The organism is Nostoc sp. 'Peltigera membranacea cyanobiont' 210A (assembly GCF_002246015.1).
Classification (GTDB): domain Bacteria; phylum Cyanobacteriota; class Cyanobacteriia; order Cyanobacteriales; family Nostocaceae; genus Nostoc.
The window spans coordinates 115,344-197,664 of sequence record NZ_NOLJ01000002.1 but is presented as its reverse complement, the minus strand read 5'-3'; the positions used below and the strand labels follow the sequence as shown (position 1 = coordinate 197,664).

Sequence of the window (82,321 nt, the reverse complement as noted above, 5' to 3'; positions counted from 1 at the left end):
GGGAAGTGTGGGAGGTGTGGGGAGGGTGGGGAGAAAGAGGAGAAATTGAATAACTGCACATCAATGAACGCTGCATTGCCTCCCACACCCCCCACACCTCCCACACCCTGCCAGCAAGGAGGTTTCAGCTTTTCTTAGTGCCATTCGGGGCGGGGGTAAAGATTAACTCTAAGCCGAGGAACTCGGAACTCAGCACTCTTCATATCCTTACCCTACAGTTGGTAAAGTGTTAAGTAATGGATAGAGGAAAATTGTTGAATTAAAAACTCCGAAGAACAAAAGATAGATAACCAACGACTATTGATTAGTGATTGTTGACTATTGACTAAATGAGAATGAAATTGAGTGTTAAGCACACTGTTGATCGGTGGTTCAACAAAATAGCAAAAAATCCAGCCCTGAGTGTAACTGTGTCGATTTTGTGGTTGATGGTGGTTGGCTGGGTGGCTTTTGGGTGGAATTTGGGCAACATTGGCTTAATTGATGAAACAGAGCCGCTCTTTGCGGAAGCTTCCCGCCAGATGTTCGTTACAGGTGATTGGATTACCCCATTTTTCAATGGTGATACTCGTTTCGATAAACCTGCTTTAATTTACTGGTGTCAGGCGATCGCATATCATCTGATTGGCGTGAATGAATGGGCAGTACGCCTTCCTTCTGCGATCGCAGCATTCGGCTTAGTTTGTTTAGCTTTTTACACCATCCAGTGGTATCTGGGTAAACAAGACGAATTAGAGCAAGTTTCACGTCCTACTCGTCGCTACTTAACATCTTTTATAGCAGCCGCGCTGATGGCACTCAATCCCGAAACCATTATTTGGGCGAGAACGGGTGTCTCTGATATGCTGCTCACCGGATGCATGGCATCGGCTTTGTTATGTTTCTTTCTAGGGTATGCAGGGAAGGAAGGGACTGGGGACTGGGGACTGGGGACTGGGGAGAAATTTTCCCAATCCCCAATCCCTAATCCCCAATCCCTATTCCCCAATAAATGGTATTTAGCTTTTTATGTGCTGATTGCTGGCGCAATTTTGACCAAAGGGCCAGTGGGAATTGTTTTGCCGGGGCTAATTGTTGCCGCCTTTTTGCTTTACGTGGGTAAAGTGCGAGAGGTGTTGCGGGAAATGCACCTTCTTGTAGGTACACTGATAATTCTCGCTTTGTCAGTGCCTTGGTATGCTTTAGTAATTTGGCGCAATGGCTGGAATTACATTAACTCCTTTTTTGGTTATCACAACCTGGAACGTTTTACAGAAGTAGTTAATGGTCACTCAGCACCTTGGTATTTTTACTTTTTAGTCGTGCTGTTGGGTTTTGCACCATACTCAGTGTATTTACCAGCTTCTATAATCAGACTAAAATTTTGGCAGCGATCGCATTGGCGATCTGTTGAACGTTTTCAGCAATTTGGTTTATTTGCCTGGTTCTGGTTTGCTAGCATCTTTGCCTTTTTTAGCATTGCCGTTACTAAACTTCCTAGCTACGTATTGCCTTTAATGCCAGCAGCAGCAATCCTGGTAGCCCTGTTGTGGAGCGACCTTTTTTCAGATACAAAGACACGGCAAACAATTGCTGTTTCCCCCTCTCCCACTCCGCCCATCTCCGCCTCTTTGCTGCGAATAAGTGGTTGGGTGAATGTAGTATTTTTATCAGTTCTGGCAACAGCACTGCTCAATATCACCCACATATTAGGTACCGATCCAGCGATCAGTAACTTCCACGAACTAATTGAACAATCTGGTTTACCAGTAATCGCGGGTATAATTTGGCTAGTTTCTGCTGTTTTGGTCGCGGGTTTATTATTGAGTCGCCGCTGGAACTACATTATCGGTATTAATTTAATCGGTTTTGTGGCGTTTGTAATTTTTGTTTTAACGCCTGCTTCGTTCTTTATCGATCGAGAACGTCAATTACCCTTAAGGGAATTGTCTGCGGTGATTTTAGAAGCAAAACAACCAAACGAAGAATTGATCATGCTTGGCTTCAAAAAGCCTAGTGTGGTATTTTACAGCCACATCCACGTAAATTATTTAAAATTTCCCCAAGAGGCTGTAGAGCATATTAAAAACAAGGCTGCTAAAGGACTAAAACCTTCTTCAGTGCTGCTGTTGGCCGAACAGAAAAAGTTTTTGAAAATGGACTTACAGCCAGATGATTACAAGAATTTATCAACCAAGGGTGCTTATAACTTGGTTCGAGTTCCTTTTAAGAAAATGAAAAATCAAAAAATCGACATATCATAAATTGTCATTTGTCATTTGTCATTTGTCATTTGAGAATAACTATAGCGTTTCCTAATCACACGAGGTACATCATAGTCCCCTCCTCGCTTGCGGGGAGGGGGTTGGGGGTGGGGTTCTTGTACCTCACTAAACTGATAACCGCTATAATGACCAATGACTAATGACCCCATTAACATTTACTATTGTAACCATTGACAGCTAAAGCTTGATTGATCTGGTTTAATAGGTCTTCCATTGATATCGATCGCGGTAATATTTGGGTAGCGATCGCACTAACAACAGTTTCTACCGATTCCAAACCATTCTTCTTCTGCTTGTTAATTTGCTTATAAGCTACTCCATCCTGGAAACTGGTTTCTAGGCGATTTAATCGCTGATTTAGTACCAAAATTGGTGGCAACTTTAAAGGCGAATCTCCCAATGTTTTCAGTGCTTTGAGCACATCTTTGTGGATAGAGGTTTCTCCTAAACAAATTAGCAGTAAGTCAACGCTTTCGTGGCGAATTTGTTGCAACACTTCTGCCCAACAAGGACTCATCGCCGCTTTGAAGCCTGCTGTTTGAAGGTATTGAATTAAAGCTTGGAACCACTCAGATCCCCGTTCAGCAGTTTCACTACTAATTGAGCAATTTTTTTCTGTGCGATACCCCTTAGCTGGCTTACGTCTTACCTGGGGAAAATCCCGGAGCATTGTTAAATCCACTACTAAGATGTTGGGAGGGCAGCAAATACCAGAAGCAATTTGCAGTACTGATAGTAAAGCATCTGTTTTATCGGTGCGACTGCTGTTGTCTTTGGCAAATGGTGTTAAGTAAGGAAATACAGATAGCCCCGGTATTTTAGAAGCGATTAAGGTAGTTGCAACATCGCAAGTAACCAGTGGTATAGCTGCTAAACGTGGATGTCCAATTAGTTGTTGCAAATAAATTTGGGCGGTGGTACTTTCGACATCTAGCAAAATCACATCAAACTGCCATACCCGCGCCAAAAGTTCTGCCTGATCTAGGTCATCTACTTCAATCACCCGATGTTCTCGAAGTGAGGGGTGGGGATTGACCGATTCTAACTGGGGATTCACTAACCGGAGGATTCGCAGTGGGGTTTTAGTTGGGATAATTGCACTATTATTTAACCCTATCTGCGGAATTGCTTGTGCAGCACATAATTTTTCTAGAACTGGTGCTAAGACCTGATGCTCTACTGGCAAACTTAAGAAACCATCGGCTCGGTTAGCAAATGCTTGCTCCTTTTCGGCTCCCGTAGCTGTGACAATTACAGATATATGACGGGTTGCGGTGTCAGATTTTAGTAAAGTCAGCACATCCCAGCCTGATAGCAGGGGTAACAACGGATTCAAAAATATGGCTATTGGTTGCAAGCGCCGCGCTTTTTCGACTGCTTCTGTGCCCGATCGCGCAATCACTACCCGATATCCTAAACTTTTGAGTTGTTCGGTCAAGTCTTCAATATATCGGGCTACTGCCTCGACTACCAAGACCAATCGTTGCGAACTCGCGGGATGATGCTGTGTGGGCGTACTAACTTGCTGACGAGCGGCGGAGTTTTCCCGTGTCGGTTGGTATCGTGTCTCCTCCTCTTCTCTGATTCCCATATCTGATTCCGAAAAGCCTGTTTTCGGGGGACTGGGCGGTAGAAGTAGGGTAAACTGGCTACCTTTACCTTCACGCGATAAGAAGCTGACATCTCCTCCGTGGAGGCGAGCCAAGGCGCGAGTTAATACTAGCCCTAAACCAGTGCCTTCAAATTGACGGGTGAGGGGATTTTCTAATTGTTGGAATTTTTGAAAGATTAAATGTTGCTGGTGTTCGGGAATGCCAATGCCTGTATCCCACACTGTGAAGGCAATCCATCCTTCCCAACGACTTACCCGCAGCCCAATTTCGCCAGATATTTCGGTGAATTTAAAGGCGTTGGAAAGTAAGTGTACTAGCATCTGGCGTAAGCGCAATTCGTCTGCCACCATCTGATCTAAACCTAGTTCAATGGAAAGACAGAATTGAGGAGCAGATGAACGCGCATTTGCTGGTGGCGGCGCAGATGTCGCTTTGGTGGTTTGAGTGTGGATAGCTTTAGCTTCCGATAGGGCGCGATCGCACACAGCCTGAATTTTCACCGGAGTCAGCGTCAAATCCATTTGTCCCGTCTCCATTCGGGTCAAATCCAAAATGTCATTCACCACACTCATCAGGTGGCGTCCGCTTTGATGAATCAGTCCCGCATAACGGGCTTGACGCTCGTTAAGTTCTCCCAACTGCTGATCCACTAGCAAGCGCGATAATCCCAAAACGGCAGTTAGGGGAGTTTTGAGTTCATGGCTAATACAAGCTAAAAATTCGTCTTTTAACCGATTTAGTTGAATTAAATCGGCATTCTTCGCTGCTAGTTCTTTACAAAGCTGCTGCTGTTCAGTGACATCAGTAGCTAAAACCAACCACAAATCAGTGCTGAGTGCAATTTCCTCTTCAGCACTCATCACTTTAAACTCAGGACTATCTAAGGGAATTTTGGCAAACTGCCAGATTCGCTCTTGACCATTTTGTACTTCAACCACGCAGGTACAAGTACCCACCTGACTATCTAAATAGCATCGGCTGTATGCAGCATCACCTGATGCTTCTTGCTGAATCAGTTCTTCTTTACCACCTTTGGCATGAACGTTGATTGCTGGTTGGGTGACATATTCTGCTATTTCGGAGCGGTTAGGGACAAGTATTGCCTCCACTTGTTGCCTAACTCCTTCTGGATCTTTTAAGGTTCCTAATTGCTGCCACCAAGCGGGATTTCGGGCTACCACCTCGCCAGTACCTGTTTGCAACATCAAAGGCCAAGGCAGTCTTTCTAGCAAGTGTACTAATGGCTGATGTCCTAAGGACTTGGGTTCATTTGGCCTACCATCATACTCATGACGATGCTTGCTAGACCTTTGTAAGCCAGCCATACGTTCTTGAGCCAGCGATCGCAACAGGCGTGAACTATCCAGCAGCCCCAAATATCGACCATCAGAGTCAATCAGCGCCCAATCTAAGTTTTGGGGTTTTTCGACTTGTGAATCGCACCAGCGCAAGCTTAATCGCTCTACACGCTCAGAAGCTGATATTGTCTGTATTGGCTCAATTAGACCTTGACCCCAGGTAGAGAGCGATTGTTGTAAATTTAGATTTTTATCGTCACTTTGTGCTAATAATTTTGGGATTAAACGGGCAGAATATAGCAACCCGATGGGGCATTGCTGTTGATTTACTACTACCAAGCGATCGCACTGCTCTTGCTCAAAAATCTCCAACACCACTGCCAGAGAACTTGTTTGGGGGCAGCTAGGTACGGTTGCCTGAAAGTCATAAAGCGGGTAATCTAGCATTAACATAGGGATTTGGGGGTCATTCTTCCTGTGGAACCCTCCGGCATTTCCATCTGCCAGTTGATGGTCTTTTTGCCTGAAGTCATATCCTTTAAGAAGACTCATATAAGCAACTCTGGTTATTTCAACGCCATTAAAACAACGGGATTTCCCCTAACGGACACGGGAATTGCAAACGAGTGCATTTTTCCAAGAGGCGACGTTTCTCATTTCTAGCAACTAGCCTCTCCAGTGTCTTACTGGTATTTAAACTCCTCATCGATAGCGACGGCTAAAACAATTATGGCTCCAAAGATTCGCTTTAGAACCTTGAGGAATTATAATGATTTGGAATGCGACAATCCTTTAAGTTCGTTTAAGTATCTTATCAAGGAGCAAAATAAAAAAATCTATCTATTTATGTACATAGATATGTAAATCATGAGTTAAGTACTGTGTCTTGCTATGTCGACGGATACCTCATCATCAAAGACCTACTAAGTTCTACCAGTTAGTTGCTGCACTAAATTGTTAAGTGCGTAGCACTATCTGCTCGCATAGAGCGTTATTTTGGGGTTAAATCACCAGTTGACTGCACACGCAACGCGGTATTTCCTTCCCTACAAGCGTTAGCCAAACTTATCAGCCCGCGTTTATTGGTCAGGGCGATCGAGGAGATATATTCAAGAATAGATGTTATTACCGATATTAATTCTGCAATCTAATGTTAACAAATGCTTAAATAATCCAGTTGACTTAGCTAACCTAAAAGGTTTGAGTAGGTGGGTGGGGCAATTGATGGACGCAATTATTGCCCAATTTTGCTACTTACCTGTTGCTGCAACAACCTCTGGAACAATCAACTATTTACCAAATTGTCTGCCACGAAATCCAAGTAAGGCATACACTAGCAAGTACGTTTATGTATTTGCCAGTCAGATGCAAAAAAGCCAGCAGCATTTTCAGGAGATGACTCCGGCTGAAAGAGAAAGATTATTAAGACAGCTTAAAATAGATTATAGCCTGATTCTTATAGATTATTTTACTACAGACAAAACACTTAAAGATAAAATTGATAAATTTATCAATGCTATATTTTATGCTAATATTCCTGTGCCCCAAATAATCGAAATTCACATGGAGGTAATTGAAGAATTTTCTCACCAGCTAAAATTAGAAGGTAGGAGCAATGAAACGTTACTTGATTACCGCCTAACGTTGATCGATATCTTGGCTCACTTGTGCGAAGTTTATAGGAGTTCGATTTCTAAATAAATTAAGTTATCGCTCTCTATTCAAATTGGAACAAGCTACTGCTATTAGTTACTCCCAAGGCGCGAACGCATCTTGTTATTTTTATGCTCATGACTAGTTATTAAATATATGATTAAAGCCAGAAAAACCTACGTTCTCAAGCTTTACGTAGCCGGAAACACCCCGAATTCAGTCCGGGCATTAAAAACACTCAAAGATATTTTAGAGCAGGAGTTTAAAGGTGTTTATGCTTTAAAAGTGATCGATGTATTGAAAAGTCCACAACTAGCAGAAGAAGATAAAATCTTGGCAACGCCAACATTATCTAAAATTTTGCCTCCACCCGTTCGCAAAATTATTGGGGATCTTTCAGATAGAGAAAGAGTATTGATAGGATTGGATTTGCTCTATGAAGAACTGAGTGAAGAAGATTTTGAGGAGTAAATTTTTAATCATAAAATATTGAGTCTAAAGTTTAGTAATAAAAAAACAGGTTTTAATACCCTTTTGTTATCAAGCAATGAGTGAAAACGAGCAAGTACAACCAAAACAACCACCGATAATTAGGGGTGTAGAAAAAATTCGGACGATGATCGAGGGGTTTGACGATATTAGTCATGGTGGTTTACCAATTGGTAGAACCACCTTGATTAGTGGTACATCCGGCACAGGTAAAACCTTATTTTCTCTTCAGTTTCTCTATAACGGTATCACCTACTTTGATGAACCAGGAGTATTTGTAACCTTTGAGGAATCACCGAGTGATATTATTAAAAATGCCAATATTTTTGGTTGGAACTTGCCCCGCTTAATCGAAGAAGGCAAGTTATTTATTCTTGATGCATCTCCCGATCCAGAAGGTCAAGATATAGTTGGAAATTTTGACCTTTCTGCACTCATTGAACGCTTGCAATATGCCATCCGCAAATACAAAGCTAAACGAGTTTCAATCGACTCAATAACAGCAGTATTTCAGCAGTATGAAGCAATGGGAGTAGTGCGACGCGAAATTTTCCGCCTGGTAGCACGTCTCAAACTACTAAGTGTCACCACTCTAATTACCACTGAACGTAGTGAAGAATATGGGCCTGTTGCCTCTTTTGGAGTGGAAGAATTTGTTTCCGATAATGTAGTAATTGTTCGCAACGCTTTAGAAGGAGAACGCCGCCGTCGCACAATTGAAATTCTCAAATTGCGCGGCACAACTCACATGAAAGGCGAGTATCCCTTCACGATTACTAATGAAGGAGTTAACATCTTCCCACTCGGAGCAATGCGCTTGACTCAACGTTCTTCTAATGTCAGGGTATCTTCTGGTGTCAAAACTTTAGATGAAATGTGCGGAGGTGGTTTCTTTAAAGATTCAATTATTTTGGCGACAGGAGCTACAGGTACTGGTAAAACACTGTTAGTAAGTAAATTTATTCAAGATGGCTGCCTCAATGGAGAACAGGCGATATTATTTGCTTATGAAGAGTCACGCGCCCAACTATCTCGTAATGCTTCCTCTTGGGGAATTGATTTTGAAAAATTAGAAGATCAAGGTTTACTCAAAATCATCTGTACCTATCCTGAATCAACTGGTTTAGAAGACCACTTACAAATTATTAAATCAGAAATTGCTATTTTCAAACCCGCTCGGATTGCTATTGATTCTCTATCAGCACTAGCTAGAGGAGTTACGAATAATGCATTTCGGCAGTTTGTAATTGGTGTGACAGGTTATGCTAAACAAGAAGAAATTACTGGTTTCTTTACTAACACAACCGATCAATTTCTAGGAGCGCATTCGATTACTGACTCTCATATTTCTACGATTACCGATACAATTCTGATGTTACAGTACGTAGAAATTCGCGGAGAAATGTCGCGGGCAATTAACGTATTCAAAATGCGCGGGTCTTGGCATGATAAGGGCATTCGTGAGTATAATATTACTGCTGACGGGCCCGATATCAAAGATTCTTTCCGAAACTACGAACGGATTATCAGCGGTGCTCCTACTCGCGTTAGTATCGATGAAAAGGCGGAACTTTCTCGCATTGTTAGACGTTTTGAAGACAAACAGAGTTCCGAACCCTAAATTTAGTATCGTAGTATATTCTTTCCTAAGTTTAGTATCGTGCTATATTCTGTGGTGAAGAAAGGTTTTCTGCCGCTAGATTGATTTTCGTGTGAGGGATGCGGTGAAAGGACAGCAATTATTTTATAGCTTCTTACCTGGTGTAACGGCAGCGGTTTTAACAACTCAGCCTGCTTGGGCTGGTACTGCGAAACTAACTGGGATACAACTGGCATCTTCTCCTAGTGTTTTGACTTCTACTTATGGTCAAGGCTTAGTTGTGGATACCATAAATACGCAACTGTCTAACAGTGCAAATGTTAGTGTTCCAACCCTAGTACCTGCTTTGGGTTTTACTAAACTTAGTGTGAAACCTTTAAGTAATAACAGTATTCCAGTATTTACGACTGAAAATACTGTTGTACAAATAAAACAACTACTTAAGAAAGATAAAGGTAGATTTTTCAGTTTGACAGCTACCTCTAATCCTTCCCAAGCTCAAAAGAACCAAAAACAGAGTAATTCAAGCGCTTATGGGCAGAAATTAAAGAAGATAGTAGTTCCCAACTACACTTCAAAACCCCTTTCTGTCCAAAAAGAAATTTTGTCCCTGTCTTCTGCACAGCAGCCAGTGGTTCAAAAGATAAATACTGTTACTCCGTTGCAAACATTTTTACAAACTTCAGCCACAGGTGCAGGAGCAGCAAAACTGTTGTCAGCGCAGAGGTGTCCACAGGAGTTGAGCAAAAGCAAAACTGACTCCTTGGCTGTGCTACTAACCTCAAGCACCTGCTTACGACAAAACGCTATTGGTGGTCGCTTGGCTCAGAGCAATACCACGATTCCGGCAGATTCGACGCCAATCACTGCGCCAGGAACTGTAACTCCTACACCAGAGAGTTCGACGCCAACTCTAATTGCGCCAGGAACTGTAACTCCTGTACCAGGGGGTTCGGTGCAACCTGCCGCTGTGCCAACAACGGTAACTCCAGTACCGTCAGGGGCAGTGCAAATTCCAGAGAACCTGATTCCTAACTCAAATCCGCTGCAATTTCCCACCAAAGCGGAGGAAGTGAGACTTCAGGAAAATCAACCAATTACTTTGGCACAGGCTCTGGAGTTAGCACGGCGTAACAATCACGATCTACAGGTGTCCTTATTGGAGCTAAAACGCAATCAAGCGGCTCTAAGAGAGGCGCAAGCTGCTTTATTGCCTACCTTGGGAGTTAGCACGGATCTTACTCGTAGTCAGTCTGCTAGCAGTCAGCTTCAGGACGAATTAAACGGGCGAAATGGCTTACTGTCTAACCAAGACCAACCCAGTACATCTTTTTCTGGTCAAGCACAACTTTCATATAACCTTTATAGTTCCGGGAGAGTGCAAGCTAGCATCAAAGCGGCTGAAGAACAAGTACGTTTCAACGAGTTGGCTGTAGAAACTCAGTCTGAGACAATCCGTTTGAATGTTGCCACAGACTACTACAATTTGCAACAAGCGGATGAACAAGTACGGATTGCCCAATCGGCTGTGCAGAACTCTGAGGCTAGTTTACGTGATGCAGAAGCTTTAGAGCGAGCTGGGGTTGGTACGCGGTTCGATGTGTTGCGATCGCAGGTGAATTTAGCAAATGCCCAACAAAATTTAACTAATGCTAGATCCCAGCAGACAATTTCCCGTCGTCAATTAGCAACTCGGATCAGTTTGCCGCAAGCAATAAATATCAGTGCCGCTGACCCTGTACAATTAGCTGGTCTTTGGAACCCAACCCTAGAACAAAGTATTGTGTTGGCTTATCAAAATCGTCCAGAACTGCAACAGCAGTTAGCACAACGTAATATTAGCGAGCAACAGCGCAAACAAGCTCTTGCAGAACTGGGGCCTCAAGTTAGTTTGGTTGCTAGCTACGACCTGCTCGACCAGTTCGATGATAATGTCAGCGTTACTGATGGTTATTCATTCGGAGTTAGGGCAACCCTAAATTTGTATGATGGGGGAGCCGCTAGAGCAAGGGCAGATCAGTCCAAAACTAATATTGCGATCGCAGAAACTCAATTTGCTGAACAACGCAACCAAATTCGCTTTCAGGTAGAACAAGCCTATTCTACCCAGCAATCTAGTTTGGAGAATGTTCAAACCGCTAATACCGCTTTAGAACAAGCCAGGGAAGCTCTACGTTTAGCGCGTTTGCGATTCCAAGCTGGTGTAGGTACTCAAACTGATGTGATTAACTCTGAAAATGACCTCACCCAAGCTGAAGGTAATCGAGTCACAGCAATTTTGGATTACAACCGCGCTTTAGCTCAGTTACAACGGTCTGTTACTCTCAGAGCATTCCGCTAATTAGCTGAAACTCAACTGAATCAATACTTTTGACTGCTGCTGTGTTTATCAGGGCATTACACAATCTAGTAGCGTTTCTAATAAAAGCTAGCTAAAAGCCTCATTTATTCAGTGTATTTACTGGAAAGATGAGGCTTTTTAGTCCAAAAGATAGTATTGTAAATTGTGATACCAATTTGAAAAAAGACAAATAGACCATTTGTAGAGACGCGATTCATCGCGTCTTTACCCAAGGATGTGTTGCAATCATTAATTGAACTGGTATGATTTTTTAGAAATTCTTTAGCGATCGCTAAAGGATTACGCGAACAAAATCTGATTAACAACTACGAACCCAAATTTCACCGTAGCCGTCTTTTCCAAGGTCTGCTACATCTTCAGGAAAGCGCTTTAGAAACTCATCTGGAGACAACCATTCTTGAAATACAAATGAATGCATTTCAGCAGGTATAACATTAATCAATATCTTTCCAAGATTGGATAGGTAATTTATGCAAGCTCTAGTGGTATGAATTTCGCGTTCTGTTATGTGATATTCAAATGACAGCAAAGAAATCGGTTGTGTCAGCCCTTTTAAAACTTCAAGCTCCCACCCTTCAACATCAATTTTACAGTAGTCTGGTTTTCCAAATTCATCAATTGCTCGGTCAAGAGTTGTGATAGAAACTTGGATACTGCTTTGTACAGTGCCTAGCCAATCCTCATAAAAACTTGCGATTCCACTTCGTTCGCGAGTGTATAATGTTGCTTCTCCGGGTTTTGCACCAACCGCCTTCTGAACAGGATGAAATTTACTGCCATAATGACTACATCGAGCTTTCAATTCTCTCATGCATTCGGGCTGCGGTTCAAATGCCACAACTCTTGCACCTGCTATTAGAAATGCCTCTGATTTTGCACCTATGTTTGCACCAACATCGAAGCAGAGATTATTATAATCTAAGAGTTTTGAGTAGAAAGAAACTTCTTGTTCAAAATAACTTAACTGATCTTTTAACTGCTTTTGATTTAAAAAACGATAGAAATTCCTAATTGGTCTATATAGACCAGTTGATATGGAAAAGTCCTTCACAATAGATTTTATTGCAGGAAATTGCATATTTTATTTACCTCAATCAGCAATTTTCACCTCAAAATTATAAAATTTATGCTATGTTTTACCAATAATAAATATGACAATAATTTCTTTCAAAAAAATCGGAAACATTTTGTAGTTTGACAAAAAACACAAAATAAGTTTTTCAACCGATGTTTTATAGGCAAACGCATCTAAAATTCCTCTTGATTCCAACCGACGTTAAGAACCAACGAAAAAATGAGGGTTTATCGTTTAGTTTAGTTTCCGCGACTCAAAGCAATGTCTAGGATAGAGGCTATTCGGAGACGTTTAAACCTTTAGCAATAAACGAGAGTTAATAAGATTGCTTTTGAGTCTATCGAGAATAGACTACTATTATAGACTTAGAATTTTACTCCCTTTCTTCCGGTAACAAAAGTTTTTACGCTCCTCTGAAAAGAGGGTTAGGGAGAAGTCATAGAGAAGGAGTTGTTTTTGGGAGGTCTGTATTGGACTTAACAGAGAAGCGCTATAGTCCAATTTGGACTAACATAACTGAGTGTTCGTAGTTTACCGCCGTAGGTATCGCTTGCCTTGTCAAAGACTCATGACTAAAGTAACATCTCAAGAAATTGCACAGTTTCGCTCTCAATTGGCAGACGATCCTAGCGATATGGAAGCGCTGGATTTAATTGAAGACTGTGATGGAGATTTGGAGTGCGATTCGTTGATTAGTGAATCACGGTAATCAGTCCGTAAATAACTAATCCAGCCCACAGCAGATTACTGTCACTAAAGGCTGAACTCTCGGTCAGATGTAGGTGAAAGCCCTACCATTCAGACTCAGAATTGACTCCTTATCTGCCCACACCGAACAAGCTCGGTTCTTGTAGAGTGAAGCTGGGAACAGGGCGCAATCAGACGACCGTTGCGGGTTGACACTGGCGCTAATAGGGAGTTCCCACGATGAAACAGAGCCTATAAAAGCGACTTACTGCAAGGCAGGGCGCAACACAAAATCCCTGACCTCACTGGAGATTCATTCCCGCCAAAATATTCTGAAGTAACAGGCAAGAGTCCAGGGAATCCAGTAGTTGAATTGGCTACATCTAAAAGGAACTATCAATCTCTCCGAGGGAACGAATAAAAACGAGTTGCGGGTCTTGGGGCAGTCGAACCCCAGGTAGGCTAGACGAGAAGCGGAATCCTCGCAAGTCGGGTAGGACAGACCGTAATTGGTCTGAGGTGTTCAGAATACACAAACTCTAGAAGAGAAAATGATTAGACACAGTTGTAAAACCAGTGAATCTTGGAAAGCTTTACCGTGGAAGAAGTTCCGCCGTAACCTTTTCCGCCTTCAAAAGCGCGTGTACAAAGCCGTTCAAGTTGGAGACAAACGGAAAGCTAGGTCACTCCAAAAGCTTATTCTAAAATCCACCTCGGCTCGATTTCTTGCAATTAGACTTGTATCTCAGCTAAATGCTGGTAAAAAGACGGCTGGTATTGATGGTAAGAAATCCCTCTCATTTGAAGAACGCTTCAATCTTGAAGAACTACTGAAAATGAATAGTGGAAACTGGAAGCATCAAGGACTACGGGAAATCCCCATCCCTAAAAAGGACGGGACTACCAGAATGCTTAAAATACCAACCATCGCGGATAGAGCTTGGCAATGCCTCGCAAAATATGCACTAGAAGCAGCACACGAAGCAACGTTCCACGCCAGGAGCTACGGGTTTAGAACTGGGCGCTCTGCCCATGATGCTCAAAAATACATCTACAATAACCTACGTTCCTCCTGCAAAGGAATAGAAAAACGAGTTATTGAACTCGATATCGAAAAATGCTTCGACAGGATTAACCACTCAGCAATAATGGACGAACTCATTGCCCCCAAAGGCTTAAAACTCGGTATCTTCCGATGCCTTAAGGCAGGAGTAAACCCAGAATTCCCCGAACAAGGAACACCTCAAGGGGGAGTGGTCAGTCCGTTACTAGCTAACATCGCGCTCAACGGGATTGAGAGTATTCACAGATACCACGCCGAATACAAAAACAGTAGAAGTATCACACCGAAAACCTCGTCCGAGAAAATTGTCGAACCATCAGTCCGATACGCGGATGACATGGTTATTATACTTCGACCCGAAGACGATGCGATAGAGATACTTGAAAGAATCAGCGAGTTCCTCCGCAAACGCGGAATGAATGTAAGCCAAAAGAAAACCAAAGTTACCGCCGCGACAGATGGGTTTGATTTCCTCGGCTGGCACTTTAAAGTCCAGAAAAACGGAAAGTTCAGAAGTATTCCCTCAGTGGACAACTTTAAAGCTTTTCGTAAGAAAGTAAAACACATCATCAACAACTCGAATTATGGTGCTACCACAAAGGCTGAGAAATTAGCCCCAGTAGTAAGAGGTTGGAGAAATTACCATAAGTTCTGCAAGATGGACGGGTCTAGAAACTCGTTATACCACATCCAAAAAAGAGCTTACACGGTATTCAACAAGGAAACCAAGCAAAACCGCTACTCTAGTAAGAAACTACTAGACAAAGCACTCCCAGCAGTTCCCTACTCCGAAAATAAACACGTCATGGTTCAAGGAATAAAATCCCCCTATGACGGAAATATAGCCTACTGGAGCGAACGCAGAAGCAAGCTCTACGATGGCGAAACCTCTAAAGCTCTTAAGAAGCAAAACCATAAATGTGCCTCCTGCGGTTTGAAATTCATTGATGAAGAAAAGGTACACCTGCACCACATCGACGGAAATCATGCCAACTGGAAGAAAAGTAATCTTGAAGCAATTCACGAGAGTTGCCACGATTACAAACACATGAGCAAAAGCGCAAGCTAAGAACATCGGGAGCCGTGTACACGGAAACGGGTACGCACGGATCTAACTGAGAGGTGCGGGGAATAATATCCCCCATCGACTCAACCAGATGCAGCGATGACGCTAGCTATCCGAGCAGGACAACAACCAGAAAGAGCAAATTCCGAGTGGTTAGATGCCTTGGCTAGAAAATGGCGTGTGGTCATTTGCGAACAAGAATATCGAGAAGATTTGCTTAATACTTCTCTTCAGAAGATGATGGAACGTTTAAAAACAACGCCAACATTTCCTAAGATTTTGGCAACGCCAGTTTTGCTATATGTCCTCAAGCAAGGCGTAAACAATTTTTGTGAGCCACTAGATTTGCTAAAATGATCGTCCCGCATTTTAATCGTGAGATTAAAATCGCGCCTACCCAAACATAGAGGCAAAGCGGCTTCAAAACCCTTAATCTAACCTTAGTCCGCGCAGGCGGACTACCCACTGCGTTTGTGTATGTAGTCCTTTCAGTGCTTTGGTGCAAGATGTGAGCCTCCTAACTTCTGATGTAAGTCTTAGAGTAATTCAGGTGTGTGACTTCTAGTCATGCGAGGTTCAATCGACCAGGACTGATACGCTGTTAATTAAGGCAAAACTTCTATTAGACAAATTGTAAAATCAATGAATTACCTTGTTGCCGTATTACCAGACCGCATTCAAGCCGAAGCTGCTTACTTAGCTTTAGAAAGAGAAGGCATTAACAGCACTATTTTGGGGAGGGGGTATAAAACGGCTGACGAGTTTGGCTTAATTGACCCCAAAGATCCAGCTAAAAAGCAAGCAAAACAGATGGCAACCTGGCTGATACCATTTGGCTTTTTTGCAGGTTTTACATTCAGCCTGATTACTGGTTTAGATACTTTTGCCTGGGCGGGTGAAGTTGGCAATCACATTGTTGGCGGACTGCTGGGTGCTGCTAGTGGTGCGATGGGTGGTGTTGTTGTCGGTGGCGGAGTCGGTTTACTTATCGGTGGTGGTGATGCTTTACCTTATCGCAACCGCTTAGATGCAGGTAAATATTTAGTTGCCGTTGAAGGTTCTGAAACTCTGACTCGCCAAGCAACCAAAATATTACGTCAGTTCGATCCAGAAAATATCCAAGGTTATGCCGACACAAATACTGTGTATTGAATAAATCATAGTTTACAGATTTATTTTTAGCCCACTCCTCCTTATTGCTACGAATTACGGTGTGGGTGAAGGATTTGGATGTTTTCCTGCGTAGTAGACAACGACTTTCAATTGTTCTTCATCAGGAACGTAAAACACTCTGTCCCCTTTTGTTACCTCATATTCCCATGCCCCCTTGTAGGGTTTGCCCTTTAAAGGAAAAACACGCCCAGGCTGTCTGGTGGTTGGTGCAGTACATAAATCCTCGTAACAACGACGTGTGTTTTCTGGATGGCGCTGCATTAAAGCTTCCCAGCCCCGATTCACCCGACGATTTTTAGCTACCACCAACCAAGTGCTTTCTATCTCAGATAATGCTGGAGCCGTCAGTTTAACGAATGGCGGCTCCACATTCTCAACTATTGGATGTTCTTCTTGGTTATCTGACATACTCTCATTCAGACAGCATTCTAAGTAGATGGCGGCTTTAATAGTACTTCATCAGTCTCGACACTAAAAGCATCTGCCAGTTCAGGACTAGCGATCGCTAAGGCGCTTTCATGCCATTCATGGATGATCGCGTCAATTATCTCCCATGCTGTAGTTGAGGAATCTATCAACCGAAAAGCCTCACTTAGCTCCTTGATAAAGTCTTGCAGATCATCTTCTTTAAACACACTCAGCCATCCATAAGAATGTTCAAAACCGATTTCCTTTCCCAGTAACAAAGAGAAGGCGACAGTTAATGCCTCAAAAACAGCTTGACTCTGTGTTGCTGCCTTTATGAGAAAAGTCACTTTCTCCCGGCGCAACAATGCAAAAGACTGATCGTTGCGAGTAATTGTCACTGGACGTTCTAAAGCTTTGTCCAGCACTCGCCCAGGCTGACGATTTAACTCAGTGGCTGTAATTAACTCATCTGAGTAGATATTGCCGAAAGTCCCAATAGACATAGGTTATGCGTTTTTAGTCAACGCCGATTTAAGAAAATTATTAGTCCCTACGTATAATTGTACGTACTATTCATCTGGGGTCAATAGGGATTAAAACTCTGGATGCTGGAACTATCAAAAGAAAANGTGCGATTCGTTGCATAGTGAATCTCGGTATCCAGTCCGTACATAACTAAGCCAGCCCGACAGCAGATTACTGTCACCAAAGGCTGAACTCTCGGTCAGATGTAGGTGAAAGCCCTACCATTCAGACTCAGAATTGACTCCTTATCTGCCCACACCGAACAAGCTCGGTTCTTGTAGAGTGAAGCTGGGAACAGGGCGCAACCAGACGACCGTTGCGGGTTGACACTGGCGCTAACAGGGAGTTCCTATGATGAAACAGAGCCTAGAAAAGCGACTTATTTGAAGGCAGGGCGCAACGCAAAATCCCTGACCTCACTGGAGTCCATTCCCGCCGAACATTTCTTTTCAGTATCGGTAAGAGTCCAGGGAATCCAGCAGTCGAAGTGGCTACATCTAACGGAACAATCAATCTCTCCGAGGGAACGAATAAAAACGATTTGTGAGTCATGGGGCAGTCGAACCCCAAGTAGGCTAAACGAGAAGCGGAACTCTCACAAGTCGGGTAGGACAGACCGTAACTGGTCTGAGGTGTTCAGAAAATACAAACTAGAGAAGAGAAAATGATTAGACACAGTAAACATACTAGTGAATCTTGGAGAGCTTTACCGTGGAAGAAATTCCGCCGAAATCTTTTCCGCCTTCAAAAGCGCGTATTTAAAGCTGTTCAAGTTGGAGACAAGCGGAAAGCTCGGTCACTCCAAAAGCTTATTTTAAAATCCACCTCGGCTCGATTTCTTGCAATAAGACAAGTATCTCAGCTAAACGCTGGCAAAAAAACGGCGGGTATTGATGGTAAGAAATCCCTCTCATTTAAAGAACGCTTCAACCTTGAAGAACTAATGAAAATGAATAGTGGAAATTGGAAACATCAAGGCTTACGGGAAATCCCCATCCCTAAAAAGGACGGAACTACCAGAATGCTTAAGATACCAACCATCGCGGATAGAGCTTGGCAGTGCCTCGCAAAATATGCACTCGAACCAGCACACGAAGCCACTTTCCACGCCAGGAGCTATGGGTTCAGAACTGGGCGCTCTGCCCATGATGCACAAAAGTACATCTTCAACAACCTCAACTCCTTTTGCAATGGAATAGAAAAACGAGTTATTGAACTCGATATTGAAAAATGCTTCGACAGGATTAATCACTCAGCAATAATGGACGAACTCATTGCTCCAAAAGGCTTAAAACTCGGAATATACCGATGCCTCAAGGCTGGAGTCAATCCAGAATTCCCCGAACAAGGAACCCCACAAGGGGGAGTGGTCAGTCCTTTACTAGCTAATATTGCGCTCAACGGGATTGAGAATATACACAGATATCATAGGAACCAAGGATTCAGAATCACTGATAAAACCTCAGCCAGTGATATTTCTGAACCATCAATCCGATACGCGGATGACATGGTTATTATACTCCGACCCGAAGATGATGCGACAGAAATACTTGAAAGAATCAGCGAGTTCCTCCGCAAGCGCGGAATGAATGTAAGCCAAAAGAAAACCAAAGTTACCGCCGCGACAGATGGGTTTGATTTCCTCGGCTGGCATTTTAAAGTCCAGAAAAACGGAAAGTTCAGATGTAATCCCTCAGTGGATAACTTCAGAGCTTTTCGTAAGAAAGTAAAACACATCGTCAACAACTCGAATTATGGTGCTACCACAAAGGCGGAGAAATTAGCCCCGGTAGTTAGAGGTTGGAGAAACTACCATAAGTTCTGCAAGATGGACGGGTCTAGAAACTCGTTATACCACATCCAAAAAAGAACTTACACGGTATTCAACAAGGAAACCAAACAAAACCGCGACTCCAGTAAGAAATTACTAGACAAAGCATTCCCAGCAGTTCCTTACTCCGAAAATAAACACGTCATGGTTCAAGGAATAAAATCCCCCTATGACGGAAATATAGCCTACTGGAGTGAACGTAAAAGTAAGCTCTATGACAGCGAAACCTCTAAAGCTCTTAAGAAGCAAAACCATAGATGTGCTTCCTGCGGTTTAAAGTTCATCGATGAGGAACGGGTTCACCTGCATCACATCGACGGAAAACACGCCAACTGGAAGAAAAATAATCTCAAAGCAATTCATGAGAGTTGCCACGATTACGAACACATGAGCAAAAGCGCAAGCTGAGAACATCGGAAGCTGGGTGCGGTGAAAGTCGCACGCCCAGATTTAACTGAGAGGTGCGGGGAATAATATCCCCCATCGACTCAACCCATTAGAACCGCAAGATAGACCGCAGACGGTACGAGAATGGTTAGAATTACTAAATCCAAAATCTCATTCGAGACAACAAATACAGGAAATCCAAAATCTAAAATCCTCAAAGATGGACTATACCCGACTGCGGGATTTGCTCGCAGCAGGGGAGTGGAAAGAAGCTAATGAGGAAACAAACCGAGTTATCCTGGCAGTAGCAGGGAGAGAAAAGGAAGCCTGGCTTGATAATGAAAGCATTGATAGTTTTCCTTGTGAAGGCCTCCGCATTATTGACCAACTTTGGGTAAAGTATAGCAATGGATATTTTGGCTTTTCAGTGCAAAAGCTTATTTATCAAAGTCTGGGGGGAACCAGACTTTACGACGGCAAAATTTGGCAGGCGTTTTGCGATCGCGTTGGTTGGAGAAATACGAAAGGATGGATTTTGATAAAAGATGTAGTTTTTAGTAGGAAAGCACCATTAGCCCACCTTCCTATTTTTACCCAGACAGAGATGGGACCATTTTTCTACACAACTCCAGGGCGTACGGGGGGGGGATTCGTTACGGAAAAAGAGGAAAAAGAAAGGAACGGTAGAGAGGTTTTGGGAGTTCGGGAGTGTATACTTTTTTTCTCTCGCGTCAATAATTGTAGAATGTAACATAATAAGGCTTACAGATTTTTCAAAAGATTTGTCAACACTCACTTTCTACGAAGCCTTGCGGGTTCAGGCGTTCCGATACATGGCACTGCGCTTCCTCCTCATCCTCCCCTTGCTTTTGTAGTACCCTACCGACAAACTGCGGGTTATAACAGTTAGCAAAAATAAATTTTTCCGCTACTTTTTCTATTTCTCCATTATTGGCTTCCCACTCATTGATAGTCTGGTGTGTTACGGCACGATAAAATTATGGTTTCATTTAAAAATATTAAATTAGCCCTAACGCACCATCTTTGATTTAAGAAGCTTCAGGCAAAGGAATATGTATCTTCTCATCTTCTTCTATAGCCTCCCATGCACTGGGAATAGCAACATTTAACCACCACAACCAAAATTCTAAACGCCTTGCTGAATCTGATTTTCCAGAAATAGTCTCCCACACTGCACCATTTGCATACGCACAAGCAGCAAAGAAAGCAGCATCATTACCTTCTGTATCCCGATTATCTGTCAGATTAAAATCAATACATAAAATCCTCAATAGACAATGCCCCCAAAAATCACCCTCACAATTACCGAAGGCAAATTACCAGGAAGGCAATATACTTTCGACTCTCGCACAACCTGTATTATCGGTAGGTCAGAAGATTGCAATCCCCAACTACCAGATGATGAAGACCATCGTACCATTTCCCGCTATCACTGTTTATTAGATATCAATCCTCCAGCTATTCGTATACGCGACTTTGGTAGTAAAAATGGTACATACGTTAATGATAAAAAAATCGGGCAACGCGAAGCACATCAAACACCAGAAGAAGGTGCAAAAGTTAAATTTTCTGAATATGATTTACAAGACAACGATGAAATTAAACTGAGTCATACAGTATTTGTAGTTAGTATTGAAACTGACTTGAGTTCACAAGGTACTTTTAACTTATCGCCTGCAAATCCTAATATAAATTATCAAAATCAATACCCAATAGCACAAGCAGTACAAGCACCAAATTCACCAAATTTATTAGAATATATCAAACGCTTATTAGGTTTAGCCGCAGGTGGCGATAAAAAATTACTTGCAATCCGCGATTTTAATATTATTAAATTACTAGGGAAAGGCGGCTTTGGAGAAGTTTATTTAGCACAGCACAATCAAACAGGTAATTTTGTAGCTTTAAAAGTAATGTTACCTGCGGTTGCAACTTATGATTGGGCGATACAAATGTTTATGCGGGAGACGGAAAACACTAAAGTATTACGACATCCAAATATTGTGAAATTACTCGATTATGGCTACTCTGAAAATATTTTCTTTTTCACAATAGAATATTGCGAAGCTGGTACTGTTGCTGATTTAATGGAAAAACAAGGAGGAAGATTATCGATAGATATTGCAGTACCAATTATTCTTCAAGTTTTAAAGGGTTTAAAATACGCTCACAATGCTGAAATACCTAATGTTAAGCTACGTAAAGGTGGATTTGCCAAAGGTGTGGGTTTAGTTCACCGCGACTTAAAACCAAGTAATATTTTCTTGGGTTACGTTCAGGGTAAAATCACAGCAAAAATAGGCGATTATGGTTTAGCAAAAGCATTTGACTTAGCAGGTTTAAGCGGTCAAACATTAACAGGAAATAAAGCAGGTACTCCGGTTTTAATGTGTCGTCAGCAACTGCTTGATTATAAATATGCCAAGCCAGAAGTAGATGTATGGGCTGCGGCTGCGTGTTTTTATTATATGCTTACTGGAACTTTTCCGCGTAATTTCACTACTGGCGACCCATTTTTAGCAGTGTTGCAAAATGACCCCGTACCCATTCGCCAGCGTGATGCAAATATACCCAAACAACTTGCAGAGGTGATTGATTTAGCTTTGATAGAAAAGCCGGAATTTATTTTCAGAGTGCAGCAGAGTTTAAACAGGCTTTGTTGAACCTATTTTAATCGTATCCCTCTATGCATTAATCACATCTTTCTTAATAAAAGAGATAAAAGCCACAAAGGAGACACAGCATAAAGTTTGAAAATTAAGGGCGATCAGGTAATGGAATTAATAGCGTCATTCCACCACTATCGGAAATAACTTGATTGTGAGGCAAGCTTTCATTTACAAATATTTCCTAAATAGCAAAATACGAATTAAAAAGTATATAGGGTATATACTTCACCTACTTTTTTATATCGCTATTTTTCTGAAAGCTAGTTTCAATTTTGGAAACCATCCTGACAAAAGCTGTAAAAAAAGTTAGGTTAGCGGTTAATCACAAGCCGCACCCTAGCAGCGATGGTAAAAGAATTAACAATTTGCACCCGTGGACTCACTAAGCAATTTGACCGGCACGTTGCTGTCAATGATGTTGATTTAGAAATCCAGACCGGGGAAGTATATGGACTGATTGGGCCGAATGGCGCGGGTAAAACAACTCTCATCCGTATGTTGGCGACTGCTGAGGAAGCAACTACGGGTGAGATTTATATTAATGGCGATCGCCTCATCCGTGACAACAGTAACCTCAAACTTAAGCGTCATCTTGGCTATTTACCCGATGACTACCCACTATATGAAGATTTGACAGTCTGGGATTACTTAGATTACTTTGCGCGTTTATATCGTTTGCGAGAACCGCGCCGCACTAAACGCTTACATGAAGTTTTAGAACTTATTCAACTTGGTAATAAACGCAATAGTCAGATTTCTACTCTGTCGAGGGGAATGAAACAGCGTTTAAGTTTAGCGCGAACGATTATCCACGAACCAATTTTACTATTACTCGATGAGCCTGTTTCTGGGCTTGATCCTATTGCGAGGATGCACTTTCGCGAAATTATTAAGGCTTTGCAAGAAGCTGGAATGACTGTCATCATTTCCTCCCACGTTCTCAGTGATTTAGCGGAAATTTGTACTTCTGTAGGAATTATGGAACTTGGCTTCTTGGTAGAAAGTACTTCCCTACAGCAACTTTATCAACGTCTAGCCCATCAGCAAATTGAGTTATCAACTCTAGGGAACTTAGACACACTTTTGAACGAACTTAAACATCATCCTTTAGTAGAAGAATGGGAGGTTATATCAGGAAAAAACAGTGTGCGGGTGAATTTTTCCGGCAAAGATGAAGATAGTGCCGAGTTATTGCGATCGCTTATCAAAGCGGGCATTCCTCTAACTGATTTTCACTGCACGCAAGAAGACTTAGAAAGTATTTTCTTAAAATTAGGTCACAAACAAGCATCTTGATTCATCAATAAATATCACTCACTATTTTTGGAGAAATTTTTCATACTATGCTCAATTTAATAGACAAAATCGGCGATTGGAATCCGCAATTATTCCGCGAACTTAAAGGACAATTTAAATTTGTTAATGTAGCGATCGCATCTGTGACATCTTTACTATTGCAACTGGTAGTTACTTTATATCATTTAAGTAATTCTCCTGATAATAAATACTCCCTAACTGGTACATACTGTCGTTTACGTCAAATATATGAACCGCAGCAAACACAGCTTTTCAAAGAATCAAATCAATCTAAAATTGATGAATTAAATGATTTCTTCTCAAAAAACTTTTGTCCTCAAAATCAAATTGATTGGCAGTTGTGGTGGCGAGAACATTGGGAATATATATTCCTAACATTTAGTGTAATTTTTCTATTTACACTACTAGTTGCAGGAACTTATTTGCTAATCAATGATTTCGCTAAAGAAGAAACTCGCGGCACACTAAACTTTATCCGTCTTAGTCCCCAATCAGAAACAAGTATATTGACTGGCAAGTTGCTAGGAGTTCCGAGTTTAATTTATCTCATGATTTTAGTAGCAGTTCCTTTACATTTATGGGCTGGGCTTTCTGCCAAAATTGCTTTTAGTTACATTTTGGGTTACTACGCAATTCTTGCTGGTAGTTGTATTTTCTTCTACAGTGCTGCACTACTACTTAGCTTATTTAGTCGTTCATTTAGTGGTTCTCAGCCTTTGTTAGGTTTATTAGTTAGTGGTGTAATTTTTATGTTTTTGTTCATAACGATGTTACTTGCATCGTCTTATAACAATAGTTTAAATAATTCAACTGCTTGGTTTAGACTTTTTAATCCTTGGGATACAACTAATTATCTATTTCCTAGATTATTTAATCTAGAAAATGGCTCTAATATTAAACAATTGCAGTTTTTCTATTTACCATTAGGGAGAAATATTATTAGTGTTGTTGGCTTTCATTTGTTAAACTTGGGATTATGCAGTTACGGAATTTTGCAAATTCTTAAACGTTGCTTCCGTAACCCTCAAGCCTCAATAATTAGCAAAAAGCAAAGTTATTTATTAGTAACCTTTTGCCAGCTGATGATCTGGGGTTTTACTCTACAAATTGGTGAAAATAGTTATACATTAGATCAACAAGTTGGGGGAAATTACATTTTGCTAGCATTGTACAACTTGGTGTTGATTTTAAGTTTAATTGCAGTTCTTTCTCCTCACCGTCAAGATGTACAAGATTGGGCAAGATATCGACATCAAGGAGTTTCTAGCCAGAAGAGTATTTGGCAGGATTTAATTTGGGCTGAAAAAAGCCCTGCACTCGTGGCGATCGCAATTAATCTTACAATTGTTAATATCCCTTGGTTAATCTGGATTTCATTTACATCTATTTTTGATACCAACAATGGCCAAACTTGGCTAGGTAACGATGTTGACAGGTTTAAAGTACTTTTAGCTATAGCTTTGTCTATCAGCGTAATCATGATTTACGCTACCATCGCCCAATTGATACTTTTGCTGAAAACTCCCAAACGTTCTTTCTGGGCAATTCGGATTATAGGTGCAGCAGTGTTCCTACCACCGATAATTTTAGAATTTATCGGCATCACATCACAGGTGTCTACTGTGATGTCTACTGTATGGCTGTTTTCAACTTTTCCTTGGGCTGGTATCCAAGGCTCTGGAACGACAACAGTTTTTATGGCATTCCTCGCTGAGTTAACTTTTCTAGGATGGTTAAACTTGCAGTTGACAAGGCAAGTGAGATTAGCAGGCGAATCTGCTACGAAAGCATTATTAGCATAACATTAGCTAGGTAGTTATCAATAAACTTAGAACCTCAATTTCTCAAATAAATTGGGGTTTTTATTTTTTATGAATGGTTTAAGACTGCTATATTATCTATTATTTGTTATTTTTTTATTGACACAAGTATCACAGCAATCTGAAAATCATGTTAAATATCTCTACTCAAGACCTACGCTACACAGCCATCCATTTTTTAGAACAAAGTCCCCCACAACGCCTACAAATTCTTAAGCAACTGGGCATCGCTCGTTATGAGTTTTTAACTAAAATTCAACTAAATGAAGCTAATATCATCTGTATAATACGATTTTTAAAATATCCCAGTCAGCTAAAGTTTCCTAATCTTATGGGAGCAGATTTATCTGGTTTAATTTTAGATGGTGTCAACTTCATACGAGGAAATTTGTCAGAAGCAAATCTCCAAGGTAGTAGTTTAGTAAATGCAGACCTTTTATTTGTAAATTTTACGAAAGCCAACTTGATAAATGCAGATTTACGAGGTGCAACTTTGAACGAGACTATTTGGTTAGAAGCTCTAGTAGATAAGTGTCAGCTTGGCGTAGGTATTGGTTTAAATCATCTACAACGTCAAGATTTAGAACTACGCAAAGCTATATTTAATTCTTGATAAGTTAGTAATGAAAACACAAAAAATTATAAGATGATTGAATTGATATTGACCTGGATAAGTTAATGAGTATTAAGTTGCCCCAAAAATTGATGTTGCTGGGTTCAGGAGAACTGGGCAAAGAATTTGCGATCGCTGCTCAACGTCTTGGTAATTATGTGATTGCTGTTGACCGCTACGCCAATGCTCCGGCGATGCAGGTTGCTGATGCTTATGAAGTTATTTCTATGCTCAGTGCTGATGATTTAGAAGCTGTAGTGGCAAAACATCAGCCAGATATTATTATACCAGAAATTGAAGCAATTAGAACAGAAAAGCTGCTCGAATTTGAACAGCGAGGGATTACAGTTATACCGACTGCGGCTGCTACGAACTATACAATGAACCGCGATAGAATTCGGGAACTGGCACATCAAGAATTGGGCATCAGAACAGCTAAATATGGTTATGCAACAACTCTAGAAGAATTGATTGCAGTTTCGGATAAAATTGGCTTTCCCAATGTTGTTAAACCTGTGATGTCATCATCAGGGAAAGGTCAATCTGTAGTGCAGGATAAGAGTGAAGTTGAGAAAGCTTGGAATTATGCGATCGCTAATTCTAGAGGAGACAGTCAAAAGGTCATCGTCGAAGAATTTATTAACTTTGAAATTGAGATAACTTTACTGACCATTAAACAGTGGAATGCACCGACAATTTTCTGCTCTCCCATTGGTCATCGCCAAGAACGAGGAGATTATCAAGAATCGTGGCAACCCGCAGAAATTTCTGAAGATAAAATATCAAAATCCCAAGAGATAGCTATAAAAGTCACTGATGCTTTAGGAGGAGCCGGAATTTTCGGCGTTGAGTTTTTCATTACCAAAGATGAAGTGATTTTTTCCGAACTTTCTCCCAGACCTCACGATACGGGAATGGTGACATTAATCTCACAAAATCTCAATGAATTTGAACTACATCTACGAGCTATTTTAGATTTGCCAATTCCTCATATAGAACAGCTAGGAGCCTCAGCCAGTGCGGTAATTTTAGCATCAGAAAAATCTGATTCTATTGCTTTTAATGGTGTAGCCGATGCTTTGTCAGAAAAGGATGTAGATATTAAATTATTTGGTAAACCTAATGCTCATCCATATCGGCGAATGGGCGTAGCTTTGGCGAAGGGTATTAATGTTCAAGAGGCTAGGGAAAAGGCTACTAAAGCCGCAAGTAAAATCACAATTATCTAATTACCGTATGGGCGCACAGTTAGCTGTGCATTGGGCGAATGGANATGAGACTGTTGGCGAATTAAAAGAGGGTGAAACCAAACATCCCATAAAAATGGCAAAGGGATTATGATGAAGCAGAGGTAAAAAGAGCAGCAAAACGAGAGACACGGGTCTTGCCAATAGGAACATTAGACCACCAAGCCCACATCCGGGAGAGATTAATGGCGGCAGCAGTGGCGATATGTTGAAGATGGGTTTTGGCAAGACCAATGTAACGAGTGCGGCGCAATTGATATGCACGAGTTCCAAGAGATAGGGAGCTTTCAACACCAGCACGTTTAGAATAAAGTTGTTTAAACTGTTGGGTGTTTTGTCTAGCTCTAGCGGAGGTAAGAGCCTCATAAAGAGGTTGAGGCTTGAGGGTAAGAACACGGGACAACTTCGGTGAGTGAGTACATTGAGAGCGGACGGGACAAGCAGCACAATCACTCTTGTGAAAACGTACTTGAATCACAGGATTGTTATAGTTATCCGTGCGGAAATGCCAAGATTGGCTGGTGCAACCTTGTGGGCAAATAGCACGGCGATTGTGCCAATCGATAGTAAAACTTGAAGCGTCAAAACCAAGTTGGGCTTGGGCTTGCCAACTGGAATCAGGAGGTACTCTGCCAACGATGTCAATTCCTAACTCAGTCTGACTCGTTAACAAGTGTTGGGCATCAACATAACCAGTATCAACGATGTGTTCATTTGGCAAGAGGTTTTTATCAGCCAAAGCTTGATGAATAATCTGAGTCATCTCCACATCGCCAGTGGTTGCAGGCGTGGTTTCAACATTGGTAATTAGATGCGGTGCATCGTCATCACAAGTTTCTGTCAGATGCAGGGTATAACCCGTCCAATTCATTTCTCTTTTTGTGCGGTTACGCGCTTCAATATCATACGGAGACTGGATGAGCTGTTTGTTAGGTGGTAAGTTGTCGGCTTCTCGCCAATAGACTTGCCCCTGTTGTAGTTCATATTGCTGTATCCACACACAGCGTAAAGTTTCTACCGCTTTGAGATGCCGTAACCATTCTGGGTTTGATGGGTCATACAAGGCTGCCAATAAATGATGACCATCACAGCCAATGGTCAATGCCAAGCTTTGTTGTTCTGTTTTTGACTTTGGTAAGCGGTATTGTTCAAATCTGGTTGCATAACGCGAATACCAATCTTCATTGACTATTCTTAATAACCATTCATCAGCAACCGTTGCTAACTGATTTAAGGCATGGCGTAAGGTTTCTCCAACACACTCTAGGCGGTTTAGTTGCCGGATTCCTGCTAGTACATGAGTTGAGTCGGTTCTGGCTTTTCCCCTAGCTTTGAGCCAACCTTTGTTTTGAAAATGTACCAGCATCAGATTTAACAATTCCCTTTCTCGCCCGCAAGCAATTAATCGACTGCGAAATTCACTTAATACTGAGTAATCAAAACCGCTATCAGTAATTTCTAGTCCCAATGCGTATTTCCAATCAATCCTGCTCCTGACTGCATCTGCTGCTTGTCTGTCTGTTAACCCTTCGCCAAATTGCATCACACTTACCAATGCCAATTGTCCTGGCGATATGCCGCTTTGTCCACAGTCTGCCCGAAACAGTGTTAGAAAGTCATTATCAAGGTACAACACCCCCAATTCATCCCGCATTTTCATATACACGTTTCCTTTGGGAAAGCATTTTCGTGCTACTTGCGCTGTCGTTTCTGGAATCGATGACCAGTCTCGCGGATGAAGAGTCATATTTGATTATTTATGCCACTTTTGTCACACAATCATTTTGATCACTGTTTACTGCCTTGTTTTATGAGGGGTAAGACCCCTCACTTGTTCGCCAACAGTCTCATGGAATTCGCGGCTATACAGGCAAAGTCCGCGGAGGCGGACTAACACAAAATTAAGGTTTTTTAACCCACGGAGGCGGTCACTGAGCTTGTCGTACCCCTCCGGGGAAGCAAGCTACGCGCAGCGTCTCGTAGAGAAGTGTGGGTTTTGTTTGTGTAGACGCGGTTTCTAACCGCCAATTACGCTGCTATCTCGTAACACTGTTAGGCGAATTAACCGCAGCAACTGGATTTGGCTGATTCAGATAATCGTAAACTAATCGGGAAACTTGACGGATAAAGTCTCTCCCTCTTGTGTCCTTATAAGGACGAGTGACAAAGATAGCCGCCAGGTAATGCTTACCATTAGGCATAGTTACAAACCCCGCGTCGCCAATGAGAAAACCTATATCTCCGGTTTTGTTGGCGATAACTGCACCTTTCCCCAAACCGGCGGGAAGCAGTGTGTGAATTGTGGTGTGACGCAGAATATCTAAGGCTTGCTCCCGACTTTGTGGCGAAACTAACTTGTTATTCACAACTAAAGCCAGCACCCGCGCCATATCTTGAGAACTTGTGGTGTTGGTTCCTCTCAAGTCAGCTAAAAGATGGCGAATTACTGTGTCTTTCAGTCCCCAACTACGGAAGCGCTGATTTAGTTTCGCCGCTCCACCTAAGCGATCGATAATCATGTTGGTGGCGGTATTATCACTAATGGTAATCATCTTAGTGATGGTTTCCAAAGCTGTGTACTTCTTCCCAACTCGCTCATATTGCATACTTCCAGAACCATTAGTAACTAAGTCACGCCGCATGGTTAGGTTTTCCTGAAGGGTGACTTTACCAGCATCTAAATTCTGGAAAAAGGCGATGAGTATTGGTAGTTTGATTGTACTAGCAGCAGGGAAAACGCGATCGCCTCCAATATCCAAATAATCCCCAGTATCCAAATCCAGAAAAAACATTCCTGTTTTCAGAAAGCTGTAGCGACTCATCAAGGCTTTAATTTGAGGTTCCAGCGATTTCATCGGTGAATGCATTGGAACCACACCAGCAAAGAGAGTGCTATTATCATTAACTCTTGGAGAAATACTCGGAGTTATCTCTAAATATTGCGGCTGGTTTGCAGTCAATCGTATTGGCTTGGGTAACTGCACAGACCAATGATTGGGGGATTCCTCTTGCAGTTGCACCTGTGCTAAATCAAAGGTGTAACCAGGCGCTAAAGTAACTACCATACGGGTAGTCTCTGCATTAAACTGCTCGATGCGAATGTCTTTAATTACTAACCCCACTCTTTGACTAGTCTGTGGATATCCTAGTGTAACTCCAGACAAATCAATTACCAGACGAGTCGGGTTGTTAAGTAATTGTACTTTCGGTTGAACATTCTCATCTGTGGTGAAGTCCAGATGATTGCGATTGCTATCAAAATGCCAATTTGCGATGGCTACGCCCGCCGCAGGCATCGCACCATTAGCTTTAACAGTGGAGCCAAACAGGAGCAAGCTTAAGAAACTGGGTAGAAGCCAGCTAAATTTTACAATGTTTTCTTTGTGTGTGAGTAGCATCAGCGATCGCTTTGTGTGTGAGGAAGACATTTGAACGAACAAAAGCCGCCCACCATTAAAGCACAATTATGAAAAGTTTTGTAAATTCCAGTGAAAAGGCACGGTAAAGAACCAACCGAATCGATTTTGAGCGTGGCGTAATCTATTGCATCCACGCACGAATGCGTTTGCGTATCGCGGCTGATGACTGTTTCTCCGGCGTGAGCCACGATGCCACAATTGTGTCACTGAAGGCTTTTATTGCGAAATCTACAGTAGATATTCGATAGGAATACCACATAAACATGAGTGTTATCCTGACATAACATTGACATCAGAATGACATATCTAAAAAGTATATAATCAACTATAGTTTTAACAAATCACTATATCTCAATACAATATTGAAACAAGAAATTTGATGCTATGATTCTGTTTCAATATCTCTGCTTGATTCAACAGCAATAGCAATCTGCCAGAATCTGTCTATAGGTACTTTCATATATTTTTCTACCTAAAAGTATACATATATAGGTAAAACTTGAGTTATTGATTTAGAGAAATCAGTAGTACAAGAAAACTGTTCATGGTCTCCCAAGATAAACCAAATCCAAAAGATTCACCGCAAGTATCAGCTCCAGCACCTTGCCAAACCATTTTGCCCACAGCCCCATTGCCGGAAGCGATTAGTCAAAATATCGAGACTATTATTGCCCTGCACAGACGTTATGAGAAAGACATACCTCAACATCAACGGTTTGTAGAAACAGTAACAGCCTTTTTTGATCGTCCGGCATTCCTGTATAGTATCCTGTTAGGAATTATTCTGTGGGTAACACCCAATGTTTTACCACGACGTTTCGGCATATCAAGATTCGATCCACCGCCATTTTATTGGCTACAGTTTTCACTGACCGCAGGTTCCCTGTTAGTCACAACAGGGGTGTTGATCAAACAAGAGCGTCAGGAAAAATTAGCAGAGCAACGGGCGCAACTTAGCCTTCAGCTTAACCTGCTCTCTGAGCAGAAAATCGCAAAACTTATCGCTTTAATTGAAGAATTACGCCAAGATATTCCCAATGTCAAGAATCGCTCTGATCCGCAGGCCCAAATAATGAAGGAAGCTGTTGATCCGCAAGCGATTCTAGATGCGTTAGAAGAGACTTTAGCATCAGAGTTAGCTAATTTTCAGAGCCAAAAAATACCAGATCAGGAGTAAAAAAGCTTACTATTGTGTTAAAAAAAGCACTAAAATTAGTAACTTTTTGATTGTATTTGCTACCCATCTCAATACGGTTTGGATAAGCTGGGGAGGTGGCTTGGAGGCACTTAAAGTGAAGAGATTAAATTTAAATACTCTTGCTTCCCCAGCACTTTCCTCTATCTCCGCTCAAAGAACTCGCTTTAACAGATAACTTTCTTAACTGAACCCTATTGAGAGTTACTCAGATTGTTGGAGTAGCTACCAGTTTCACTAGTAACGCTATCCGCTTACTAAGTTTTTAGCGTAGGCTGTATCTGTAATTAAAATCCTAAATCTACGGCAATACGGTGGGCGCAAGCAAACCCAGAAAAAGCGACTGCATTCAAACCTTGACCCGGAAAGGTACTATCCCCTACACAATAAAGTCCTGAAATAGCTGTGCGATTAAAAGGCATATTCAATAACCCCCACAACTTACGCCGGGGAATTGGCCCATAAGTGCCATCTTCGCGACCCAAAAAACGGCGATGGGTGCGCGGTGTCCCCACTTCTAAATAATCCAATCCGGCATCTAAACCGGGAAAAAGCTTCTCTAGGCGGTCAATAATTCGCCAAGCTGCCTCTTCTTTCTTCGCTTCGTACTCACTCACAGAAAGTTCTTGCCAATCATCAATCCAGTGAGGCGTGAAGGCATGAATGATGTGATATCCATTTGGTGCTAAATCTGGGTCAAGCAATGTGGGAATCGAAACAAACACTGTGCCTTCTGCCACTGTCATCTTTTCCCAGTCTTCCAGCAAAATATGGTGACACTCTGTCCCCGCAGGTAAAACTGACTCCTTTACTCCGATGTGCAAACTCAAGAAGCTTGGAGATTTTTGATAGTTTTGTTGCCACTTTTTCTCATTATCTGGCATTGCTTCTACTGGTAGTAATTGTGTAAATGTGTCCCAGCGTGTAGCATTAGAAACTATGCGTTTACCCCGATATACTTTACCATTAGCCAGTTGTACACCTACCGCTTTTCCCTGTTCTGTAAGAATTTTCGTGACTCTAGCTTGGTACTGAATCTGACCTCCAGCCTTCTCTAAACCTTCCACTAGTTTTTGGGCAATTTGTCCGACTCCGCCTTTGGGATAGTTAACTCCGCCATAATGCCTGTCAGAAAAGACCATTCCAGCATTAATCATTGGTGTCATGTCTGATGGAACCACCGACCAGCAATAACATTCCATATCGATAAATTTCAATAATTGCGGGTCTTTGATGTAACGCCGCGCCACATCCCCGGCATTTTGGGGCAGATACTTGGCTAAACCGAGACACGCCAAAGGATGCTGGAAAAATACGCGTAGTAAATACCGAGGTTCTTCCAGTGACAGCAAATCCATGCTGTTGAGGCATTTGAAGACTTTTTGACATTCGTCATAAAAGCGACGAATCCCTTGTTCTTCATGGCGAAAATGAGCAATAAGATTTTGCAAAAATTTTTCATAAACCCGATCAACCTTCAGGTCTAAACCTTGCGGTAGATGATAGTGAATCTGCACCGGATCTGCGATCGCTTCTTGGCTGACATTTACACTTGATAATGCACGGGTGAGTAAGTTAGTAGTACCGTTTTGTCCCAGTCCAAAAATCATTGACGCACCAACATCAAATCGATAGCCTTGGCGTTCAAAATAACCAGCGCTACCACCTGGAATCAAATAACGTTCCAGTACCAGTACTTTCGCTCCCTTCGCCGCTAACTGGGTCGCTGTTACTAACCCGCCAATCCCAGATCCAATTACGATTGCGTCATTTGTCATTTGTCATTTGTCCTTTGTACTGAGCGTATCGCTAAAGCGAAAGCTCCACTAACGCGTAGCGTCTGTCTGCGACACGCTGCGCGAACGTAGAGAAGTAAGTATTTGTCCTTTGTCTAGAGTCAATCAATATTTAATTTAACTAATGACCAATGACCAATGACAAATGACTAATGACTAATGACTAATGACCAATCAAAAAAAAAGAGGGACGAGCCTGCTACTGCTGGCTAATCCCGTCTGCCGATCCTTAAAAGAGAGGAGAACACTTTATAAGAATATAGCCTTGATTGAGAATTAATGTCAACTACTAATGAAAAATTTTATCAATAAAATTGAGATTGTCAATTTTAAGCTGTCAGCCGGATGCAGGAAAGAGTATTATGGTGTTTCAGTTCTTATACAATAAAAAGGCGCCTATTTCTGGCTATGACGCTACAATTGCGCGTTTATGTTCCACCCCATCCCCTGATCAAGCACTGGCTAGCAGTTGCCCGTGATGCAGGCACGCCTTCAGTATTGTTCCGCAGTGCCATGACTGAGTTGGGAAGATGGCTGACTTATGAAGCTGCACGAGACTGGTTGCCGACTCAAGAAACAGCAGTACAGAGTCCCTTAGATACCTGTCCAGCAACGGTGATCGATCCGCAAGTACCTATGGCAGTAGTGCCGATTCTGCGGGCTGGGCTAGGATTACTAGAGGGAGCGCAGACTTTACTGCCTTTAGCATCGATTTACCACTTTGGCTTGGCGCGAGACGAAGAGACACTGCAACCTCATTGTTATCTGAACAAGTTACCAGAAAAATTTGACCCCGAAACACGAGTGTTAGTTACCGATCCAATGTTGGCAACCGGAGGCTCAATTATGGCAGCAATGGCAGAATTGACACAACGGGGTGCTGACCCAGCTCTGACGCGGATTGTTTGTGTAGTAGCAGCTCCACCAGCTTTACAAAAATTGAGTGAAGCTTATCCAGGTTTAATAATTTACACCGCTACTATTGACGAAAAATTGGACAGCAGGGGGTATATTGTACCGGGATTGGGAGATGCAGGCGATCGCATCTTTGGGACTTAAGCTAGTATGCAGCTAGGGCAGGAAAATAGCATAAGTACTGTAAAAGTTGCAAGGTTTGTTGAAGGCGGTAAAGATATGAGTCAGCGAGATGGTTTTGGCAGTGGTTTTGTAGCAGGGGCGTTTGTTGGTGGCGTATTTGGCGGTGTTATCGGAGCGCTGATTGCTTCTCGACGCGATCCAGAATTGCTAATAGAAGAGGAGACAGAACTGACAGATAGCCAAGTCGAAGCTAAGAAAATAGCAGCAAAGCGGCGTCAGATGAAAGCCTCAGAAAGCGAAAGCATCGGCATAGAAACGGCCAGGCGATCGCTAGAAGATAAAATTGCCCAGCTAAATGCCACAATTGATGAAGTGCGAAAGCAACTGGGAAATGTTAATGGCGGTTCACCCCAAGCAACCAATGACCGCTCCCTCACTAAAGACTCCTGAAGTTTGTTCAGGCGTGGTGAAAGTGTCAAGTGTGGTAAACGTGAAATCCGCAAACACCATGACATGGACTAAATTAAAATTAAAATAAGACCGCGTTTGACACCTAGTAGGAAACAAAGCTATCCATGAGTTTACTGATTACGACACTAGTTACCTTTGTCACCTTTTATAGCTATTTGCTAATTATCCGGGTTTTGTTAACTTGGTTCCCGACAATCAACTGGTATAACCAGCCATTTGCCGCTTTAGCCCAGATAACCGATCCTTATCTGAATCTATTCCGCTCAATTATTCCCCCATTGGGTGGTATGGATTTTTCGCCGATCTTAGCTTTCTTAGCACTCAACTTAGCTGGAGAGTTTCTGAGAACCCTAACTCGTCTGCCATTCGTACAGGGATTTTGATTACTACCCTAATAAAAACTTTTGTAGAGACGCCAAGTGTAAAAGCGTCTCTACAATTTTTATTGCGTCTAAATTATATAGTTGTATATTCTAATACCCCACAGCAAGCGAAGAAGGGAGATAAAGCACAGCTTTGGCAGAGTGAGATTTTATTTTACCAAACATCATATTACTTACGCACTTGACCGCTAAACCCGGCAGCCTTGAACTGTTTTAGCTTCAACGGAGTAGGCTGATTCGCAGGTACAGAAATTCTCAATTCAAAATCGCTAATACCTGGTGGTAACTCGGTAATAGAGCCTAAGCGAGTGCGGTTTTGCATCACCGAGTCATTATTGGCATCATAAATGCGTCCAAAAATATCTGCGTCGTAGACTGTTTTATTAGTGCCATTTTCTGCCTTGCCAATGACAAGAAAACAATTGGCAGCCGCGCTACCACTACTGATAACAGCCCCTTGTGCTAGTTCTGGTGGACAATCTTTATAGGAGACATCAAATAGTTTAATCTGTGTCAGGGCTACAGCTGGGGGAATAATCACCCACGATAGAAAGGTGATGAGGCAGGAAATAAAAACGACCGTGAGTGAACGCAACCGCATAAAAGACCCCGTGATTTAATTGAATCATTATTAACTGATAAACTCAGCTTACAACATACACCTACTCTCTATTCTCTACTTCCCTGATTAATTCGCCACTGCAAATACCTGCTCCACTATCAATTCCCAATCAGGTACTATATCTGATGCAATGGTCGCCGTACCCTTCAAGACCGTATCTTCATATTGTCCCTCGACCCACTTGCAAACGGTGATTTGTTTTAACTCAGGATCGACAATCCAGTATTCAGTAATGCCTCTGGCTGCGTATTCCGTGCGCTTGTAACGGTAATCGCGGCTGCGATTCTCAGTTCCGGGGCTGACGACTTCAACCACCAGCGCAGGCGGGGGCATATCGCGGGTAATTAGATTGCGAGGACTGCCAATCAAAGCCGCTTTCGACTCTTCCGTATGCAACACCAGATCGGGTAGGCGACAGGTGGCTCGCCGCCCACTAACTTCAACTTCAATGTCCTTGTAAGCCAGCAAGGTAATAGGAAAACGCTTTGCCAACTCGAATAATAGAAATTTGGCAATATCACAATTTTCCTGACTCTCAGTTGGCATTTCTACTAGCTCTCCATCCACTAATTCATAACGGGTATCAGTGCGATCGTCATAAGCCAGAAATTCCTCAAAAGTCAGGAGTTTTGTGGGATGCTGAGTTTGAGTCATGGCAATTTTCCTAACTAGGTGATAAATAGGTCAACACTAGAAAATACCAAACCAATACCAAGAACTCAGGAGACAGAATCAAGTTTTTCTCCTGACTTCCTTGAATATTAGACATCTTAAATTTAATTATGTCTATATTTAACTACAGGGTGATTGGAGACTTGAATTTAACATTTGTAATAATTAAGAGAATAACCCCTCAATTGCTATGAACTTATGACTCCAGATGAGATTGAAGTAGCTATGTTCGCAGCCTTTAATGATTGTGATGCAGCAAGCTGTCCTCTCACTGACACGCAGAAACAGATATTACTGCAAGTGGTTGAGCAAATTCAGGGAAATTCTACCTCTGGGAAGTCAAATATTGCTAATCCTTTAGACGAACTTACCCCAGAGGAGTTAGAAGCATTTTTACAATTTGTTAAGGATGAAGAACAACGCAACCGTACTTGGAAAGTGCAATTACTCAACGACTGGTTGCTAGAAAATGACTCTGGAACGGTACAATTTATTCGCCAACGCTATGGTTTGCAGTGGTTGAATCGGGTTGAGTCATATCATTTTGATAAGTATTCTTATTTTGAGGATGCACTGAAGTTAAGAGTAGGCGATCGCATTGAAGTTTCCAATGCACTATGGGAATGGGTGCAAGAAGATGGGCCTTGTAAGCGGGAATGGTTTCCCTGTATGGTGATTAAGGTCGAGGAAATTAGCGATGTCTACGACGGGCGTAGATGCAGCAATGATTCCTCTACTAATTGCGTCGTCCGCTTCTTCAATGGCGCTGAGTATGAAATTCAAGGAATGTATGAATGGAATCGCTACAACTGGCGCTGGCCTCAAAAGGAGTAAGGAGTGCTGAGTTTTTAATACTTGTGAATGCTGGGAATCAAATCATTGCCTCCGTCTTTGGTGTTGCTCGTGAAAAACTGGAAAACCGATGGCGCGAACGCGGTGGTTTCCAAAGATACAGCCATCATGTCCAAGAAGTTGCGAAAAAGTTCGATCGCATCATGGGTAACAATTGCGATGGCTACGCCGACCAAAGGTACGCGGTATCCTATTGATTTAATTGTGGAATATTCTGTCAACTAAAATCCAGAAAGTGTATCCTTGTATTGGTAAAAACAAACGTCTATGCAAGTTACATTTGACTTACCTGATGAAGTTGTCAATCAGCTTCAACCCTTTGCAGACAAACTACCTCAAATCCTAGAGTTGGGGTTACGAGAATTGAATGCGATCGCCCTCATTCTATTTGCAATAGCAGAGATGGCATTGTTTATGGCGATCGCTCGGCTAGAAAAGAACCGGGCGATCGCACTACAAGTAGTATTGAGCAACACACTGCTAAGGCACAATCAACACTGGGCAAGGGGAAAGGTTAATCACGCGAGTGGTAACGCTATCATCCGCTCCCTCTTCAGTCAAACCTAGCCCCCGACAGCCCATGATAATTAAATCTGCCCCAATTTCATCAGCAACATCGCAGATCGTAAAAGCTGGTTTGCCTCGCCTTTCTAGGGTTTCAGATTGAATTCCTTGCCCAGAAAATAAAGATTGGGCATTTTCCAGCAGTTTCGCAACTACCTCTGGCGACACCATCGGATCGTCGGCACTAGGCGCGTCTGGAGGTGGTTCTTCTACCACAGACAGCAGTATCAAGCGACTGCTGTACTTTTTGACTACGTTGGTAACAACATCAGCAGCTTCCCGCGTTTCTCGGCTTTGATCGATAGGAAATAATACCGTCTTAAATATATCTGTCACTTGGGTACCCCTGACTCCGGTAAAATCTTGATGGTTCTACTTTCAAAACAATAACAAAAAGGCAATCAGGAGAGTTTGGTGTGTCCAAAAAAAGTTTAGCAAGTTTATCTTCGGCTGATATCTCTGGGAAACGTGCCTTAGTGCGGGTTGACTTTAATGTGCCTGTGGACGATCAAGGCAACATTACTGACGATACTCGCATTCGCGCCGCTCTACCAACCATCCAAGATTTGACGCAGAAGGGAGCTAAGGTTATTCTCGCCAGCCATTTTGGCCGTCCCAAGGGTGTGGATGACAAATTACGCCTAACTCCCGTTGCCAAGCGTCTGTCTGAGTTACTGGGGCAAGAAGTCATTAAAACTGATGATTCTATTGGTGATGAAGTTGCAGCTAAAGTTGGCGCCCTGCAAAATGGCCAAGTGCTGTTACTCGAAAATGTCCGTTTTTATAAAGAAGAAGAGAAAAACGACCCAGAATTTGCCAAAAAATTGGCAGCTAATGCTGATTTTTATGTAAATGATGCTTTTGGTACTGCACACCGCGCCCATGCTTCTACTGAAGGTGTGACTAAATTCCTCAGTCCTTCTGTGGCTGGATATTTGGTTGAGAAGGAATTGCAATATCTGCAAAATGCTATTGAAAATCCCCAACGTCCTTTAGCAGCAATTATTGGCGGTTCCAAAGTTTCTAGCAAAATTGGCGTAATTGAAACACTGCTGGAGAAGTGCGACAAGCTAATCATCGGTGGTGGGATGATTTTCACCTTCTACAAAGCCCGTGGTTTGAATGTTGGTAAGTCTTTGGTGGAAGAAGACAAGCTGGAACTAGCGAAGTCTTTGGAAGCTAAGGCTAAAGAACGGGGCGTTGCTTTATTGCTGCCCACAGATGTGGTATTAGCAGATAACTTTTCCCCTGATGCCAATTCTCAAACCGTTAGCATTGAAAATATCCCCGATGGTTGGATGGGTTTGGATATTGGGCCAGACTCGGTGAAATTTTTCCAAGAAGCCCTTGCAGATACCAAAACGGTAATTTGGAACGGGCCAATGGGTGTGTTTGAATTTGATAAGTTTGCAGCAGGTACGGAAGCGATCGCTCATACCCTGGCCGAAATCGGTAAAACTGGCACAACTACCATTATCGGCGGTGGCGACTCAGTAGCGGCTGTGGAAAAGGTTGGTTTAGCCGATCAAATGAGCCACATTTCCACTGGCGGCGGCGCTAGCTTGGAGTTACTTGAAGGCAAGGTATTGCCTGGAATTGCAGCTTTAGATGATGCGTAAGTAGGGACTGGGGACTGGGGACTGGGGACTGAAGAAGGGAATAGGGTACAGGTTATAGGGTACAGATTATTCCCTATCACCTATCACCTGTCACCTTTCCCCAATACCTAAGATCCAATCCCCGACATAAGAAAAATATATGCAACTTAAATGGCTGGAATGGGCGCAAAATTTACAAGCGATCGCTCAAAATGGGTTGACTTATTCTGAGGGTGTTTACGATATAGAACGTTACAAACAATTACGAGCGATCGCCACGGAAATCATGGCGAGTTATTCAAATGTAGAACACACTTATGTCCTCGATTTATTTAGCCGTGAAGTCGGATATGCAACTCCTAAAGTTGATGTGCGAGGAGCAATTTTTCGTGACGATACTATATTGTTAGTCAAGGAACGAGTAGACGGCTGCTGGACTTTACCTGGTGGATGGGCTGATATTGGCGAGTCGCCCAGTGAGGCAGTTGTGAAAGAAATATATGAAGAATCTGGATATCAAGCACGCGCTATCAAACTCCTAGCAGTCTATGACAGAAACAAACAGGGACATCCACCATTACCGTTTTATGTCTACAAGCTGTTTTTTCACTGTGAACTTATTGGTGGTTCTCCATCATCAAGTATTGAAACTGAAGAAGTAGGTTTTTTCCCTGAAGGTGCGTTACCAGAACTTTCTCTCGGACGTGTGACACCAGCACAAATAAATCGACTTTTTCAACATTATCGCCAACCAAATTTACCGACAGACTTTGATTAGTACTGTTTTATGACTCTCACGAGATCAAAATTAGAAACCTTTGTTGTAATAAGTTTTTATAAATCTATGCGTAGGTTGGGTTTAGGAACAAAACCCAACACCAATAATCCTTGCTTTTGTTGGGTTTTACTGTTGTTCAAGAAAGTCGCTACAAATATTTTATTTTTTCAGAGTAAAAAAACGTTATTAGCCCCTTCAATATTTAATATATTTGGCCAACTTTTTTAGGTAAGATACTACTACACAAATTTCCTATCTACACTAATTAACTATATAGTTTGCTTCCAAAATAAATGCATAGCAATGACTCAAATTACTCAACAACAAACAATCCAGCATCACTCAAGACTCGGAATTGAAGTCCTACACGGTTGCAATCTCAACGACCTCACAAATCTAGAGTCGCATGAATTAAAAGAATCACTGTGGAAACATGGCGTTGTGGTCGTCAGAAAGCAACAGATGACTGCACAACAATTAAAAGAATTTGCCAAGCAGACTTTTGGTGATTTTATGTTTGGCGGTCCTCCGAAAACATTAGATCCTGATATTAGTCCAGACTTACAAAGCCAAAATGTCTATATATTGGGCAATCCTAAAGGGCCGGTTGCCGATGCAGTCGGGAAATATGCATGGCAATGGCATCATGATAAAGATGGTCTCCCCCGTGCAGAGGGACTGGATATGAACGCACTATATGTTGTGATGCTTTATGGGATACAAGTGCCGGAAGGTGTAGATGGGCAACCTCACACTACCGAGTTCCTTGATATGGTAGAAGCGTACAATAACCTAGATCCTCAACATCAGCAGCAGTTAGAGCAGATGTCGATGTATCACTCGCCACCAATGTTTTCTAAAAAACCCAATGTAGATACTGATATACCGAAGAAACTGCATCCCATTGTGTCCACTCACAAAGTTACTGGTAAAAAGGGATTATATTTAGGTTCGGACACTGCGATCGCAGTTGGTATGGAAGATCGACCAGAGGAAGCAAAACGTTTCTGGGAAGATTTGTTTGCGACTGTTCTAGACTGTACGCCAGTCTATTCCCATGTTTGGCAGCCAGGAGATATTATTTTTTGGGACAACTCACAGGTGATGCACAGAGGTAGACCCTACGATCCAACGAAGCACCAGCGAATTGCGTTGCGTTTAGGTGTAGTGCAGACAGATTGAAAGATACTACTACAATAGCTTCTTGGCATTATGGGGTAAGGGGTAAAGGTATGGAATTTTCCCAAACCCAGTAATATCAAGTCCGGGTAATTAGTTATGATTCCCACAGTCATTGCACCCCACCCCCAGCCCCTCCCCGCCTGCGGGGAACTCGGGGCCCCCTCTGGGGATTAGGGGCAGGGAGACGAAGCGTAGCTTTGGCGAGGTGGGGTTCTTGGGGTTTAGTAAGTAATCAAGGGGACATGGTATAACCTTTCGCCAACATTTTTAATTTTTAATTTTTAATTCCGCCTTGCGGTACTAGGGCGTTGTCTCAGGAGTTGGTATTGGTGTAGGTTCCGGTTCAGGTGTGGAGGTTTCTGTAGGCGTGGGTGTTGGTATTGGCGTAGGTGTCGGGGTTGGCGTGGGAGTTGGTATCGGCGTGGATGTTTCCGTGGGCGTGGGTGTTGGTGATGGGGGAACTGTGGGATTTTCGGCTGTAATAGTGAGTTGATAATCTACTGGTTTCGTTGCTGTGGAAACTACAACAAACTCATAAAATCCATTTTCTGATAATTTAGTTGACAAACTACGTTTGGTAGAATCTTCTAAAAATCGAATTTTGCCAGAGGGTGAATAGACTGATAACAAGACTTGAGAATTTGCTTCTAGCTTCAAGTCTAGAGATTGGTCTTTGGCAAGTCCAGCAATGAATACTTTACCACCACCAGGTTGGAGAGTACTGCTAACTGTTTTGCCAGTAGCCCCAGGATCGAAGACAAGTTTCTGGAAAGCGCTACCGTCAAGGATTGCACTGAGTCGATCGCTAACAAATCCGTACCAAACTTGTCCAATGGGCTGACCTTGGAAACTTTTACCCCGCTGTTCAGGAAATACACGTAAGAATGCAGTATCTCCCAAGTCATACAAAGAACGACTACCAACGTTGATTTTGTTGACTTCTACTTTCCAGCGATCGCGTTCAGCAGTTGTGTAAGTTCCCAACTTTTGGCGTGCATTATTACTCAGTGGTGCAAGCTTTTCTAGTAATTCTGAAGCTGTTTGATCCCACTCTGCGCGCAAACTCTCATCTTCAGTCCCATTGCTGAGAGTACGTCCCCGTAAACTGGGATTTCTGTCCCAAAAAACTTGATTCACCAAGTTCACGTAAAAGTTAGAGTCAATACCCAACTGTTGACGGCGATCGCTTAATCTTTCTTTGCGTTCTCGTTCTGCTGGCGAATATTGCGCTAAAGGATCGGTTGGTTGTTCGCTAGTTGGAATAGGGCTGGCTGTAGGATTAGGATCGACTTGCCCGACATCTCGTCTGCCATTCAATCCCCACCAAATTAATCCCACACTACCAGCGACTAGCGCCGCCACCAGGAAGGTTTTTGTTGGTGTCCACCAGGAGGAAGAGGGGGAAGATGAGGGATATGAGGGATATGGAGGGGTTGGGGAAGGTGGGGGAGGTGGGGAGACGGCGACGGTGGCGGATGTGGGTTGTGATGGAGTGGGATATTGAGTTGGCGGATAGTTCGCTGGAGGTGAGTTGAGGGCTTGGAGTACTTGACGGGCTGATTGATAGCGATCGCTTGGTCTAGCAGATAGCATTTTATCTAATACCTGTGCCAAATCTTGACTCAGATTAACTTCCCGTCGCCATTGCCAACTGAGAGTATAGGTATCAATTAATTCTTGGGGTTGTTTGCCCGTCAGTAAAACCAATATTGTTGCCGCCAAAGCATACAAGTCGCTGTGGGGAGATACTAACCCAGTTTGCATTTGTTCTGGGGGCGCAAATCCTATTTTGCCTAATAAGGTTGGTGCTGGCGGAGGTGCAGCCATACCGGGTTGGTAATATTCGGAAGCCACAGTTGCTACTACTTGTTTGACACCGCCAAAATCAATTAAAACTGGCAGTTTGTCAACAGTCCGAAGCATTAAATTATCTGGAGAGATATCTCTATGAATTACTCCTAGTGAGTGAATGTATTCCAACACTGGCAAAATTTGCTGGAACAATTGGCGTATTTCTACTTCTGTAAAGCGCAAACCCTGGTGTATCCGGGTATTTAATAAAGAATTGTAAGTTTCCCCTTCTACATAATCTTGCACCAAAAACAGATATTCTTTGCCCCCTAAATTTAGCCGCAGCAGTTCTCGGAAGCGGGGAATTTGGGGATGTTGCAGTTTATAAAGAACACTTGCTTCTCTCTCAAAGAGTTCTTCAGCTTTTTGGACAACGTAAGCGGTTTGAACTTGGGGGGAAAATTCTTTTAAAACACAAAGTTCGCGGAAACGGTTGACATCTTCAGCTAAATAAGTGCGTCCGAAACCACCTTGGCCAATTTGACGCACAATCACATAGCGATCGCCTAAAGTCAGTCCCGGTTGGATACCATAACTCATGGGCGTATCCAACAAATTTTCGCCACACTGGAGACAAAAGCGACTACCTGGGGAATTTTCATGTCCTTTAGAACAATATATTTTTGTCATTTGTCATTTGTCATTTGTCATTTGTCATTTGTCATTTGTCATTTGTCATTTATTACTCTTCCCCAGTCCCCAGTCCCCAATCCCCAGTCCCCAGTCGCCTTATTTGCCAGATTGTACTTTACTGACTTGATCGGCTGCGATCGCATACCAAATTTGACCAAAAGTCTGTTGATTGAGTTTCCTACGCTGCTGATCGGGAAACAACCGATCGAATCTTTCATTTGTGTCTTTGGTCAACTGATCGATTGTATAGTTCCCAAACTGCCCCGATCGCGCTTGTTGTCTCCATGTATCGTAATCTTTTTGACTATAGTTCCCTAATTTCCGACGAGCTGCTGTACTGAGGTCAGCTTGTTCTAGTTTATCCAATAAATTATCGGCGATATCAGACCATTCATCTCGTAAACCAGCATCTTCAGGCTTAGATGTCAGGCTACGTCCCTTTAATTCTGGCTTTTTTGTATAAAATAAATCATCTACTGTGCGAATAAAAAATCCTTCAGTAATTTCTAACTCTTGACGACGACTGATAATTTTCTGGAAGTCGCTATTTTTTCCTTTGTCGCCGGCTGGTTTACCAGTTGGAAACTGTGGGATTTGCGGTAATGAAGGTAATGAAATTGATGGGATGGTGATTGAAGTGACGGCCCGAATGGCTGCATTTCCCGCCGCTATAGTTAATCCAACTAAAGCCGTTCCCCCTAAACTCATCACAAAAGGGCGAATCCAAACAGGGAAAGTTCTCGGTTTAGCAATTGCTTGCGTTTGCCTCTGGAATCTACTCATAACAGCACTGGCGCGTTGTCTTCCCGGAGCAACGACCATCGTCTTGATCTTGGTGGTAATATAATTGCCTGGAGATTTAGTTGCAGTTGGTGATGGTAAATCTCTGAGGATTTGCTCGGCTCGTTCGTAGCGATCGCTCGGTCTATAAGCCAGCATCTTTTTTAATACCGCTTCTAATTTGGGACTAACTTGGATTTCCTTGCCCCATCCCCAAATTCCCTGATAGCTATCGTATAATTTCTGCGGTTCTTTACCTGTGAGTAACACTAATGTTGTTACCGCCAAAGAGTATAAATCACTACTAAAAAATGCCTTACCCTGCCGTAGCTGTTCTTCTGGAGCGTAGCCCTTTTTACCCAGCAAAGTGTTATTTCCAACCAACTTGGTGCGCCAAAAACCTTGAGAAGCTGGCAATTGCTTGACACCACCAAAATCAATCAGCACTGGCAAATTATCAGAACGCCGCCAAATTAGATTATCGGGAGAAATATCACGGTGAATTACATCTCGTGAGTGGATGTATGATAAGACAGGTAAAATCTGTTGCAGGAGCGTGATTACTTCCTCTTCACTAAAGGTTTTTCCTTGACTTTCACGCTGTTCTAATAACTGGTAGTAATTATCACCATCCACATAATCTTGCACTAAAAAGAAAAAATCTTTAGTGCCTATCTTCACTTGTAGCGAGGCGTGAAAACGCGGAATCTGTGGATGCTGGAGTTTTTTTAGAACATTCGCTTCTCTGTCAAATAACTCTTTAGCTTTTTGTAAATCTTGATGTTCTTGTACTTGGGGTGCAAATTCCTTCAGCACACAGGTTTGATGGGATTTATTTATATCTTCCGCCAAATAGGTGCGTCCAAAGCCACCTTGTCCTAGATGACGGATAATTTGATAGCGATTATCCACAACCTGTCCCACAGCAAGAGGTAATGGTTCACCACAATGGGTGCAAAAGCGGTTACTACCATTATTTGTGTGTTGTTTACTGCAATAGAGCTGCATGGTGCTGAAGGATAAATTAAGGTTTTATTGAATGACTACAACGCGCATACCCTCATTTTCGGATATTCTACGAATTATGAATTACGTTAGCGCAGCGTTAGCGACGCAGGAGCGTCATTACGAATTACGAATTATTTTAAACGGGTTGGTTCTACTTCAGGATAAATAAGCAAGCGTCATGAACGGCAAATCAAGACAGCAGCAAGTAATTAAAGCATTTGAAGATTTTTTATCTACCCCTCTAGAAACCATATTGCAAAGGCATCTCAACACTCAAACTTCGGCAGCTTTGAGTTTATTTCACGATGTGGCGGCTAATGTACCAGCCTACAAGGCGTTTTTAGCAGAAAGGGAAATTAATCCCGCGACTATTCAAACCTTAGAGGAGTTTCAAAAACTACCAGCGATCGCTAAACAAAATTATATACTGCGTTATCCCTTAGCTGACTTGTGCCGTAACGGACAACTCCAAGAGTGCGACATGATAGCTGCTTCATCAGGTTCTAGTGGTAAACCGACATTTTGGCCTCGTTTTTTCACAGATGAACTCCAAATCGCCACACGCTTTGAACAGATTTTTCACGATAGTTTCTATACAGATAGCAGACGTACCCTAGCAGTGATTTGTTTCACTTTAGGCACTTGGGTAGGTGGAATGTTTACTACTAATTGCTGTCGTTATCTTGCTAGCAAAGGTTATCTCATCACTGTAATTACTCCTGGTAACAACAAAGAAGAAATATTGCGAGTTGTCCAGGAATTAGGTTCAGCATTTGAGCAAGTGGTGTTATTGGGATACCCGCCATTTTTAAAAGATGTCATTGATACTGGTATCGCTCGTGGTGTGGAGTGGCAGCAATATCAGATTAAATTAGTGATGGCGGGAGAAGTATTTAGTGAAGAATGGCGGAGTTTAGTTGGCGAAAGAGTTGGTTCACGAAATCCTTGTTATGATTTTGCATCACTTTACGGTACTGCGGATGCGGGAGTTTTGGGTAATGAAACACCGTTAAGTATCTGTATCCGTCGCTTTTTGGCAGAAAATCCCGATGCAGCTAAAACTTTATTTGGGGAATCGCGTTTACCCACACTAGTACAATACGATCCTTTCACTCGCTTTTTTGAAGTTCAAGATGGCGGATTGTTGTTTTCGGGAGATAACGGTATTCCCTTAGTGCGTTATGACATCTTGGATACTGGCGGGATAATTAGTTATGATGCGATGTCGCAATTTTTAGCGGAATGGGGATTTAACCCGCTTGAAAATCTCCGTTCTGATACTCAAGAATCACCAAGAGGTATTCATCAGCTACCTTTTGTTTATGTCTTCGGTCGTTCTAATTTTACAGTTTCTTACTTTGGTGCAAATATCTATCCCGAAAATGTAACGGTGGGATTAGAACAACCAGGAATTCAAGAATGGGTGACGGGTAAATTCGTGTTGCAGGTGAAGGAAGATGGTGATAAAAACCGATTTTTATCTGTAGTTGTGGAATTAGCAGTAGGGGTAGAGGGTAGTGAAGATCAAAGACTTGCGATCGCATCTTCTATTCTTTCACAACTGCTACGTCTAAATAGCGAGTTTGCTAATTATGTTCCGGTAGAATATCAAACACCACAAGTTACATTAGCACCAATGGGTGATTTTGAATATTTCCCGATTGGTGTGAAACATCGTTATACGCGTCAATAGATGAATCAAATACAAGACGCGATGAATCGCGTCTCTACAAGGGGGGATGGGGTGGTTGTTCACAATCGCGTTCCCAATTGATTGGGTTATTGATAATATATTGTCTAATTTGATCGAGGGCAAATTGATCGCGAATTATGTTGTCATGAAACCTTTCTTGCCATCCAAAACCTTCATATATTTGATTAATTTCAAATGTACATCGTCCTTTGTACCACCTAATAATTTTAGAAAGGGAATTGTTAGACAACATCGGATTAAATAACCCAGTAACCCCACCCCGTTGATCGTCCCCCCTTGTAGAGACGCGATTCATCGCGTCTTCTTCGCGTGTTCGTGGATTCATCGCGTCTTCTCGTATTTGATTAATAACCAAAATCCCATGAATATGATTAGGCATGACGTAAAACGAATCTATCTGGCAATTAGAAAAATGATTAGGAATCTCGTACCACAATTTCTGAGCAATTTCTCCAATTAGCGATCGCTGCATTTCACCCTGCACAACCTCACCAAAAAAGCATTTTTTACCGTCGGTGCAAATAGTAATGAAATATCCAGCATTACTGGCATAACTCCATGCCGGCAAACGGGTTGAATCAATTCGATATTTACCTTTGTATTTAGGTTTGTTATTTTCTGGTTGAGGATCGGAATGATTCATGATTACATCTTTGATTGATACAAAAATTTATGCAATTATTGCTTTGCATTGATGTAATTGCCAACCCAAAAAACTCGGAATTATTTGCGCTATGTAAATGATGGGAAGGAAGAAGACGCGATGAATCAGGAAGAAGACGCGATGAATCGCGTCTCTACAAGGGGCGATCGCGTCTGCCACAGTTTCCCCTAAGATAACCAAAGCACTTGAAAGATTTGATGCATAATAAAAACTAAACCTTGAAATTATGAAGTAGGCAATGAATACTACCGATAATTCTCCGATGGATGATGGGTCATCAGCAGATTTGATTTCTGTCGCAGAGTTACAGCAACGGCTTAATGACTTACTCCAGCAATTATCTTCAGAGCGATTACAGGTGCTGACTGATTTTGCTGCTTATTTGGCAAATGCTGAAAGCGAAGCTGCAACCCAAGAACTTTTGGCAATTCCTGGATTGTTAGAGCGAGTTAAGCAAAATCAAGTAACGCCTAAAGCCCAATACACCGCATGGAGAACTCTTCGCTCTAATGTATGAAGTTATTCTTCATCCCGATGTCCAGGAAGTTTATGTCAATGCTGACAAAGCTTTTGCTAAGAAAATTGCCCGATGTTTGCAGCAGCTAGAACAAACTCCTCGATCGCACCCCAACATTAAAGCCCTGAAGGATCGCTCATCGCAGTGAGGTATATAAACCGTAAAGGCGATCGCTTAATCAATTCATCATGGCGATCGCAAAAACGATGCCTGCGGCGGGCTACGCCTACGCATTGCCATTCTGTTTACAATGTCTGTTTTACTAGGTGCGATCGCATTCCCTGGATTGGGGAAATATCAGACGCGATAGATTTACGAGACGCTTACGAGATGCGATGAATCTCGCTTTTATAAGGAATTGCTGCTTCCATATTTTGCTTGTGTTTTGGCTGGAGGAAGTATTTTTTTTTCCTACTCTCCATCTTTCACTTTCTCTTGTTGATGCCAAGCTTGATAAAAAGCGGGGTAGGGCATACTTTGGGCGCACTTCCAGATAATTTCGTAGCAAATATCAAATCGCTTAAAGTCATTTTCGTAAGTTTCAGGTGATAAGTAATCCTTCAATACGGTGACAACACTCGGCATCTGTTCCCCTAACATAATTTTCTCTAAGCTATTTTCCCTTTCCCATCGGCTATCATTATCCAGTTGCCGTTTGCTGATTAACTCCACCAAAGCAGCGATCGCTTTTTGGTTGCCAGGGTCAATTTTCCCTAAGTTTTCTACCGCTCGCCTTCGGGTAGAATCATCCACTTGTGGATTGCCGATTAACTCCACCAAAGCATCAATCGCTTTTTCGTTGCCAGAGCCAATTTTCCCTAAGCTTTCTGCCGCTTGACTTCGGGTAGAATCATCCACTTGTGGATTGCCGATTAACTCCACCAAAGCATCAATCGCTTTTTCGTTGCCAGAGCCAATTTTCCCTAAGCTTTCTGCCGCTTGCCTTCGGGTAGAATCATCCACTTGTGGATTGCCGATTAACTCCACCAAAGCATCAATTGCTTCTTCGTTGCCAGGGTCAATTTGCCCTAAGCTTTCTGCCGCTTGCCTTCGGATTTCATCATCCACTTGTGGATTGCCGATTAACTCCACCAAAGCATCAATCGCTTTTTCGTTGCCAGGGTCAATTTGCCCTAAGATAAATGCTGCTTGCATTCGGGTCGAATCATCCACTTGTGGATTGCCGATTAACTCCACCAAAGCATCAATCGCTTCTTCGTTGCCAGGGTCAATTTGCCCTAAGGCAAATGCCATTAGCCTTCGGGTAATATCATCCATTTGTATGTGGCCTAACTCAAAAATAGCATCAATCCCTTTGCCAGGGTCAATTTCATATAAGCCAAATGTCGCTAGGCTTCGGGTAAAATCATCCACTTGTGGATTGTCGATTAACTCCACCAAAGCATCAATCCCTTTGCCAGGGTCAATTTCCCCTAAGCTTAATGCCGCTAGCATTCGGGTTAATGCCGCTAGCCATCGGGCAGAATCATCCACTTGTGGATTGCCGCTTAACTCCACTAAAGCATCAATCGCTTTTTGATTGCCTGGGTCAATTTTCCCTAAGGTAGATGCCGCTTGCCTTCGGGTAAAATTATCCACTTGTGGATTGCCGATTAACTCCACCAAAGCATCAATTGCCTTTATGGGATTTGTCTGAGGCAATGCTGTCTCTGCTCCCTCTGCGATTGGTGTGAGAAATTCTACCCGCTTGTTTTGTTCAACTTTAAACTCGCCAAAGCTCCATTTAACGATTTCCGCCACAATAGCATCTGCGTTGCAAGAATTTTTCCACTCATCAACTCCCGCAGCAGCCAGAAAATAAGCGCGAAACTCGTAAAATCCCCTTCTGACTTTATCAATAGCTCTGTATTCTCCGCACCCATCATCAAATTCCACCAACGCCTGAATAAACTCTTCCTTCTTCTCTCTCCCCACATCCTCACGTCCCAACCACAGCAAAATCACCTCCTTCCACTGCGGGGCAAAAATGCGATAAACCCCTTGCGTGGGGTTGTCGGGAACATGATTTAGAAACTCGTGCCAATTCTCAACCGCCAACGCTGCAAAATATTCCTCAAATGTGGGATGGTAAAAAGCGTAAACTTTCTCTTTCGGTGATTCCGCAGCCACTCCAACTTCATTTAGCCATCCCAACTTTAACGCTAACGAAAATAAAGAATTTTGCTGTTTTGCATCACCTAATTCCTCACGCACAAACTTATGTCGTAGCCGAAACCGTGACGTTTCTTGATCGATTGCCCGTTTTGCCAAACGTCCCAACGCTGCATTTAATTCCTCTTGCTGCTTTTCGGTGGTAGGGAAGCGGTTTTCTTTCCACTTGTAAACCTCTTCCACAAACTGCTGATAAAGTCCGGCTTTAGTTTCCGGTAAACCTTTATCGGAACCTTGCCAAGTGCTACACAACAGCGCTAACCGCAAAGGATTTTTAACTAAATCTTGGATGCGCTGACGTTCAGCTTTATCTAATTCCTGCCATAATTTTTCCCCTTTGTCTGCATCCTTGTTGTCAAACCAACGTCCAATAAATTTTTGCACTTGTCGCGGATATTCAAAGTTGAGTAACCGATACGTCTTGAAATCGAACTTATCTAAAGCGCCCGCGTTTGCTTCCCAAACATTCACCCGACAAGTCAGCACAACCCGCGCATTTTTCACCCATCCCGTCAACTGCTGGGAAATCTCAGTTAATGGTTGGAGTGAAGACATTTCATCTGCTGCATCCAATAACAACCACACACGATTATTATTGAATAAATCTGCAAAAGCATTTTCCTGTTCTTCTGTTACACGCACCACTTCTAAAGCATTCTTCAGCCAATCTTGCAACAGATAATTTTCTACACTCTTTCCTTGCAAGTCTGCCAAAGAAATCCAAATTGGTAAACCCAGATTGTTGTTTAATATCCAAAAAGCTATAGTTTGCAACTGAGTAGTTTTTCCCGCACCCGGTTCTCCAATTAAAGCGATGCGGTGTCCTTGAGTTTTACCAACACCATCACGGATAACTTGCTCTAAAAAAGCCTCATGTTCAAATCGCTGCTTCTCTTCATAACTAGGTTCATAAAGCCGCGAACCTTGTTCTGCGGAAATATCCTCGCTGCACTTCTTCGGTTTGTTACGCTCCACCAATGCTAAAGGGACATGAATTGCCTCTAGCTCAAATTTCATCTCATCATCAGCAAACAGCAACTCATTTGTGGTGAGACGCTTGTGCTTTTCCAGCATAGCGCCGCAGATTTCTTGCCAATAAGACTCATCTGATTTCTGGGAATTTGCTTGTAAAGCTTTAGATTTTTCTGGTCTACTAGCTTCCCATGCCTTTTCAAATTGATCCAGGTTCTTTTTCTTATCCTTTGACCACAGTCTTAGCGTGAAGTGCCAACTCTCAATACCCTGAGTTTGGATGCGGTTGTCCTCTAGAATCTTCAAAAAGTCTTTCAGCAGATTCAGCGCTTCTTGAATTTGTGTTTTGCTTAAGTTGCTTGGATATTTATCTTTTTCTGTCAGGTATCCCAAAGCTACCTGGGTTGTCTCGATTATCAGTTTCGGGTTGGCACTATTTTCTGCTTCCCACTTGAACTTAATATCAAACTTACTGTCTTCAAATTCCCAATTGGCAAAATCAAGCAAAGCCTCTAAAAGGCGCTTCACCCGTTTTTTTACTATAAAACCGTAAGTATATTTCGGCATGACAGGCGAAAACAAATTCCAAAAAGTTTGGGGCTACCCCTAATTGAATCTACCACCCCAAACCCATGTATTCCTTATTTTAACGAGATTCTATCCGCCTTGATTGCGTTCACCACCCCAAAGAGATGCTGTATTCAACAACTCATTCAGGTGGTAGGAAATGAAAAACAAGCCTCAAAAAGCAAGTCAAAGAGCGATGTCTACGAAGGTCACTGAGCGCAGCCGAAGTGCGGGCTACGCCTACGCTTTCTTACTAATTTTGCAAACAATGCTAATTGGCGTAAATGCAGAAAACCGCCTTCAGCAAGGAGACTCACCAATCGAGGTTTTAATGTGGATGATTAACCAGTGTATCCCAGTCCTGAAACAAGCCAGCAGTCTCCAAGAAAAACACAAAAAAAGCCTGTTACCCACACATCGCCGTTCTGAAGATCGATAATATCACAAGCCCCTCTTTGCTTGCAGAGAGGGGCTGTGGCTATATTGGTTGATTTATATAGGAATCCGGTTTAATTGCGTGAAAAAATCTAATAACAATTTAATTAATGATTGCAACACATCCTTGGTTTAAGACGCGATGAATCGTGGGATGAAGACGCGATGAATCGCGTCTCTACAAGGTTACGTTCTTTTTTCAAATTGGTATAAATATGGCGTTTCTCGACTGCGTGCAATCCGGTTGGGATCGGGTTTTTTGATAAAAATTATAATAGATGACAAAAACGCTTTGTAGAGACGGCGATTTATCGCGTCTCTCTTGTTCGTCCACAACACAAGCCCATTCGTTCAGAACACAAGCCCATTCGTTCAGAACACAAGCCCATTCGTCCAGAACACAAGCCCATTCGTCCAGAACACAAGCCCATTCGTCCAGAACACGAGCTTATTCGTTCAGAACACAAGCCCATTCGTTCAGAACACAAGCCCATTCGTTCAGAACACAAGCCCATTCGTCCAGAACACGAGCCTATTGTCGTGTAATTACTGAAGGAGCAATCCAATCTTATTACAAAAAATACCTTTTTTTGCAAGCTTTACTGAACCACTATACTGTCCCATTGAGACACTCTAGAAAGATAAAGTTTAGTAAAAAGTCTGCATTGATGCCACGCCAAAAAAGAAACTCTACCGTGCTAGAAAAAACCGAACAGAGAGTAATCGGATTTAAATCGATTAATTCCAGCCTCGACTTTGGTGATTCCATCAGCTTAAACCATTTAACCGAGTTAACCGGGCAACTCCGCAACCAGATTGACGAGTATAATATGATGCTAACTGCCATTGACACAGCAAAGGAACAAATAGAAACCCTTGAAAAGACTATCCGCGAAACCTCAGAGCGCTTAGTTAGTGGTGTGGCGTTGAAGTATGGCAAAGACAGCCGGGAATACGAGATGACAGGCGGAGTACGCAAAAGCGATCGCATTCGTAAAGCCACCATTACTCGGTTAAAATCCACCGCAGACTCAAAAGCGGCTTCTACACAGACGGCGTAATGAGCAACAAATAGGCATCATTCACCGTGAATGATGCCCATGTTATCGCAATTTTATTCTTCAATCAACTCAAAATCCACCCGTTCATAAATATCACGCAAGGTAATTTGAAAATCGATAGAATCTAAGACTAAAACTGCATCTTCACCTTCATATTCCTTAAAAATCCATTGCCCTTCTGCTTGTTTAGTAAATTGTTCCACAGCAAAACTATACTGGTCAATCATAATATATTCTTGAAAACCAGGGATTGAACGATAATATTTAAACTTATCTGTTTTGTCATAATTTTTAGTTGAGTTTGATAAGACTTCAACAATTAACAAAGGATTAGTAATAATTGTTGTACCTGTTCCCTCGTAAATAGGCTTACCTTTGATGACCATAACATCAGGATAAGTATTAATGCGATAACGAGGTATTGATAATTTCACATCCCCTATGTAAATCTCATAATCTTGTCCTTGCACAGTCAGAGGAAACTTGCGACAAAAATTAAGTGCAATTTTGTTGTGGTTAGTTGTTCCCCCAGTCATGGGTATAATTTCTCCATCTCTGTATTCATTTTTATATTCAGCCTTCTCTTCTAATTCCAAATATTCTTCTGGGGTGTAGTAACGCTTTTCTGTTTGTAAAACCATATTAATTAACTCACCAAATGGGGGAATGGTTCTGTTATCAATAGCGTAACGTACCCGAAAGATAGCGAAAATAAATATTTTTGTTATACAAATACAGTTGCAGACAATGTAACAATAGCGATCGCAAGCAAATACTTTTAGCCATACCCACTAGTGAACGCCCCTACCAATATCTCTGCACAAACTCAAAATCGCAAAGCCGATCACATTCGCATCTGCTTAGAAGAAGATGTTCAGTGCGATCAAATCACCAATGGATTGGAACGTTATCGTTTCACCCATTCTTGCTTACCCGAACTCAACCACAACGAAATTGATATCAGTACAACTTTCCTGGGAAAAAACCTTGACGCACCCTTGTTAATTTCTTCCATGACTGGCGGAACAGAACAAGCCGCAATCATTAACCAACGTTTGGCCCAAGTCGCACAACACTACAAAATTGCAATGGGTGTCGGTTCCCAGCGAGTAGCGGTAGAAAAACCCCAAGTGGCTGATACTTTTGCTGTCCGCAAGTATGCGCCCGATGTTCTACTATTTGCCAACTTGGGGGCTGTGCAACTTAATTACAAGTACGGCTTAGATGAATGTTTGCGCGTAGTTGATATTTTAGAAGCTGATGCCTTGATTTTACACATTAACCCTTTACAAGAGTGCATTCAACCCAAAGGTGATACTAATTTTCGGGGTTTGCTTGACAAGATTTCTATATTATGCTCAAAATTACCAGTGCCAGTGATTGCAAAGGAAGTTGGTAACGGCATTTCAGCAGCGATCGCCAACAAACTCATCGCCGCCGGTGTAGCAGCTATTGATGTCGCGGGTGCAGGCGGTACTTCTTGGGCAAAAGTAGAAAGCGAACGGGCGGAAAGTCCCTTACAACGTCGCTTAGGGAGGACGTTTGCCGATTGGGGTTTACCGACGGCAGAGTGCATTACAACTATTAGAGCGATTGCTCCAGATGTGCCCTTAATTGCTTCAGGAGGTTTGCGTCATGGATTGGATGTTGCAACTGCGATCGCCTTGGGAGCAGATATAGCTGGTTTAGCAATGCCTTTCTTGCAAGCAGCAGCAACATCAGAGACAGCAGTTGCAGAACTGGCTGAGGTATTAATCGCTGAAATCACCACAGTCTTATTTTGTACTGGCAATGCCACCTTGTATCAGTTAAAGCACTCTGGCAGTTTACAGCGCATAGAATAGGTAAATAGGTCATTTGTCATTTGTCACTTGTACTGAGCGAAGCCGAAGTATTTGTCATTTGTAAATGCCCAATGCTCCTCAAAAGTGCTTAGTAATGAGTGCTGAGTGCTGAGTGGGAAATCTCACTTTTTTACTCAGAACGAGCTAAACGCCCCGCTACCGCTAACGAAACTGGCTCAATGCCGCACTACCGCTAACGAAACTGTTTTACCCAATAACTAATAACTAAATAACTAATGCGTAATTTTATCAAACAAACTTTTGCTAGTTTAGTTGGCACTTTACTAGGACTAATTATTTTCGGTGGTTTGGGAACCACTGGACTGTTCTTGCTGATATTGGCTGCTAGCTCGTCTAAAGATACTGGGCCAAATGTGAAAGATAAGTCAGTGTTGGTTTTTGACTTGTCAATGAAAATTACTGATGGCGAACCTAGTTCAGGCCAACTGTTTCAAAACACAATATCAGGTGTGGATGAAGATAGAATGGCACTCCGCAAAGTTGTGGAAACTTTGGAAAAGGCACGGCGCGATCCGCGCATTGTCGGGATCTATGTGGATGCAACGAACACAAGCCAAACTGGTAACGTTGGCTATGCCTCTCTGAAAGAAATTCGGAAAGCGCTAGAGGAGTTTCGCGCTGCGGGGAAAAAGATTGTCGCCTATGGCAGTGATTGGAGTGAAAAGGAATATTACGTTAGTTCAGTGGCAGATTCCATTGTCCTTAATCCTCTAGGAATGATGGAAGTCAACGGTTTGAGTTCACAACCAATGTTCTTAGCCGGAGCATTACAGAAATATGGCATTGGCGTTCAAGTCGTGCGAGTAGGGAAATTTAAGGGAGCCGTTGAACCATTTATTCTCAACAAGTTGAGTCCAGAAAACCGCGAACAAACTCAGAAATTGTTGGATGATGTTTGGGGAGAGTGGCGCACTGCTGTCGGCGCAAGTCGGAAAATTGAACCCAATAAATTGCAAGCGATCGCAGATAATCAGTCCCTACTAGAAGCCACACAAGCCAAAACTAGCGGTTTAGTCGATCAAGTACAATACCCCGATGAAGTTGTCGCTGACTTGAAAAAGTTGACAAATAGCGATAAAGAAGACAAAACATTCCGACAAATTAGCCTAAATAGCTACGCACAAGTTTCTGGCAAATCTTTTGGTGTAGAACGTAACTCCAAAAATCAAATTGCCGTTGTTTATGCTGAGGGCGAGATTGTCGATGGTAAAGGAGAAGATGGGCAAGTAGGAGGCGATCGCTTTGCGAAAATCTTCAACAAGCTGCGACAAGATAAAGATGTGAAGGCTGTTGTATTACGAATTAATAGTCCTGGTGGTAGTGCTACCGCAGCCGAAGTCATGCAGCGAGAAGTGAAACTAACTCGTGAGGTAAAACCAGTTGTAGTATCAATGGGTGATGTCGCCGCCTCTGGTGGTTATTGGATTGCTAGCGACTCTAATCGCATTTTTGCAGAACCAAATACCATTACAGGTTCCATAGGGGTATTTGGGATCTTATTCAATGGAGAAAAGCTGGCTAATAATAATGGTATTACTTGGGATTCGGTGAAAACCGCACGCTATGCTGATAGTCAAACAGTTTCGCGTCCGAAATCGCCTCAAGAGTTAGAAATTTATCAGCGCAGTGTTAACCGGATTTATAATATGTTTCTGAATAAAGTTTCTCAAGGTCGGAAACTCCCAGAACAAAAAGTAGCAGAAATTGCTCAAGGAAGGGTTTGGTCGGGTGTGGCGGCCAAAGAAATTGGTTTGGTCGATGAAATTGGCGGTTTGAATACTGCGATCGCTTATGCTGTCAAGGAGGCCAAACTACGAGAAGACTGGGAAGTGCAAGAATATCCTCGCACTAGCAGCTTCGGAGAACGCTTTTTTGGGCGTGCAACAGAAGAAGCGCGAACTGCTTTCGGGATTGAGTCAGCGCAACTAAAACAATCCAATCCCCTCACCGCTGAATTTCAGAAATTACAACAGGAAGTAGAGATTTTGCAAAAGATGAACGATCCGCAAGGGGTATATGCCCGCTTGCCTTTCAACTTGAAGATTGAGTAGATGCTTTTTTTGAGCATCAGTGGTCAAAACTCAATACAGTTCAGATAAACCCAAAACGCAGATTGTAGAGACGCGATAAATCGCGTCTTATTTATCGCGGCGAGGCACATGAGTTTAGCTCATCAGCCATAAACCAGCTGACATTTGCTGCCCAGATGTGTAAAGTAGTTGAGAGTCAACTACAATTTCTAACCTTTGACAGAATTTTAGATTTGGAATTTTACTGAAGCAGCCCGCTTAAATAGTGGCTCAAATATGGAAAAATCTAAAATTTTTGATTTAAATCCAAGTGTATTTACATACTTATCGAATTTAAAGTCTAAAATACAAAATTGAGTAAAACATCCATCTATGGCTAGAAAAACACAACGTCTTTTGCTGCTAATTGTTTCTTGTAGTATCACTGGTGTAATTTTAGGAGGTACTGCTGGTTGGGCAGAAAGTAGTCTCTGCCTAGAAGACAGTAAGGTTACAAGTGAGTGCCTAACTCAAGATCCATTCCAAAAAACTATCCAAGGAATGAGTACTGGATTGTTAGCTGGGGGTGGGGCCGCTTTTGGTGCAGTCTGGCAGTTACGCAATGAAGATTGAGGATCAATTACCACTAACCCGAAACTCCGGGTTAGATTAGGTTTCTGTACTAATTAGCCAGTACCTCCACTTTTACTTTCACCCAGCATTAAAGTCATGTGGGTCAATTATGCTGATTTATGTGGCTTTAGAAGAATACCGATCTATTAATGCACGAGCAAATTTCTGGTGTTGTTCAACTAGATGCTGAGGGTAGATGAACTGAGCATTGCCCATGAAGCGGTACACCCAGCGACAAAACTCCTCCAGCGATCGCTTAGGCAATTTAACAATGTAATCTACGTAAATAGGTTTGCTATGTGTCTTATTAATAAGTCTGGGTTAATCGTCTGGATTGGTGAACGAAATAATCAGCTTTTTCGCCACCTACGCTATCAAATTGACAAAAAATAGCTTTTACCCAAACAGGCGATCATCCCTGCGTCAAACAATCCTGATTAATAGCACCCCACTGATCCCAATAAGTCCTTATAATAAATGTTACAATGCATTCAACCATCTACTTACCAATATAAATTATGTCTTATTCAGAATCAGAGAAAGATAATTTTTTAGAAGCTGTTGCTTCATTAAAGAAGTATCGTAGAGCAGAATTAATTGATGAAAATGGTAATAACTTGTTAAGTAGTTTATATACTGATTTGTTAGCAAATGAACAAATCTTAAAAACCTGCTTGAAAGGAAATACGACATTTATTATTGGTAGGAAGGGGACTGGAAAATCTACAATTTTTTTAAAAATACAACAGGAACTTAGAAAAAAAGATAATAATTTATCATGCTATGTAGATGCTAAAACTATTTTTGAATCTTCAAAATCTGAGTACGTTAATGGACTAGAAGAATTAAAAAACATTATATCTAATGATGTGCTACAAAACTATCTTATAGAGCGAAATTTTATTCAAACTATTCTATCAGAGCTTAGGAAAGAAATTGATAAGAGATCGTATACTTTAATTGATAAAATAAAAGAACTGTTTGGGACAGATAGATCGTCCATTGTCCGCGAGAAACTTCAAAAGTTACAAAATAGTATAGAAAATAATGAGCTTCTAAAATCTATAGAGTTACCTTTGCTGCAACAAATTTCTACTCATAGGAAAAATGCCAATGAAAAAACAAATGAAAGTGCTTTTGGAAAAAATAGTCAGTTAGGAGGAAAACTAGATTTAAAAGAACAAAGTATTAACGCAAGCTATTCTGAAAATAGTAATTCAAAAAACTTACAAAAGAATGCCACTGAGGTTGATAAGCAATTTTCTGATATATTTTTAAAAGTTTTTCAAGTTAAAGATATTATAACCCAAATTAAAGATATATTATCTCTTCTAAATGTTAAAAGTTTAATAATTATTGTTGATGATTTTTCTGAAATTGATGACCAAGCAATGCGAGTATTAATTGATGTTATATTAGCTCCATTAAATAATTGGTCAGACGAGTTTATTAAATTCAAAATAGCTGCATATCCTAATAGAGTATATTATGGAAAAATTGACAAAAGTAAAGTAGATATAGTCGATCTTGATTTTTACAATCTTTATTCAGAATTAGACAGAAATAATATGGAGGAAAGAGCTATAGATTTTACTAGAAGGCTAGTTGAGAAACGCATTAAATATTTTACTGAAAAGCCTGCTGAGTACTTTTTTGACACGAAAAAAGAACCTTTAGAATCATATTATGAACTAATTTTTCAGATATCAATGAATGTCCCAAGAATAATCGGTTATATTCTTTTCTATTGCTGTGAAAGAAATATAGTATTTGATAAACCGATTAATAGAGAATCTCTTGAGGCGGCATCTCAAAAGTATTTTGAAAGAAACATTGAACATTTCTTCGATAATACTACTTACTCCATGATGTCTTTTGACGAAAAAATATCTATTTTACAGTTAAAAGAATTGTTACAGCAATTTGTAGACAGTCTAAGTAATACTAGAAAAAAAATCATTATAGGTGAAATTACAGGAAATCAATATGAAGATGTTAAAACTAATCCCTACACAAGTCATTTTTATTTTAAACCTACATATGAGCATTTTTTAAAAACTTTGGAACTGAACTTTTTTATAAGTAAATATAGTGAAAGGAGTGATAGAAATAGCGAAAAACAATCCATTTACTGCTTAAATTATGGACTCTGTAAAAAAGAAAATTTAAGATGGGGAAAGCCCAAAGGTTCTAATTACAGAACATATTTCATCTCTAAATCATTTGATTTTAATAGTTTAATAGATGATTTTTTAAAGAACTCCAAGCGAATCATCTGTATTAATCCTAAATGCAAGAAAAGTTTTCCATTTGAAGAACTACATTATCTTGAATATAATAAAATGTTGTGTCCAGAGTGCCATAACCCTGTGAACATAATTTCTAACTCTGAGACAATACAATTAGAACTTGAAAAGATTGACAAGAGTAAGCTGTTACCACATATAGAATTGAGTATTTTGTATGAAATTAATAAAACAGAAAAGGATTTAAAGCCTGGAGAAATTGCTGAAGAACTTGATTGCTCTTATCAATTAATTGGAAAAAGAGCAAAGAAACTAAATGAAGAAAAGAAATTAATTTTGAGGATGAGAGTTGAAGGCGGCAAGGTAGTTTATAAACTTACAGACAAGGCAAAGAATGATTACTTTAATACATAAGTTATCACCGTTCGCGTAATAGTATTTGACTATTTGTTACAGAACATTGGATATGGAACGCTAATTAGAGACAATCTCAAAGCTAGAAGGGGTTCAGCCGGCATACGCACTAGTATTATAATTACTTTCACTCTTTTTACGCCTACGATTCGCCCGTACTGACGCACTACACAATCCATGTAGTGAATTCCTTTATAGGATGAGCGTTCTGGTGTAACTAATCCTTTTCCTGCTGGGTGTCCAAGATCATTGTTCATTTCAGCTTCAGACCTTTCAGCATCTACGTGTGAAGTGAGTTTTAAGCACCTCATGCCAATAAGAAAAAGACTGGAACTATGATAAAGCCTGCTGTTGAGTTTATTGCTCCTTTTATACATTTACAGCCAATGATTTCCATGCTTTCTGACAAGCCAATTGTCTAACTGTGCTAACACTTCGCTGCAATAGACTGAATCGATATCTGGGTTGGGATGCAAAGAAGCAAGCCTATGGGCGCATTTGCATTCTTGGTAGCTTATAGAGAATAATCACAAATAAAGCAGCTTTGGCATCTTCGTGCGAGAGAATAAATATAAAATATGGCGATCGCAATCGATTTTGGTACTAGCAACACAGTCATTGCTCGTTGGAACCCCGTAACCCAGCAGCCAGAAACCCTGACTCTACCAGGTTTATCAATTAAACAAAGTCTCAATCCGCCACTGATTCCCAGCTTGGTTTATGTTGAAGACGCAGCCCAAAATAAAGTCTTAGTCGGGCAACAAGTACGCGATCGCGGTTTTGACCTCAAGGGCGAAACGCGATTTTTCCGCAGCTTCAAACGCGGTATTGGTGCAGATATTCAAGGTTTCTTACCCGAACTAGATGGGCAAATTGTTACCTTTGAACAAGTCGGGCAATGGTTCCTCACTCAAGTAATTGAACAACTAGCACCTCTGGAAGGTGGCTTAGATTCTCTCGTGTTAACCGTACCCGTAGACAGTTTTGAAGCTTATCGTCACTGGTTGGGTAAAGTTTGTCAAGCCCTTCCCGTCGAACAAGTGCGAATGCTGGATGAACCTACAGCCGCCGCCTTGGGTTATGGCTTGGCAGATCGAGAAATTCTCTTGGTGATTGACTTTGGTGGCGGTACTTTGGATTTGTCTCTTGTCCAGTTGGATCGAGGTGTCCAAGCAACCACCAAACCGCTAGGATTTATCCTGAAGTGGGGTAATAAGTCCTTGGCTGAAGATTCAAAACAAAAAGTCAAAACTGCCCGTGTCTTGGCGAAAGCTGGGCAAAATCTGGGCGGTACTGATATTGATAACTGGTTAGTAGATTACTTTGCCAAAACTCAAGAGTTGGCGGTAAGTCCCTTGACAACACGATTGGCAGAACGGGTAAAAATTCAGCTATCAACTCAAAACCAAGCTAGTGAAGTTTATTTTGATGATGAGACATTTGAAAGCTATGAACTGGAACTAAACCGTGATACTTTTGATAATATTCTCAAAGAACACGCATTTTTTGAGTTACTCGATGAATCAATGACGACACTGTTGCAGCAAGCAAAACGGCAAGGGATAGAACTTCCAGATATTAATGCAGTTTTGTTAGTTGGTGGGACAGTGCAATTGCCAGCAGTGCAGACATGGATCAAACAGTATTTTGAACCAGAAAAAATCCGTTGCGAACGTCCCTTTGAAGCGATCGCTCAAGGTGCATTACAGTTAGCACAAGGGATACAAATCAAAGACTTTCTTTACCATAGTTATGGTATCCGCTACTGGGATCGCCGCAATCAGCGCCACAAATGGCATTCTTTAATTAAAGCTGGACAGGCATATCCAATGAGTCAGCCAGTGGAATTAGTCTTAGGCGCTTCTGTAGAAAATCAGCCCAGCATTGAACTAATTATGGGAGAATTGGGAGCAGATACAGGTAGTACTGAAGTTTATTTTGATGGCGATCGCTTAATTACTCGCCGTATGGACAATAGTGAAACCAGCGTCAAACCCCTCAACGATCGAGAAGGTGCGAAGACAATTGCCCAACTGACACCAACCGGATATCCTGGAAGCGATCGTATCAAAATCCTCTTTCAAGTTGATGAACAACGCTTTTTGCGAATCACCGTTGAAGACTTGTTAACTAATGACACACTTTTGGAGAATCAACTTGTGGCACAGTTGAGTTAGATATAATGCACATCATTAGTCGGAAAAAGCTGCGCGAATTTTGCCAAAATTATGCTGATTCCTGTGATGCACTTAAAAACTGGTACAAGGCTGCCAATAAAGCTACATGGAATAATCTTGCCCAAGTGCAAGCAGTTTATCCTCAAACAGAAGCTGTTGGAAATTCGACTGTTTTTAATATCAAAGGCAACAAATACCGTCTGATATCATGTCCGCTTGATTGCTTATTAAAACCGAAGAACCCCACCCCGCCAAAGCTACGCTTTGTCTCCCCTCCCCGCAAGCGGGGAGGGGTTGGGGGTGGGGTGTAATGACTGTGGTTAACATAACTAATTATGCGGACATGATATGATATTGATTTGGTTTATAGTGACCAAATAATTTATCTTAAATACATTTTGACCCACGCAGAATACGATAAGGATAAATGGAAAAATGACCCTTACTTCCACCAAAAGTACACCGCAATTCGGGAAACCCATAGGCAATCTTCTTATTCTCTGTGACTTCATTGATAACAGCACAGAGCTTGCCTTGTAAGCGGCTGTGTCTCCCTTTTGGCATTGGCTTTTGAATAATCTCTCCGTTAATATATTCACTCGCAGGCTTTGTTTCTGGGAGCTTCAGAAACTCTTCCAATGTGAGAGGTTGAGTAATTATGACGCTCATAGCTCCTGAATCCCTTAAAGATTGTTTTTAGTCTAGCAAGATGTATAGACAGGTGCTTAACTCCATGAACGCACCCGTCTATACATCAAAGGAAGAATTGCAACTCTTAATTACGAATTAGCAATTATTTTCGCACAACTACTAATGTTCCCGTTGAAGCCCAGTTGTAAAGATTACGAGCTTGCTTAACAGGTAAATTTACGCAACCGTGACTGACTGGAGTCCCAAAACGATTATGCCAATAAGCCCCGTGAATGGCATACCCTCTGTAGAAATACATTGTGTAAGGAACGTCAGGAATGTTGTAGCCTCTGCCTCGCATTCTGTTAATACGATACTTAGAATTAATCCGAAATCTACCTATGGGTGTAGGAGTCGCTCGCTTACCTCCAGAAATGCGATATGAATGAACAAGTTTATTACCTTCCCATGCACGTAAACGTTGCTCTGACAAATCAATTTCAATCCAGCGAGGTTGGCTAATATTATTAGATACAGTAATGCTGTTTTCATCGACTGATGTGGCTGTTGCTGTAGTCGAGTTGGGTGTACCTGTTAACGGCGATGACCAAGAGAATAAAGTCACCACCATCAGCGCCACGCCTGTACAAAAAGTTCCTGAAGAACGAATTCCACCACTGCGAATCCAGGATTGCATTATGCCTCACCTTCTAAACTACGCAAAAATCATCAAGTGAAGTAATTTTCTGGAAAACTACAAATTTCCAGAAAATTACTTGCTTTCTGTGCAGGATTTACGCAGTTCATCTTTTATTTGTCACTTGTCATTTATTCTTGGTTAAATGATGACTAATGACCAATGACTAATTACAAAGGACAACCTTTACAAAAATCTGTCATTTAAATGCTTAAATACAAACTTTCCCCAAATTTATGTTTGCATTTGTAATTTCATGGAGGAATTGTCAGGATTCCCGCTTATTTTTTGGACAAATCGTTAAATGCCCTTTTCTAAATTTTATTTCAAATTCAGTAATTCCGACTCCGAAGATTCCCAGCATAAAATATTGCTGGGAATCACTTAATTGTCTTGATTTGTTGTTATTTATAATTTTACCTAAATTACCTTTTGGCTACTTCACCTACTATTTATGAATGACTATTGGTGTCCCTACCGATGCCCACTCGAATAGCCATTTTGCATGTTTAGGTGCGATATTCACACAGCCGTGGCTCACTGGAGTGCCAAATCTCTTATGCCAGTAAGCTCCGTGAATAGCGTAATTACCTTGGTAAAACATCGCATAAGGAACGTTGGGAACATTGTAGTTTTCTCCCTGCATCCGCGTAGTTTTAAACTTGGATTGAACCTTAAAAGTACCAACAAGAGTAGGAGTGGCTTTTTTGCCAGAGGAAATAGCACTTCCATAAACAACTTTGTCACCTTGCCAAGCTATTAATCTTTGCTTGGAAAGATCAATTTGAATCCAGCGCTGATTTGATTGTTGTAATGTCTGGATTTTTTGTGCAATTACTTGAGTTTTGGAATTCGCCCAAACTTCACTGGTTCCAGTAGTAGTAAAAACACTTAGGGACAGTACCGTACCAGTGAGGATTATTTGTAAGCGACGCACCCAGTCAGGAGAAATTTGTCTTTTCATTTTAGATACACTCACACTCAAATCATGGGGTCTTGAGAAACTTATCAGGTTTCACCTTTATTTCCATATCTATTACTTTAATAGACGTGAATGTTTGATGATTTGATTCTAAGTTAACCTAACTGTTGCATTAGGTTTTTTGCCTGAGTTGCGATCGCTGACCAATTTCCCTCTATGACAAGCTTTTGGGGAAATAATTCCCCGCTCAAACCGACAGCGATCGCTCCAGCTTGCAAAAATTCTTTGGCATTTTCGAGAGTCACGCCGCCAGTAGGAATTAAGGGAATCTTACCCAGCGGCCCTTGCAAACTTTTGATATAGTTAGTCCCTCCCACTGCCTGCACGGGAAACACTTTTACACAACTAGCGCCCTGATTCCAAGCGGTAACAATTTCTGTAGGAGTCATAGCTCCTGGTATAATAGGCACATTTTTTTCTTGTGCTGCTTGAATCATTGCCGAATCAACGTGGGGTGTGAAAAGGAATTGCGCCCCAGATGCGATCGCTTCTTCTAGCTGCTGCACATTGAATAGCGTACCAGTGCCAATGATACAGGCTGGTAATTCCGAACGTAGTTGACTGATTAATTCCCCAGCGCGATCGCTATTCCAGGTAATCTCAATTAGCTGCATTCCCCCAGATGCTACAGCCATTGCCATTTGCTGTCCCACTTCGATTTGGGGGGCGCGGATGACTGCGATCGCTCGATGTTTTTGCAACTGTGATAACCAAATTTGATTAGGCATTTTAACTGGGAATTGGGGACTGGGAGTAGGGACTCGGACTAGAGAATAGTTTTCAATCTAGTAAATACCTAATTTTTAATACTAATGCCCAATCCCCGATTCATAATCCCCTTAAAACTTGCTTCTTGCATCAAGCTATGAGATATTAAATACAAATAACACTAAATCTATCGTATTGCCGTAGTTTAAGATTAAATACCTTGGCATTTGGGTTTAAAGGAGTAATTAAAATGACAATTGCACGACAAAACACAGCAGCATCCTTAGCAATCACCATTCACGATTCCGAAAGCGTCGATATAGCTAGCTTATGGAAGCTTGTGCGACTAGGTGCAAATGGATTTTGGTGGCGCACCAAGTCATATACAACGATTCTGGGCGTCATGCTGCTGACTTTAGTAAGTCTGATTTTCCTAAGTATGCATTGGTCTTACCGCAGACTGTTCCCCTTGATCGGCCATCGAGTCATTGGCAGCGATCGTGCAGCAATTAAAAATTAAAAACTAGACATGAACTTGTAAAGGGATAAGCGATCGTCTCAATTATCTGATTTTGCTTCCTTTACATTACCTTAGAGACAGTCTCTAAAAACTCAGCTTAATTCTTCTAGTAGAGGAGAGAGCTAATTAAAAATGCATATACTGCAATTACCAAGCAATAGTTTGTATAAGCCCCTAGTTAAAGACCTACTAGGAGCTTTTTTTTAATTGACTATCTAGCTCAAATGGGTCATATAGCAGTTGTCAGACAGCTTAGGATATTGGCAAATCGCAAGAGAGCAACTTTCATAGCTATCCATAGCGGACTTGTCCTAAGCTGGATGTTAGCCGCAATATATTATCAAAAAGCTTATAGCGGTTCCCGATCTGGTGAGGTACGTTTTCAACGCTACTAACCTTGCTCACAAAGATTTGGGTGTACCTCAGTTGCTTAGGAAACGCTATAGTAGCAATTAAACTATTCCTAATGGATATTCATAATTAATTCTGATGGTAGATTAAGTTAGAAATGAAGATAGTTAATATGTACTTGTAAGTCAAAAATGTTTACCAACTTAACGACAATGAATATTCTTGCTTGGATTGTTTTAGGTCTAATTGCTGGTGCGATCGCAAAAGCTATCTACCCTGGTCATCAAGGTGGCGGAATTCTAGGAACAATTGTGTTAGGAATCATCGGTGCTTTTGTTGGCGGTAGTTTAGGTGTATTTTTCAGTACGGGAACTTTATCTCTAGCAGCTCCTAGTCTCAGCATTCCAGGTATTGCAGTAGCAGTTCTTGGTGCGATTGTCGCAGTTTTCCTGTGGAATTTATTAACCAACCGCAGTGCTGTATAAAAAATTGCGGTAAATCAATGACAAAGATTTAGCAAATTCATTTAACTATTTTTAACTGTGAATTAAATTAAAAAAATAGCGCCACCATAATGACAGGTAGGCGTTATTTTTTTGATTGTTTATGCAATGAAACTATCAAAATTAGCCTTAGTAGGGCGTGTTAGGGCTTGGAGGGTGTTTAAAATAAGAAAATCTACCGAATTTAGCACAGGTATTGCTAAAAATTATATAAGAAGATTAGCGATCGCTAAGTGTAGATTTTTCCATTGTCCTTGATAAATGCTTATTTTCCCCAAGCCCTACAAAAAACTGAACAATACTACAACGACCTGAAATATTGCTGTTTTTAATGGGAAAACTAACTTTAGTAAAGTGCAGTCTACTATCCCACTAAAGCAGGTAAATATGAGCGCGGTTAAAATTCAAGCTACTGATTATCCTATCTCTAAAATATTTAGCAACGATTTTGTATTCACTATTCCTCTATATCAGCGTCCCTATGCATGGACAACCGAACAAGCTGGAGAACTGCTTGAAGATTTAATTACTGCTTTGGGAGACAGTGACGACAAAATTGATGAGATAAACCCATATTTCTTAGGAAATATTGTACTCATAAAAGGAGATAAACGAGATGCCCAGGTTGTGGATGGTCAACAGCGTTTGACTACACTTACTATACTGCTAGCTGCTTTACGGACATCCGTTTCTAAAGAACACATACACATATTAACAAAATAATAGTCAAGCCCAGAACTACGATTTTGAACTGAAAAAGCAGAAGTATTTCACTACGAAAACAGGTGTTTCAAATTTTGCGCTAACTACACAAGTGCTGATGGAAAAAGAATGGACACCTGAAGTTATCAATAAACGCCAGGAACAACTAATTGATAAACTGAAACAAGTTTGGCGTTTACAGTAGTAAATTGCACGTGCGTAGACCCATAGAGCAAAACCGAAGACATTCTGCTTCCGAGCTTGTTGTTAGACATCGCATCCAAAATTATACAGAAATTTGGAAAGCGATATCTTCTCTGCCATACGTTACGCATAGCTTGCTTCCTCGTAGGGGTACGATGGGCTACGCCTACGTAGACTAACTCTAATATTAATTAGTATTTTTGTACAAAATAATTTAGTAGTAAATTTGTTTTTGATTTGAATAAGTATAAATACACTAAAATCTACAGCTTTCATAAAATTCTCAACAAGTTGCACTGGTCGCTACACACAAACCAACAATGTTCAGTTAAGCTGTAAGCGCTATGATTGAGCTTTATTGAACGTTTTATGCATTGGTTGTTATCTGGGCCGTTGAGTACAGAAGCATTGACGGTTAACATTGCAGGGTTGCCTGCATCGTTACAAGGTAAAAAGCTGGTGCAGTTGTCAGATTTTCACTACGATGGTTTGCGGCTGTCGGCAGAGATGTTAGAAAAAGCGATCGCAGTGACTAACGAAGCTAAACCAGATTTAATTTTATTAACTGGTGACTACGTAACTGACGATCCGACACCAATTCACCAACTGGTACTTCGACTCAAACATTTGCAAAGTCGCAGTGGTATCTATGCTATCCTTGGCAATCACGATATATATAAACAGGCAAAAGCAGAAGTTACAGAAGCCCTTACTAGCATTGGAATTCACGTCCTTTGGAACGAAATTGCCTATCCACTCGGAAAAGAATTACCACTCGTTGGACTGGCTGATTATTGGTCACGGGAGTTTCACCCCGCACCAGTTATGAACCAGCTAAACCCCGATACACCCTGCATTGTTTTATCCCACAACCCAGATACTGCGGAGATATTACAAAGATGGCGAGTTGATTTACAATTATCTGGTCATACTCACGGTGGTCAAATCGTGATTCCCGGAATTGGCCCTGCGGCGTTGTTTTACGAAAAACTTGTAAAAAAAATACCCAGAAAAGTCAGGCGTCGATTCCCATTTTTAGAAGTAAATGTTTCTGTAGTCAAGCATTGGGAATGGGCGCAGGGTTTGCATCGGCTAGGTAAAAATCAACTATATGTCAATCGTGGTTTGGGAACTTACCTCCCAGGACGCTTATTTTGCCGCCCAGAAGTTACTATAATCACCCTACAAGGTGAGTAGGTAATTCCAAATTTAACAAAAAAGAACGCAACTTCAGCAGGTATTCTGGCTACTGAGTGCTTGCAAACTCAGTCAGAATCTGCTTAATTTCATCGCAGAATTTAAATCAATGAATTAATTGTATCTGAAGTAGATGACATAAATTATTGCATTTTATCAAGTTACATTTTTATTTTTGGTAAGCTGTAAGCGCTGGTATGAGGAGTATCGGTTGACTTATGCATTGGTTGTTTACAGGACATTTAAGAGTAGATAAAATAACGGTTAAGATTGCGGAACTTCCTGCATCTTTACAAGGTACAACGTTAGTACAGTTATCAGATTTTCACTACGATGGTTTGCGACTGTCGGAAGAAATGTTAGAAAAAGCGATCGCACTTACTAACGAAGCTGAACCAGATTTAATTCTATTAACTGGTGACTACGTAACTGACGATCCCACACCAATTCATCAATTGGTGCTTCGACTCAAGCATCTGCAAAGTCGCTGTGGTATCTACGCCGTACTTGGGAACCACGATATCTATTACAGCCACTCCAAAGCAGAAGTTACACAAGCCTTAACCAGCATTGGGGTGCATGTGCTTTGGAATGAAATCGCCTATCCACTAGGAAAAGAATTACCATTGGTAGGACTAGCTGATTATTGGTCACGAGAATTCTACCCCGCACCAGTGATGAATCAACTAGACTCGGTTACACCGCGCATTGTTTTATCTCATAACCCAGATACAGCCAAGATATTGCAACAATGGCGCGTAGATTTGCAACTATCTGGTCATACTCACGGTGGTCACATCGTCATTCCGGGTATTGGTCCTGTAGTACTCTATTATAAAAAGCTCCTCAAACAAATTCCCAAAAAATTGCGGCGTTGGGTAACATTTTTCTTAGGAGACTGCTCGAAAGTAGTTCGATATTGGGAGTGGGCGCAAGGGTTTCACAAGGTGGAAGAAAATCAACTATATGTCAATCGTGGTTTAGGAACTTATAAACCAGGACGTTTATTTTGTCCGCCTGAAGTGACTGTAATTACCTTAGTTAGTCATTAGTCATTAGTCATTGGTTATTAGTTATTGGTCTAAATAAATGACAAAGGACAAATGACTAATGACAGCCCTAACCGATCGGAGTGCAATTTAAATGCATAACACTCAAAGCAGAAACCGCCTGAAGCTACGATGGATAAATCTCAATAGCTTGGGGCGGTTCCTTGAAGATTGGAGAATTCAGAAATGACTAACTCAAAATAAGGTGGACAGTATTCGCGATCGCTTTACTCAGAATTGCACATCCTTACATTCCAACTAGGCAGGCATTTTCTGGCTGTGCGTTCTAAAACCTCCAAAACAACTCATTGAACTTAAGGCAAAAACACATTCAATGGATGCCACAACCAAGCATAGCGATCGCGAGAAGATTAGAGCAGGAGGCACAGGCTCTAATTTGAAAGTTTTTGTTTAACTTTTAACCTGTTTGTACCTTGGTCTTAATCTAGCATTGTGTTTGTTTAGCTACAAGACACCTTTACTAAACTTGAATACCATTAATTTATCGCAACAATTCAGAAATATTACTTAAAAATTGTCCCATTTGATAATATTGGCATTCACGCCAATATTATCAAGTGGGCTGAAAGTTCAGAAGCCTTTATTGACCAGAACCGCCTGCGGTAGAAGAACCATTATTAGATGTACTCTTTGACTGGTCTACTCCTTGAGGTGTAGTGGTTTTAGAAGTGTCACTTTTCGTACCAGGAGCAACAGTATTACTAGAACTATCGTTCTGCGAAGCCGGAGTATTGGTAGTTGGACTCGTCGCCGGACTTTGTGTCGCTTTAGGGGCTGGCTGGGTTACAGAAGGTGCTTTTTCTGCCGCAGGCTGCTGGGGCGGAATAGTAATGTTAATATCCGGTTGGCGAGGTGCAGAGGGAGGTGTAACTTGCTGTTGGGGAACAGGAACAGGAACAGCAACAGGTACAGGTACTTCCCTAGTTCTTTCGATTATCGTTGTTTGTGGTTGAGGAGATGCACTGGGAGTTGGACTACTCTTACTCGGTACTGGAACCACGACCGGCACAGCATTGTTAACCGCTGCGTTATTCTGCTGGTTGAAGTACCAAACCCCACCTATAACCAAACCAAGCAAGGAAGTAATGATAATACCTAACAGCAAACCACCACTAGCATTGTTTTCATCACGCTGGGCTAAATCTGCTTGATTGCTACGCTCAGTATTTCGACCTTGTACATAACCGTTGGTGTAAGAGTTAGGATTCGCTGCGTTGTTCTTTACTGTTTCACTGGTTCGCGTGAAGTCAGTGTGAGTATTGCCATTAATATCAGTGTAAGATTCTTGCTTGACTTCACTGTTTTTACTTTCGGGTTCATTGGGAATAGACATAGCTGTTGATTTCACTCCTCGATATGATGTTGACAAACTAAAAACTTTGTAAAAACAAGAGGTTTTACTGAGTTGAAAAATATATGTTGCTGATAACTGTTGAGTTTTATTTGCTACGCGACTGTTGGTGATTCTCAGGATAACCTCTGATATCGGCAAGTGGCTCTATCTGTAGGAAGTTAATACTTAATCAAGAGAAAGAGTGTCCCAAAGATGGATGTTATTAGACTTTGGTAGCAGCTTGTCGTTAGACATCACTCATACTAAGAAATCAGCAGCAAATCTTACTACATTTAGTATTCCCAGATATAAGTATTATCTAACTCTAGGTCTGGTGTCGCCGCCTGAAGTGTCTTAAACTATATCCACTCCTTATCTCCAACGCCGATTTAGCCGCAGTAAATTTTTTATCCTCTGACAAAATCTTTTTACCAGAGGTCTAGGTTTTGATACATATCTAGGCGATCGCGATCTACGCGCAGCGCCCGGATTTCTTAACTCTTCTTCTATTTGTGCAGCTTTATTTAAATCTGAAGCGGCTCTATATTCGTATCCCAATTGTGAGCAAACTAGCCCACGGTATTTATACGCATCAATATAGTGAGGATTGAGACGAATGGCGTGGGTAAAATCTGCGATCGCATCCTCATATCTTCCTTGAGTAGCATTTTCTACTCCTAAAGTGTAGAAAGTTTCTGCATCCCAACGATTGACAGATATTTTGGGGGGATTTTTAGGCGAAGATGAAGATGGATTTTCAGGAATAGGAGGCTCAGATGGAATTTCAGATTTGAGCCTGTTGTAAGCTGCGTTGATTGATTTGATTTTTTCTTCAGCTTCCTGTTTTTGCCTTTGATCGACAAAGCGATCAGGATGCCAAATTTTCACCAGTTTACGGTAAGTTCGCTTTACCTGTGCTTGAGAGGCACCGGGTTTTAGCCCAAGAATTTCATAAGCATCATTTATATCGAAGCGATCGCGCATACTGAAAAAATCGGCAACTATCTAAACCTATGTTAACTATTCCCAAAAATCCTCTCCAATCAACCCAAACCCCCCATTCTGGTTATCACTGGGATGGCAGTAGCCGTCGCTTCTTTGAAGGCTGGTATTACCGCGTCACTTTGCCGGAAATTGGGCAAACATTCGCCTTTATGTACTCCATTGAAGATCCCATCGGCGGTAAACCGTACAGTGGCGGTGCAGCCCAAATCCTCGGCCCGGATGATGAGTACCTCTGCCGTACTTTTCCTGATGTCAACAAATTTTGGGGTAGTCGGGATGTTTTGGGTTTAGGTCATTGGGGTAAAAATAATTTGCAAGTTTCTCCCCTATACCTCCTGCCAGCAGAGTTTGAATATCATGTCCAAGAAGGATATCAAGCGACAGCCACTTTGAATCAGGGAATAATTCGCGATCGCGCTACCAATAATTATTGCCGTTGGCAGTATGAAATTCAACCAGTATACGGTTGGGGCAATCAAAATGCCATTCAACAATCAACCGCAGGCTGGCTGTCATTCTTGCAGATTTTTGAACCTGGATGGCAAATTTTGATGGCTCACGGTTTAGCCAGTGGGAAGATTGACTGGAATGGCAAAATCTACGAATTCACTAACGCCCCAGCCTACGGCGAGAAAAATTGGGGTGGTGCTTTTCCTCAGAAATGGTTTTGGATAAATTGTAATTGCTTCGAGGGCGAACCCGACTTAGCATTAACTGCTGGCGGTGGACGGCGGGGTGTGCTGTGGTGGATGGAATCTGTAGCGATGATTGGACTGCACTATCAAGGTAAGTTTTATGAATTTGTTCCCTGGAATTCACAAGTTGAGTGGGAAATTCAGCCTTGGGGTAGATGGCAAATGAAAGCTAGCAATTCTAGTTATGAAATTGAATTAACAGGAACCACAGATTTACCTGGTACACCTCTACGTGCGCCGACAGCAGAAGGTTTAATATACTGTTGCCGAGACACCATGCAAGGAAAACTAAATTTAGAGTTACGAGAACTAAATGGGAGCAAATCTAAAATAATTATAAAAGCCGAAAGTTTTCTTTGTGGTTTAGAAGTAGGCGGCGGCTCTTGGGATAATTTTTGGCAGTCTCCCTAAAACTACTGCTATAATTATATATGCTTCGCAGTTGGGGTTGTAGCTCAGTTGGATAGAGCGGACGCCTCCTAAGCGTCAGGTCGTGCGTTCAAGTCGCACCAGTCCCGTTATCTTCAGACAATTCTATATAGTAATTTGCAGGGTAACAGCGTTGTTGTGCCCCTAATAGTGGTACGCCTGTTCGCCCAAGTCGGGATATCCGTCCACGCGACTGGCTGCTGATTCTGTGCAATTGAGAACTACTATATAAAGTGGTTAAAACTCTTTGATGAATCGTCCGATATCGGTTAGGATAATCCATCAATTAGAGGAAAAACTCCAGGCACGCTTAATCGCGCTGCTACATAAAAACCAACCAAATTTATATTTGGGCAAAATTTGGGCAGATTCTTGGGAAGTTTGCTACTCTACTATCAATTGTTTTTTCTTATAGCCAGAGAAAATTGTGTACTAAGTAAATTAAGTTATTGAGCCTTGAATAAGCTACTGTTTACAAATAAATCTTTTCGTTTTATGGCTTTTGTCCTACCAATATTTATGTGGTGGGGATACAAAGAAGTACAAAACCAATTTGTGCAGCCGCAAGCAGTTGTAGTGTTAGGTGGTTCAACGAGACATTTAGAGCGAGAAAAATTTACAGCAAAATTCGTTCGCGAGCATCCAAATATACCGATTTGGATTACAGGCGGCAGTCCACGTACATTCACCCAAAGAGTGTTTACCAAAGCTGGTGTTGATCCTCAACGTTTACACTTGGATTATGAAGCAGTAGATACAGTTACTAATTTTACTACTTTGGTAGATGATTTGCAAGCTCGCGGCATTAAGAGCGTTTATTTGATTACTTCCGACTTCCACATGCGCCGGGCTTGTGTCATTGGCGAAATTATTTTAGGTAGTCGGGGTATTTATTTAAAACCAGTGCCAGTTCCTTCCGAAAAACCCCCTGAATCTATCGAGAAATCTATTCGTGATGGAGCTAGAGCGGTAATTTGGTTAGCAACTGGTTACACTGGTGTGGATGCCGCTAAAAATAGACGGTAAATCAAACTAATTTTGGATTTTTAATCAGTCAAAATCCAAATGACTAATGACAGCCGTCACTAGTCACTTATATGGTTCGGGAAAAAAAATACCCCAAATTTCCCCACAATTTGATACCCTAGCTTAAACAGATTTGAGTAAAGTTAAAGCGTGGAAATTCAACTTGGGCGGGGAAAAACAGCTCGCAGAGCTTACGGAATAGATGAAATTGCTCTAGCCCCTGGTAATAGAACACTAGACCCCAGTTTGGCAGATACTAAGTGGCGTATTGGGAATATTGAGCGAGAAATCCCGATAATTGCTAGTGCTATGGATGGCGTAGTAGATGTTCGTATGGCTGTACGTTTGTCACAGTTAGGAGCATTAGGTGTCCTCAACTTAGAGGGTATTCAAACTCGCTATGCCGACCCAGAGCCAATATTAGATCGGATTACCTCTGTGGGGAAAGATGAATTTGTTGCCCTCATGCAAGAACTCTATGCCGAACCAATAAAACCGGAATTAATAGAACAACGTATTCAGGAAATTAAACAACAAGGTGGCATTGCGGCGGTGAGTGCGACTCCAGCCGGCGCAAGTAAATACGGTGAGGCAGTGGCCAAAGCTGGGGCAGATTTATTTTTTGTCCAAGCTACGGTAGTTTCTACTGCACATCTGTCACCAGAGTCTTTAGTACCACTCGATTTAGCAGAATTTTGCCGTTCCATGCCCATCCCCGTGGTGTTAGGGAATTGCGTGACTTACGAAGTCACGTTGAATTTGTTGAAAGCTGGGGCAGCTGGGGTATTGGTGGGAATTGGGCCTGGTGCAGCTTGTACTTCTCGTGGGGTATTGGGTGTGGGTGTGCCACAGGCAACTGCGATCGCAGATTGTGCCGCAGCACGAGATGATTACTACAACGAAACTGGCAACTATATCCCCATTATTGCTGATGGCGGTTTAATCACCGGTGGCGACATTTGCAAATGCATCGCCTGTGGTGCAGATGGTGTGATGATTGGTTCCCCCTTTGCTAGAGCCACAGAAGCCCCAGGACGAGGTTATCATTGGGGTATGGCGACTCCCAGCCCAGTCTTGCCTCGTGGCACCCGCATTCGCGTTGGCAGCACTGGTAGCCTAGAGCAAATACTCATTGGCCCAGCAGGACTAGATGATGGTACTCACAATCTTTTAGGAGCCTTAAAGACCAGCATGGGAACTTTGGGAGTGAAAAATATTAAAGAAATGCAGCAAGTGGAAGTTGTGATTGCACCTTCTTTATTAACCGAGGGCAAAGTTTACCAAAAAGCTCAACAATTAGGTATGGGGAAATAAAATTGGCGACTGGGGACTGAGGACTGGGTACTAGAAAAGAGTTATTTTAATCCTAATTCCTAATCCCTAATCCCCAATAATTCTTCAATAAATTTTTCTGGCCCCTTAAACAATTGCTGGAAAAATCCGATATGTCGCTTACAATAGAAATAGCGGAGACGCATGTTTCCGTTCACTCCTCACACCACACTCCGCCCGGACTACTGTTCGGGCGGTTCCTTATGTTTATAAATAAATTCTAGAGCTTCTTTGCAAATGTACATCCTCGCACTCCCAAGCTGAGGTTTTTGCTATGGTAGAATTTTCACCAAGCTCAGATATTATTGGCGAAGGTTTTAGGCATGTCAACAGCCGCACAAGTTACCGATTCTAGTTTCAAGCAAGAAGTACTCGACAGCGATGTACCAGTTTTAGTTGACTTTTGGGCACCCTGGTGCGGACCATGCCGTATGGTAGCTCCTGTTGTCGATGAAATCTCCGAACAGTACAAAGGTCAAATCAAGGTCGTCAAAGTCAACACGGATGAAAATCCTCAAGTTGCTAGTCAGTACGGCATCCGCAGTATTCCTACATTAATGATTTTTAAGGGTGGACAAAAAGTCGATATGGTGGTTGGCGCCGTGCCTAAAACTACATTAGCTTCCACTCTCGAAAAGCATCTTTGAAACTCAATCGGCAATAAAATCCTCTTGAGTTATCCATTTTGTTCTAACTTTAAGTTAATTTTCATAAACAAGTTTGAGAGGCGCAAATTTGCCGTCTATCAAACTTGTTTACATTTGTATACACTTTCAGAATATTTTTAGGAATTTTCTAGCTCAAAAACAACTCCCTAATTCCCGTACTACCAATTTCCACCGCTAGCGCAGCCAACAGAAAGCCCAAAAGTTGAGTCACAATTACTCCACCTTCTGCACCAATCCACTGGTCAATCAGATTTGCCAAACGCAAAATTAACCAAGTGACAAACATCGCCCCTACGATACCCACCGCCACAGCAATATGCGGACTCTGTGATTTCGACATCAGCAACATCACCGTTGTCAAAGTCCCCGGCCCCGCTAACAATGGTAAAGCTAGTGGAGTAATTGCGACATCGCGTCCTTCTTCAATAATCGGCTGATCTAATTCTCCGCGCAGCATTTGCAAAGCAATTAACAGCAACAATATTCCTCCTGCTACTCGCAAAGAGCCGATACTGATTTCCAAGTAATTTAAAATTATTTGCCCTGCAAAGGCAAATAGCAAAAGAACTGCGATCGCAATGATAATTGCTTTATCTATGACTTTGTTTCTTTGGTCTGGCATCATACCCTTAGTCAAAACTAAAACAATCGGTATATTGCCCACAGCATCCGCCAAGACAAACACAGCAATAAATGTTTGAATGAGAATAGAAATATCCACAGTAGACAGTTTTTATCAAGGTTTGATCACAACCTAATCTTTATCTTGCTCAGTTTGCTATAACCCAGAGGAAGATTAAGAGCAGTAATAAAACCAGTGTGTGTAAAGAAAAGCAATGCTGACGCATTTCTAATTAAGTTTCACAAATCTTGAAGTAGCGATATATTTTGATAATCTCTTTTCCATAAATCAACTGTTCGTTGTTGAATCTATGAAGTCTTATTTAGCCGCCGCTATTCAATTGACCAGTGTGCCCGATTTACAGAAAAATTTGGCACAGGCAGAAGAATTAATAGAGCTTGCCGTGCGTCAAGGTGCTGAATTGGTGGGTTTGCCAGAAAACTTTTCCTATATGGGAGAAGAAAAAGATAAACTCGCACAAGGTGATGCGATCGCTCTTGAAAGTGAAAAATTTCTCAAAAAAATGGCTCAACGCTTTCAAATTACCATCTTGGGCGGCAGCTTTCCACTTCCAGTAGACAATACAGGCAAAGTTTATAACACCACTCTACTTATCGACCCCAGCGGTCAAGAACTTTCCCGCTACTACAAAGTACACTTATTTGATGTTGATGTCCCCGACGGCAACACCTATCGGGAATCCAGCACTGTTGTGGCTGGTACTGAACTACCCCCCGTATATTTTTCAGAAAAGCTCGGTAATTTAGGGCTTTCTATTTGTTATGATGTCCGATTCCCGGAACTGTATCGTCATCTGGCAGATAAGGGAGCCGATGTTATCTTTATTCCCGCCGCTTTTACCGCCTTTACAGGTAAAGACCACTGGCAAGTACTATTACAAGCCAGAGCCATCGAAAATACCGCCTACGTCATTGCTCCTGCCCAAACAGGCAATAACTACGGCCGTCGTCTAACCCACGGCCACGCCGTTATTATCGACCCTTGGGGTGTAATTTTAGCCGATGCTGGAGAGAAACCGGGAATTGCGATCGCAGAAATCAAACCTACTAGGCTTGAACAAGTCCGCCGTCAAATGCCCTCTTTACAACATCGGGTGTTCTAGTAGAGAGCAGGGGAAGAAGAACTATTGATTATCGACCAATGCCCAATGCCCAATGCCCCATTCCCCATTCCTAGCCCTTATGAATACAACAAAAAACCGGGTGTTTACCCGGTTTCTGACAACATTAAAATCCTCAGTTTTTTAAGAGCATAGCAAGACTATGCCCCTATTTATTTAGTTGTCAAAATTAAACTTTAGCCGCTGCCTTGGTAACAACGTTAAGTTCACCTTTAGCATACTTAGCAGCAAAATCTTCCAAAGAAATTTGCTTAATCTTGCTGGCGTTGCCAGCTGTGCCAAATTGCTGATAGCGTTCAGCACAAACCTTCTGCATGTATGTAATAGAAGGCTTGAGGAAGTGACGGGGGTCAAACTCCTCTGGTTTTTTAGCCAAAGCTTCACGTACAGCAGCAGTAATAGCCAAACGGTTGTCGGTGTCGATATTTACCTTACGTACACCACTCTTAATCCCTTTTTGGATTTCTTCTACAGGTACACCGTAGGTTTCAGGAATTGCACCACCATATTGGTTAATCAGTGCAAGCAAATCTTCAGGTACAGAAGAAGAACCGTGCATTACCAAGTGAGTATTAGGCAGACGGCGGTGAATTTCTTCAATGCGGCTGATGGCCAAAATTTCACCAGTCGGCTTACGGGTAAACTTGTAAGCACCGTGGCTTGTGCCGATGGCAACAGCCAAAGCATCTACCTGGGTTGCTTCTACGAATTCAACAGCTTCATCGGGGTCGGTTAGCAGTTGAGAATGGTCGAGTGTACCTTCAAACCCATGACCATCTTCAGCTTCGCCAGCACCAGTTTCTAGAGAACCCAAACAACCGAGTTCACCTTCAACGCTGACACCCAAAGCATGAGCTACATTTACAACTTCGCGGGTAACATTAACGTTGTACTCGAAGCTAGCGGGAGTTTTAGCATCAGCTTCTAAAGAACCATCCATCATCACGCTGGTGAAGTTGTTCTTAATTGCTGAGTAGCAAGTAGCAGGTGCATTACCATGATCTTGGTGCATGACAATGGGAATGTGAGGATAGGTTTCTACCGCTGCTAAAATCAGGTGGCGGAGGAAGTTTTCTCCTGCATAAGCACGAGCGCCGCGTGAAGCTTGTAAAATTACGGGGCTATCTGTCTCGACAGCAGCTTTCAGGATCGCCTGAATCTGCTCCAAATTGTTAACGTTGAAAGCTGGGATGCCGTAACCGTTTTCAGCTGCGTGATCCAACAGCAGCCGCAGTGGTACAAGCGCCATAGATAGTCCTCCTAATGTGGTTGTCAGCTAGTCGGTCTGAGAGAAGCGTAATCATTACGCTAAATCTTAAGAGTTTTTTCAACTTATAGGAAATTATAACTAGTGTGGTGTATCTATGTTGAAAAACTTTACGCCATAGTTACTATAAATATGTTGTATATTTGCTCTCTACAGTTGTACTATGCCCTACACCTGCTCTGTATTGCTGTACATTTAGCTACCCTAGAATTAGTAGCTCTGGTAGCCCAGTATCCCAAATTCTCCTTCCTGCAATTACAAAGAGCAGCGATCGCTTCTTTACATCATTTAATAAACTTCTATTATATGGGTCGCCCGGGATTCGAACCCGGAACTAATCGGTTAAAAGCCGAGTACTCTACCGTTGAGTTAGCGACCCTTTCGCTGCATTTCGCAACTTTGCAATCATAGCATATACATCTGTAGATTTGTAAAGGGGTTTAGAAAAAATTGGCAGTCAATCTTACAGATGCTGTATGGCTAGCTCCTGGTGCTAACACAGTCAGGTTATTACCAGTATTGAGAGAGTTACGAGTCGCACTCCAAGGTTCTAGACAGTAGAATTCTTTGCCTTTGACTGTCCAAAATACCAGGTAGGTAGAGAAATCATCATAATCCAACGTGAGTTTTAACTTCCGACTGCGATCTATCGCGGTGGCTGATTGACTCGTTAGCTGTCCAAAGGCAAAATCAATTTCATCACGGCTAAAGTCAAAATTGCCGTCAAAAGAGTGAATTTCCTTAGTTTGATTATCTTGATACTGCTTAGAGGGAATTTCAAGCTCTAGCTGAGTTTTATCACCACACAAAAAGTACGGATGGAAACCAGCCGAAAAGGGCATTGATGTAGATGACAAGTTTTTATACTGCTGGCGGACTTGTAGGGTATTACCTTGAAGTTGGTAGGTGAAAGCTAGTTGAAAATCAAAAGGATAAACAGCCTTAGTTTGCTCATTACTATCAAGAACAACAGTGAGGCTAGCTTTATCTCCAGTTTCTTGTTCTGTTACTTTCCACGGCAATTCACGAGCAAAACCGTGTTGCTTGAGAGTATATTTTTGCCCGTTATGAGTGTAAGTATTATCTGGTAGATTGCCACAAATAGGAAACAAAATTGGATTCCCACCTCTGACACTCAACTCAGGGTGAGTAAAGCGTTCAGTATCCAGGTAGAAAATTTCTTGTCCTTGAATGCGCCAACGGGTGATGATACCGCCGCGTTCGGGTACTACCTCCAATTGAGAACCAGCGGCTTCGTCAGAAAGAATATAGGTCTTGTATTGTTGCTTTTGAACTGCAATGCTAAACACAAATTTTAGTCCTGGGTATAGGGATAGTTAGAGTTGTGAGTTAGGAGTTAACAATTCATAACTTCTAACTCCTAACTCCTAACTTTGTTATTCGTCTTCTGCAAACACGAAACGATATAACTCGCTGGGGTCTGGTTCAGGACTGCTTTCGGCAAACTTAACCGCCTCGTCGATTACGTCCTGAATTTTAAGGTCAATGGCTTTGATTTCTCCTGCATCTGCGAGATTTTGCTCCAGTAAATAAGCTGCCAACTTTTTAATTGGGTCACGGGCGAACCAAAATTCTTTCTCCGCTTTGCTTCGCATTTCATCTGGGTCAGCCAAGGAGTGACCCCGGAAGCGGTAGGTAAGCGCTTCAATTAATGTTGGACCTTCACCTGCACGGGCACGGGCTACAGCTTCTTGAGCTACGGCTCGAACTGCTAGTACATCCATGCCATCTACTTCCACGCCCACCATG

General features: G+C 41.9%; 77 protein-coding genes, 2 tRNA genes and 2 pseudogenes (1 of these 81 running past the window's edge). 52 read left to right on the top strand and 29 right to left on the bottom strand.

What is annotated here, in order from left to right; translation table 11 throughout:
- The first annotated feature begins 329 nt into the window (after positions 1-329).
- Positions 330-2,243: an ArnT family glycosyltransferase gene (locus CDG76_RS05780; RefSeq protein WP_190240773.1), complete on the top strand. Its 1,914-nt coding sequence runs from the start codon at positions 330-332 to the stop codon at positions 2,241-2,243.
- A gap of 169 nt (positions 2,244-2,412) precedes the next feature.
- On the opposite strand, the gene CDG76_RS05775 is transcribed toward CDG76_RS05780, so the two are convergent.
- Entirely contained in the window at positions 2,413-5,628 is a 3,216-nt protein-coding gene (locus tag CDG76_RS05775; RefSeq protein WP_094348736.1) for an ATP-binding response regulator, read from the bottom strand.
- A gap of 666 nt (positions 5,629-6,294) precedes the next feature.
- Between CDG76_RS05775 and CDG76_RS05770 the strand changes: the two genes are divergently transcribed.
- The 4 genes from CDG76_RS05770 to CDG76_RS05755 all read left to right on the top strand — a co-directional run bounded on the left by CDG76_RS05770 (position 6,295) and on the right by CDG76_RS05755 (position 11,258).
- On the top strand, positions 6,295-6,876 hold the full coding sequence (locus CDG76_RS05770; RefSeq protein ID WP_094348127.1) for a KaiA family protein: 582 nt from the start codon (positions 6,295-6,297) through the stop codon (positions 6,874-6,876).
- Between the two features lie 108 nt (positions 6,877-6,984).
- Complete coding sequence (gene kaiB / locus CDG76_RS05765; RefSeq protein ID WP_094348126.1) at positions 6,985-7,299, top strand: circadian clock protein KaiB; 315 nt, start codon at positions 6,985-6,987, stop codon at positions 7,297-7,299.
- A 76-nt stretch (positions 7,300-7,375) separates the two neighbouring features.
- A complete protein-coding gene (gene kaiC, locus CDG76_RS05760; protein WP_094348125.1) occupies positions 7,376-8,938 on the top strand; it encodes a circadian clock protein KaiC in 1,563 nt (520 codons plus the stop codon).
- 103 nt (positions 8,939-9,041) lie between these two features.
- A complete protein-coding gene (locus CDG76_RS05755; protein ID WP_094348735.1) occupies positions 9,042-11,258 on the top strand; it encodes a TolC family protein in 2,217 nt (738 codons plus the stop codon).
- A gap of 319 nt (positions 11,259-11,577) precedes the next feature.
- Here CDG76_RS05755 and CDG76_RS05745 read toward each other — a convergent pair whose 3' ends face one another.
- Entirely contained in the window at positions 11,578-12,357 is a 780-nt protein-coding gene (locus tag CDG76_RS05745) for an FkbM family methyltransferase (RefSeq protein WP_094348123.1), read from the bottom strand.
- A gap of 565 nt (positions 12,358-12,922) precedes the next feature.
- Here CDG76_RS05745 and CDG76_RS37085 point away from each other — a divergent pair.
- From CDG76_RS37085 to CDG76_RS05730, 4 genes and pseudogenes are all read left to right on the top strand, one after another.
- Complete coding sequence (locus CDG76_RS37085; RefSeq protein WP_190240804.1) at positions 12,923-13,063, top strand: hypothetical protein; 141 nt, start codon at positions 12,923-12,925, stop codon at positions 13,061-13,063.
- A 529-nt stretch (positions 13,064-13,592) separates the two neighbouring features.
- On the top strand, positions 13,593-15,173 hold the full coding sequence (locus CDG76_RS05740) for a group II intron reverse transcriptase/maturase (protein ID WP_094347231.1): 1,581 nt from the start codon (positions 13,593-13,595) through the stop codon (positions 15,171-15,173).
- 87 nt (positions 15,174-15,260) lie between these two features.
- Positions 15,261-15,527, top strand: a pseudogene (locus tag CDG76_RS05735) (hypothetical protein); the annotation flags it as partial.
- A gap of 285 nt (positions 15,528-15,812) precedes the next feature.
- Positions 15,813-16,322 carry a hypothetical protein gene (locus CDG76_RS05730; protein WP_094348122.1) on the top strand — a complete coding sequence of 170 codons (510 nt, stop codon included), beginning with the start codon at positions 15,813-15,815 and terminating at the stop codon, positions 16,320-16,322.
- A gap of 54 nt (positions 16,323-16,376) precedes the next feature.
- Here CDG76_RS05730 and CDG76_RS05725 read toward each other — a convergent pair whose 3' ends face one another.
- Together CDG76_RS05725 and CDG76_RS05720 are read right to left on the bottom strand one after the other, a co-directional pair.
- Positions 16,377-16,751, bottom strand: coding sequence for a hypothetical protein (locus CDG76_RS05725; RefSeq protein ID WP_094348121.1), 375 nt, complete (start codon positions 16,749-16,751; stop codon positions 16,377-16,379).
- 20 nt (positions 16,752-16,771) lie between these two features.
- Positions 16,772-17,254, bottom strand: a complete 483-nt coding sequence (locus CDG76_RS05720) for a hypothetical protein (protein WP_094348120.1) — start codon at positions 17,252-17,254, stop codon at positions 16,772-16,774.
- Between the two features lie 686 nt (positions 17,255-17,940).
- Between CDG76_RS05720 and CDG76_RS05715 the strand changes: the two genes are divergently transcribed.
- Positions 17,941-19,515, top strand: coding sequence for a group II intron reverse transcriptase/maturase (locus CDG76_RS05715; protein WP_094347454.1), 1,575 nt, complete (start codon positions 17,941-17,943; stop codon positions 19,513-19,515).
- 199 nt (positions 19,516-19,714) lie between these two features.
- Positions 19,715-20,245, top strand: coding sequence for a GUN4 domain-containing protein (locus CDG76_RS05710; protein WP_094348119.1), 531 nt, complete (start codon positions 19,715-19,717; stop codon positions 20,243-20,245).
- A 298-nt stretch (positions 20,246-20,543) separates the two neighbouring features.
- Here CDG76_RS05710 and CDG76_RS05705 read toward each other — a convergent pair whose 3' ends face one another.
- Entirely contained in the window at positions 20,544-20,786 is a 243-nt protein-coding gene (locus tag CDG76_RS05705; RefSeq protein ID WP_094348118.1) for an Imm5 family immunity protein, read from the bottom strand.
- Between the two features lie 6 nt (positions 20,787-20,792).
- On the opposite strand from CDG76_RS05705, the gene CDG76_RS05700 reads away from it, so the two are divergent.
- The 5 genes from CDG76_RS05700 to purT all read left to right on the top strand — a co-directional run bounded on the left by CDG76_RS05700 (position 20,793) and on the right by purT (position 27,163).
- On the top strand, positions 20,793-22,178 hold the full coding sequence (locus tag CDG76_RS05700; protein ID WP_223265142.1) for a protein kinase domain-containing protein: 1,386 nt from the start codon (positions 20,793-20,795) through the stop codon (positions 22,176-22,178).
- 351 nt (positions 22,179-22,529) lie between these two features.
- Positions 22,530-23,480, top strand: a complete 951-nt coding sequence (locus CDG76_RS05695) for an ABC transporter ATP-binding protein (protein WP_094348117.1) — start codon at positions 22,530-22,532, stop codon at positions 23,478-23,480.
- 47 nt (positions 23,481-23,527) lie between these two features.
- Complete coding sequence (locus tag CDG76_RS05690; RefSeq protein ID WP_094348116.1) at positions 23,528-25,303, top strand: ABC transporter permease subunit; 1,776 nt, start codon at positions 23,528-23,530, stop codon at positions 25,301-25,303.
- A gap of 148 nt (positions 25,304-25,451) precedes the next feature.
- Entirely contained in the window at positions 25,452-25,934 is a 483-nt protein-coding gene (locus CDG76_RS05685; RefSeq protein ID WP_094348115.1) for a pentapeptide repeat-containing protein, read from the top strand.
- A 65-nt stretch (positions 25,935-25,999) separates the two neighbouring features.
- Positions 26,000-27,163, top strand: a complete 1,164-nt coding sequence (gene purT, locus CDG76_RS05680; RefSeq protein ID WP_190240772.1) for a formate-dependent phosphoribosylglycinamide formyltransferase — start codon at positions 26,000-26,002, stop codon at positions 27,161-27,163.
- A 106-nt stretch (positions 27,164-27,269) separates the two neighbouring features.
- Here the strand turns inward: purT and CDG76_RS05675 are convergent, their stop codons facing one another.
- The gene (locus CDG76_RS05675) at positions 27,270-28,928 is read right to left on the bottom strand and encodes an IS1182 family transposase (protein WP_094348113.1); all 1,659 of its coding nucleotides are present in this window, start codon (positions 28,926-28,928) and stop codon (positions 27,270-27,272) included.
- A 289-nt stretch (positions 28,929-29,217) separates the two neighbouring features.
- A complete protein-coding gene (locus CDG76_RS05670) occupies positions 29,218-30,579 on the bottom strand; it encodes a serine hydrolase (protein WP_094348112.1) in 1,362 nt (453 codons plus the stop codon).
- A 565-nt stretch (positions 30,580-31,144) separates the two neighbouring features.
- On the opposite strand from CDG76_RS05670, the gene CDG76_RS05665 reads away from it, so the two are divergent.
- Positions 31,145-31,777: a DUF1003 domain-containing protein gene (locus CDG76_RS05665; protein WP_094348111.1), complete on the top strand. Its 633-nt coding sequence runs from the start codon at positions 31,145-31,147 to the stop codon at positions 31,775-31,777.
- A gap of 305 nt (positions 31,778-32,082) precedes the next feature.
- Here CDG76_RS05665 and crtH read toward each other — a convergent pair whose 3' ends face one another.
- Positions 32,083-33,573, bottom strand: coding sequence for a carotenoid isomerase (gene crtH / locus CDG76_RS05660; RefSeq protein ID WP_094348110.1), 1,491 nt, complete (start codon positions 33,571-33,573; stop codon positions 32,083-32,085).
- A gap of 426 nt (positions 33,574-33,999) precedes the next feature.
- On the opposite strand from crtH, the gene upp reads away from it, so the two are divergent.
- The 3 genes from upp (at position 34,000) to CDG76_RS05645 (ending at position 35,483) form a co-directional block, all read left to right on the top strand.
- On the top strand, positions 34,000-34,650 hold the full coding sequence (upp, locus tag CDG76_RS05655; RefSeq protein ID WP_094348109.1) for a uracil phosphoribosyltransferase: 651 nt from the start codon (positions 34,000-34,002) through the stop codon (positions 34,648-34,650).
- Between the two features lie 75 nt (positions 34,651-34,725).
- The gene (locus CDG76_RS05650; RefSeq protein WP_094348734.1) at positions 34,726-35,079 is read left to right on the top strand and encodes a hypothetical protein; all 354 of its coding nucleotides are present in this window, start codon (positions 34,726-34,728) and stop codon (positions 35,077-35,079) included.
- A 125-nt stretch (positions 35,080-35,204) separates the two neighbouring features.
- Positions 35,205-35,483 carry a YggT family protein gene (locus CDG76_RS05645; protein ID WP_069070457.1) on the top strand — a complete coding sequence of 93 codons (279 nt, stop codon included), beginning with the start codon at positions 35,205-35,207 and terminating at the stop codon, positions 35,481-35,483.
- A gap of 169 nt (positions 35,484-35,652) precedes the next feature.
- On the opposite strand, the gene CDG76_RS05640 is transcribed toward CDG76_RS05645, so the two are convergent.
- The gene (locus CDG76_RS05640; RefSeq protein WP_094348108.1) at positions 35,653-36,084 is read right to left on the bottom strand and encodes a biotin carboxylase; all 432 of its coding nucleotides are present in this window, start codon (positions 36,082-36,084) and stop codon (positions 35,653-35,655) included.
- Between the two features lie 87 nt (positions 36,085-36,171).
- Positions 36,172-36,759, bottom strand: coding sequence for a Uma2 family endonuclease (locus tag CDG76_RS05635; protein WP_094348107.1), 588 nt, complete (start codon positions 36,757-36,759; stop codon positions 36,172-36,174).
- Positions 36,760-36,975: 216 nt separating this feature from the next.
- Here CDG76_RS05635 and CDG76_RS05630 point away from each other — a divergent pair, with 216 nt between their 5' ends.
- From CDG76_RS05630 to CDG76_RS35845, 3 genes are all read left to right on the top strand, one after another.
- Entirely contained in the window at positions 36,976-37,611 is a 636-nt protein-coding gene (locus CDG76_RS05630; protein WP_094348106.1) for a hypothetical protein, read from the top strand.
- Positions 37,572-37,826 carry a hypothetical protein gene (locus CDG76_RS38150; RefSeq protein WP_223265140.1) on the top strand — a complete coding sequence of 85 codons (255 nt, stop codon included), beginning with the start codon at positions 37,572-37,574 and terminating at the stop codon, positions 37,824-37,826. The genes CDG76_RS05630 and CDG76_RS38150 overlap by 40 nt, the downstream gene beginning before the upstream one ends.
- 70 nt (positions 37,827-37,896) lie before the next feature.
- Positions 37,897-38,196, top strand: coding sequence for a hypothetical protein (locus CDG76_RS35845; protein ID WP_143854029.1), 300 nt, complete (start codon positions 37,897-37,899; stop codon positions 38,194-38,196).
- Here CDG76_RS35845 and CDG76_RS05620 read toward each other — a convergent pair.
- Positions 38,110-38,520: a universal stress protein gene (locus CDG76_RS05620; RefSeq protein ID WP_094348733.1), complete on the bottom strand. Its 411-nt coding sequence runs from the start codon at positions 38,518-38,520 to the stop codon at positions 38,110-38,112. The genes CDG76_RS35845 and CDG76_RS05620 overlap by 87 nt on opposite strands.
- Positions 38,521-38,609: 89 nt before the next feature.
- Here CDG76_RS05620 and CDG76_RS05615 point away from each other — a divergent pair, with 89 nt between their 5' ends.
- The 3 genes from CDG76_RS05615 (at position 38,610) to CDG76_RS05605 (ending at position 41,751) form a co-directional block, all read left to right on the top strand.
- Positions 38,610-39,812 (top strand): phosphoglycerate kinase, encoded by a 1,203-nt coding sequence (locus tag CDG76_RS05615; protein WP_094348104.1) that lies wholly within the window; start codon positions 38,610-38,612, stop codon positions 39,810-39,812.
- Between the two features lie 139 nt (positions 39,813-39,951).
- Positions 39,952-40,569 carry an NUDIX hydrolase gene (locus tag CDG76_RS05610; protein WP_094348103.1) on the top strand — a complete coding sequence of 206 codons (618 nt, stop codon included), beginning with the start codon at positions 39,952-39,954 and terminating at the stop codon, positions 40,567-40,569.
- A 303-nt stretch (positions 40,570-40,872) separates the two neighbouring features.
- Complete coding sequence (locus CDG76_RS05605) at positions 40,873-41,751, top strand: TauD/TfdA dioxygenase family protein (protein WP_094348102.1); 879 nt, start codon at positions 40,873-40,875, stop codon at positions 41,749-41,751.
- 300 nt (positions 41,752-42,051) lie between these two features.
- Here the strand turns inward: CDG76_RS05605 and CDG76_RS05600 are convergent, their stop codons facing one another.
- Positions 42,052-44,232, bottom strand: coding sequence for a serine/threonine-protein kinase (locus CDG76_RS05600; RefSeq protein WP_094348101.1), 2,181 nt, complete (start codon positions 44,230-44,232; stop codon positions 42,052-42,054).
- Positions 44,233-44,331: 99 nt separating this feature from the next.
- Positions 44,332-46,023: a serine/threonine-protein kinase gene (locus CDG76_RS05595; protein ID WP_094348100.1), complete on the bottom strand. Its 1,692-nt coding sequence runs from the start codon at positions 46,021-46,023 to the stop codon at positions 44,332-44,334.
- A gap of 178 nt (positions 46,024-46,201) precedes the next feature.
- Here CDG76_RS05595 and CDG76_RS05590 point away from each other — a divergent pair, with 178 nt between their 5' ends.
- A complete protein-coding gene (locus CDG76_RS05590; RefSeq protein WP_094348099.1) occupies positions 46,202-47,716 on the top strand; it encodes a phenylacetate--CoA ligase family protein in 1,515 nt (504 codons plus the stop codon).
- A gap of 34 nt (positions 47,717-47,750) precedes the next feature.
- Here the strand turns inward: CDG76_RS05590 and CDG76_RS05585 are convergent, their stop codons facing one another.
- Positions 47,751-48,380 carry a transposase gene (locus CDG76_RS05585; protein ID WP_094348098.1) on the bottom strand — a complete coding sequence of 210 codons (630 nt, stop codon included), beginning with the start codon at positions 48,378-48,380 and terminating at the stop codon, positions 47,751-47,753.
- A gap of 57 nt (positions 48,381-48,437) precedes the next feature.
- Between CDG76_RS05585 and CDG76_RS38970 the strand changes: the two genes are divergently transcribed.
- The 4 genes from CDG76_RS38970 to CDG76_RS35840 all read left to right on the top strand — a co-directional run bounded on the left by CDG76_RS38970 (position 48,438) and on the right by CDG76_RS35840 (position 49,257).
- On the top strand, positions 48,438-48,572 hold the full coding sequence (locus tag CDG76_RS38970; protein WP_262984305.1) for a hypothetical protein: 135 nt from the start codon (positions 48,438-48,440) through the stop codon (positions 48,570-48,572).
- 67 nt (positions 48,573-48,639) lie between these two features.
- Complete coding sequence (locus CDG76_RS05580; protein ID WP_094348097.1) at positions 48,640-48,918, top strand: hypothetical protein; 279 nt, start codon at positions 48,640-48,642, stop codon at positions 48,916-48,918.
- Positions 48,911-49,066: a type II toxin-antitoxin system RelE family toxin gene (locus CDG76_RS05575; protein ID WP_223265139.1), complete on the top strand. Its 156-nt coding sequence runs from the start codon at positions 48,911-48,913 to the stop codon at positions 49,064-49,066. Before CDG76_RS05580 ends, CDG76_RS05575 begins: the two co-directional genes overlap by 8 nt.
- On the top strand, positions 49,063-49,257 hold the full coding sequence (locus CDG76_RS35840; protein WP_143854028.1) for a hypothetical protein: 195 nt from the start codon (positions 49,063-49,065) through the stop codon (positions 49,255-49,257). The genes CDG76_RS05575 and CDG76_RS35840 overlap by 4 nt, the downstream gene beginning before the upstream one ends.
- Positions 49,258-49,329: 72 nt before the next feature.
- Here CDG76_RS35840 and CDG76_RS05570 read toward each other — a convergent pair whose 3' ends face one another.
- A complete protein-coding gene (locus tag CDG76_RS05570) occupies positions 49,330-52,629 on the bottom strand; it encodes a HEAT repeat domain-containing protein (RefSeq protein WP_094348096.1) in 3,300 nt (1,099 codons plus the stop codon).
- 160 nt (positions 52,630-52,789) lie between these two features.
- Here CDG76_RS05570 and CDG76_RS05565 point away from each other — a divergent pair, with 160 nt between their 5' ends.
- Together CDG76_RS05565 and CDG76_RS05560 are read left to right on the top strand one after the other, a co-directional pair.
- Complete coding sequence (locus CDG76_RS05565; protein ID WP_094348095.1) at positions 52,790-53,068, top strand: hypothetical protein; 279 nt, start codon at positions 52,790-52,792, stop codon at positions 53,066-53,068.
- A 664-nt stretch (positions 53,069-53,732) separates the two neighbouring features.
- Complete coding sequence (locus tag CDG76_RS05560) at positions 53,733-54,125, top strand: hypothetical protein (RefSeq protein WP_094348094.1); 393 nt, start codon at positions 53,733-53,735, stop codon at positions 54,123-54,125.
- A 53-nt stretch (positions 54,126-54,178) separates the two neighbouring features.
- On the opposite strand, the gene CDG76_RS05555 is transcribed toward CDG76_RS05560, so the two are convergent.
- Entirely contained in the window at positions 54,179-54,766 is a 588-nt protein-coding gene (locus CDG76_RS05555) for a Uma2 family endonuclease (RefSeq protein ID WP_094348093.1), read from the bottom strand.
- A 153-nt stretch (positions 54,767-54,919) separates the two neighbouring features.
- On the opposite strand from CDG76_RS05555, the gene fni reads away from it, so the two are divergent.
- From fni to CDG76_RS05530, 5 genes are all read left to right on the top strand, one after another.
- Positions 54,920-55,969 carry a type 2 isopentenyl-diphosphate Delta-isomerase gene (gene fni / locus CDG76_RS05550; RefSeq protein ID WP_094348092.1) on the top strand — a complete coding sequence of 350 codons (1,050 nt, stop codon included), beginning with the start codon at positions 54,920-54,922 and terminating at the stop codon, positions 55,967-55,969.
- A gap of 236 nt (positions 55,970-56,205) precedes the next feature.
- Entirely contained in the window at positions 56,206-58,041 is a 1,836-nt protein-coding gene (gene sppA, locus CDG76_RS05545) for a signal peptide peptidase SppA (RefSeq protein ID WP_094348091.1), read from the top strand.
- A gap of 351 nt (positions 58,042-58,392) precedes the next feature.
- Entirely contained in the window at positions 58,393-58,632 is a 240-nt protein-coding gene (locus CDG76_RS05540) for a hypothetical protein (protein ID WP_094348090.1), read from the top strand.
- A 183-nt stretch (positions 58,633-58,815) separates the two neighbouring features.
- Positions 58,816-59,025 carry a hypothetical protein gene (locus CDG76_RS05535; RefSeq protein ID WP_094348089.1) on the top strand — a complete coding sequence of 70 codons (210 nt, stop codon included), beginning with the start codon at positions 58,816-58,818 and terminating at the stop codon, positions 59,023-59,025.
- Between the two features lie 125 nt (positions 59,026-59,150).
- Entirely contained in the window at positions 59,151-61,292 is a 2,142-nt protein-coding gene (locus CDG76_RS05530; RefSeq protein WP_094348088.1) for an ArsR family transcriptional regulator, read from the top strand.
- Between the two features lie 29 nt (positions 61,293-61,321).
- Here the strand turns inward: CDG76_RS05530 and CDG76_RS05525 are convergent, their stop codons facing one another.
- Positions 61,322-61,549 carry a hypothetical protein gene (locus tag CDG76_RS05525; protein ID WP_143854027.1) on the bottom strand — a complete coding sequence of 76 codons (228 nt, stop codon included), beginning with the start codon at positions 61,547-61,549 and terminating at the stop codon, positions 61,322-61,324.
- A 321-nt stretch (positions 61,550-61,870) separates the two neighbouring features.
- Here CDG76_RS05525 and CDG76_RS05520 point away from each other — a divergent pair, with 321 nt between their 5' ends.
- Positions 61,871-63,469, top strand: coding sequence for an Hsp70 family protein (locus CDG76_RS05520; protein ID WP_094348086.1), 1,599 nt, complete (start codon positions 61,871-61,873; stop codon positions 63,467-63,469).
- A gap of 5 nt (positions 63,470-63,474) precedes the next feature.
- A complete protein-coding gene (locus tag CDG76_RS05515) occupies positions 63,475-63,780 on the top strand; it encodes a type II toxin-antitoxin system HigB family toxin (RefSeq protein ID WP_094348085.1) in 306 nt (101 codons plus the stop codon).
- A 139-nt stretch (positions 63,781-63,919) separates the two neighbouring features.
- Here the strand turns inward: CDG76_RS05515 and CDG76_RS05510 are convergent.
- The 4 genes and pseudogenes from CDG76_RS05510 to CDG76_RS05495 form a co-directional block, all read right to left on the bottom strand.
- A pseudogene (locus tag CDG76_RS05510) lies at positions 63,920-64,138 on the bottom strand (Uma2 family endonuclease); the annotation flags it as partial.
- Positions 64,139-64,262: 124 nt separating this feature from the next.
- On the bottom strand, positions 64,263-64,796 hold the full coding sequence (locus CDG76_RS05505) for a L,D-transpeptidase (protein WP_094348084.1): 534 nt from the start codon (positions 64,794-64,796) through the stop codon (positions 64,263-64,265).
- Positions 64,797-65,244: 448 nt separating this feature from the next.
- Positions 65,245-65,760, bottom strand: a complete 516-nt coding sequence (locus CDG76_RS05500; RefSeq protein WP_094348083.1) for a L,D-transpeptidase — start codon at positions 65,758-65,760, stop codon at positions 65,245-65,247.
- 113 nt (positions 65,761-65,873) lie between these two features.
- The gene (locus tag CDG76_RS05495; protein ID WP_094348082.1) at positions 65,874-66,506 is read right to left on the bottom strand and encodes a bifunctional 4-hydroxy-2-oxoglutarate aldolase/2-dehydro-3-deoxy-phosphogluconate aldolase; all 633 of its coding nucleotides are present in this window, start codon (positions 66,504-66,506) and stop codon (positions 65,874-65,876) included.
- Positions 66,507-66,736: 230 nt separating this feature from the next.
- On the opposite strand from CDG76_RS05495, the gene CDG76_RS05490 reads away from it, so the two are divergent.
- From CDG76_RS05490 to CDG76_RS05465, 6 genes are all read left to right on the top strand, one after another.
- A complete protein-coding gene (locus CDG76_RS05490; RefSeq protein ID WP_094348081.1) occupies positions 66,737-67,006 on the top strand; it encodes a hypothetical protein in 270 nt (89 codons plus the stop codon).
- A 563-nt stretch (positions 67,007-67,569) separates the two neighbouring features.
- Positions 67,570-67,842 (top strand): GlsB/YeaQ/YmgE family stress response membrane protein, encoded by a 273-nt coding sequence (locus tag CDG76_RS05485; protein ID WP_094348080.1) that lies wholly within the window; start codon positions 67,570-67,572, stop codon positions 67,840-67,842.
- A 405-nt stretch (positions 67,843-68,247) separates the two neighbouring features.
- The gene (locus CDG76_RS05480; protein ID WP_223265138.1) at positions 68,248-68,583 is read left to right on the top strand and encodes a DUF262 domain-containing protein; all 336 of its coding nucleotides are present in this window, start codon (positions 68,248-68,250) and stop codon (positions 68,581-68,583) included.
- A gap of 28 nt (positions 68,584-68,611) precedes the next feature.
- The gene (locus tag CDG76_RS39565; protein ID WP_094348079.1) at positions 68,612-68,767 is read left to right on the top strand and encodes a GmrSD restriction endonuclease domain-containing protein; all 156 of its coding nucleotides are present in this window, start codon (positions 68,612-68,614) and stop codon (positions 68,765-68,767) included.
- Positions 68,768-69,135: 368 nt separating this feature from the next.
- Positions 69,136-69,963, top strand: a complete 828-nt coding sequence (locus CDG76_RS05470) for a metallophosphoesterase (protein WP_094348078.1) — start codon at positions 69,136-69,138, stop codon at positions 69,961-69,963.
- A gap of 218 nt (positions 69,964-70,181) precedes the next feature.
- Entirely contained in the window at positions 70,182-71,015 is an 834-nt protein-coding gene (locus CDG76_RS05465) for a metallophosphoesterase (protein ID WP_094348077.1), read from the top strand.
- A 598-nt stretch (positions 71,016-71,613) separates the two neighbouring features.
- Here the strand turns inward: CDG76_RS05465 and CDG76_RS05460 are convergent.
- Both CDG76_RS05460 and CDG76_RS05455 read right to left on the bottom strand, forming a co-directional pair.
- Positions 71,614-72,366 (bottom strand): hypothetical protein, encoded by a 753-nt coding sequence (locus CDG76_RS05460; RefSeq protein WP_094348076.1) that lies wholly within the window; start codon positions 72,364-72,366, stop codon positions 71,614-71,616.
- A gap of 372 nt (positions 72,367-72,738) precedes the next feature.
- Entirely contained in the window at positions 72,739-73,350 is a 612-nt protein-coding gene (locus tag CDG76_RS05455) for a DnaJ domain-containing protein (protein WP_094348075.1), read from the bottom strand.
- A gap of 29 nt (positions 73,351-73,379) precedes the next feature.
- Here CDG76_RS05455 and CDG76_RS05450 point away from each other — a divergent pair, with 29 nt between their 5' ends.
- Positions 73,380-74,477 carry a tocopherol cyclase family protein gene (locus CDG76_RS05450; RefSeq protein ID WP_094348074.1) on the top strand — a complete coding sequence of 366 codons (1,098 nt, stop codon included), beginning with the start codon at positions 73,380-73,382 and terminating at the stop codon, positions 74,475-74,477.
- A 33-nt stretch (positions 74,478-74,510) separates the two neighbouring features.
- Positions 74,511-74,584, top strand: a tRNA-Arg gene (locus CDG76_RS05445).
- Here the strand turns inward: CDG76_RS05445 and CDG76_RS35830 are convergent.
- Entirely contained in the window at positions 74,566-74,778 is a 213-nt protein-coding gene (locus tag CDG76_RS35830; protein WP_143854026.1) for a hypothetical protein, read from the bottom strand. The two genes, CDG76_RS05445 and CDG76_RS35830, sit on opposite strands and share 19 nt — an antisense overlap.
- A 212-nt stretch (positions 74,779-74,990) precedes the next feature.
- Here CDG76_RS35830 and CDG76_RS05440 point away from each other — a divergent pair, with 212 nt between their 5' ends.
- From CDG76_RS05440 to trxA, 3 genes are all read left to right on the top strand, one after another.
- Positions 74,991-75,521, top strand: coding sequence for a YdcF family protein (locus CDG76_RS05440; protein WP_094348073.1), 531 nt, complete (start codon positions 74,991-74,993; stop codon positions 75,519-75,521).
- A 150-nt stretch (positions 75,522-75,671) separates the two neighbouring features.
- Positions 75,672-76,835 (top strand): GuaB3 family IMP dehydrogenase-related protein, encoded by a 1,164-nt coding sequence (locus tag CDG76_RS05435; protein ID WP_094348072.1) that lies wholly within the window; start codon positions 75,672-75,674, stop codon positions 76,833-76,835.
- 341 nt (positions 76,836-77,176) lie between these two features.
- Positions 77,177-77,500, top strand: a complete 324-nt coding sequence (trxA, locus tag CDG76_RS05430; RefSeq protein ID WP_094348071.1) for a thioredoxin — start codon at positions 77,177-77,179, stop codon at positions 77,498-77,500.
- Between the two features lie 148 nt (positions 77,501-77,648).
- On the opposite strand, the gene CDG76_RS05425 is transcribed toward trxA, so the two are convergent.
- Positions 77,649-78,242: a MarC family protein gene (locus CDG76_RS05425; RefSeq protein WP_094348070.1), complete on the bottom strand. Its 594-nt coding sequence runs from the start codon at positions 78,240-78,242 to the stop codon at positions 77,649-77,651.
- A gap of 211 nt (positions 78,243-78,453) precedes the next feature.
- Between CDG76_RS05425 and CDG76_RS05420 the strand changes: the two genes are divergently transcribed.
- Positions 78,454-79,266: a carbon-nitrogen hydrolase family protein gene (locus tag CDG76_RS05420; protein ID WP_094348069.1), complete on the top strand. Its 813-nt coding sequence runs from the start codon at positions 78,454-78,456 to the stop codon at positions 79,264-79,266.
- A 187-nt stretch (positions 79,267-79,453) separates the two neighbouring features.
- Here CDG76_RS05420 and fba read toward each other — a convergent pair whose 3' ends face one another.
- The 4 genes from fba to pdhA all read right to left on the bottom strand — a co-directional run.
- Entirely contained in the window at positions 79,454-80,533 is a 1,080-nt protein-coding gene (fba, locus tag CDG76_RS05415; RefSeq protein ID WP_094348068.1) for a class II fructose-bisphosphate aldolase, read from the bottom strand.
- A gap of 325 nt (positions 80,534-80,858) precedes the next feature.
- Positions 80,859-80,930 (bottom strand) — tRNA-Lys (locus CDG76_RS05410).
- Between the two features lie 61 nt (positions 80,931-80,991).
- Positions 80,992-81,861: an aldose epimerase family protein gene (locus CDG76_RS05405; protein WP_094348067.1), complete on the bottom strand. Its 870-nt coding sequence runs from the start codon at positions 81,859-81,861 to the stop codon at positions 80,992-80,994.
- 87 nt (positions 81,862-81,948) lie between these two features.
- A protein-coding gene (pdhA, locus tag CDG76_RS05400) for a pyruvate dehydrogenase (acetyl-transferring) E1 component subunit alpha (RefSeq protein ID WP_094348061.1) crosses the window boundary here: on the bottom strand, positions 81,949-82,321 show its 3' portion. Its footprint extends 662 nt past the window's final position; the window shows 373 of its 1,035 coding nt (coding positions 663-1,035); its start codon lies beyond the right edge, outside the window; its stop codon occupies positions 81,949-81,951.

What these genes read in the sequence shown, in the direction of transcription:
- CDG76_RS05575 (WP_223265139.1), top strand. Translation starts at nt 48,911, where the DNA reads ATGTATGAAGTTATTCTTCATCCCGATGTCCAGGAAGTTTATGTCAAT.
- CDG76_RS05690 (WP_094348116.1), top strand. Translation starts at nt 23,528, where the DNA reads ATGCTCAATTTAATAGACAAAATCGGCGATTGGAATCCGCAATTATTC.
- CDG76_RS05520 (WP_094348086.1), top strand. Translation starts at nt 61,871, where the DNA reads ATGGCGATCGCAATCGATTTTGGTACTAGCAACACAGTCATTGCTCGT.
- CDG76_RS05745 (WP_094348123.1), bottom strand. Translation starts at nt 12,357, where the DNA reads ATGCAATTTCCTGCAATAAAATCTATTGTGAAGGACTTTTCCATATCA.
- CDG76_RS05530 (WP_094348088.1), top strand. Translation starts at nt 59,151, where the DNA reads ATGTCTTATTCAGAATCAGAGAAAGATAATTTTTTAGAAGCTGTTGCT.
- CDG76_RS05715 (WP_094347454.1), top strand. Translation starts at nt 17,941, where the DNA reads ATGATTAGACACAGTAAACATACTAGTGAATCTTGGAGAGCTTTACCG.
- CDG76_RS05490 (WP_094348081.1), top strand. Translation starts at nt 66,737, where the DNA reads ATGACAATTGCACGACAAAACACAGCAGCATCCTTAGCAATCACCATT.
- CDG76_RS05525 (WP_143854027.1), bottom strand. Translation starts at nt 61,549, where the DNA reads ATGAACAATGATCTTGGACACCCAGCAGGAAAAGGATTAGTTACACCA.
- CDG76_RS37085 (WP_190240804.1), top strand. Translation starts at nt 12,923, where the DNA reads ATGACTAAAGTAACATCTCAAGAAATTGCACAGTTTCGCTCTCAATTG.
- CDG76_RS05440 (WP_094348073.1), top strand. Translation starts at nt 74,991, where the DNA reads ATGGCTTTTGTCCTACCAATATTTATGTGGTGGGGATACAAAGAAGTA.
- CDG76_RS05590 (WP_094348099.1), top strand. Translation starts at nt 46,202, where the DNA reads ATGAACGGCAAATCAAGACAGCAGCAAGTAATTAAAGCATTTGAAGAT.
- CDG76_RS05420 (WP_094348069.1), top strand. Translation starts at nt 78,454, where the DNA reads ATGAAGTCTTATTTAGCCGCCGCTATTCAATTGACCAGTGTGCCCGAT.
- CDG76_RS05610 (WP_094348103.1), top strand. Translation starts at nt 39,952, where the DNA reads ATGCAACTTAAATGGCTGGAATGGGCGCAAAATTTACAAGCGATCGCT.
- CDG76_RS05570 (WP_094348096.1), bottom strand. Translation starts at nt 52,629, where the DNA reads ATGCCGAAATATACTTACGGTTTTATAGTAAAAAAACGGGTGAAGCGC.
- CDG76_RS05650 (WP_094348734.1), top strand. Translation starts at nt 34,726, where the DNA reads ATGAGTCAGCGAGATGGTTTTGGCAGTGGTTTTGTAGCAGGGGCGTTT.
- CDG76_RS05720 (WP_094348120.1), bottom strand. Translation starts at nt 17,254, where the DNA reads ATGTCTATTGGGACTTTCGGCAATATCTACTCAGATGAGTTAATTACA.
- CDG76_RS05580 (WP_094348097.1), top strand. Translation starts at nt 48,640, where the DNA reads ATGAATACTACCGATAATTCTCCGATGGATGATGGGTCATCAGCAGAT.
- CDG76_RS05770 (WP_094348127.1), top strand. Translation starts at nt 6,295, where the DNA reads ATGTTATTACCGATATTAATTCTGCAATCTAATGTTAACAAATGCTTA.
- CDG76_RS05480 (WP_223265138.1), top strand. Translation starts at nt 68,248, where the DNA reads ATGAGCGCGGTTAAAATTCAAGCTACTGATTATCCTATCTCTAAAATA.
- CDG76_RS05560 (WP_094348094.1), top strand. Translation starts at nt 53,733, where the DNA reads ATGCCACGCCAAAAAAGAAACTCTACCGTGCTAGAAAAAACCGAACAG.
- CDG76_RS05665 (WP_094348111.1), top strand. Translation starts at nt 31,145, where the DNA reads ATGGTCTCCCAAGATAAACCAAATCCAAAAGATTCACCGCAAGTATCA.
- CDG76_RS35830 (WP_143854026.1), bottom strand. Translation starts at nt 74,778, where the DNA reads ATGGATTATCCTAACCGATATCGGACGATTCATCAAAGAGTTTTAACC.
- CDG76_RS05675 (WP_094348113.1), bottom strand. Translation starts at nt 28,928, where the DNA reads ATGACTCTTCATCCGCGAGACTGGTCATCGATTCCAGAAACGACAGCG.
- CDG76_RS05685 (WP_094348115.1), top strand. Translation starts at nt 25,452, where the DNA reads ATGTTAAATATCTCTACTCAAGACCTACGCTACACAGCCATCCATTTT.
- CDG76_RS05600 (WP_094348101.1), bottom strand. Translation starts at nt 44,232, where the DNA reads ATGACAAAAATATATTGTTCTAAAGGACATGAAAATTCCCCAGGTAGT.
- CDG76_RS05605 (WP_094348102.1), top strand. Translation starts at nt 40,873, where the DNA reads ATGACTCAAATTACTCAACAACAAACAATCCAGCATCACTCAAGACTC.
- upp (WP_094348109.1), top strand. Translation starts at nt 34,000, where the DNA reads ATGACGCTACAATTGCGCGTTTATGTTCCACCCCATCCCCTGATCAAG.
- CDG76_RS35845 (WP_143854029.1), top strand. Translation starts at nt 37,897, where the DNA reads ATGCAAGTTACATTTGACTTACCTGATGAAGTTGTCAATCAGCTTCAA.
- CDG76_RS05455 (WP_094348075.1), bottom strand. Translation starts at nt 73,350, where the DNA reads ATGCGCGATCGCTTCGATATAAATGATGCTTATGAAATTCTTGGGCTA.
- CDG76_RS05535 (WP_094348089.1), top strand. Translation starts at nt 58,816, where the DNA reads ATGCTGAGGGTAGATGAACTGAGCATTGCCCATGAAGCGGTACACCCA.
- CDG76_RS05540 (WP_094348090.1), top strand. Translation starts at nt 58,393, where the DNA reads ATGGCTAGAAAAACACAACGTCTTTTGCTGCTAATTGTTTCTTGTAGT.
- CDG76_RS05630 (WP_094348106.1), top strand. Translation starts at nt 36,976, where the DNA reads ATGACTCCAGATGAGATTGAAGTAGCTATGTTCGCAGCCTTTAATGAT.
- CDG76_RS05500 (WP_094348083.1), bottom strand. Translation starts at nt 65,760, where the DNA reads ATGAAAAGACAAATTTCTCCTGACTGGGTGCGTCGCTTACAAATAATC.
- CDG76_RS05460 (WP_094348076.1), bottom strand. Translation starts at nt 72,366, where the DNA reads ATGTCTATTCCCAATGAACCCGAAAGTAAAAACAGTGAAGTCAAGCAA.
- CDG76_RS05485 (WP_094348080.1), top strand. Translation starts at nt 67,570, where the DNA reads ATGAATATTCTTGCTTGGATTGTTTTAGGTCTAATTGCTGGTGCGATC.
- CDG76_RS05450 (WP_094348074.1), top strand. Translation starts at nt 73,380, where the DNA reads ATGTTAACTATTCCCAAAAATCCTCTCCAATCAACCCAAACCCCCCAT.
- crtH (WP_094348110.1), bottom strand. Translation starts at nt 33,573, where the DNA reads ATGACAAATGACGCAATCGTAATTGGATCTGGGATTGGCGGGTTAGTA.
- purT (WP_190240772.1), top strand. Translation starts at nt 26,000, where the DNA reads ATGAGTATTAAGTTGCCCCAAAAATTGATGTTGCTGGGTTCAGGAGAA.
- CDG76_RS05645 (WP_069070457.1), top strand. Translation starts at nt 35,205, where the DNA reads ATGAGTTTACTGATTACGACACTAGTTACCTTTGTCACCTTTTATAGC.
- kaiB (WP_094348126.1), top strand. Translation starts at nt 6,985, where the DNA reads ATGATTAAAGCCAGAAAAACCTACGTTCTCAAGCTTTACGTAGCCGGA.
- sppA (WP_094348091.1), top strand. Translation starts at nt 56,206, where the DNA reads ATGCGTAATTTTATCAAACAAACTTTTGCTAGTTTAGTTGGCACTTTA.
- CDG76_RS05515 (WP_094348085.1), top strand. Translation starts at nt 63,475, where the DNA reads ATGCACATCATTAGTCGGAAAAAGCTGCGCGAATTTTGCCAAAATTAT.
- CDG76_RS05710 (WP_094348119.1), top strand. Translation starts at nt 19,715, where the DNA reads ATGGACTATACCCGACTGCGGGATTTGCTCGCAGCAGGGGAGTGGAAA.
- CDG76_RS05700 (WP_223265142.1), top strand. Translation starts at nt 20,793, where the DNA reads ATGCCCCCAAAAATCACCCTCACAATTACCGAAGGCAAATTACCAGGA.
- CDG76_RS05730 (WP_094348122.1), top strand. Translation starts at nt 15,813, where the DNA reads ATGAATTACCTTGTTGCCGTATTACCAGACCGCATTCAAGCCGAAGCT.
- trxA (WP_094348071.1), top strand. Translation starts at nt 77,177, where the DNA reads ATGTCAACAGCCGCACAAGTTACCGATTCTAGTTTCAAGCAAGAAGTA.
- CDG76_RS05740 (WP_094347231.1), top strand. Translation starts at nt 13,593, where the DNA reads ATGATTAGACACAGTTGTAAAACCAGTGAATCTTGGAAAGCTTTACCG.
- CDG76_RS05595 (WP_094348100.1), bottom strand. Translation starts at nt 46,023, where the DNA reads ATGCAGCTCTATTGCAGTAAACAACACACAAATAATGGTAGTAACCGC.
- CDG76_RS05470 (WP_094348078.1), top strand. Translation starts at nt 69,136, where the DNA reads ATGCATTGGTTGTTATCTGGGCCGTTGAGTACAGAAGCATTGACGGTT.
- CDG76_RS05670 (WP_094348112.1), bottom strand. Translation starts at nt 30,579, where the DNA reads ATGCTACTCACACACAAAGAAAACATTGTAAAATTTAGCTGGCTTCTA.
- CDG76_RS05505 (WP_094348084.1), bottom strand. Translation starts at nt 64,796, where the DNA reads ATGCAATCCTGGATTCGCAGTGGTGGAATTCGTTCTTCAGGAACTTTT.
- CDG76_RS05495 (WP_094348082.1), bottom strand. Translation starts at nt 66,506, where the DNA reads ATGCCTAATCAAATTTGGTTATCACAGTTGCAAAAACATCGAGCGATC.
- CDG76_RS05695 (WP_094348117.1), top strand. Translation starts at nt 22,530, where the DNA reads ATGGTAAAAGAATTAACAATTTGCACCCGTGGACTCACTAAGCAATTT.
- fba (WP_094348068.1), bottom strand. Translation starts at nt 80,533, where the DNA reads ATGGCGCTTGTACCACTGCGGCTGCTGTTGGATCACGCAGCTGAAAAC.
- CDG76_RS05465 (WP_094348077.1), top strand. Translation starts at nt 70,182, where the DNA reads ATGCATTGGTTGTTTACAGGACATTTAAGAGTAGATAAAATAACGGTT.
- CDG76_RS05585 (WP_094348098.1), bottom strand. Translation starts at nt 48,380, where the DNA reads ATGAATCATTCCGATCCTCAACCAGAAAATAACAAACCTAAATACAAA.
- CDG76_RS05775 (WP_094348736.1), bottom strand. Translation starts at nt 5,628, where the DNA reads ATGTTAATGCTAGATTACCCGCTTTATGACTTTCAGGCAACCGTACCT.
- CDG76_RS05640 (WP_094348108.1), bottom strand. Translation starts at nt 36,084, where the DNA reads ATGCGGTTGCGTTCACTCACGGTCGTTTTTATTTCCTGCCTCATCACC.
- CDG76_RS38150 (WP_223265140.1), top strand. Translation starts at nt 37,572, where the DNA reads ATGGAATCGCTACAACTGGCGCTGGCCTCAAAAGGAGTAAGGAGTGCT.
- CDG76_RS05555 (WP_094348093.1), bottom strand. Translation starts at nt 54,766, where the DNA reads ATGGTTTTACAAACAGAAAAGCGTTACTACACCCCAGAAGAATATTTG.
- CDG76_RS05780 (WP_190240773.1), top strand. Translation starts at nt 330, where the DNA reads ATGAGAATGAAATTGAGTGTTAAGCACACTGTTGATCGGTGGTTCAAC.
- CDG76_RS05565 (WP_094348095.1), top strand. Translation starts at nt 52,790, where the DNA reads ATGAAAAACAAGCCTCAAAAAGCAAGTCAAAGAGCGATGTCTACGAAG.
- CDG76_RS05635 (WP_094348107.1), bottom strand. Translation starts at nt 36,759, where the DNA reads ATGACTCAAACTCAGCATCCCACAAAACTCCTGACTTTTGAGGAATTT.
- CDG76_RS05725 (WP_094348121.1), bottom strand. Translation starts at nt 16,751, where the DNA reads ATGTCAGATAACCAAGAAGAACATCCAATAGTTGAGAATGTGGAGCCG.
- kaiC (WP_094348125.1), top strand. Translation starts at nt 7,376, where the DNA reads ATGAGTGAAAACGAGCAAGTACAACCAAAACAACCACCGATAATTAGG.